The following is a 100,676-nucleotide window of genomic DNA, read 5'->3' as shown; positions in this document are numbered from 1 at the left end:
AATATATTCTTCGCAAACCTTACGTTTGAATTCCTCCGAATAATTAGAATAACGTTTTGTAGTGTTTGTTCCTGCACGATTGATCATAAATTTACATTTTTATGTAAACTTATTTCAGGACAAGACAGAACTTAAATGATTTACTACTTTGCGAACTTTGCGCTTCCTTTGTGACCTTTGCGTTTAATTTTTGGCCACGGATATGCGGATGAAACGGATTTTCAATAGAACTTAAATGATTTACTCCTTTGCGAGCTTTGCGCTTTCTTTGTGACCTTTGCGGTTAATTTTTGGCCACGGATGAAACGGATTAAACGGATTTTCAGCAGAACTTAAATGACCTTAAATGCCTTAGATGGTTTACTACTTTGCGAACCTTGCGCTTGTTTGTGACCTTTGCGGTTAAACTACACAACGTTTTTAATTACAAAACTTCAATGACTTATTTGTTTCAAAATTTAAAACAAATTAATACAACCCTCTCGCCACTCGATATGTATTAGCGTGCGCCTCGATTATGGTTTTAATCGCTGGGGAATAACCGCCACCCATACTCACTTGTACAGGAATTCCAAATGATTTACAAAGAGATAAAACATAGCTATCTCGAGCTTTGCAGCCTTCTAAAGTACACCCTAATTTTCCTAATTTGTCCGTACCCAAAATATCCACACCCGCTAAGTAAAACACAAAATCGGGACGATGGATGTTCAGTAATTCTGGAAGTGTTTCTTGCAGAATGGTCAAATAAGTTGAATCATCCGTTTTGTCTGGCAAAGGGATATCGTAATCTGAAGTTTCTTTTCGAAAAGGATAATTACTTTGACCGTGCATCGAAAAAGTAATGACCTCAGCATTATTTTGAAAGATTTCGGCTGTGCCATTTCCTTGATGTACATCGAGATCAACGATGAAGATTTTTTGGCACTTCTTCTGATCAATGAGGTACTGAGCTGCAATTGCTTGATCGTTGAGCAAACAAAAAGCTTCTCCTCTGTCCGAGAATGCATGATGGGTTCCACCAGCAATGTTAAAAGCGATGCCGTATTCCAACGCGTGATTACAACCAGCTACCGTGCCTTGTGCAATACGCAACTCTCGCTCGACTAACGCTGCAGAAAGAGGAAATCCGATACTACGAATGGCTTTAGCATCGAGGGTTAATTCGGTAAGAGCCTTAACATAACTTGTACTATGTACTGCGTGCACCAAAGATAAATCGATAATATCAGGAGAATAGAAATCTGTGAACTCAGCGGTTCCTTCATGAAGTAATTGCTTGGGAAGCAGTTCGTATTTGAGCATCGGAAAACGATGCCCTTCAGGTAAAGGGTGGTTGTAAATGGGATGATTGGCAATAAAAAACATAAAACACACAGTTGAGTGTGCAATGTAATAGCAATTTTAGAATTACGCTACTTTTTTAATCAAATCAAACATAGGACAACGACCACAACGTTTGTTTTCGCCTTTCTCGTATTTTCCGCAACATTTTGACTTGCAGTTTTCGGCAACTTTGATTTTCGCCAAAAGTGCTTTCTTCTTTTGGTCTTTCTTTTCTTTTTTGCCTTTCTTGTTGTCCTTTTCTTTGTCTTTCTTGCTCATAAGTTTGAGTCTTTTTATCGAAGACAAATATATGTTGTTTTTATCTATTCTAAATAAACTTTAACATAAAAAAGCATATGACTGTCCATAACTCATACCAAATAGTCAAAATACTTAATTCACTTCGCGTCTCTACGCCTTTTCTTGAAATTGAACTCGTAAAGACACAGAGTCGCAAAGAAAGGAATGAATCTAGCTTAAAATAGTTGAAAATTAATTTACGCTATGAAATAGTACTAAGCAAACAAAATAGTGTCATACTCTATATTGATTTCTCGCAAAGCCGCAAAGAAAGCTCTGTGAATACTGTTTTTTAGCGTCTTAGCGAGAATGTTGTTTGGTAAATTGCCAGCAACTTAATTGCGGATAGTCCTAAAAAAGCATAAAAAAACCCGAATAAAGTATTCGGGTTAAAAGTTGTAAAGAAGTATTACTTGGTTGCAGCAGCTGCGGCAGCACTTGCAACAGCAGCTTGCTGTATATCGCGATCAAATAAATACAGCCCTCCTTTATCATCACCAATCAAATTGATTTTATCCAAAATAGATTTAGCTGTAGCTTCTTCTTCAATTTGTTCAGCTACATACCATTGCAAGAAATTGTGCGTGGCATAATCTTTTTCTGCAAAAGTTATATGCACTAATTCGTTAATCGAATTAGAAACAAATATTTCATGATTGTACAATTCCTCAAACATACCTTTGAACGTGTCGTAACTCGTTTTCGGTGCTTTTAAATCGGTAATATGAGCGTGTCCGCCACGTTCATTTACATACTTAATCAGTTTCAACATATGAGCACGTTCTTCATCAGACTGAGCATACATAAATTGTGCAATTCCCTCTAGACCATTGACTTCGGCCCAACAAGCCATTGACAAATATATTTGAGAAGACTCTGCTTCAATGCGAATTTGATTATTTAGTGCGACTTCAATATTTTTAGACAACATAGTTTTCTTTTTTTAAGTTAGTGACAATTTTAAAAATCGGATTTAGGGAAATACTAAATTAACAATTAGTACAGAATTGCAAAGATAAAATATTAAAAACCATCATAAAATTTCTGCATCACAAATTCTTTCAACTTGGTATTATAATATCCATTAATGTAATAATTCTTATGTCTAAAAGTACTTTGCAAAACAGCTTGAGGATTTTCATAAGAAAACTGACCTATAAAATCGGTGGCCAAAGGTTCGGGTTTTGAGTTGATATGATTCCCTTTTTTATCCAAAACACTTTCAAAATAAACATTCAATGGAATTAAATAAGAATTGCTTAGGAAATCACCCCCATTAGGTGAAAAGCCCGAAGAAAACTGCTCTACTTCTTGATTACCTCCTATCGTTAGAAATAAGTTTTTTGGAGTTTTATACACCGTAACACCCAAATCTGTACCCGATAATTGCTTCAAAAACTTGGCCGTGGTTTTCATTGCTTTTGGTCGCTGATTCATAACTTGAGTATACAAAGGTGAGTTTTTAAAGGTGATCGTATCATTTTTTGTCACACTAAATTCTTTGATCACCACATCGGTTTCGAAATCTTTGTAGCCAAAGTGTAATTCATCATCATTCGCAGTTACTTGATATAATTTGTTTTCGTGATAATAAGAATTTGACAATCCATTTAAGCGTTTCAATGAGAATTGTGGAATGCAACGCTCAACGAGTTTTAAGGTCTTGAAATCTAATTGAAACAACTGTGTTTCATTTATATTATGGTCGAACGTGAAGAGAATATCGTTCTCTCGTACATAAAATTTAGACTTACTTGTAGCTTTAAACAAGGGATTATAAGCACGTGTTTCTATTTTTTCTAAAGGCAAAACAAACAAAATCATGGACAAATTGATGGCTTCTTTTTTACGATTTACAAACTCAAAACCACTAAAATCAAGGAGGTATTGTGTTTTATTCCCTTCTTTAAAAATATAAAGCACTAGAGCTTCGGTATCATTCTTTTTGGTAAGGATATAAAAACTATTGTTCTCATTAAAGGTGTGTAGCACCGTTTCTCGTTGTAAGGACAACTGAAGATAGTTAGCCCTCGTCCTCTTTGTAACCAAATCATAATGAACCGCAACTATGTTTTTGAAGTTGGAATCGGTCCAGTATACCGTAGGATTTTCGTCTGGTCCGAAGGAATAACCTGCCATCAATTTATATCCTAAATCAGGTCTTTTGGTCACCATACTGTCTTTGAAAAACAAGAAGGGACTGTACTTTAGAATCGTTGTTTTTTCTTTATCGGTAGCAAAAACAAAGACATTATCATTTTGCCTATCAGAGGTGTTGATAATTTGATGGTACTCTTTTGCTTTTTTTAATTCTAAAGGATGAGAAGCCAACCTAATTTGACCAAAAGTCAAAAAAGTAGTCCATAGAAATAAAAGAACCCATACTTTTTTCATAATGATTTATATTAAAAATAGTACAATTCTTCCCGCAAAGAGTATACCAGAAATTGAAGACTTACTCATTCATAATTTGCTGAAAATAATCAACAAATTGTCCCAAATGCAATCCATCCATCAAACCGTGATGCACGTGCACCGACATATTCATTCGTTTGCTTCCATCGTTTTGCACTACCATCTTTCCAAAAGAAATTTTAGGACAACTATCTGGAAAAGTAAAACTCCGAGCATGAGATAAAGACGTAAAATCCAACCAAGGCACAGCCGAAAAATGAATTAAATTATCCGAATCAAAAGAACGAGTAAACAAGCCTGTAGTATTTTGAATACGTTCAATTTCTTCTAAAGCATTTTTTTCAAAAACAGTAAAATCGGGATGAAATTCAATTAATGAAAAACCAAAAGTACCATCGGGACGACCAATAGTCGCAGAACCATCAATTCTATCGTAAACAACAATGGTATCGTTATCAATTCGGTATCTAAAATTTTCTATAGCATTGACCGCTTGTAAGGTTTTGTACAAATAATAAATAAAGAAAGAAGATGAAATGGATTGCGCTTTATCGTATGCCTTAGTGCAATCTATAGCCACTGTTGCACCAAAAAAAGGCTCACTCATTTGTCTAAAAAAATGAAAATGCTCTTTTCTGTTCCAATTTTCAAGGTCAAACGGCTGCTTCATTAGGTTAAAAGTGGAATTATATCGGTTAATTGTTGCAAGGTAGTAAAGTTAGGATGCTCTACTTTGTGGTCTATTTTCTCGTGTGCCCAAGTCGTGTGAAACGGAATATGTGCAGCAAAACCACCAATTGAAAGTACAGGCAAAACATCCGACTTCAGCGAATTACCAATCATATAAAACTCATCGGGTTGTATCTCCAAACGTTTAATCAAATCCAAATAATCAATTTCTTGTTTGTCAGACATCACTTCAATATGATGAAAATAAGGCCCTAAACCCGAATTGTGCAGCTTTCGTCTTTGGTCCAATAAATCACCTTTAGTTGCAACTACTAATTTGTATTTTCCGCTCAAAGCTTCTAAGGTCTCGGTTACGCCGTCAAGCAAATCAACAGGCTTTTCTAGCAAATCTTTTCCGTATTGTACAATTTTTTCAATCGCTTCAATGGAAATAGTATTATTTGAAATCTTCATAGCTGCCTCAATCATCGATAAAATATAGCCTTTGATGCCGTAGCCGTATAGTTTTAAATTGGCAATTTCTATTTGAAACAATTCAGAAGAAATCCCTTGATGCGAAAGGTAATCTTCCATCAAACCGCAGAATTTTTTTTCGGTTTCATCAAAATACATTTCGTTGCCCCAAAGCGTATCATCGGCATCGAAAGCAATTACTTTTAGCTTTTTCATTTTATTCAATTAAAATTTAAAGCTTAAAAGTACAACATTTCATTGGGGTTGCTCCGCTTTTGAAAGCAAAAAAAAGCATAAAAAAACCGCTCCAATTAGAAGCGGTTTCTGTTGTGTTGTGGGTTATAGTGTTTTAAACTAAATTGGCTGCGATTAAGTATTCTGCAATTTGAATCGTGTTCGTAGCGGCTCCTTTTCTCAAGTTATCAGCCACAATCCACATATTTAAAGTGTTGGGTTGGCTTTCGTCACGACGAATTCTACCTACAAAAACTTCATTTTTTCCTTCAGCATAACGAGGCATTGGATAGGTAAAAGTGTCTAAGTTATCTTGAACTACTACTCCATCTGTATGGTGTAAAATGTTACGCACCTCAGCCACATCAAAATCATTCGTGAACTCAACATTCACCGCCTCGCTATGTCCCCCAACTACAGGTACACGAACAGCAGTTGCCGTTACTTTGATGGAATCATCGCTTAAGATTTTTTTGGTTTCGTTTACCAATTTCATTTCTTCTTTGGTATACCCGTTGTCTTCGAAACTATCACATTGTGGAATACAATTGCGATTGATTTTATATTTATACACCATTTCGCCTTCAATTCCAGCTACTTCATTTTCAAATTGTTGTACTGCTTTTACACCAGTACCAGTTATAGACTGATAGGTAGAAACAATTACACGTTTGATGTTGTATTTTTGATGTAAAGGTGCCAAAGCCAATACCATTTGGATAGTTGAACAGTTTGGATTAGCAATGATTTTGTCTTCTTTAGTCAATTGGCTAGCATTAATTTCTGGAACCACTAATTTTTTGGTTGGGTCCATTCTCCAAGCTGAAGAATTATCAATTACAGTAGTACCTGCGGCTGCAAATTTTGGAGCCCATTCTAAAGAAGTTCCTCCTCCAGCAGAAAACAAAGCAATATCTGCTTTTAAATCTACTGCCGTTTGCAATCCTACCACTTTATATTTTTTTCCGTTGAATTCTATTTCTTTTCCTACTGATTTTTCTGAAGCAACAGGGATTAACTCTGTAACTGGAAAATTACGTTCTGCTAATACTTTCAACATTATTTCGCCTACCATTCCGGTAGCACCTACAACTGCTATTCTCATTGTATATAAATTTATAGTGTCTTATTATTGAGCCACAAAAGTACGTAATCTGATAAAGAAAACAACACGGTTCACAATTTTTAACAAATTGTTATATTTTAAACAATATGATTGTTTTTTACTTTTGAGTCACAAAAAAACCGCCTCTTTTTGGGAAAAGAGACGGTTAAGTTAGACACTAGTGTAGCGGTATTATTTCTTTAATAAATCTCTAATTTGAGTCAATAATTCTTCTTGAGTTGGGCCAGCTGGAGCTGCAGGGGCAGGCGCTTCTTCTTTTTTCTTCATACTGTTAATCGCTTTTACCATCAAAAAAATCACAAAAGCAATCACCAAGAAACTGATTACCGCAGCTAAAAATTTACCGTACAAAATACCTCCATCGGTTTTAAGACCAGCTAAATCTTCTACTTGAGCTGCTTTTAACGCAGGATTTAACAAAGCTGGCGTGATGACATCTGCCACCAAAGAATTAACAATAGCACCAAAAGCACCACCAATGATAACTCCTACTGCTAAATCCATCGCGTTGCCTTTAGCAATAAAATCTTTAAATTCTGAAATCATTCCCATAATAGTTCTAAGTTTAGTTTATACAAACAAATGTAAATAAAATTACTTTTACTTTATTCTCTGTAAAACACCCTTTTAACGCGTTGGGAAATACTAGTTAAGATTTCGTAAGGAATGGTATGTAGCTTTTCGGCCATTTCGATTACGGTTGGGCTTTCGCCAAAAATGATTACCGCATCGCCTTCTTGACAATCAATAGCCGTTACATCTACCATTAACATATCCATACAAACGCTTCCGATAATGGTTGCTTTTTGATGATGAATCGACACATAACCCACTCCATTTCCCCAAAGTCGTGCGATTCCATCGGCATAGCCAATAGGAATTGTAGCTACTTTGGTAGGCTTCTCAGCCATAAAACGACGACCATAGCCGACAGAATTTCCAGCTGGAATCGTTCGAATTTGTGAGATAACCGATTTAAGTGTACTCACATTTTCTAGTTCTTTTTGTTCTTCGGCATCATTAGAAACACCATACAAACCAATGCCTAAACGTACCATATCGTATTGCGCTTTTGGAAAATTACTAATCCCCGAAGTATTCAAAATATGACGAATGGGCTGAATATTCAACTCGGTCATCAATCGGCTCGATAAGTTTTCGAACAATTCAATTTGGGATGCAACAAAAGCTTGATGGTTTAGGTCATCACTGGTTGCCAAATGCGACAATATACTTTTTACTCGTACCAAAGTAGTGTCTTTGAGAATCGCGATTAATTCCTCGATGGTATCTTTTTCAAAACCCAATCGGTGCATACCCGTATCGAGTTTGATATGAATCGGAAAGTGCTTTAGTTTCTTTTGTTCGGCTATTTTCAAAAAGGAACGCAAGCCTTTCAAACTATAAATTTCGGGTTCTAATTGATGTTGAATTATCGCAGAAAAACTCGTCGACTCAGGATTCAATACCATAATGGGCAGATGAATTCCTGCTGTTTTCAAGGCAATTCCCTCATCGGCGAAAGCCACGCCTAAATAATCTACTTGGTGGTGTTCTAATAATTTGGCAATTTCAAGACCTCCATTTCCGTATCCAAAAGCTTTGACCATCACCATCATTTTGGTAGACGGTTGTAACTTAGAACGGAAGAAATTAAGATTGTGACTTATAGCATTGAGGTTGATTTCTAAAACCGTTTCGTGTTTTTTCTCCTCGAGTGCCAAAACAATATCTTCGAAATGAAAACTACGTGCGCCTTTGATTAAAATCGTTTCATTGCCAAAAGTAGCATTATCCAACTGCGCTAAAAAATCGGCTGTAGTAGGATACGTAACGCAATTGACAAACTTGTGTTTAAAAGCGGTTATGGTCGTACCGATGCCAATCACCCGATTGATTTTGTTCGAAATAACAAGCTGCGAAACTTTGGAATATAACTCTTCGTTCGATAATCCACTCTGAAAAATATCGGATAAGATTACTGTTTTTTTCTTGTATTGTTTTTGACTTTCTAAGAAATCCAATGCAATTTTTAAAGACTGAAAATCGGAACTGTAACTGTCGTCAATAATTGTGGTACTATTGATTCCGTCTTTGACCTTTAGACGCATTTCGACAGGATACAACAAATACATTCGGTGTTCGATAGTTACCCTATCATAGCCCAAATGCAAGAGTACCATCAAACAATGAATCGCATTTTCGATAGAAGCATCATCTTGAAAAGGAATGATGATATCAAAAGCATACGATTCTAATTGAATATGCAGTTTGGTTTTATCTAAAATGCTTGATTTTTGAATAAAAACATCGGCAGTGGCATCTTTAAAACTCCAAGAAAAAGTTTTTAATGTCGGTTTCAAAAATGCATCGATGGTTTTATTTTTATTATAAATCAACAAATCACAATGCTTAAAAAGCTGTAATTTTTCTTTAATTTTTTCACCAATAGAAGTAAACCCTTCGTCGTGAGCCGAACCAATATTTGTCAAAATCCCAAGCGTGGGCTGAATGATTTTTTCTAAATATACCATCTCATTTACCGTAGAAATTCCAGCTTCGAAAATTCCGAAATTGTGTTGCTTAGCAATCGCCAACACAGACAAAGGAACGCCTACTTGTGAATTGTAACTTTTGGGACTACGAATGATAGAATAATCAGGGCTTAGCAAGAAATTGAGCCATTCTTTTACAATGGTTTTCCCGTTACTACCCGTAACTCCTATTACTGGAAAATGAAACAAACTACGATGATAACTCGCCAATTCTTGCAAGGCTGTCAAGGTGTTTTGTACCACCAAAAATTGTGCTTTTCCTACACAATTCTCAGGAATGTACTGCACTACAAAATGAGTAACGCCTTGCTGGATTAAATCAACTATATACGAATGCGCATCGTTATTGGGACCAATTAAAGCAAAAAACAAAGTATGCGGTCCGTTTTGCAGGGAACGGCTATCAATAGAAATAGCATCAATAAGTAAGGAAGCATCACCTTCGAACGAGGCATTTATTTGTTTTGCAATCGTAGCAATTGTAAGATTCATCAGGCATTGGGTTTGAAAGTAAAATTAGTAAAACACAACTAATCCGAACCGTGGTTTTAATTTTATTTAACGAAGTTCTCTCATATTTCTTGCTACGTTAAAAAAAAGAAGTAAAAAGCTATTTTAGATATATTTGTAAATGAAAACCCAAATGCTTTGAAAAAAATACTTCCTTTCTTTTCGTATCTATTCCATCCGGTCTTTATTCCGCTGATGGCGACGTTGTTTTATTTCTATTATAACGAAACACTATTTCAACTAAAAGAAAAAGGATTTGTTTTGTTACAAATCACAATACTGACTGTTATTGTTCCAATCCTTATTTATTTTTTATTAAAAACACTAAATAAGATAGATTCGGTAATGGCTTATGACTTAGGTCAACGAAAAATTCCTTTGGTGCTTCAGAGTTTTTTATTCATTCTATTAGTGAAAAGAAGCATCACCATTGACCGCTATTTTGAATTGCATTTCTTCTTTTTAGCAGCTTTGATGAGCACTTTAATTGCGCTTTTATTACTTTTTGCAAAAATAAAAGCGAGTATTCATATGCTTGCTTTTAGTTCGCTGACGGTATTTGTAACGGGATTACATTTGCATCATCCTGAACATTTTCCGCTAATTGTTCCTTTTTTAATTTTTATGAATGGGGTTATCGCTTCCTCTCGATTGGTAATGCAAGCACACACCCCAAAGGAATTGATTATTGGCTTTTTGTCGGGAAGTATTCCGCAGTTGTTGCTCTTGGTAGTTTGGTTATAAAATATAAAAAATCAACCCGAGATTAAGACTTCGTAGTTGTACTTTTTCAGTAGCAACTTGCCCTGATTTAAATAATGAGTTTACGCCATAATGCACATAAACATTGAAGGTATTGTAACCTGATGCCAAGTACACCCCATAGCCCAATTTATTCAAATCGGGATTGTCTCGGATAACAATATTGGCTAGAGTGGCATCATAAACATTACGGTCATAGACCAAATAACTCAATTTAAAGCCCGCATAAATTCGCCAAAACTTGGTGCTTTCAAAGGTAGAAGCCCGCCATCTCAACTCAATAGGCAGATCGGCAGTAAGCGTTGTGAATCGGTTTGTGCTATAAGTTCCGTCGCCCAAAATAGCATAATTAGGTGATTGATTGGTGCCAGATACTCCAAAGTTGTGGTTGTAATTATTATATGTCAATCCAAGTCCTGCAGCAATAGCATAAGTCCTATTTTTGTTCACAGGCATATCGCGCAAAAATCCACCAGTAAAACCGGTAGAAATCTTATCTCTAGAATAATTTTCTGGACCATTAATCAAAGTATTGTACGTAATTCCAACGTAAAACTGATCCTCTCGATACAAAGAATCAATTTTCACCCTAGGTCTTTCTTCATTACTAGTAAAATCTTGAGCAAAAGCTACACTCCCAGAAAAAAAAATAATAAGAAAGATAAAAACGCGCATACTACCAGAAATTAAAATGAATGACCAAGACCTGTTCATTGGTTTTGCCAAAATACAAATATACTACTTTGAACTCAAAATGATTGCGATGTAGAGATATCAACTGCTATTGGTTTTGAAAATCATACCCAGCATCATGAATTATTTTTCGGCAACCCATCACTTTCTATAATTTTAAAAATTCTAAATTAGATGCAGTTAAGGTTTACTAAAAAAACTCCTCTTAAAAGGAACTAAATTAATCTTTATATAAATTAAAATGATTAAACCTAGATTAACTTCTAGACTTCAATGTGGATTCTAGGTTTAAGCCTTACATAGTTCGCGGCTCAACTTTGCAAGTATGTAAAACATTTCCGTTCAATCGCATTATGATGCTTTTTCATTAACTGAAGAAAATAATTGAACACTTTTCTTTACAACGAATAGGATTGCTGGTCGAATACCTAAATGTATTATTGCCCCAAGTGTCATAAATAGTAATCCTATTCCAGTTGGAAGAATAGCTCCAAAGGTATAAGTCATACCTATAACAAAACCCAGAAGGCATTCTGATCGGAATATTGGATAAAAAAGAGCGATTACAAGTAATCCAATTAACATGTAAAATGGAAGATCTCTAATTCCAAAAGTAAAAAAAACTGCTAACAACATTCCATAAATTAGAGCTGCTAAAAAAGCATACACAGTGTTTTTTGTGCCATTTGAAATTGAACCATCTTCATGAATAACAATCCTTTTCTGCATTCGTTTTAATAAAAACCAAGTTAACATTGGCAATAGAATAGCGCCCCACCCATTCGAAATCTCAGGCAAATCTTTACGTTGTAATATATGATGGCTAGGAACACCTCCATGAAAATAATTCCATAGCAATAATGAGAAAATTGCGATTGTTATTGTGGCTGTAAAATAGAGACGGATTTTTAAATTTTGTTTTGAATTCATACGAGATGGATTAAAGTTGTTCTTTGATTTGATTGTATGACCTCTTTTTTTATTTATTGTTACATAAAAATAAAAAAAACACCTTTAAATCAGTCATTTATAATCCGCTCCCGAAAGTCAGGAGACTTTACAAAGAATTCACGACATCTTATTCACTTTTTGAAGAACTAGGATTATCAAAATGATACGCAGCCCCTTGAATTATGTTACGGTTACTAATTTCTTTATCCATATAATTCTGAATCAATGTTTTCTTTAGTCCCCAATTCGGGGCAATTAGCAAATCCCAATCTGAAATACCAAACAAGCGCTGAATGATGATATCGGGTCTCAGCAATGGAATCAATTGACACAATAAATTAGTGTATGCTTCTAAAGTAAAGAGCGGAAAGGGATTTCGTTTGTAATGCACCCCAAGAATAGAGCCTTCTACAATATGCAAATGATGGAACTTGACAAATTTTATTTGAGGAAACCGATTAATTTCGTGAATGTATTGTAACATCATTTCGTTTGTTTCTCCCGGAAAACCAAACACTGTATGTATACACAAATCAATCGGGCTATGAGCAAAGAGCGCTACCGCATCAACAAATTCTTTATGGGAACATCCTCTGTTTATTTGCTGCAAAGTCGCATCGTATATGGACTCCATTCCCATTTCGACATCTACGTCCCATCGATCACAATACGATTCTAGCAAGATCACTTTTTCAGCATTGAGACAATCTGGGCGAGTTCCTACCGACAAACCAACTATCACATCAGGGGCAACAGCTAAGGCCTCGTCATAGCATTTTTTCAAATACTCCACCGTCCCATACGTATTGGTATTGGGCTGAAAATAAACAATAAATCGTTCGGCTTTATAGGCTCTTTGGGCTCTTTCTATGCCTTGTAGCACTTGCTCAGTAATGCTGGGTAATTTACGGGAAAGTTCAGGGGTAAATGAATCGGTGTTGCAATACGTACAACCTCCAAATCCTTTGCTTCCATCTCGATTTGGACAACTAAAACCGGCGTCTACAATTACTTTGTATACCTTTTGCACGTTGTATTTATCCCGTAGAAAAGTACCATAATTGTTATAGCCTTTTCTATCAACTGTTCCACTTGTTCCCATACTACAAAAATACTCATTTTAGGAAGTGGATAGTTTTAGCGATGGTGTTAAATAAAAAAAGCTCCTGTAAAAGGAGCTTCAATTTCATTTTGCAGAGAGGAAGGGATTCGAACCCTCGATACAGTTACCCATATACTAGCTTTCCAGGCTAGCTCCTTCAACCACTCGGACACCTCTCTAATTGGGATTGCAAATAACATAAAAAAAAATGAGTTAAAAAAGGAAAAAGTTATTATTATCCCATTTCTCCTCGTATTGCATTTTCGAAGGTATTTTTAAAATCAGAAGCTGGAATGTTCTGTCCCAAAAGATGCATTAACTTAGTAATCGCAGCCTCTGTCGTACAGTCTTTTCCAGAAATAACACCAATCTTTTTAAGTTCTGAACTTGTTTCGTATTTCCCCATATTGACACTTCCACCAGAACATTGAGTAACGTTGATAATATGTATCCCAGAAATAATAGCTTGTTGTAGTAACTCAATAAACCATTCCTCTGTGGGGGCATTTCCAGAACCATAAGTTTCCAAAACAATGCCTTTTAGAGCAGGAATATTTACAAGAGTTTCCAATACTTTTTGATTGATACCCGGAAACATTTTCACAATAACCACTTGATTATCAAATATCTTATGAACGCGCAAAGGTTCATTTTCATCAAAAGGCAACAATAAATCCTTGTTGACCTTTAAATGCACTCCTGATTCAATTAAGAAAGGATAATTAGGAGAAGTAAAAGCATTAAAATGTTCTGCACTTATCTTTGTTGTGCGATTACCACGGTATAATTTGTATTCAAAATACAAACCGACTTCTGTAATCACTGGTTTACCGTTTTCTTGCAAGGATGCAATTTGTATGGCAGTAATCAGGTTTTCTTTAGCATCGGTTCTCAAATCTCCAATGGGTAATTGAGAGCCTGTAAAAATCACTGGTTTCCCTAGATTCTCTAACATAAAACTCAATGCCGAGGCAGAATACGACATTGTATCTGAGCCGTGTAAAACAACAAAACCATCAAAAGCAGTATAATTTTGCTCTATGACTTCGGCTATTGCTACCCAGCTTTCTGGACTTATATTTGATGAGTCGATAGGATTTTCAAATGAAATCGTTTCAATAGCACAATCCAATAACTTCAATTCAGGAACGCGGTGCAATAGCTTACTAAAATTGAATGCCTTGAGCGCTCCCGTCTCAAAATCTTTTTGCATACCAATTGTTCCACCGGTATAAATAAGCAATATTTTGGTACTAGAGTGCATCCGTATACTTCAATTTGTTAACCACAGGATTCGCATACATGGCCAAAAACCCTTCTAAAAGTTGTGGATTGTCATGATCGATTCGCATTTCTAAACGGCGTTCAAATAATGATTTTTCATTTTCGGTATATCTGTGCTCATATTGATTGGTTTTGTTCAACAAATCATAAGCAATAAAATTAGTTGGCCATAATTTATAATTGGTCAAAATCGCATCATCTATGGTTTGTGCTAAGGCTAAAACTTGTTTATTCGCGTTTTCCTCATGAGCTACAATTACATCAATTTCAGTATCGATTACTTTTCCTAAATGAATATGAATACGTTTTTTTTGACCCAAAACGCCACTCAAAATATTCTGAAAATCTTCGTTTTTCTCTTTAACATAAATTTCATTATTCGCTTCTGCCATCAATTGAGGCATTTTAAGCACATCGGTTGGGTCATATTCATACGAAATAGAAACAGGAACAATTTTAATTTTTTTAAAATACTCCATCACATTCTTTTGATCGGATCCCATACCCAACATTTTCAACACACCTGGATTGGTGGCATCATTTCCGTCTTTGGTTCGTCCCTCTCGTTGTGCAATCCAAACCGAACGGTTTTCGTGCAACAACAACTGCTTAATATATTCAGAGAGTAATTTAGAACTTTGTAGCATTTCTCTTGGCGAAAGCCCACGAAGTACTAAGAAATTTCGATTGAGTTTCGCTAATATTTTCAGGAAAGATTTCTTAACAAGATTATCTCCAATGGCGGATGCTGTCATGACCAATCCGTGTTCGAATAAAGTAGCGTTGAGTAAAGTAGTGTCTAATAGAATATCTCGGTGATTGGAAACAAACAAATAAGACGTGTTTTTTTCTAAATGCTCAAAACCAGAAGTAGTTAAGCCCTCGGAGCTTTTCTCTAAAATTTTGCGTGCTGATTGGTAAATAAAATTGCACTGAAAATCACGAATAGAGTGGGTTTTTTTGAGTTGTTCCTTCCAAACTTCATCTTCAACCTCAGGGAAAGAAAAATTCATTAATGCTTTCATCATCGGATGCTGAATCACATCGGATAGCGCATCGTTTACTTCGGAATCATAGAATGGCCGAATGGAGTCAAATTTTTGCATTTTGATTTTCATTTTTAATGGGAACAAAAGAACAAAAAAAAACGGAAACTATCGGTACATTTCGGCTTAAATCCCAAATACCCGTTTTGAATTCTCGGTAGTAATTTGGGCTATTTCTACTACACTTATGTTGTAAATTGCAGCCAACTTTGCCGCAACATTCACCACATAACTGCTCTCGTTTCGCTTACCACGAAAAGGAATTGGAGCCAAATAAGGGGAGTCGGTTTCGAGTACTATGTATTGTAAATCAATGCGATCTAAAAACTGATCAATTTTTCCGTTCTTAAAGGTTACTACACCTCCTATTCCCAACAACATATTATAAGAAATAGCTTGAAGTGCTTGTTCATACGTTCCAGAAAAACAGTGAAAAATCCCAAATAATTCTGGGCTTTTCTCTTCTTCTAGAATTTCAAAAATTTCATCAAAAGCCTCTCTACAGTGAATCACGATGGGCAATTTGTATTGCTTTGCCCACTGAATTTGTTGTCTAAAAGCAATTTGTTGTTCCTTAAGATGCGTTTTGTCCCAATACAAATCGATGCCTATTTCGCCAATGGCGTAGAACTTACGCTTGGCTAATTCGGAGGCTACATGCGCTAACTCGGTTTCGTAATTATCTTTCACATAAGTAGGATGCAAGCCCATCATCAAAAAAACATGTTCCGGAAAATCCCGTTCCAAATCATACATGGCTTGTGTACAAGTCGAGTCGATTGCTGGAATAAAAAAACGAGAAACTCCAGCATTTATGGCGCGTTGTATCATCATGCCTCGATCTTGATCAAATTCTTCAGAATATAAATGGGTATGCGTATCGGTAAAAATAGTAGTAGGTTCCAATTGTGAAAATTTATAACGCCAAAATTACAACAATAATAAAAGAATAACAATTATAGGATTTAGCAAGCTATTTTATAGTAAACAAAAAGATTCGCAAAATACCTTAAAAACTTTGCAAATCTCTTTGTAACTTCTTTGCTAGTATTTGTGAGATATTATTCTAAAGCACGCAAAAGCTCCTGAACTTCATCATAGTATTCAAAATCCTGAGAAATAGTCTGTAGGATCTGCTTACATCCTTTATAATCTTTTTGTTTTAATTTTATTAAAGCCAGATTCCAAACAGATTTTTCTCTATAAAGAGAAGTTCCTGATTTCAATTCATTGAAAACCGTTTCTGCTTTTATATATTCATTGATTTGCAATAAAGAAACACCATAATAATATTGAATTTCAGCTGTTTTATTGTTTTTAAGAACTGCCTCAAAAAACGGAACTGCTTCTTTAAACTTGCTGTCATTAAAAGCTTTTTCAGCTTGTATCAAATTGACATTCGTATTACTCCTTTCTGTAAAATGGGCTTGTTCTGGATGATTATAATCGTTAAAAGACGGATTTTGGTTGTAACCAAAAAAGAACAATCCAAATAAAATTGCTACAGATGCCGCAGCAGCAAAATACCATGGACGCATCAACACCCTTTTAGGTCTTTCTTTATTAAAATACTTATCTGAGATATCCGATAGATTTTTGCTGAACGTTTTTCTTTCCTCATCATATCTGAACTTATTATCCAATTGTGCTAAAACTTCTTTGAAAGCACTGAATTCCGCCGCAATTTCCTCATCTTCTGAAACTTGCTTTTCAAAATTTTTTCTTTCTTCAACCGTCATTTCCTCCTGAAGATATTGTTCAAATTGTATATAGCGTTCTTCGTTCATGACTAATTATTTTTTAGAGATTTAAAATTCTTTGCTTCCTGAATCCACTGGGTTAGCTGACCCACGCATAATGATTTCTTTTTACGCACATAACCGTAAGTTACGTTAAGTTTCTCAGCAACTTCTTCCATCGATTTTACAGCAAAACTCAGTTTTAGCAGTTCCTGGCATTTATCCCCTAATTTTTGGAACATCGTGTCAAAAAGATGCTGTTTCTCATCAAAATTTTCGGTGCATTCAACCAAATCGAGAGCAGATTCATTGATAGATGCAGAATCTTCATTAATTGTTACCTCTTTATTCGAAGTTTTTTTCAACTCGTTAAGCCACTTTCTTTTACATAACAAAAAGAAATAAGCATCAAATGGACAAGTCAACTGTAATGTATTGGCTTTTGCTTGATTAAAAAGCAAAATCATAATTTCCTGAACTACATCCTGCGCCTGATCCTTGTCGCCAGAATTCTTCGTGATGTAAAAAACCACTTTTGGAACGTAATTTTTATAGATAGCATGAATTATAGCCGAGTCATTCGCTGCAATTCCGTCGATATATTTTTGGTCAGGATGTATTTTACTTTTTGTCATATCGAAAATTATTAGCTAATGTAAAAAAAAGAATCTGAAAAAAAATAACAGTAAATAGGGTAACAATTAGACAAACAAATTGATATACAACAACAAAATGGTTATCTAAAAATTAAAATCACACCTCATGAAAAGTTATCAATTAACAAACGAAAAGGATTTTGCTAAGTTTCAACAAATATTGTCGAATAAAATTCGAAACGGTTTTATCGTAATTGAAAAAAATGACAAACTTCCTTATGTAGTATTATCCAAAGAAAAGAAGCAGATTGATTCTTCTCTGCAACTTACTTTGGTTTTTGCTACACTTGGACTTTGGTCTATTGTATGGTTTTATTTAATCATTAGTCTTTCAAGAAAAAAACAAATTCTAGTTGCACTCGATGAAGACGGAAATGTTTTTGAAGAAAAATGCCTCTCCAATTAATTTTTTAAAAAATATAAATCAAAGGGTAACAATTTTCAAAGCCTGTTGATATAGTCATATAAAACTAAATAAATTTTAAACTAAGGGTAACAATATCAAACCTGAATTGATATAAGAATATAAAAATTGAATTAACAACCAAATCTGAAAACCAACTGACAACGATCAGCTCAGATTTATAAAAATTAGAAATCATGAACACAAATTTTAGAAAAATCGGATTATTGTTTTTAGCCTTAACCACATTTGTAAGCTGTGATGATAGCGAAGTGGATAATAAAGTAACGCCTCCATCACCTTCAGAATTTGCGGCGGTAAGAAACGAAGCCCTTATCGGAAAAACACAGCGTTTTACAGCCACAGCAGGAGCAGGCTCCATTACATTTACTTCAAAAAAAGGTGTTAAAATAACCATTAACGGAAACTGTCTAACCAAAGCAGGAAACACAGTAACTGGAACAATCGACATTGAATATGTGGAGCTATTTGACAAAGGAAGCATGCTGGTAACTAACAAACCAACTATGGGGTTGATGACTGACGGTAATAAAAATTTATTAATCTCAGGCGGTGAATTTTTCATCAAAGCTACACAAGGTGGTGTTGAACTACAAACTTCGTGTTCTATGAGTATGATTGTTCCTACTGCTTTAACAGATGGCTTAGACAATACTATGACTTTATGGACTGGTTTAATTAATGAAGTCGGAGAACTCGCCTGGAAAGAAGCCAGAGCAGGTGGTGACGGTGCTAACGGCAAAGGCGGCGTTCAGGGAGAAGGAAACAATTATTATGTAACTTTTGGGAACTTTGGGTGGACAAATGTTGACCGTTTCTACAGCGATCCAAGACCTAAAACTACTATTTTGGTTGATGCTCCAGAGGGTTACGACAATAACAACTGTGCCATTTACCTATCTTATGACGGTGAAGGAACAAATGCTCTTGCAAAATTAGACACCTACACAGCAGCAGGTTTGTTCAGCGAACATTACGGACAAATTCCGGTTGGTTTAGCCTGTCACATCATTTTTGCTACAGAAGAAAATGGCCAATGGCGTTATGCAATTAAAGGAGTAACAATTGCTGCCAATCAGACCTATACTTTCACTCTTGCCGAAACAACAGTCGGTTCAGAAGCCCAACTGGTAGCTGCAATCAATGCCATTCAGTAACTTCCAAATACTTTTTTTTAGAAAAAAGTGGTGATTTGCTCATCACTTTTTTTTACATTTAATGCTGTTTTAAACTTATTCTAATCATTTCAAGAAGCTAATTCTGCTATCCCTGTATTCTCGAAAAACAAAAACTACGGTTAAAAAGCCTTGTTTTTCTGATCGGGAGATGCTATTCCCATCAGGGCTAAAAAACCTCCTCGACCATGAAAAAACTTTTATCTTGTTTCATTTTTCTTTCAACAATAATGATGTTCGCGCAGACCAAAGTAAAAGATACCATCACCCGAAGAGCAAATATCACTTATAACCAAAAAGGCAATTCGGTTAGTTTTAAACCCGAAACACCACCATTAATTCCTATTGCAGGTGCACCAAAACCAAGTTATTCTTATTTATGGGAAATGGGAGACGGTCATTACAGCAAACAAGCAGAACCCAAACATGTTTATAAAAAAAAAGGCAATTATACCACCAGATTAGCTGTAACCAATAATTACGACAACGGAAAACCTCCAGCAACACGCCCCAGAAAAGTAGCTATTAACGACATAACCGACACAGATTATAAAGATATCGCTTCCATCGCCAATCAAAACGGGTTTGAGATCCTAAAAAACTGCGACCCCATTCCGGAACAGGAAATGGTAGTCGTAGTAAGTTATCAGAATCTGGAAAATTATGTTGCCAATGGCAAACTGTATCTTTTTTACAATGAGAAACAATTCAAAAACAACAATTTCGAACTAGTCGATTTCCGAACCTATGCAGGAGAACGCGAAGTAAAAGAAAACACAATTGCCTCAATTGATGATCTTGATGACACAAAAAACTATCTGACCTCTGCCGAAAACACTTTTAAATTCAAAAAATATAAAAACACTACGATAGAAGAAGATCTAGAGGCTAGTTTGAAAGACGCACATACTCTCTATCATAATGTTTCGATTCTGGAGTTTGACGACGCCAACCCAAGCGAAACCCGAAATGTTTTTTATACCTTTAAAACCACTCCTGAAATGATCAAAGATACCAGTGCAACTGTTACTATGCGCGGGATTTTTGTGCCGAACCGCAGTTTTAAAAACCATAAAGTCAAAAACCTCGAAATGGAAATTGTAACCTCCCACGATCCTAATAAAATGGGGTCTAACGGAAGTTTTATGAATTACAGGCTGGTTCGTTTTAAAAGAGTAAAATTTAAAACCCGTTTTCAAAATAATGGCGAAGGGCCTGCAAGAAAAATTCGCTTAGAAACCGATATTCCGGATATGTTCGACAAAAAAACATTTCAGATTGAAGGTATGTATCCTGAATGCCCTATTTGTCCAAAAGGAGAAGAACCAACGGTTAGTTGTTTGGACACCATCATTCAAAAAAAACAAATCATCTTTACATTTAAGAATATTTATCTACCTGGCACAGAGCAAAAAAATGTAAAAGAAAAAGACAGCACCAAAGGTTTTATCCGCTATTCAATGAAGTTTAATGAAGACTTTCACAAAACAAATACTCGAAGCAGGACTTCGATTATTTTTGATAAAAACGAACCTATCATAACCAATTACGCCGTTACACGATTCTTACCAGGAATCTCGATTGGTGCCAAAGCAGGGTATAACTTTTATCCAAATCTTGAAAAATCGACGAGCTATTTTGTGGGTGCTACTATTTCGCCTTTTAAATCGTATCGCTTTTACTGGCAGGCAGAATGGATAAATGCTTTAAACCAGCATAACAGCACAATTAGTATTGCGAATACATTTGACACCAATGCAAATGGCACTAGGAGATTGATACGTACAACTACAACAACCGAAAATAAAAATGTGAACTGGGAAGTCCCTGCTTTGATTCGGTACAATATTAATAATTATATAGGAGTCGGTGCCGGAATTCAGACGAATATCAATGTTTTATCCCAACACAATCAGGATAAAAAAATAGAAACTTTCGAAGGAGACAAAGAATTGATTTTAACAGCTACCAAAACTACAAACAACATTATAAAAAACTCCTTTGTCGATTTTAAAACAGGAATTTTATTTGACCTAACAGCAGGATTTTCCAGAATCGGACCAAGTTTAGGAGCTCGTTATGTGATCAACTTTGAACAGGATTTTAATTATTTTCAGATTTACGGAATTTGGAAGTTTTAAGAGTTATTGCACAAAGATCCAACAGAGATTCGCAAAGTTATTTTAAATCTTTGTGTGTCTTTGTGAAAAACCTTAGTGTATCTCTGTGAAACAACAAACAAGCAACACATTATATGAACTTATATCGCTTATATGGTTTAATTCTCTTCTTCCTGAATCTAAATGTTTTTGGACAAAACCCCGAAGACAAAATATACAATGCAGTTGATGTTTTTGTCGCTCATCCTTCCGCGAAAGCGCTGCAAAACTTAACCAATACCGAAACTGCTTTCTGGAGAAATCCAAAACCAAAAACAAAAGACGAGTTATTATCTATTGTAGTTTTAAACTGCAATAAAGCCTATTATGAAAATCAATTCGGGCAAACCCAAAATGCCTTGTTAACTTACGAAAAAGCCTGGCAAACCTATCAAAAATACCAACTTAAAGATTACGATATCATTGAATATTGTCTCAAGCCTTTAGGAAATCTATATACCGTTATAGGGGATTATGATAGCGCAGAAAATACGATCAAACAGTATTATTTTATTGCTGAAACAGAAAAAAACCAATCACAAAAAATAGCGGCCATCCTGAATTTATCGAATGTCTATCAGAGTTCAGGAAAGATTTCAATGGCAATTGAACTTTTGGAAAGCTCTCTAAAAACTGAAAAACTGTCAAATGTTCTAAAAGGAATTTTATGGAATAATCTCGGAAATAATTATTTACTGAGTTCAGCAGGGAATTTAATGAAACCAGAGGTCTATGATAAAGCACAAAATTGTTTTGAATTAGCAGTGAAATATTTAAAAAATGATACTGCTCAATCTGAAACCCTGTCGAATTCTTATCGAAATTTAGCCAATCTCAATCGCTTACGACAAAATTTTGAACTTGCAGACTCTTATTTAGAAAAAGCACAAAAGCTGATGCAGGATCAGCAGCCCAGAAAAATTGCAAAATTGTATTATGAAAAGGCTCTATTACTGTTTGCTGAACAAAAAAACAAAGAAAGTATCAATGAAATTAAACGTGTTTTTAAAATCTTAATCCCCAATTACAATTCGGAAAATTTATTGCCAAATAAAAATCAATTGTATGCAGAAACCGTTTTATTGGATGCACTCGATTTATATGCCGAAATTTTATCCGTCAAAGACCCCAAAAAAGCTTTAAAAACTTTTGACCTTTCTTTTTACATTGACGAGTTATTGATGAACTCTTTGGTTTATGAAAATTCTAAAATTATTAATCAGATCAAAACCCGTAACCGTACCGAAAAATGTCTCTTACTTTACGATCATTTGTATCAAGCAGAGCACAAAATTCAATATTTAGAACAAGCATTTCAATTATCAGAAAAAACAAAATCCGGGGTTTTAAAAAATTATCGTTCAAATATTAAAAACGCTTCTGCAAAAGAGAAACAGCTTGTGCAGCAACTTCAAAATTTAATTAATGCTATTTTAAAAGAACAGCAAAAAGGGGATTTGGCTGATATTTCAAAAATTAATCAATTCATAAAAAAACAAAATGAATCGATGCTTTCGCTAAAGAAACTCCAGGCTGAAGATACCGATTATTTCTCTGAAAACTGTGATTTAAAAGCACTGTTTTCAAAATTAGAAAGTGACAAAGCCGTTATGGTTTATTATTTTATGGGGTCTGAAAACTTATTTTACTTCACTTTACAAAACAACCTAATTAGTTTAAACCACATCTTTACAGCCCATAAAGCAATGCTTGAAATCGTGCATTTTGTAGATTATTTTAATGATGCTAATGCTATTATTAATGATATTTCGGGTTATAATAGTTTTGGAAACAAGGTTTATAACCTATTGCAATTGCCTGACAATTCGGTTTATCAAAACCTGATTGTTGTTCCGGATGGGATTTTGAATTTTCTTCCGTTTGAAGCATTAATTACACGTAAATCAAACACAACAAACTTTGCCAAAATGCATTATTTGCTGAACGATTTCAAAATTGCTTATAATACCTCGGCTAATATTTATTTGAATTCTAAACCAGTTTCTAAATCAGAAAAAAACGTTTTGGGTGTTTTTCCGGTTTTCAAAAAAACGGCTTTTGAATTAAATTATTCAAAAAAAGAATTAGCATCAATCCGAAGTAATTTTAAAGGAAAATATTTAGAAAACACAGAGGCCACTTTCGATAATTTTAAAAAAAATGCCATTGATTATTCGATTCTGCATTTGAGCACTCATGCTGCTGCAGGCGATATTGAAACTCCGGCAAGCATTAAATTTTATGATCAGGAAATTTTATATTCCGAATTATACAACCTGAATATCAACCCGGATTTAGTGGTTTTAAGTGCCTGCGAAACCGGAATCGGAAAACTCTACAAAGCCGAGGGAGCCATGAGTGTCGCAAGAGGTTTTCAGTTTGCGGGAGCACAGAATTTATTGTTTTCTTTATGGAAAGTAAATGATTATACAACTTCGGTTTTTATGTCTGACTTTTATAAAAACATCAAAAAAAATCCGTCTTATTTTGAAGCCAATACAAATGCAAAACTTGATTTCTTAAATGACAAATCGATTCCAAACGAGAAAAAATCACCTTATTATTGGAGCTCTTTTGTGTATTACGGTTCGATTTCTAAAGAAGTAAAATCAGTACATTATAATTATTACGTCATTAGTTTATTGACACTAATTGGTTTATTTTTGGTTTTCAATCACTATCAAAAATGAAAAATCTTCACGAGATTCTCAAAAAAGAGAAATACAAAAAAATAAAATTCAAAATCATCAAAACGCAGCATTTATTGGTCAAAGCCAAAATCAATGGTATTACGGGTAATTTCATTCTAGACACAGGAGCCTCAAGCAGTTGCGTGGGTTTTGAAGGCATCGATTTCTTTCAGTTAAAGGCCAAAAAATCCAAAACCAAAGCTGCAGGTGCAGGCGCCACTGGAATGCTAACCCAACTTTCTACCGACAACAAACTGCAACTAGGCCGCTGGAAAACAGCTGATGCTGCGCTAGTCATTTTCGACTTATCACACGTCAACGAAGCGCTTACCCAACACAAAGCCAAAGCCGTTCACGGCATTATTGGCGCCGATATCCTCCTAAAAGGCAAGGGAATTATTGATTACTACAATCATTATTTGTATTTGAAACAAGGTTTTTAGGGCAATTCCCAAGGCACCACGCTATCCGCTATAGTTTTGCAAAACCTTAAATGGAAGTTTTGCAAAAGCTGCCGCTCCTATCGTTATTGCGGAATTCTGCTTCACACAAAATTTATTGTATAAACAAAATCCCAAACTCATTTAGAATTTAGGATTTGTTTTATTGTAAGTATTTCTGTAAAATGGCTTCTTTTTGTTTAGGTATTTCAGCTATTTCTGTTTCTAACACTTTTATTTTTGCTTCAATTTTTTCAATTTCTGAAACTATTTTTTGTTGTTCAGCAATTGGTGGAACAGCAATTTTAATTCCTTGAATTCTGTCTATTGAAGCTCTTTTTGTTCTTGAAAACTCAAATGCTTTCCCTTCTTTTTCTAAAATGAAAGCTAAATATTTTTCGTTGATAGAATTATCTTTAACTCTCAAAACACCACAATGATCTGTTGGATAGAAAGGATAATCTTTTGGAAGATGATTGACCATCCAATCGCCATCAATTCCCCATAAAACAGATGGTTTGCTAAAATCTTCAATTAATAATTTATCAATATTCCCAAATGGTTCAATAACATTAGCACTGTAAACAGGAATTTTACCGTTTTCTACAAACTCATTTTTCAAGACACGTTTTCCAATATTTACTTGAAAGATGTTTTCATCGCTTAATCTAACTATTTTATCAGCTTTTGATTCTGCTTGATTGAATAGTTTTTCAATTGTTTCTTTACCTTTTTCAACTTCTTCTTTCGCTTTCTTTTCTTTTGCTTCTAAAACTTCAATTTCCGAAACTATCTTTTTTTGAATATCTAATGGTGGAAGTGGGATTTTTAGCGTAGAATAAAATTTTTCAGGTACTCTTTTGTGTCCACTCGAACCTGTCATTTGAGATTCTGCAACAACTCTTATATATTCTTTATTAATAATTTCAAATAAATATTTTGGATTCAATTTATTCCCACATCTGATAACGTGGAATTCTGAACTGCCTAAACCAATTCCATTTGTAAGGTTTTCTGCAATTCCACATTTTCCATTTTCCATACAAGGCGTAATCTTAGCAATGAGAATATCGTTATCCTTAAAATATGTATAACTACTATTTCGTAGTTTTCCAATTTCTTCATCAACCATTTTATCTATTGTCCCAGAATTACTGACAGAAGACATCTCTATAAAAGATACTTTCATATCATTAGGGAAACTTCGAATTTCAGTTTTTGAAGGATTTATTTCCGCTTCCTTCTCAAGTGAAACTAATTCCCATTTACTTTCAAACTTTACTTTTTTTTTAGCGGAAGTAGAAATAGTTTTTTCAAACTCTGCTCTATCAAAAGAAAGCATATCCAATAAGTCTATGTATGAAACATTATTTTTTATGTTTTCTGCTATTTCTAAGTTTTTGTTTTCAAGAAATGCATTATAAATATAACTACTCGCTTTTGTTAGGTCATTTATATCATTTACATTGTATAGCTGTGTACACTCATCAACTGTTTTTCCTTTTTGCATAGGATGCATCCCTTCATTTCCTCTTCTTCCAGAAAAATCATACCCTAAAAATCTTTTTTCAGCATCTTTTTCACCACTTTTTACTAAAACAATATTTTTTTGATTGTAAGCAATTATGAAATGTAATAATTTATCTTTTTCCGTTTCAATCAGTTTATCCCAAAACTCATTTTCCTTTTTAGCTTTTATCTTTTTGCGATATTCTCTATAAATTTCGTGTTCTGCTATAGTTTTTGTCGGTTCTTTTTTCAATAAAGAAACATAATCTTCAAACGAAACACTTTCCCAGACATAGTTTATATATTTGGAAATAGATTTTTCAATATTGTTATATGGCTCTGGAGGATTATTATCTATAAATTCTATGCAAAATTTATTTACATAATTTTTTAACTTAATGCAGTCTTGATTATTTCTTCTTTTTAAGAACAACGTAACTGTACTAGTATTCGTTGCCATAAAAGTGTTTCCGCCTAATTCGGCAATGGCAATTATATCAAAATATTGTAAAATGATTTCTCTTGTTTTGCTTTGTATTCCTGTGTTGTTTAAAATAGAACTCGGTAATACAACAGCAGCAATTCCATCATCTTTTAATAAATGTTTGGTTCGTTCTACAAAAAGACATTCAATATCTTTACTTTTTTCTGAGAGATATGGATATAAAGTAAAATCGTTTTGCGCACCAATATATTCTAAATCGTCTTTACAATCGTTTACAGAATAAGGTGGATTAGACAAAACCAATGAAAATTTAGCTTTTGTAGAATCTTCGAGATTGGTGTTGTCTTTCAATAAACCCTTATAGGTTTTAGAAGTTTCAAAACTATCTAAACCATCACCGTGAATAACTTGGGCCACACCATCACCATAAAAATAACAACCTACTTTCGCTACTTTAACTAAACGGTAATCTTTTTCAATTCCGTAAACATAATGTTTTGCCCATTCATAAGGATCAGCTTGCCAAGATTTTACTTGTTTTATTGCTTTTGGAAAGAAATTCTTCATTTCTTCATCTTTGAAAGCATTAATAATATCTTGATATTCTTCCATTGCTTCCGTAATGAAATGACCACTTCCTGCTGCATAATCAATTATTGCAGGTAATTCAGGAGCTTCTTTGTTTACTTCTTTTTCTATCATTTGTTTGATAGGAATTGAGCGAACAATGAATTTAGTAATTGGTGGCGGTGTAAAATATTGACCAACTTCTTGTTTTAATCCTGTAGTCAATAATTTTTCGAAGAAATCAGACAAATGTTGTTGCTTTCTTGGATAACGAATTTGATATTTTTCTAAAAGTTTTACAACATCTTTTAATACACGTTGATTTTCATCAAAACTAGCGTCATCTAAAACTTCTTTTATCGCAAGTATATTATTGAATTTTAAAACTTTTTTCTTTTTCTCCAAAAGTTCTTCAGGTGAATTTGCTTTAAAATCTTTTTCATCTATTCCTTCAATTTCTTTTTGAAGAAAAGCAAACAAACCATCTTTATGTAAATTAATTAAACGAACTTGAAAATCTACTGCATTATCATCTTGTCTCCAATGAAATTCTAATTCGTCATTTTCTCTTTTAGCTTCATCATACAATTTTGCAAGAAAAAGATTGAATATTTTATTGAAAGCATTTGGTTTATCAGAAACAGAATGCTTACGAAGTATTGATGCAAACTCGTGAAATATTTTTGTGCTTTCAGCTTCGTCTAATTCTTTTAAATCGGCTTTTGTGAATTTTTTGCTTTTAAAATCATAAGGTTCGTTTTCCCAAACACCTTGATGTTTCGTATTCTTGTTCCAAATGGTATAAAAATCTTTTACTGTTGGTGCAAGTCTGTGTTCATCTTCAATTTTTACAATTTCATTTTTGTAAATAATATTATCTTTGTCAAGTTTAGAAGCATAAAGCATTAATATTTCAGCACTTTTATCTTGCTGAAAATAAGAAAAAAGTTGACCTCCATCTTTTTTCATTTTCTTTAATTCATCATCAAACTCTTTTCCAAAAGTTTTACATTCAATCATTAAGTAAGCCTTGTCTTCATTCTTAACAAGAATATCAAGTCTTCCTTTTTCTTGACGACCAAGTTTCCATGTAGGTTCAAGAATTATATTTTCGGGTTTATAACCTTTTTCAAGAAGTCTATTTACACATTCAAGAACAACGAAATTTTCAGCTTGGGAATGGTTTTGAGTGGTTTTACTTTCGCAAATAATTTTATCTCCATAATTAATTATTTCTTTATGGAAATCAATTTCTATAATATAACCATCAGGATATTTTTTTATAAAAATATCTTTTGCATTTTCTTTTGGCTGAAAACCAATTACTTGCAATAAATCCTTCATGTTATATTAGTTAAAATTATTAAGGTCAAAAATATAACAAAAAAATCTATTCCGTATAGGAACGGATAAATATATCTTATCCAAAATCAATAAAAAATCCCAAAAACCAGTGTTGGAATTTGGGATTGAATTGTTTCTATAAGCCACACAATATATGATTAGCAGACCATTTTGAAACTATTTTTTAATGAAGGTTTTCACAATTTCTTGATTCCCATTAGATACTTTAAGAAGGTAAAGCCCCGGTGTAAGCGCACTTACGTCTATAGCTGAATCATTTAAAACATCGGTTTTTAAAAGGGATATACCACTCATGTTTAGTACTTGTACTCCTAAATTATTGGTGTTTTTCCCAAAATGAACATTCATTTTTTCATTTACTGGAATAGGAAAGATTGAAAAATCCTGAACTTCATCTGTTACTGAATCAGTCGTCTTTTTTTCATTCTCTACCCCTTGACGAAGCGTCTGTCCTCCAGATTTAATGACAAGATAGTTAATGTTCCAACCTCCCGTGGCAGCAAAAATTCCTAAATTATAAGTTCCCGCATTAACTTGTTTTGTAAAACTTACTGTTGTCCAATTTTGCCATCCTCCTGTAGCAGGTATTGTCACACTGCCAACAACAATACTTCCTGCATTCAAATCAACCGAAAGTTTTCCCCCACTATAACTAGCCACTCGAAACTCGAAGGTATATACTCCCGTTGTTGGAAAAGTTATGCTATTATAAGCCATCCAATCATTAGTATCTATATAGCCCACGTTTAACCCTCCCTCAGTACAAGTTTCGGTTTGAACTCCCGACATGGAACTATATGACTCGGCTTCAATTTTCTTATTGAACGCATCTAACGATGTGTAGATCTCTTTTAGATTAAAAAAAGAAGGCTTTTTTGAACGATCTCTACGTACTATTCCCCAATATTCTTCATCGGCACTTCCGTCGTATGGCACACCTGAACTATTTGGAGCAGATCCTCCCGGATTCTGTACATCTGGGCTACCGGCTTTCCACCATTCATCACAAAACTCAAAAACCGCAGCGCCTATACAATCATCGTAACGATTAAAAATCCCTGTTAGAATATTCTTATTGGCCTGCATTTGTAAATCTTCTCTAATAGTGTTGGTCGACTTATTGTATGAATCTGCCCCACATTCTGAAACATACATTGCTTTTTGAGAAAGCCTTCTAAAATCATCTATTGCTGGCACATCATTATCCCATCGATACAAATTTAAACCCCAAACATCCACTGCTGGACATGCGCTCAACACTGAGGCTGTAGGTACTTCCCCATGAGCGGTGGTTACTGGATGGTTTACATCGAGTTGATGTGCTCGTATTGCACAAGCTTGTAATTTTGAATACCAAACATTGATATTTCCTCCAAACCATTCTGGATGATAATTAAACTCATTCCCAAACTCCCACATCAAAATAGCTTGGTGATTTTTATAAGTGTTAATGTAATTTTCAAAATCGTTTTCATTCAAATGCATGATGATTCTAATTCCATTTGCAGCAAATGCATTCAGCTCAGCTACATTAGTAATCGGAGCGTAGGTTCTAATGGTATTTATACCTGCTTCTTTCATAAGAGCAATATCCTGAGTATAATTTCCTGTATCACCTGTCCCTCTGTTATAATCGACCGCTTTTATTCGATAACGTTGTTCGTTTACAAACAATTGCTTTCCTCTTACAGCCACAGTTTGGGCATTACTCTGCAAAAAAGGGAGAAAAAGAAATAGAAATAAAATGTAGTTTTTTGTTTTCATAAGTATAGTTTTTTAAATGGATAAATTTAATAGACTCTTCTTTATAAATGTCTCTTTAACATTTACATACAACGAAATAGTACAATCCCTTTTTCGCAAAAAAGAATATGATTTACTCAAATTTAAGCTTCCTTTTTCAAAAAATCAGTATTAAAAAACACTACAAAAACTATACTCTGGACAAAAAAAGCCTGTAGCTATGACTTGAGTATACATTTATTAACAGAAGGTCTTCTTCAATTTGAAGATCATTTGATTTAGCCACATTTATTAAACGGATGCCTAAAAAAATACCCCTTGTCCCTCACTAGCCCCGATCGTAGTGGAAATCCTTTTGAGGCTGGGGTTCAGCCTCAAAAGATTATAACGAAGAGCGGGACTTTGCTTCCTGAAAAAGCCCTATCTTTATGCTCCTAAGCCACCAAATACTATAACTTTTCTCCATAAAAAAAATCCCAAAAACCAATATTGGAATTTGGGATTTTGTGTATTTAAAATCGAATTGACTACAACTCAAATGCTTTTTTAGGATTGTTATCGCAAAGCAACTCCACTGGATTTTCTAGTGCTTCTTTCACTGCTACCAAGAAACCAACTGACTCACGTCCGTCGATGATTCGGTGGTCATAAGAAAGGGCTACGTACATCATTGGGTGAATTTCTACTTTTCCGTTTACAGCAATTGGACGCTCGATGATGTTGTGCATTCCCAAGATTCCAGACTGTGGAGGGTTGATAATTGGAGTAGACAACATAGAACCAAAAACACCACCATTAGTAATTGTAAAAGTTCCTCCTGTCATATCATCTACAGTGATTTGTCCGTCGCGTGCTCTCAAGGCCAAACGTTTGATTTCGGCTTCAACTCCACGGAACGTCAAGTTTTCAGCATTACGAACTACTGGTACCATTAACCCTTTTGGTCCAGAAACTGCGATTGAGATATCACAGAAATCGTAGGCTACTTTGTAATCGCCATCCATCATAGAGTTTACGTCTGGATACAATTGTAACGCTCTAGTTACCGCTTTGGTAAAGAAAGACATATAGCCTAAACTTACCCCACCGTGTTTTGCTTTGAAGGCATCTTTGTACTCGTTACGCAAATTGTTGATAGGTGTCATGTTTACTTCATTAAAAGTAGTCAACATTGCCGTATCGTTTTTGGCAGCCACTAATCGCTCAGATACTTTACGACGCAACATAGATAACTTGGTACGCTCTACACCACGTGAACCTCCTGTTGGAGTTCCCATAGATGGTACTGCATTTATGGCATCTTCTTTAGTGATTCTACCTGCTTTTCCAGTTCCAACAATGGTTTCTGGAGCTATATTTTTCTCGTCCAGTATTTTTCTAGCCGCTGGCGATGGAGTGCCTGCTGCATAACTTGGAGCGGCAGGAGCTGCTTTTGGAGCTTCAACTTTTACCTCTGCTTTTGGAGCTTCAGCTACTGGTGCTGGTGTTGCCACAGGTACAGCACCTGATGGTTTAGCTGCTCCAGTATCAATTAAACAAACAATAGCGCCTACTGCTACAGCATCGCCTTCTTCGGCTTTCAGGGTAATTACACCGCTTGCTTCTGCTGGCAACTCTAAGGTAGCTTTATCTGAATCTACTTCAGCAATCGCTTGATCTTTCTCTACATAATCACCATCTTTTACCAACCAAGTGGCTATTTCTACTTCTTTGATGGATTCCCCTGGTGATGGGACTTTCATTTCTAAAATCATCTTCTGTTAGTTTATTGTTTGTAGTTTAAGGCTTATGGTTTCTGGTTTGTTTTTATCAAAAACTAAAAACCACAAACGTTTTTATCTAAATAAATTTTTATCAAATACCATTCTAATTGCATCGGCATGACGACGCTTAGCTCTAGTGTAACTTCCTGCAGCTGGTGCGGCGTATGCTTTTAATGAGGCCAATCTCCATTTTACTAAATCAAAATTAGCCAACATGTAGGTGTAAGCTCCCATGTTCTTAGGCTCTTCTTGCGCCCAAACATAATCATCTGCATTTGGATATTGAGCAATAATCGCTTTTAACTGCTCAATTGGCAATGGAAACAATTGCTCAATACGAACTACAGCCACATCGTTTCTACCATTATTAGCTCTTTCTGCTGTAATATCATAGTAGAATTTACCTGTACAGAATACTAATGTTTTCACCTCAGCTTTATTTACTGTAGTATCATCAATAGTTTCTTGGAAACCACCATTAGTGAATTCTTCTACTGAAGACACACATCTTGGGTCACGTAGTAAACTTTTTGGAGAGAATACAATTAATGGTTTACGGAAATTCGTTTTCATTTGTCTTCTCAACAAGTGGAAGAAGTTGGCTGGAGTAGTACAATCGGCCACATACATATTATGACGCGCGCACAATTGCAAATAACGCTCCATTCTAGCAGAAGAATGCTCTGCTCCTTGCCCTTCGTAACCGTGAGGCAATAACATTACAATTCCGTTTTGATTGTTCCATTTATCTTCTCCACAAGAAATGTATTGGTCAATCATAATTTGTGCACCATTAGAGAAATCTCCAAATTGCGCTTCCCAAATTGTTAATGATTTAGGATTAGCCAAAGCGTATCCATAATCAAATCCTAGTACTCCGTATTCTGAAAGGAAAGAGTTGAACACATGGAAATTTCCTTTTTTGTTATCGATATGATTTAACAATACCACTTCTTCTTCAGAATCTTCGACTTTCACCACAGCGTGACGGTGTGAAAAAGTACCACGCTCTACGTCTTGACCTGAGATTCTCACATCAAAACCTTCTGTTAATAATGCACCATAAGCTAGAGTTTCAGCTGTACCCCAATCAATCGTATTGTTGTCATACCCTGTTTTTCTATCGGTAACAATTTTTGTGATTTTGTTGATGAATTTTTTATCCGACGGCAAACTAGACACCGTAGCAATGATAGAATCTAATGTTTCTTTTGCAACAGTTGTATCTACTTTTTTCAACATAACATCATCAGAAACCTGCTCAAAACCAGCCCATTCATTTTGCATAAATGGTGTAATGATTGTTAAATCTTTTTTACGAGATTCTTCTAAATTGGTTTCCAAAACGGCTTTGTATTCTTTTTCTAATTGATTTACATAGGTAGCATCAATCACGCCTTCTGACAATAATTTTAAGGCATAAATATCTCTTGGATTTTGATGCTTAGCAATGATTTTATATAAAACAGGCTGTGTAAATCTTGGTTCGTCACCTTCGTTATGACCATATTTTCTATATCCTAATAAGTCTATGAATACGTCGCGTCCAAATTCCATTCTAAAGTCTAACGCAAAAGACATGGCATGAACTACTGCCTCAGCATCATCAGCATTTACGTGTAAAACTGGCGAAAGGGTTACTTTGGCCACATCTGTACAATAAGTAGAAGAACGAGCATCTAAATAATTGGTTGTAAATCCTACTTGATTATTAATTACAATATGAATGGTTCCTCCTGTTTTATAGCCATCCAATTGAGCCATTTGAACAATCTCATACAAGATACCTTGTCCAGCGATAGCTGCATCACCATGCACAGCGATAGGTAAAACTTTCGAAAAATCATCAGCATAATACTTATCTTGTTTCGCTCTTGTGATACCTTCGATAACGGCTCCAACTGTTTCTAAGTGAGATGGATTGGGAGCTAAGTTAATATTGATTTTCTTTCCTGAACGAGTCACTTTGTCGGCTGTTAATCCTAAATGGTATTTCACATCACCATCAAAATACTCTTGATCGTAATCTTTACCGTCAAACTCGCTAAAAATATCTTGTGTAGATTTTCCAAAAATATTAGCTAGTACATTCAAACGTCCACGGTGCGCCATCCCCATTACGAACTGTTCTACACCTTTATCGGCTGCTTTTTCAATTAAAGCGTCTAACGCTGGTATCACTGATTCTCCTCCTTCTAATGAAAAACGTTTTTGACCTACATATTTAGTATGCAAAAAGTTTTCAAAAGAAACCGCTTGATTTAATTTCTCTAAAATCGATTTTTTTTCATCGGCAGAGAAGTTGGGTTGATTGTCATTAATTCTTAATTTTTGACGAATCCATTCTACAATTTCTGGCTTACGAATATACACATACTCGATACCGATATGTTGGCAATAGATTCTGTCTAAATGCCCGATGATTTCACGCAAAGTACACGGAGCAACTCCAATCACTTTGGCAGCATCAAAAACCAATTCTAAATCTGAAGTGACTAAACCAAAATTTTCGATAGCCAAAGAAGGGGTGTATACACGACGATCACGCACTGGATTTGTTTTAGTAAACAAATGGCCTCTAGTACGGTAACCTTCAATTAACTTGATAACTTTAAATTCTTTTTGCAATTTCTCAGAAACTTCAGCATTCGAAGCCGAACAAGAATCACCTGAAGCTTGAACAACAAGAGGAGTACCTTGAACTGAGGCTTGTTCTTCATTATAAGCAGTCATTCCAAAGTCGAAACCTTGAAAGAAACTTCTCCAACTTGGCTCTACGCTATCTGGATTTTCTAAATACTGATCGTATAATTGTGCAAAAAATTCGGTATGTGCTGCGTTTAAAAATGAAAACCTATCCATAATATTGTTTGAATGTATTTTTAAAATAGTCCGACAAAAGTACAATAAACAGTTATAACTAATTCATTTTTTTGCCTACTTTTACCTCTGTTTTTGTTAAATTAAACCTAATATCATGAAAAAATATGATTTTTTTACGGCTTTCAAAGCCATTTTGGTTTTTGTACTATTTAGTTTTACGAAATCGATGTATGCACAACAGTCCAATTCGAATACTTTTAGCAAAAACATTCAATTTGGAGGAGGAGTTGGATTGAATTTCGGGTCAGGATTTACAGATATTTCTATCTCACCAAGCGCCATTTATAATTTTAACCAATACGTGGCCTTAGGAGGAAGTTTGCAATTTGGATATATTAAAGCCAAAAACAGTTATGAAACGTATACGTATGGCGGAAGCTTGATTGGATTGGTAAATCCAATTCCGGAAATTCAATTATCCGCTGAACTAGAACAATTGCGATTCAACACTGATTACAGAACCATTACTGGCAACTTGGCTTCGAATAATTTTTGGAATACCGCCTTATATCTAGGTGCGGGTTACAGAACCAACAATGTTACTTTTGGGGTTCGCTACAATGTATTACACGACGACAACAAGAGTATTTACAGCGAAGCTTTTATGCCTTTTGTGAGGGTTTATTTCTAAGACTCGGAGAGACTTAGAAGCTAAGTTTCTGATTTAAAAAGAAATTGAGAAATGAAAAAAGGTAGTTTCTGATGAGAAATTTCACCTTTAAACTCAACGATAATAATTTCTAAACCAGACCTTTTGCCATTCTCTTTTCAGAATCAAAAACGAAACTTGACCTGATAATGTTATAATATCAGAACCATCGAGTTGTTTAATTTCGTTTTCTGGCACATCGATAATATAGAGTAGATTTAGATATTCGGCAAACTTATATTGAATGAGTCGGTATATCTTTTCTTGTAATTGAATTTTGAGTTCCTCAGGCAATATACTCATAGGAAAATCAATGCCTTCGTTGGCAAGATTAAAATCTTTATTGATTTGAGCTACCAATTTTACATACAGATTTTCCTTTTCTGCTTCAGAAAGTAAATGATCCGTATTTAAGGGTGCTACATACATAAATTAAAGGTAAAGATTACGTTTTTATTCTTGCCTCACATCCATTAGAATTAGGATTTAAAGCTTTTTATATTATACTTTTCTTCCCATCAGGTTTTCACCAAAAGCTCTCAATAATGCTTTTTTATCTGCATCAATATTCATTTTATCTAAAGTATCAAAGGCTTGATGTGTATACTCTTTTATAGCCTCTTGGGTAGCCAATGAAGCACCACTCTCATTAAAAATCTGTTTTACTTCCTCGATTTTGGCTTCCGAATTTTCAAGGTGTTCTGAAAACAAATGCAACAAACGAGATTTTTGAGTAGCCGTTGAGAATTCCATTGCTTTCAAAAACAAAAAGGTCTTTTTATTCTCAATAATATCGCCTCCAACTTGTTTGCCAAAAGTAGCAGGGTCGCCAAAAGCATCCAGAAAATCGTCTTGTAACTGAAAGGCAATACCTAAATTCAATCCAAAGTCATAAATCAACTTAGCATTCGATTTAGACGTCTTAGCAATAATCGCCCCCATCTTCATGGCAGCAGCTACTAAAACGGCTGTTTTGAATTCAATCATTTTCAAGTATTCAGGAATCGTAACATCTATTCTCGTTTCGAAATCAACGTCCCATTGCTGGCCTTCACAAACTTCAAGAGCTGTTTTACTGAACAATTTAGCTAGCTTACGAAACGTTTTCGGTTCGTATTTTTCAAAATATTGATAAGCCAAAATCAGCATTGCATCGCCAGACAAAATCCCAGTATTGGTATCCCATTTTTCATGTACCGTTTCGTGTCCTCTTCGCAAAGGAGCCGCATCCATAATGTCGTCATGCACCAAAGAAAAATTATGAAACACCTCTACCGCCATAGCTGCCGGCAAGGCTTTTTGATAATTGGTATCAAAAATTTCGGCACTCATCAGCGTGAGTACGGGACGCATTCGCTTCCCACCCAAAGACAAAATATATTGAATAGGTTCATAAAGATTTTGAGGTTCTTTTTGAATCACTTGATTTTTTAAATAAGTAACAAAAAAAGACTGATACGCTGAAACTGACTGCATGACTATATAAATTCGATTAGCAAAGGTTCAAAGATACAATTCACGAGCATAATATCACCAGAAAAAAGCTTCGGTTTCATTAAATTCATGTGTAACAACTGTTAAATTTTGATTACCGAAAACGTTTTAGACTGTTAAAAACGATGGAAACTAAAAATACAACGGAAACTTTTTTGGTATCTAAAGTTTCCTTCCTATATTTGCCTCGTCAAAATGTCAAATCATTTGTCTAAATACCAAAACAATAAAATTTCCAAAAACTAATTAAACCATACCCTCATGAATCCAAAATGGTCCATCAATTCTAATCAATCCGACGTTTTGATAGAAGCAAGACATTCAGTTATAGCCTATTTGGGTGGAAACACAAATTCCTTCAGTGGGTATGTAGTCATGGATCAAGATGTCATAGAAGATGCAGCAGTAGAATTTTCATTGGATGCAAATAACAACTACAACAAGATGGAGCAAATAGATTCTCATACCAAATTAAGCGACTTTTTTGATGTAGAAGCCCATCCTATCATTCGATTCAAATCGACTTCTTTTCAAAAAGTAAATAAAAACATCAATTTCATAAAAGGAGATTTGACTATAAAAGATGTAACCAAAACACTAGAATTAGACACCGAATTTATTGGAATCCATAATTATGACGGTCATCAAAAAGCTTCATTAGAGGTTACAGCTAAAATAAAACGAAGTGATTTTGATCTTTGGTACAATAGCAATTATCAACACGGCGGAATTTCTATTGGCCAAGACATCAAATTGGTTGCCAATTTAGAATTTGAAATATAAAAAATTGAAAATCAATATTTTAAATAAAATTTTAAACTTAATTTTGTCTTAATAGACACTAAAAAAATTAGAATAAAAAGTTATAGTACTTATGAAAGAAAAAATAATGGCTAAAGCAACTGAACTGTTTTTGAAACTTGGTTTCAAGAGCATCACCATGGATGATATAGCCGGAGAAATGTGTATTTCAAAAAAAACTATTTATAAATATTTCTGCAACAAAGAGGTACTAATCGAAGAAAGTACTGAAGTAATGCACAAAGAAGTACATCAAAGTATTGATGCCATTGTACAACAAGACTTCAACGCCATTCAGGAAAATTTTGAAATCCGAAAAATGTTTAAAGAGATGTTCAATGCTGGCGACACTTCACCGATGTATCAATTAAAGAAACATTACCCAGAAATCTATAATAAGCTCGTTGATAGAGAAGTTAATGAGTGCAATACCGTTTTTAAACAAAATATCGAAAAAGGAATCAGAGAAGGATTGTACCGATCCGATATACCCCAAGATACCTATGTAAAATTCTATTATACGCTAGTCTTTGAAATCAACGGAAATACAATTTCTGAAAAAGAAGCTCAACAGCTAGAATTAGAAGCACTTGAATATCACATTAGAGCTATGGCCACATTAGCAGGAATTATCGAACTAGAAAAACAACTGGAAAATCACTCCATCATATAATCATTCATCAAAACGTTTCAAACAAATTTTAACCTATGAAATACCCACTTTCAATACTCACAGTCTTTTTACTTGTGATAAATCTTCAAGCACAAGAAGTAAAGAAGCTTACTTTAAAAGATGCATTAGTTTATGCTTTAGAAAATAAAGCTGATGCAAAAAAAGCAAAATTAAAAGTCGAAAATAGTGAATACCAAATTCAAGAAGTTCGCTCAAGAGCATTACCTCAGATTACTGCCAACGGAAGTTTAACTTACAATCCGGTGTTACAAACAAGTGTAATTGATGGTAGTGCGTTTGGACAACCTGGCACCGCTATTCAAGTAGCTTTTGGACAAAAATGGAATTCTGTAGGTGGAGTTACTTTAACCCAAGCTCTTTTTGATCAATCCGTTTTTACAGGTTTACAAGCCGCTAAATCAACTAGAGAGTTTTATCAAATCAACGATAAATTAACCGAAGAACAAGTAATCGAAGGGGTAGCAAATAACTACTACCAAATCTATGTGTTACGCGAAAAACTAACGCTTTTAGAAAACACATTCAAGATCACTGAAAAAGTACGTGATATCGTAAAAGGACAGTTCGAAAATGGTTTGGCTAAAAAAATTGATTTAGACCGAATGAATGTGAGAGTGACTAACGTAACTACTCAAAAACAACAAATTGTAAACCTATTGCAATTACAAGAAAATGCATTAAAATTCTATATCGGAATGCCAATAGAGACCAAAATCGAATTCCCAAATACAGAATTTGAAATGACTCCATTGGCCCTTTCAGAAGCACCAAACGCAAATACAAGAACGGAGTTTTTGTTGTTAAAAAAACAAGAAGAGCTTTTAAACTATCAGAAAAAAGCAGCCATAGCGAACTACTATCCTACTTTATCATTGGCGGCTAATTATAGCTTCATCGGTCAAGGTCCAGAGATGCCTTGGTTCAAAAAACCTGCCGATGGTGTATATTGGTCTGATTTCTCTTCTGTGGCATTAAATTTAAGAGTACCCATCTTTACTGGATTCGGAACTCGCGCTAAAGTAAGACAAACAGATGTAGAATTGAGATCAGTTCAAGAAGATATCAAGGATACTCAATTGGCTTTGGATTTAGATTACAAAAATGCGAATACTCAAATTGAAAACAGCATAATCACAATCACAAACCAAAAGGAAAACATGCGTCTTGCTGAGGAAATCCTTAAAAACACGAACAACAATTATTTACAAGGATTGGCATCATTAACGGATTTATTAGATGCTGAAAATGCCGCAACCGAAGCACAAAACAACTATACCGCAGCAATTTTAGATTACAAATTAGCAGAAATAAAACTAGTAAAATCAAAAGGAGAACTAAAATCATTAATAAATAACTAAACTATGAAAAAAAATATAGTAACCATCATAATTATCTTGGGAGCATTAGGCTTAATTGGCTACATCTTAATGAAGAACAAAGAGTCCAATGCCGAAAAAATTGCCGTAGTCGCTGAGAAAAACGCAAGTATTTCTGTAAAAGTTGCCCAAGTAAAAACAGAAGAAGTTTCTTTGGATTTTGTAGCCAATGGAAATTTTGAACCCACTCAAGAATTAACCTTTTCAGCGGAACACTCAGGAAAAGTAATTAAAGTATTAGCCAAAGAAGGAGATCGAGTGAGTGTAGGACAAACTTTAGCAATAGTAAGAGGAGATGTAATTAATGTAAATGCACAAGCAGCCGAAGCAGCATACATGAACGCCAAATCTGATTACAACCGTTTTGACAATGCCTTCAAAACTGGCGGTGTTACTAAACAACAATTAGATCAAGCTAAATTAGCACTTACAAATGCTGAAGCTAATTATAAGCAAGCCAAAATCAATGTTGGCGATACCAGAATAAAAGCACCAATCAACGGAATCATCAATAAAAAATATATTGAACCAGGTTCTATGCTTTCGGCTATGCCAGCCACCGCTTTGTTTGACATTGTAAACGTTAGCAAACTAAAACTAAAAGTAACCGTTAGCGAAGGACAAGTGGCTAGCTTAAGAGTAGGCAATACCATTGCTGTAAAAACCAGCGTATTTCCAGACAAAGAATTTAGCGGAAGAATCACCTTTGTAGCAGCAAAAGCTGACAGCAATTTAAATTTTCCTATTGAAATCGAAATTGCAAACAATGCCAATAATGACATAAAAGCTGGAATGTATGGTACCGCTTTATTTAAATCCGCTCAACAAAAACAAACTATGACTATTGTTCCTAGAACTGCTTTTGTAGGAAGTGTAAGCAGTAATCAAATATTTACAGTAGAAAACGGATTTGCAAAACTAAAAACAGTAACTGCTGGAAGAATTTTAGGTGACAAAGTAGAAATCTTAAACGGTTTGACTAATGGTGAAACAGTTATTACTACAGGTCAAATTAATTTGCAAGACGGTAATTCAGTAGAAATTATTAAATAATTGATTGTAAAGATCAACAACCACTATATATGAAATTAGCAGAAATATCCATAAAACGTCCGTCGTTAGTGATTGTATTGTTTACAATCCTGATTCTTGGTGGACTATTCAGTTACAGCCAATTGGGCTACGAATTGATACCAAAATTTGAAACCAACGTAATCACGGTTTCTACAGTTTACCCTGGAGCTTCTCCAAGTGAGGTAGAAAACACCGTGACCAAAAAAGTCGAAGACGCTATTGCTTCACTTGAGAACATCAAGAAAATTGATTCTAAATCGTATGAAAGTCTTTCGATTGTATCCATTACATTAACATCTAATGCTGATGTTGACATTTCGATGAACGACGCGCAACGAAAAATCAATGCCGTGTTGAGCGACTTGCCAGACGATGCTGACCCACCATCCTTGACTAAATTCTCTTTGAGTGATTTGCCCATTATGACATTGGGGGCCAATGGGAAAATGGACGAAGCTGCATTTTATGATTTAATTGACAAAAAAATCGCACCTGTATTATCGCGTGTAGAAGGTGTAGCACAAGTAAACATCATTGGAGGTCAAGAACGTGAAATACAAGTTAACCTAGACGCAGTAAAAATGCAAGGCTACAATTTGTCCGTACCACAAGTACAACAAATGATTTTATCGTCTAATCTAGATTTTCCTACTGGAAACATTCAAACGCGTGAGCAAAAAATATTAATCCGTTTAGCGGGTAAATACAAAAATGTTGAGGAATTAAGAAATCTTGTTATCTCTTCTCAAAACGGCATTCAAATTCGTTTAAAAGATATTGCTGATGTGCAAGACACTCAAAAAATTGCCGAAAAAGTAGCTCGTGTAGATCAAAAGAGCGCTATCGTTCTTCAAATCGTAAAACAATCCGATGCGAATGCAGTAGCAGTTAGCGAATTACTGGTAAAAACAATTCAAAAATTAGAAAACGATTACAAAAGCAATGAACTAAAATTATCCATTGCAAAAGATAGTACTGTATTTACATTAGAAGCAGCAGATTCTGTGATTCACGATTTATTGATTGCAGTAATCTTGGTAGCCTTAGTAATGTTGTTCTTCTTACACAGTGTAAGAAACTCATTGATTGTAATGGTTTCTATCCCTGCATCCTTAATTGCAACGTTCATTGGTATCTATCTTTTAGGCTATACTTTAAACTTGATGAGTTTATTAGGTTTATCCCTTGTAGTAGGTATTCTGGTCGACGATGCCATTGTGGTGCTCGAGAATATTTATAGGCACATGGAAATGGGTAAAAACCGTGTTCGTGCTGCATTCGATGGAACTGCTGAAATTGGAGGAACCGTTACTTCAATTACCTTAGTTATTGTGGTTGTGTTTTTACCAATTGCCATGAGTACTGGTTTGGTATCAAACATTATTACGCAATTCTGTATGACGGTAGTTATTTCTACTTTATTATCCCTTTTGGCTTCGTTCACCATTATTCCATGGTTGTCTTCAAGATTCGGAAAATTAGAGCATATCGAAGGGAATAATCTATTCGGAAAAATGATTTTAGCTTTCGAAAGCATGCTTTCACGATTCACCCATTGGGTAACTGGAATTTTAGAGTGGTGTTTGGATCATTATTTCAAAACCATTGGGGTAGTTTTAATTTTATTCTTTGCTTCTACTATTGGATTATTAGGTGGTGGTTTTATTGGTGGGGAGTTTTTTGCTTCATCAGATAGTGGGGAGTTTTTGGTACAAATAGAAATGCCAAAAGATGCTTCGCTAGAACAAACGAACTTTATGACTCAAAAAGCCGAAGCGTATTTGAAAAAACAAGAATATGTAAAATCTCAAATTACAACCGTTGGGCAAACGTCTGAAGGGATGGGAGCTTCTCAAGCTACAGCTTACAAAGCAGAAATTGACGTAAAAATGATTGATCAAAAAGATCGTAAAGATGATGCCTCAGTTTATGCTGCAAAAATCAAACGCCAATTAGAAAAAGTCTTAGTAGGTTCAAAAGTTAAAACAGTACCTGTGGGTATTTTAGGAACTGCTGAAGATGCAAAACTTGGACTTATCGTTACAGGATCGAATGTAGAAAGTGCCATGAAATTTGCTAAACTAGCAGAAGCCGAATTAAGAAAAATTCCTGGAACCACAGAAATAAAATTAACAGTTGAAGATGGAAATCCTGAAATCAACGTTAAAGTAGACCGTGATAAAATGGCTGCTTTGGGATTGACATTACAAACTGTTGGTTTAACCATGCAAACAGCTTACAGCGGAAATACTGATGGTAAATTCAGAGCAGGAGAATATGAATATGACATCAACATCAAATACAATGCTTTCGACAGAAAAGACATTACTGATGTAAGTAATCTAATCTTTGTAAACAGTGCTGGTCAACAAATCAAATTATCACAATTTGCTACCATTACAGAAGGTTCGGGACCAAGTCAATTAGAACGTAGAGATAAAACTGCATCTGTGACTGTTCAAGGGCAAAACGTAGGAGTTCCTGCAGGAACCATCGTAACACAATGGCAAGAAAAATTAGATAAATTAGAAAAACCAGTTGGAGTAAATTACATTTGGGGTGGAGATCAAGAAAACCAAAGTGAAGGTTTTGGAACCTTAGGAATTGCTTTACTAGCTGCTATTATTTTGGTTTATTTAGTAATGGTAGGTTTGTATGATAGTTTTGTCCATCCATTTGTAGTACTATTTGCAATCCCACTATCGTTTATCGGAGCTATGCTAGCTTTAGCCTTGACCAATAACTCCTTGAATATTTTCACCATTTTGGGTATCATCATGTTGATTGGTTTGGTTTGTAAAAATGCGATTATGCTTGTCGATTACACCAACCAAAGAAGAGCCGCTGGCGAAACCATTCGTACAGCATTGATACAAGCAAATCATGCACGTTTACGTCCTATCTTGATGACTACTATTGCGATGGTTTTTGGTATGTTCCCAATTGCATTAGCATCAGGAGCAGGTGCCGAATGGAAAAATGGTTTAGCTTGGGTTATTATTGGTGGATTGATCAGTTCGTTGTTCTTAACTTTGATTATTGTACCAGTGATTTATGAAATCATGGAAAAAATCATCCATAAGTTTAGTAAAGAAGAGAAAACGGATTATGAAGCTTTAATAACAGAAGATTATGTGCATACGGAATTGAGCGAAGATGGTTTCAATCCAAAGCATACCCTTTAATTTTTGAATATTTGTTTTGTTTAACAAAAAGGCCGTCTAATTTGATTAGACGGCCTTTTTAATTAACTAAAAAAAGAAATTAATTTTTTACTGCAACAGCTTCTTGTTTCCAAGTTTTAACCATTGCGATAGCATTATTAGAATAATCTACTTCGCTTAAGTTTACTTCTTTCCAAAAAAACCATTTGCCTACTTTTGCTCCGTCTTTATAAAATCCAGATGCTTTTTTGGTTCCATCTTCATTGTAAGCTACCCAGTATCCTTCTAGTTTACCGTTTTCAAAATAACCTTCTTGTTGTACTTGTCCGTTATCATAGAAATAAGTAGCTTTTACTTTTTTTCCAAAAGGCTCTAAAACTGGTTTAGAATCTTGTGCATATATCATTCCTGAGAACACCAATGCTACTGCTATTAAATATCTTTTCATATCGTTAGTTTTTAATGATTTATATCTTTCTTTTACCAAAATTATGAAATACTTTACATTTAAAAAACTTTTTGATAACAATTTCGTAACATTGAGTAAAAACTTAACATTGGAAAAACTTGAAAACAAAAAAATCAGCCGTAAACAGCTGATTTATATAAGATTGTTATAAAAAATGATTAATTAAGCAAAGAATCTAATAATGTAGGTAATTCTGCAGAAGAAGGTCTTGGAGCATCAGCTTTTACAATATTTCCTTTTGGATCTACCAATATAAATCTTGGAATTCCAGTAATTTTATAATCCTGTACAAACTTAGAATTCCAATCATTATCAGCAAAAACCTGAACACCACCCAATTCTTTTTCTTTCACCATAGTTCTCCATTTTTCAACATCTTTTACTTTATCAATAGACATACTCAAGAATACGATATTTTTATCATGATATTTCTCTTCAGTCTTTTTGAGAAATGGAATCTCCTGACGACAAGGTCCGCACCAAGTAGCCCAAACATCAATGTACACGTACTTTCCTCTAAAATCCTCTAATTTCGTTTTTCCACCTTTATAATTATCATATTCAAAAGTTGGTGATACGCCGCCATTCATTTTATTACTGTCCATCATTTGCTGATGGTATTCTTTTAATGAAGCTAAATTCATTTCGATACTTTGTTTTTGAAGAGCAACAAATTCAGGATCTAATTTTTTACCTTCCAAACTAGCAATATCAGCTGCTTTTTTTTCTTCAATGCGTTTTGCAAAATTAGCTTCGTCTGCCGCCAATAATGAAGTGTAATCAAATTTAGATTCTGAAACAGTATTTTGGGCCAAGAAATTATTCTCAACTGCTCCTACTCCGCTATAAACTATAGACTCATCAAATTGTTTAGCATCCATTTTTAATTTCAAGTTGAAATTATTCTTCAAATACAATTGTGTGTACTCTTTGCCATCATACAACATATAGAAACCTTTTTCAACAGGAGCACTTCCTTTAAAAAGGCCTTTCTTATCAACTCCAATTTTTAAAAGTTCTTTCCCATTAGTTCTATTCAAAATTCGAATGGTATCACTATTACGATTCGCAATTTCAGCTTGAAGGGTAAAAGCTTCTTTTTTTTGTGCCTGACTTCCGTGTATTCCCAAAGCCAAAAGAGCCACAATACATAGTTTTTTCATAAAGTTGTTTTTTGTGTTAATGCACATCAAACATAGGAGTAAAAATCATTTAAAGTGAAAAATTAACATATTTTTAAAAATGAAAAGGATGTTGCAAACTTTTGGCGTTAATTTAATTTTTGTGTTTACTTTTGCAGTCTAAAATTTGGAACATGTATAGAAGTCATAATTGTGGCGAATTGAACGCCTCACATATTAATCAAGAAGTAACTTTAGCGGGATGGGTACAAAAATCTCGAGATAAAGGATTCATGAATTGGGTCGACCTAAGAGACCGTTACGGAATTACACAATTGATTTTTGACGAAAGCCGTACCGACAAAGCGGTATTTGAATTAGCCAAAACCTTAGGAAGAGAATTTGTAATTCAGGTTAAAGGAACCGTGATTGAACGCGAGGCCAAAAACAACAATATTCCAACTGGAGCCATTGAAATTTTAGTAACAGAACTAAGCATTTTAAATGCTGCACTAACTCCTCCGTTTACTATCGAAGACGAAACCGATGGTGGCGAAGATATCCGAATGAAATATCGTTACTTGGACATTCGAAGAAATCCAGTAAAAAACAGCTTGTTATTCCGTCACAAAGTGGCAATGGAAGTACGCAAATACCTTTCTGATTTAGATTTTTGTGAAGTAGAAACCCCTTACTTGATCAAATCTACTCCAGAAGGCGCCAGAGATTTCGTAGTTCCTTCAAGAATGAATGAAGGACAGTTTTATGCTTTACCACAATCACCACAGACCTTCAAACAATTATTGATGGTGGGTGGAATGGATAAATATTTTCAGATTGTAAAATGTTTCCGTGACGAAGATTTACGTGCTGACAGACAACCTGAGTTTACACAAATAGATTGTGAAATGGCATTTGTAGAACAAGAAGACATTTTAAATGTTTTTGAAGGACTTACACGTCATTTACTAAAAGAATTAAAAGGCATAGAAGTTGACAAATTCCCAAGAATGACGTACGAACATGCTATGAAAACCTACGGAAACGACAAACCAGACATTCGTTTTGGAATGGAGTTTGGAGAATTGAATGCTTTTGCACAACACAAAGAATTCTCCGTTTTCAATTTGGCAGAATTAGTTGTAGGTATTGCTGTTCCAGGTGCAGGCAATTATACTCGTAAAGAAATTGACGCATTAATTGATTGGGTAAAACGTCCACAAGTGGGTGCAAGCGGAATGGTTTATGTAAAATGTAACGAGGACGGTACTTACAAATCATCTGTAGATAAATTTTACGATCAAGACGATTTAACAAATTGGTCAAAAACAACGGGTGCCAAACCAGGAGATATGATTTTTGTATTGTCTGGTCCTGCTAACAAAACAAGAGCGCAACTTTCAGCATTGCGAATGGAATTGGCTACACGTTTAGGATTAAGAAATCCTGCAGAATTTGCACCACTATGGGTAGTTGATTTTCCATTATTAGAATTTGATGAAGAAAGCGGACGCTATCACGCAATGCACCACCCATTTACTTCACCAAAACCAGAAGACTTGCACTTACTAGAAACCAACCCTGGAAAAGTAAGAGCCAATGCTTATGATATGGTTTTGAATGGAAATGAAATTGGAGGAGGTTCTATTCGTATTCACGATAAAGCTACTCAACAATTAATGTTTAAATACTTAGGTTTCACAGAAGAAGAAGCCAAAGCACAATTCGGATTCTTAATGGATGCTTTTCAATTTGGCGCACCTCCTCACGGTGGTTTAGCTTTTGGATTGGATCGATTGGTAGCTATTTTGGGTGGTCAAGAAACCATTCGTGATTTTATTGCCTTCCCAAAAAACAATTCTGGAAGAGACGTAATGATCGACGCTCCATCAACAATTGATGATTCTCAATTAAACGAATTACACATTCAATTAAATTCAAAATAAGACCTGAATAGTCTGTATATCAATATTTTTGAAAAAAAAGTATGACACGAATCATTTTTGTATTATATTAAAGATTACATTTGTCACATTATAAATTATTATTATTATTACAATGCGTACAGGTACAGTTAAATTTTTCAATGAGTCTAAAGGTTACGGATTCATTACAGACGAAGAAACAGGAAAAGACATTTTTGTTCATGCATCAGGAATCAAAGCGGAAGAATTACGCGAAGGTGACCGTGTGAGCTATGAAGAAGAAGAAGGAAGAAAAGGTAAAGTTGCTGCCATGGTAACAGTAATTTAAGCTTAAAAATATCACAGTATTTTTTTGCAAAAAAGTAAAGCGCTTCGAAATTATTCGAAGCGCTTTTTTTTATTTTTAACTCAAAAAAGTACAGCATAATAATTCTTATTTATAATCATTAAAAATTAGATTAGATTAACAAACGTTTAGAAGTGAAATCAGGTATTTAACTTGTGTTTTAAATCCTTGCAACCTATCTTTGTGGCTCGTTTAAGCAAGAAAAAAAACTACTATGCAAACCGAACAAATCAACTTCATTCCAATCTTAATGCAATTGCTTCTCGCAGTAGGATTTGTAGCTGGAATTATTTTTATTTCAGGAAAATTAGGTCCAAAAAGAAATTCTGCCAACAAAGACAAAAACTTCGAGTGCGGGATTGAATCTGTGGGTAACGCTCGAATTCCTTTTTCCGTAAAATACTTTTTGGTTGCCATCCTTTTCGTTTTATTTGATGTTGAAGTTATCTTTTTATACCCTTGGGCCATCAATTTCAAGGAGTTAGGTATCGAAGGTATGATAAAAATGATTATTTTTATGCTTTTGTTACTCGTTGGTTTTTTCTATATAATCAAGAAAAAAGCCCTTGAGTGGGAATAAATACAAGACAATAGAAATTGAATACTATATCAATTATGACAGACTCTAACACAAAAATGGTTGCTCCTCCAGAAGGAGTTGTTGGCGAAGGTTTTTTCGCTACCAAATTGAACGATGTTGTAGGACTAGCTAGAGCCAATTCATTGTGGCCACTACCTTTTGCGACTTCATGTTGCGGTATCGAATTCATGGCAACTATGGCTTCCCACTATGACTTAGCGCGTTTTGGATCAGAAAGGGTAAGTTTTTCTCCAAGACAAGCAGATATGTTGATGGTTATGGGAACTATTTCAAAAAAAATGGGCCCAATTCTACGTCAAGTATACGAACAAATGTCAGAACCAAGGTGGGTAATTGCCGTTGGAGCTTGTGCTTCATCTGGCGGAATATTCGACACCTACTCTGTGCTTCAAGGAATTGACAAAATAATCCCTGTTGATGTTTATGTTCCAGGATGTCCTCCAAGACCAGAACAAATTGTTGAAGGAGTGATGAAATTACAAGAAATTGTAAAAAACGAATCGGTTAGAAGACGAAGCTCTCCAGAATATCAAGAATTATTAGCTTCTTATAATATCAAATAAAAGATGGCATTAGAAACAACCGAAATACAAGAAAAATTAGTAGCTACTTTTGGAACTGCTGTTTTTCAATTCAATCAAGACAGAGACATTTTTTCATTTGAAGTTTCAGCTGATGTAATCACCGCTGTCATTCTTTTCCTAAAAAATGATCCACAATTACGTTTTCACTTCTTAACCGATCTATGCGGTGTTCATTATCCCGACAATGAAGAAGAAAGACAATTTGCTGTAGTGTATCATATGCACAATTGGTACGAAAACAAGCGCATCCGAATCAAAACCTTTTTGAACGGTTCACAACCAGAAGTAAAATCAATAGCTAATATATTTCTTTGTGCCAATTGGATGGAACGTGAGACCTATGATTTCTTCGGAATCAACTTTATTGGTCATCCGCAATTGAAAAGAATTTTGAATATGGACGAGATGGTTTCTTTCCCAATGCGTAAAGAATTCCCAATGGAAGACAGCGGAAGAACAGACAAAGATGACCGATTCTTCGGAAGAACACCTTCGAATTGCTAAAAAAAGAACCTATAATTTTTCACATTAGATAAATGTCAGAACTATTATTACCACCAGAGCATCGCTATGCTAAAATAATCAAAGAGCGTCATAATGAAGACGGAAGTGAACTTTCGATTCTGAATTTAGGACCAACTCACCCAGCTACTCACGGTATTTTTCAAAACATCTTATTGATGGATGGAGAAAAAATATTAGAAGCTGAACCAACCATTGGATACATCCATAGAGCATTCGAAAAAATAGCCGAAAATCGTCCGTTTTATCAAATCACTCCGCTGACAGACCGTATGAACTATTGCTCGTCTCCTATCAACAATTTAGGATGGTGGATGACATTAGAAAAATTATTAGGTGTTGAAGTACCAAAAAGAGCGCAATATCTGAGAGTTATTGTAATGGAATTGGCACGTATTGCCGATCACTTAATTTGTAACTCTATTCTAGGAGTAGATACAGGAGCCTATACAGGTTTCTTGTATGTATTTCAATTCCGTGAAAAAATATATGAAATCTACGAAGAAATTTGTGGAGCTCGTTTAACTACCAATATGGGAAGAATTGGCGGTTTCGAAAGAGACTGGTCGCCAGAGGCTTTCCGTAAACTAGATATCTTCTTAGAAGAATTTCCAGTAGCTTGGAAAGAATTTGAAAACTTATTCGAAAGAAATAGAATCTTTATTGACAGAACTGTAAATGTAGGTGCCATAACTGCTGAAAAAGCTTTAGCTTATGGATTTACTGGTCCAAATTTACGTGCTGCAGGTGTAGATTATGATGTTCGTGTGGCGCAACCTTATTCATCTTACGAAGACTTTGATTTTATTGTACCAGTAGGAAAATCAGGTGATACTTATGACCGTTTTTGTGTACGTAATGCAGAAGTTTGGGAAAGTTTAAGCATTATCAAACAAGCTTTAGCTAAAATGCCAGCTGGAAATGAATACCACGCTGACGTTCCTGAGTATTATTTGCCTCCAAAAGAAGATGTGTACACTACTATGGAATCTTTGATTTATCATTTCAAGATTGTTATGGGTGAAGTTCCAGTTCCTGTTGGAGAAGTATACCATCCGGTTGAAGGAGCTAATGGTGAAATTGGGTTTTATTTAGTATCCGACGGAAGTAGAACCCCATATCGTTTGCATTTCCGTAGGCCTTGTTTTATTTATTATCAAGCCTATCCTGAAATGATTCAAGGCGCTATGCTTTCAGATGCGATAGTAATATTATCAAGTTTAAATGTTATCGCAGGAGAATTAGATGCTTAACGATTTTAAAGCAGTGCTTTTTTAGATTTAAGATTTAAAAAAACTTTGTGACTTTGAGCCTTTGCGGCAAACAATATAAAAATGGAAAGAAAACATTACAATCAAGAAATAAATATGACTGATGCATTGATGGAACGCATCAATGAACTAATCAGTCATTATCCTGAAGACAAAAGAAAATCAGCACTATTGCCTGTTTTGCATGAAGTTCAAGATGCTCATGACAACTGGTTAAGCATTGAACTACAGAATAAAGTAGCTGAAATTCTTCACATCAAACCCATCGAAGTCTATGAAGTGGTTACTTTTTACACCATGTTCAATCAAAGACCAATTGGAAAATATATGTTCGAATTTTGCCAAACTTCGCCTTGTTGTTTAAATGGTGTAGAAAATTTAATGGACTATACTTGTGAGAAACTAGGAGTTAAAGTGGGAGAACCCACAGCAGATGGCTTGTTCGAAGTAAGAGGAGTGGAATGCTTAGGAGCTTGTGGCTATGCACCAATGATGCAATTGGGTGATTTCTACAAAGAACATTTGACTGAAGAGAAAATCGATCAAATCATTACTGATTGCCGAGATAATAAAATAATATTACACGATAAATAAGATGTCACAAAAAATATTATTAGACAAAATCAATATTCCAGAAATAAAAACCTACGAAGTCTATCGTGCGAATGGTGGCTATGCTTCTGTTGAAAAAGCCTTAAAAACCTTGACTCCTGATGAAGTTGTAGAGGAAGTAAAAACGTCTGGTTTAAGAGGTCGTGGTGGAGCAGGATTCCCAGCGGGTATGAAATGGAGTTTTATTGATAAAAAATCAGGAAAACCACGCCATTTAGTTTGTAATGCTGACGAATCTGAACCAGGAACCTTCAAGGATCGTTTCTTGATGGAATATATTCCGCATTTATTGATTGAAGGTATGATTACTTCTAGTTATGCACTAGGCGCTAATCGTTCTTACATCTATATTCGTGGAGAATACATGTGGGTTTACAAGATTTTAGAAAGAGCCATTGCTGAAGCAAAAGCTGCAGGATGGTTAGGAAAAAATATATTAGGAACAGGTTACGATTTAGAGCTACATGTTCACTGTGGTGGTGGAGCTTATATTTGTGGAGAAGAAACTGCTCTTATTGAATCTTTAGAAGGAAAACGTGGTAATCCACGTATCAAACCACCTTTCCCTGCGGTTTCTGGTCTTTGGGCTAATCCAACCGTAGTTAACAATGTGGAAACTATTGCTGCAGTGCCTTGGATTGTCAACAATTCTGGAGCTGATTATGCTAAAATAGGTGTAGGAAGATCTACAGGAACCAAATTAATCTCCGCTTCTGGACACATCAAAAATCCTGGGGTTTACGAAATAGAACTAGGGTTAAGCGTATACGAATTCATGAATTCTGATGAATATTTAGGAGGAATGAGTTCTGACCGTCCTTTGAAAGCATTTGTACCAGGAGGAAGTTCGGTGCCAATTTTACCAGCTAACTTAATCTACAAAACTGCTGCAGGTGAAGACCGATTGATGACTTATGAGTCATTGAGCGATGGTGGTTTTGCTACGGGGTCTATGTTAGGTTCTGGTGGATTCATTGTGTATAATGACACTAGCTGTATTGTTAGAAACACTTGGAATTTCTCTCGTTTCTATCACCATGAAAGTTGTGGACAATGTACACCTTGTCGTGAAGGTACTGGTTGGTTAGAAAAAGTATTGCACCGTATCGAAAACGGACACGGACGCGAAGAAGATATTGATTTGTTGTTGAGTATTCAGAGTAAAATCGAAGGAAACACTATTTGTCCATTAGGTGATGCGGCTTCATGGCCAGTAGCTGCTGCTATTCGCCATTTTAGAGACGAATTTGAATACCATATTCGTTTCCCAGAAAAAATAAAAAACAGAGATCATTTTGTTGCAGAACCTTTTGAACAGGTTAAGCACTTAGTTGGTAAAGTAACCTTATAGTTAAAAGTTAAAAAATCAAAAAAGTATTTTTTTGACATTAAGACCAAAAAAAATGAAAGTAACAATAGACGGTCAGTCCATAGAAGTAGAACCAGGAACAACCATCCTACAAGCCGCTCGTATGATTGGTGGAGATGTAGTTCCGCCAGCGATGTGTTATTATTCTAAATTAAAAGGGAGCGGTGGTAAATGCCGTTGTTGTTTAGTTGAAGTATCCAAAGGAAGTGAAGCTGACCCAAGACCAATGCCAAAATTAATGGCCTCTTGTGTAACAGGCTGTATGGACGGAATGGAAGTAAACAGTAAATCTTCTGAAAGAGTTACAGAAGCTAGAAAAGCAGTAACGGAGTTTTTACTCATCAACCATCCATTAGATTGCCCAATATGTGACCAAGCAGGAGAATGTGATTTACAGAACTTAAGCTTTGAACACGGGAAATCTCAAACTCGTTATATTGAAGAAAAAAGAACATTTGAACCTGAAAATATTGGTCCAAATATTCAACTACATATGAATCGTTGCATATTGTGCCAAAGATGTGTACAAGTTGCCGACCAACTAACAGACAATCGCGTACACGGTGTATTAGACAGAGGAGATCATGCTAATATCTCAACTTGTATTTCTAAAGCGATTGACAATGAATTCTCAGGAAATATGATTGATGTATGTCCTGTTGGAGCATTGACTGACAAAACCTTCCGTTTCAAATCGAGAGTTTGGTTTAACAAACCTTATAATGCACATAGAGAATGTACTACTCCAGGATGTTGTGGTAAAACTACCGTTTGGATGTTTGGTGGCGAAATTCAACGTGTAACTGGAAGAAAAGACGAGTACCACGAAGTAGAAGAGTTCATTTGTAACACTTGTCGTTTTGATAAGAAAGATGTAAATGATTGGGTAATTGAAGGACCAAGAGTTTTTGAAAAAGATTCTGTTATCAACCAAAACAATTACACCAAAACAGAAAAAGTAATCATCGATACAGAAGAAAATATCTTATTAGGTAGAGCTCAAGACCGTAAAAAAATCAGTATGGCTGAGATTGATTACAATGAAAAAATTGATGGCAACTTAATAGATTCGAACAAAAATGGATAGTACTTTTATAATAGAAAAAAGTGTTGTAATCGTAGTTGTATTTGCAATTACTATGCTTGTGGCTATGTATTCTACATGGGCAGAACGTAAAGTTGCAGCATTTTTACAAGACCGCGTAGGACCAAACAGAGCTGGATGGGGTGGTTTATTTCAACCTTTGGCAGATGGTTTGAAACTTTTTGCTAAAGAAGAATTTGAGCCTAATACGCCAAACCGCTTTTTGTTTTTTGTAGGTCCTGGTATTGCTATGGGAACTGCTTTAATGACAAGTGCTGTTATTCCTTGGGGCGACCGTTTGCATCTTTTTGGAAAAGACATTTTACTACAAGCTACTGATATTAATATTGGCCTTTTATACTTTTTTGGAGTAGTTTCAATTGGGGTATACGGAATCATGATTGGTGGATGGGCTTCTAATAATAAATTCTCATTGATGGGAGCTGTTCGTGCGGCTTCTCAAATGGTATCATACGAGGTGGCTATGGGATTATCAATGATTGCTTTATTGATGATGACAGGAACTTTGAGCCTTAGAGAAATCTCTGAGCAACAAGCAGAAATGAACTGGAATGTGTTTTATCAACCCTTATCGTTCTTAATCTTTTTGATTTGTGCTTTTGCAGAAAGTAATCGTACGCCATTTGACTTACCAGAATGTGAAAGTGAATTGATCGGTGGTTACCATACGGAATATTCTTCTATGAAAATGGGATTCTACTTATTTGCTGAATATGCTAATATGTTTATCTCATCGACTATATTATCTATTTTATTCTTTGGTGGGTATAATTATCCAGGAATGGCGTATGCTGTTGAAAACTGGGGAGTGAATATTGGTAATATTATCGGAATAGTTATTTTATTTGCAAAAATATTCGGATTCATCTTTTTCTATATGTGGGTAAGATGGACGATACCAAGATTTAGATACGACCAATTGATGCACTTAGGTTGGAGAATTTTGATTCCACTTTCGATTATCAATATTATCATTACTGGAATTGTTATTTTGAGAGCAGATATTGCTGCTTATTTAGGATTCTAATTTAATTACGAAGAGCCCTAGCCCTGATAGTAGCGGTATCCTTTTATTTTTTTCTTTAAAAAATAAAAGATATAGCGGATAGCAGGATTAGCTTTAAATAAAAAGAAAAAATGTCAATAGAAACTATATCATTATCGGGTAGAAAAAAGATGGTTTCCAATAAGGAGATGACCTTTTTGGAGCGTATGTATCTTGTGGCGATTGTAAAAGGTTTATTCATTACAATCCAACACTTCTTTAAAAAGAAAGCCACAATTCATTACCCAGAACAAGTGCGTACTATGAGTCCAGTTTACAGAGGACAGCACATGTTGAAAAGAGATGAACAAGGTAGAGAAAACTGTACTGCGTGTGGGTTATGTGCGTTATCATGTCCTGCTGAAGCCATTACGATGAAAGCAGCAGAGCGTAAGGCAGATGAAAAACACTTGTATCGCGAAGAAAAATATGCCGAAATCTACGAAATCAATATGTTGCGTTGTATTTTCTGTGGTTTGTGCGAAGAGGCTTGTCCTAAAGATGCTATTTATTTAACTATTTCAAAAGAGTTAGTTCCTGCTAATTACGATAGAGAAGACTTTATTTTTGGAAAAGATAAATTGGTAATGCCTTTAGAAATGGCGATAAAAAATACTCAACTTCAAAACGCTAACTAATGTCTACAGTACTCATCGTTTTTTGCCTGTTAGGCTTTATTACATTGGCCAGTGCCTTTCTAACAGTTTTTACCCGAAATCCAATACATAGTGCTATTTACTTAGTGATTTGTTTCTTCTCGATTGCAGGTCATTATTTATTATTGAATGCTCAATTTTTGGCTATAGTTCATATCATTGTTTACTCTGGTGCGATTATGATTTTGTTCTTATTTACAATCATGTTAATGAATTTGAATAAGGAAGATGAAGTACATAAACCAAGAATTACGCGCTTAGGTGCAATTGTTTCGTTTTGTTTAGTATGCTTGGTATTGATTGCCATTTTTACCAATTCAAAACCAATTGTTGGAGAATATGTAGCTACTGGTGAAGATTACCAATCCATCAATGTTTTGGGTAAAATTCTATTAAACGAATATATGGTTCCGTTTGAATTCGCCTCTATTTTGTTATTGACAGCAATGATAGGAACGGTTCTATTGTCTAAAAAAGAAAAATTAGAAAAGTAAGATGAATAATATTTTAAACCAGATTGGTATCGAAAACTACATCTTTTTGAGTGTCATACTTTTTTGTATCGGCATCTTTGGAGTTTTATACAGACGAAATGCCATCATTGTTTTCATGTCGATTGAGATTATGTTGAATGCCGTGAATTTACTTTTTGTAGCTTTCTCCACGTATCACCAAGATGCGCAAGGACAAGTTTTTGTGTTTTTCTCAATGGCGGTAGCGGCAGCAGAAGTAGCTGTTGGACTTGCGATTTTAGTTTCTATTTTTAGAAATCTAGGGTCGATTAGTATCGATAATTTAAAAAACTTAAAAGGATAAATGGAAATGAATACCAACATAGCATTAGTCTTAGTTCTAGCTCCTTTAGTAGGCTTTTTAATCAATGTGTTTTTTGGAAAAAATTTAGGAAAAACAGTTTCGGGAGCTCTTGGAACTTTGACCGTTTTAGTATCGTTTATCGCTACTTGCTTTTTCTTCAGTACAGTTTCTTCGTCAAAAGAAGCGATACAAATTTCATTATTTGATTGGATTCAGATAGGAACATTTAAAATTGATTTAGGTTTTTTAATTGACCAACTTTCAGTATTGTGGTTGCTTTTTGTAACGGGTATTGGTTCGTTGATACATTTATATTCTATTAGTTATATGCACGATGATGAAAATATGCACAAGTTTTTTGCTTATTTGAATCTGTTTGTGTTTTTCATGATTACCCTAGTAATTGGAAGTAATTTATTGGTTTTATTCATCGGATGGGAAGGCGTTGGACTTTGCTCCTACTTACTTATTGGTTTTTGGTATAAAAATCAAGACTACAATGATGCTGCCAAAAAAGCTTTCATCATGAACAGAATTGGTGACTTAGGGTTATTGATTGGTATTTTCATTTTAGGAAGACAATTCAATACTTTAGATTACACATCTTTAAAAACTATCATTTCTGGTGCTTCAGAGCTTAATTTATACGCTGTTGCAGTAGCTGCTTTTGCTCTATTTATTGGAGCTTGTGGTAAATCGGCACAGATTCCATTGTACACTTGGTTACCAGACGCGATGGCTGGACCAACACCAGTTTCGGCTCTAATTCACGCGGCAACGATGGTTACTGCGGGTATCTTTATGATTACTCGTTTGAATTTTATCTTTGATTTAGCTCCAGACGTTCAAAACATCATTGCAATTGTGGGTGCTATAACTTCTCTTGTAGCTGCAACTATTGGATTAGCACAAAATGATATCAAAAAAGTATTGGCATATTCTACCGTTTCTCAACTGGGATTAATGTTCTTGGCTTTAGGATTAGGTGCTTATGAAGTAGCCGTTTTCCACGTTATCACTCATGCTTTTTTCAAAGCTTGTTTGTTCTTAGGTTCTGGTTCAGTAATTCATGCTTTGCATGGCGAACAAGACATGCGCAATATGGGTGGTCTACGTAAAGTTATGCCAGTAACTTTCATCACTATGTTGGTATCTTCACTAGCAATTTCAGGTGTTCCTTTGTTTTCAGGATTTTTCTCTAAAGATGAGATTTTGTTAACTGCTTTCCACCACAACATACCTTTATGGGTAATTGGTTCTATTGCGTCTATTATGACTGCTTTTTATATGTTCCGTTTGCTTTTCTTAACTTTCTTCAAGGAGTTTAGAGGAACCGAAGAACAAAAACATCACTTACACGAAAGTCCAGCCTTGATTACTGTGCCTTTGATTATTTTAGCCATTTTGGCCACTTTTGGTGGATTGATAAGCTTACCTGGCAATAGCTGGTTGAACCATTATTTAATTCCGATACTACCTAAATTAGCAACTGCTGAACATCATTTAGGAACCACAGAATATACTTTAATGGCTATTGCTGTAATTGGAGGAATTGTAGGTATTGCAATTGCTTACTTCAAATACATCAAAAATGATACAGTTCCGCCAGCTGATGCTGAAATCACTGGGTTTACAAAAGTCGTATACAACAAATATTATGTAGATGAGTTGTATGATACGCTTTTTGTAAAAACAACCAACGCTTTGTCTCGCTTCTTTAGAGATTATGTTGAAACAGGTATCTCTAGCTTTGTTTTTGGTCTTGGAAAAGTAACTAACGAATTAGGATTTTATGGAAGAAAAGTACAAAACGGAAGTGTAGGTTTATACCTTTTCGCTTTTGTTTTGGGGCTTTGCGCGATTATTTCCTTTTTATTTTTAGCACAATAATACACACATACTATGAACGTATCTCTTATATTACTATTACTTTTAATTGGCGCTTTAGTCACTTATTTGGCTGGTGACAAACTCGCTTCAAAGGTAGCCTTGTTGTTTGGACTAGGTACATTTGGAGCCTCTATTGTGCTTTTGAATCAGTATAATGCAGATGAAAACATTAGTTTAATAGCAAATTGGATTAATCAACCTAAAGTGGTTTTTGCTCTAAAAGCAGATGGATTATCATTAGCCATGCTATTATTAACTACAGCATTAACTCCTATAATTATTTATTCTTCTTTTGGGAATGACCTAAAAAATGCCAAATCATTTTATGCCTTAGTTTTATTTATGGCTTTTGCGATGGTGGGTACGTTTTTAGCTTCAGATGGACTTTTATACTACATTTTCTGGGAATTAGCTTTATTACCTATTTACTTTATTGCTTTAGTTTGGGGTAATGGTGATGCTGAGGAACGCAAAAAAGCAGTAGTTAAATTCTTTATATACACACTTGCAGGTTCATTGTTTATGTTGGTTGCCTTTGTTTATATGTACCAACAAGCGGGAAGCTTTTTACTAGAAGATTTATATAAATTAAACTTAACTGCTTCTGAACAAAAATGGATTTTCCTAGCTTTCTTCGGAGCTTATGCTATCAAAATACCATTAATTCCTTTTCATACTTGGCAAGCTAATGTGTACCAAAAAGCACCAACTGTTGGTACAATGTTACTTTCAGGTATTATGTTAAAAATGGGATTGTACAGCGTACTTCGTTGGCAATTGCCTTTATCTAGAATTGCAGCTAAAGAATATATGCCAATTTTTATCGCTATAGGTATTGCTGGTGTTGTTTATGGCTCAATTGTAGCGCTAAGACAAAAGGATTTAAAAAAGTTATTAGCTTATTCTTCTTTAGCTCACGTTGGTTTAATCGCTGCTGGAGCTTACACTTTAACCATCGATGGATTTAGAGGTGCTGTTTTGCAAATGATTGCTCACGGTTTTGTAGTGGTAGGTCTTTTCTTTGCTGCTGAAATCATTTACAGAAGATATGAAACAAGAGCCATTTCAGAAATGGGAGGCATTCGTGCATTAGCACCAAAATTTACCTCTTTGTTTTTAATTTTAGTTTTGGCCTCTGTTGCTTTACCAACTACTTTCAACTTTGTTGGGGAATTTACCGTTTTGTATAGCTTATCTCAAATCAACATTTGGTTTGCCATCTTGGGTGGTACAACCATAATTTTTGGGGCTTATTATATGCTTAAGATGTTTCAATATGTTATGCTTGGTGAAACAAATACCAAAACGTTTTATCCTCTTTCATTAAGCGAAACCATAACGTTACTAAGTATAGTTGCAGTGCTGTTCTTTTTTGGATTGTACCCAAAACCAATTACAGACTTAATCACACCAAGTCTAGAAGAAATTTTAACACAAATCAATAAGATTTAGGAATTTAATAATTAGGAATTAGGATTTTTTAAAAATGACAAAAGAGGAACTTAAAAATAGAACCAAACAATTTGCTTTGGATGTTTTTAAATTTTTAATGAGTCTTGAGAAAACAAAAGCAAATGATGTAGTCTCTTTTCAACTTTTTAAATCATCATCATCAGTTGCAGCAAATTATAGAGCTGTTTGTAGAGGAAAATCAGATGCTGATTTTTTAAACAAACTAAAAATTGTAGATGAAGAAGCAGATGAAAGTTTGTTTTGGTTAGAATTTATAAAGGGTTTAGAAGTACCTTGTGATAAAACAGTATTAGATTCACTAATAAAAGAAGCAAATGAATTAGTATCAATTTTTTCAGCTGCCATAAAAACAATAAAAGAAAAAAATAACAGTAAAAAATAGGGCTTTTGAGATGGTGAATTAAGTGTTACTTTTAAATCCTAAATCAAAAATCCTGAATCAAAAAATCAAAAATGAATACATTAATAGCTATAATAGGATTAGGTGTTTTATGCCTTTTATTTGAAATTCTTGATTTCAGAAAAGCAATTATTCCTTTAACCATCATTGGATTATTAGGTGTACTTGGCTTAACCGTTGCCGATTACAATGCACCTGCTTCTTATTACAACAATATGATTTCGGTCAATAATTTCTCTGTTACTTTTTCGAGTTTATTTATTGTACTTACCATATTTCTAGTGGCATTAAGCCATAATTTTTACGAAAATCATCAGTCAAAATTATCTGATTTTATTGCCATAAAAATATTCTTATTATCAGGGGCTGTTGCGATGGTTTCTTTTGGAAACTTGGCTATGTTCTTCTTAGGCATTGAAGTTTTATCTATTTCATTATACATTCTTGCGGCAAGTAACCGTATGAACTTGAAAAGCAATGAAGCTGGTATGAAATACTTTTTGATGGGTTCATTTGCTTCTGGAATCATTCTTTTTGGCATCTGCCTTGTTTACGGCGCTATGGGTAGCTTTGATGTTTCAGAAATAAGTCAAATGTCTCAATCAGCTGAATTACCAATATGGTTCCCAATTGGTATTATTTTATTGAGCATTGGTATGTTGTTTAAAATTGCTGCTGTACCTTTCCATTTTTGGGCACCAGATGTTTATGAAGGTTCTCCATCAATGACTACAGCGACGATGAGTACGTTGGCAAAAGTTGTGGCAATGGCTACATTTTTCAAATTACTATCGGCTTTGAATGCCGATTTAAATTATAACTTCCAATTGGTGATTGTTATTATTTCTATTGCTTCAATGACAGTAGGTAACATAATGGCTTTAAAACAAAGCAATGTAAAACGTATGTTGGCCTTTTCAGGTATATCTCACGCTGGTTTTATGATTATGACTTTGTTAAGCATCGGAACTTCAGCTGGAAGTTTATTGTACTATGCTACTGCTTATTCTTTGGCAGGTATTGGTGCTTTTAGCGTGCTACTTTACGTATGCAAAAACCAAAACAACGAAGACATCACCAATTTCCAAGGTTTAGGTAAAACAAATCCGCTATTGGCAGCTGTTTTAACAGGTTCATTATTGTCAATGGCAGGTATTCCTATCTTTTCAGGTTTCTTCGCTAAATTGGCTTTATTCAACCAAACTATTGATGCTGGTTACTTAGTTGTCGTAATTGTTGCCGTAATCAACTCTATCATAAGTGTGGGTTATTACTTCAAATTAATTTTAGCGATGTACAGTAAAGAGCCAAACGAAACAAGAACTGGAAAACCATTCTTGATTTATGCAGTGGCCATTCTTTCATTGTTATTAAACATAGCGTTAGGGCTTTTCCCCTCCTTAGTAATGGATTTAATTTAAAACCGAATTCAATATAAATTGCAACCGTCTCCAATGTACTTTTGAGACGGTTTTTTTATAATAAATAGTTTAACCTAGATTCCGCATTAGAAATCTACTACAACTAAATTCTTCTTCAAAACCAAGAACTTACTCCCATTTTTAAATTCAAAATACAAAAGTATTACATCTTCAAAAATAGTCCGTGAGCTCTTGCTTTTATTGAATAATTCAGTTTCGCTACGAAATCTAATGCAGATTCTAGATTTAAAAACGAAGCTTTGCTTTGAAATCAGTTATTTTTGTATCACTAAATAAAATAAGATGTCATCACCCATAACCATACAAATTTGGTCCGATATTATGTGTCCGTTTTGCTACATCGGAAAACGAAGACTAGAATCAGCCATTGCACAATTCGAATTTAAAAACGTCGTAGCTATAGAGTGGAAAAGTTTTCAATTAGACGCTAACTTCGTTGCTTCAAAAGAAGATAGTTTGGTTGAACATTTAGCAGAAAAATATAGAAAAGATAATGATTGGGCACAACAGATGCTCGATGATATGACACAGAATGCTAAAAACGTTGGTCTGGATTTTCACTTTGAAAAAGCTAAAATGGCAAATTCCTATAATGCGCATCGTTTGTTGCATTTGGCCAAAGAAAAAGAAGTCGCGGATTCGTTAAAAGAGTTGTTATTCAAAGCCTATCTTATCGACGGATTGGATATCAACAGCATTCCTGTGCTAACTGCTTTAGGGAAAGAAGTTGGATTAGAAGAGGAAAGTATCAACTCAGTCCTCTCCTCAGATAAGTTTGGTGACGCCGTTAGAAAAGACCAACAAGAAGCACAAGCTATAGGCGTACAAGGAGTTCCCTTTTTTGTTTTGAATAATAAATATGCCATTTCTGGAGCGCAATATCCAGAAACTTTTCTGAATGCCTTGAAACAAATTTGGGAAGAAGTAGAAAACACTAGCATCAACACAGAAGCAGATAACTCTTGTTGCGGCATAGACGGATGTAATTAAAAGATAATGGATATAAAAGATAAAACAATCCGCTGGGGAATTATTGGTTGCGGTAATGTAACCGAAATCAAAAGTGGCCCCGCCTATCAAAAAACAGAAGGATTTACCATCGGAGCTGTGATGCGTCGTGATGAAGAAAAAGCAGCGGATTATGCCAAAAGACACAGCATAGCCAAATACTACACCGATGCGGATGCCCTAATCAATGACCCTGAAATAGATGCGGTTTATATTGCAACGCCTCCAGATGTTCACAAATATTATGGATTAAAAGTAGCCGAAGCAGGAAAACCCTGTTGTATAGAAAAACCATTAGCGCCCAACTATAAAGATTGTGTTGCCATCACTGAAGCATTTGCCTCTAAAACCATTCCATTATTTGTTGCCTATTACAGACGTACCTTGCCAAGATTTGAGCAAATAAAAGAATGGATTAACAGTCATAAAATTGGCACAATTAGACATCTTCATTGGCATTTGAGTAAACCCACCTCAGCACAAGACCTTTCAGGAGATTACAATTGGAGAACCGATAGTAAAATTGCTACTGGAGGCTATTTTGATGATTTAGCCAGTCACGGATTGGATTTGTTTGTGCATTATTTTGGAACCATAACGAATGTTTCCGGAATTAGTCTCAACCAACAGGGACTATACACTGCAAAAGATGCCGCAACCGCTTGTTGGCTGCACGAATCAGGAATCACTGGAAGTGGTTGTTGGAATTTTGGCACCTTAGAACGGGAAGACAAAGTAGAAATTTTTGGAAGCGAGGGCAAAATTGTTTTTTCGGTTTTTGAAAACGAACCTATGCTACTCACAACTTCAGAAGGCACAACAGCACACGAAATAGCACACCCAGAAAACATTCAATTGTATCACGTGCAACAAATGAGAGATCACTTGTTAGGTCGCTCACAACATCCATCAACCGGAGCAACAGCCACCCACACCAACTGGGTTATGGATCGAATTATTGGAAATGAAATATAAAAAAAGCGACACTTGTCGCTTTTTTTTACCATAAAATTTCTTGAGTTTCACCCTTCTTTATAAGTATAGATTTCGTTTGATTCCCATAAATAAGGGTAGTCTTTCCGCCCAATTTACTTGAAATAATTAGTTTACTAAGTCTTTTTTTATCCCAATGCATTTCGAGTTCGAAACCTCCTCTGGCAGAGATTCCTTTGATAGTTCCTGTTTCCCAAGCATCGGGTAAGGCGGGCAATAGTCTTATCTCGTTTTCATTAGATTGCACCAACATTTCTACGACAGCAGCAGTACCACCAAAATTACCATCAATTTGGAATGGTGGATGGGCATCAAACAAATTTGGATAGGTTCCCCCTCCTCTTCTTGGTTTTTCAGTTTTCTTTCCATCTGGATCTACATATCGCAACAGTTCTCTAAACATCTTGTAAGCCCGATTGCCATCCCAAAGTCGAGCCCAAAGATTAATCCTCCAGCCTTTGGACCAACCAGTAGTTTCATCCCCTTTGATTTCTAATGCTTTTTTACAGGCCAAAGCCAATTCAGGAGTTTTGGAAGGTGTAATATGATCGCCAGGGAATAATCCGAATAAATGTGACTGATGTCGGTGTCTAGGATCTTTATCTTCCCAATCAAAATACCATTCTTGTAAATTTCCCTTTTGCCCAATTTGATAGGGATGCAATCTCGATAAATCTCTTTCGAGCTGAGCTCTAAAATCAGCATCAATATTTAGAACTTTAGAAGCTTTTATTGTTTTATCAAAACATTCTCGAATCATCGCCAAATCGGCAGTTCCTCCATAAAGAGTTGCTCCGACAAAACCATCAGGCGTTATGTATTGATTTTCGGGTGAAGTCGAAGGTGCGGTAATTAAATTACCTTTTTTGTCAGTAACAAGCCAATTCATGCAAAATTCAGCTGCTCCTTTCATCAATGGATAACCTTCCTTTTCTAGGTATTTTTTGTCTTGAGTAAAAACATAGTGCTCCCAAATATGAGTACTTAACCAAGCACCCGCCAAAGGCCAACAAGCCCACATTGGGTCTTCTTTTCCAAATTGACCAACTGGATTTGACATCGCCCAAATATCAGAATTATGAGCTGCAGCCCAACCTTTATCAACTCCATAAAAAGTCTTCGCAGTAACTTTACCCGTTACCGAAAGATTTTTAATAAAACTCAAAAGAGGCAAATGCAATTCGGAAAGATTAGTGTTTTCGGCTAACCAATAATTCTCTTCAAGATTGATGTTCATCGTATAATTACTGTTCCAAGGTGGATTTAAGTAAGGATTCCATAAGCCTTGTAAATTAGCGGGAACACCTAAAGTTCTCGAACTACTAATAAGTAAATAACGGCCATAATTAAAGTAGAGGATTTCAAGACTTTTATCTTCTGCACCATCAGCATAGCGTAATAAACGTTCGTCTGTTGGTAAATCGGGAGCTTTTGTATTACCTAAATCTAGAGAAACTCGATTGTAGAATTTTTGGTAATCGGCGATGTGAGATTTTTTTAATTTATCGAATGATATTGAGAAAGCTTTGCTTAAGTTTTTCTTTGCAATAGAATTTGCGATTCCATCGATAGAAGGATCTTTGTCAAAACCCTTAAAACTAGTTGCAACAGAAACATAAATCACAACATCCGTGGCATTTTTCAATTCCAAAGTATTATTGCTGAATGAAACAGTTCCATCAATATTTTTTACTTTTAGCAAAGAAATAAAGCGAGTTCCTTTAACAATGACTTCTTTTTTTTCTGGCACTATTTCCGGATGATACCCAGCCGGCAGATAAGTTTCTGAATTTTTAACATACCCTGGATTTTCATGCATTGGCGCAATACCATTCATTTCTAATACATTATTTTTTACAACTGTATTTGACTCTAATAAACTACTGAAATTAACATCAAAATTTAAAGCTCCCTTTTGGCTACTTGTCAATTTGACAATCATAATTTGATCGGGTGCTGAAACAAAGTATTCTCTGGTGAATTTTACACCTTCAACTTCATAACTTACTTTAGAAATTGCTTTAGAAATATCCAACTCTCTGTAATAATTAGTCGCTTTTCCTTTGTTATAATGAGTAATTAGTAATGTTCCTAAAGGAGCATAAGATTCCGAGTTTTTACCTTGTATTTTTTTATTTAACTCCTCAGCTAACTTATAATCTTCTTTATTAAATGCATCACGAATAGCTGGTAAGTTTTTGTAAGCATATTTATTCATATATGGATCTACAGGTTCTCCTGACCATAATGTGATATCATTTAAATAAATTTTATCCGAATTGATACCTCCAAAAACAGTTGCCCCCATTTTTCCGTTGCCTAAAACCAAACTTTCTTCAAAAAATTCGGCGGGTTGGTTGTACCACAAAATGTGATTGGACTGGGCTTGGCCTTTATCAAAAAAAGAAAAAATAATAAAAATGATGTAGGTGTATTTCATAAAAAAATATTTTTATCTGAATTTATGCTGATGCGGGTCGTCCAAATGCAACGTTGAGACGGGTTGAAACCCGTCTGTTGCGTTATGGATTTATTTTATATTTTTCATTGGCAGTAATCAATTCCCAATTATCGGTTCGGAATGGGGAGGCTGGAAATTTTTCTTTATTGAAAAGATTGATTTCGGTGTCATCGTCTGCCCAACCGTAACGCACCGCCAAAGGATTCAATACCTCATCACTAGAAACAATAATTTTATTGTCTTTAATAAAAGCTTTAGCTGAATAAAAAACTTTGTCATTACCCGCAATTTCAAATCCTTTAAGCTCAGCGTTATTGGGCGTTGAAAGTCCGCCACCGATAACATCGAAAGTTAAAACAATTTGTTTCCCTTTTATTTGGTGTGCTTTATAAATTGGCCCTCCAAAAACTCCTTTTTGACCATACAAATTATTCAAAGCAATAGCAGCCAGACGCAAACCAACGTCTTTTTTATTGGTTGGATGAATATCTTTGGCATTTCCAATGTCAGTGGTAACCGCCATTCCTGTATTTTTAACGTGTAAAGTTTCGGATTGTGCTTCGCGCAATTCTGCCCAGCGACTTCCTTTGTTACTGTTGCCACCAAACTCATCAAAAGTGGACAGTTGTACATAATAAAACGGAAAATCACCTTGTCCCCATTGGGTTCGCCAATCCTGAATCAGTAGAGGGAACGCTTTTTTATATTGATGAGCTCTCCAAACATTGGCTTCGCCCTGATACCAAAGTACCCCTTGAAAAGCATACGGAATTAATGGATTGACCATCGCATTGTATAATAACGAAGGGAAAGAATTGGGTGAAATAGCAATTTTTACTTGAACGACATTAAACTTCCAAGCACCGTCAATTTTAATTTCAGAATCATTGAAAGTTAACTTTAAATCAGAGGGATCACCGTAAATTCCACCACCACCTGTATAGTCCGTAATTCGCACTGCAATAACATTTATGCCTTCTTTTAAAATTCCTGAAGGAATCGTATACTTTCTTGGAGCATCCCAAAGTTTATTGGTTCCAACCTGAACCCCATTGACATAGGTTACATCTTCGTCATCTATTTTGGATAAGTGCAAAACGGCTCCTTGTTGAGCTTGCTGTGCTGTTAGAACAATGGATTTTCGCATCCAAACTACACCATCGATATTGCCAATTTGTTGATTTTCCCATAATGAAGGAATCTTAATTTCTGGCCATTTGGAATCATTAAAATCTGGTGTCTTAAATTGATTTTCATTATTCAAAGACACCTCAAAACCCTGAACTTTTTGAATATTGTCTAGAAGAGATTTCTTGTAGGTTTCAAAAACAGCGTCCATATTAACTTGGGGTATGTGGGCAACACTATTTTTAAAGTCGTTGTTGTTGGCCAACGCTTCACGACTGGTCCAAGTTTCAACACAGGTTCCACCCCAAGACGTATTGATAATTCCGATGGGAACTTTCAAATCAGCATATATTTTTTGGGCAAAAAAGTAACCAACAGCAGTAAAATCTTTTAAGCTTTCAGCATTAGCATTTGTCCATTTTCCCTCTTTAAGCTCTTCTTTGGGAGTTCCACTCAAGTCTTGAGCCACTAAAAACTGACGAATCATCACGTTATTAGCTTGGGCTTTTTGAGTTTCAAAATCAGGTAATTTGTACATTTGAAATTCCATATTGGATTGTCCGCTACAAATCCACACTTCTCCGACCAGAACATCCTTGAGAACTATTTGGTTTTTACCCTTTATAGAAAGTACAAAAGGGCCTCCTGCTTTTTCAGCGTCAAATTTTACCATCCATTTACCCGTTGCATCAGCAGTGATGGTTTTGGTTTGTTGCTTAAAATGAACCTCTATCTTTTCATTGGCATCTGCCCACCCCCAAACGGGTATCGGTTTGTTGCGTTGCAAAACCATTCCGTCAGCAAAAATTAGCGGCATACGGACATTGGCATTTGCCATTATGCAAAAAAATAGAAAGAGAAATGTAATCGATTTTTTCATTTTTTAAATTTATATTAATGTATTCTAAAAACAACAATCACTTTGTTAACTTATAGTTAGTCTTTGGCAATGATTATTTTTTTTCCTGAATAAGAAACAACTTTATCATACTTACTGATCAATTCGGCACCGACTCCTTTGTTTTTTGAAACAAAAACTATATTAAATTTTCTATCGTTTAACATTCCTGAAAATGCCCCTTTACGATCATTAATGGTCAATGTTCTGCTTTTATTATTCCATGAAAATTTGATATTTGTATACATACCTTTTTGGTAGTTGTAATTGTCATTTTCATCTTCATATAAAGTAAACTCGCCATCAGCCCCTTCATAAACACGAACTTCAAGATCATCCCATTTTTTTTCTGTGGCAAATTGAACTTTGGGTCCAAAAGGCAATATTGTGCCTGCTTTTATATACAAAGGGATAATATCTAATGGCGCTTCTTTTTTTATTCTTTGACCCCCTTGAATTGACTCACCTGTCCAGAAATCAAACCAGTTAGTGCCATTAGGCAAATAAACCTCTTTTGTTTTAACAACACTATAATCTTCAATTGGAGTTACTGTATCATCTTTAGTTAGATTTTTCCAATACATGGCTTCCGTAACTGGTGCAACAAGTATTGATTTACCAAACATGAATTCATCATTTATATTTAGTGCATTTTTATCATTGTCAAAATCCATAACCAAAGCACGCATCATACTAGAGTTTTTTGAGGTTACATCCCAAGAAGTGGCATAGATGTATGGCAGTAGGCTGTACCGAAGATGGATGTATTTTTCTATAGCATCATATGTTGGATTCCCTTTTTTACCAAAGTGATAAAGTTCGCGCGGAACTCCCTCGCCATGAGAACGCATCATTGGACAAAATGTACCAAACTCCATCCAACGTACATGAAGTTCACGATAATCAAGATTGGTAAGCGGTTTTTTAAAATCCCACAAAAAGAATCCACCAATATCACTATTCCAATAAGGAATCCCTGAAAGTGAAAAATTTAATCCAGCAGAAATTTGATTGCGTAAAGCCTTCCAAGAAGCATTAACATCACCAGACCAAGTATTGGCACCATATCGTTGTTGACCTGCAAAAGCAGAGCGTGTAAGAATAAATATTCTTTTATCATTAGACTCTTTAAGTTGATGCTCAGCGACACCCCCTACAGTCATTAATGGAAATGCGTTGCGTACTTTTCTAAAAGAACCTAAGTAAGTTTTAGTATCAAAATCGGTAGTTTTTGCATCCAGATGATCTGGCTCTGATGAATCCATCCACCAACCATCCATACCTAGAGAAAAAATACCTTTATTTAGATCATCCCAATAAATATCTCTTGCAAAAGGATTAAATGCGTCATAAACCCTAACACCCGAAGGATACTCTTTGTTTACTGGAAACTTTTCAACACCAGATTCAGGCCAAGTTATGAAATTAAATAAAGCATCAATTTTATCTAAAGATTTGTAGGTTTTTGTGTTGGGGCCAAATGAATTCCAAATAGAAATAATCATGTGTGCGTTTAAACCATGAACCTCATCCACCATTTTTTTAGGATCATAAAAAGCTGGATTTAAAAACTCCATAGCGTTCCAAAGATAATTATTGCCCCAATATTGCCAATCTTGAATAATGCCATCTAAAGGCACTTGTAATTCACGAAATTTTTTAACAACATCAACTAATTCATCTTGGCTTTTATATCGTTCTCTACTTTGCCAAAAACCAAAAGTCCATAGAGGAAACATTGGTGCTTTACCCGTGAGCATTCGCATGGACGAAACAACAGTATCAGCGTTACCACCATACATAAAATAATAATCAACACCATCACCAACTTCTGACTTGAAGTATGTGTTAGTTGCATTGTCTTCGAAAACAGTAGGCGAATAATTGTCCCAAAACACCCCATACCCCTTAGACGACAACATAAACGGAATATAGTCATCTGTGTTTCCTTGAATCATATTCAGTTTTGTGTTTCGCTTAGACATCTTACCCTCTTGTTGTTGCCCTAGACCATAAATCTCTTCTTCTTTTTCTAATAAAAAACACTGCGAAACGGTATAGGTTTTAGAGCCTGCATCATCAAAATCTGTAAAATCTGTTCCAGCATGCTTTTCAGTCAAAAGGAGATGTTTGTCAAGATCAAAAAAGGATATTTTACCGTCTTTTAAGTCAAGAAAAACTTGCAGTTTACTGCTTCTTACAGAAAGTATATTACCTTCTTCTTTAATAACAAGTTTTGTAGGCAATGGCTTTAGAATAACTGAAAGGCTTTGTTTTATAAAATCTTTGCCTTTGGGGTGCTTTATTACTCTTAAAGTTGCCTCATTAAAAAACTGGAGTTCAATTTCGACACCACTAATAGATGTTTGCATGCCAAACTCTGTTTTTTTATAGTTTTGAGCATAAGAACCTTGGCAGAATAATAAAAAAAGAATTATAGAAATTTTAAAAGACAATAGCTTCATTTTATAAAATAATTTAATAACTGGAGTATGAATATGTAACTTAACATTTATCGTTAGGATTTATGATAATAAATATACCCTATTTTAGGAGCCCAAAATATTACAAATCATAAAGAGAAAGCAAAGTCCTAAACAAAGTAAGTTGCTGGCAATATAAATTGTCATATTTAATTCCGATATTTACTTACAATATTCCGATGGCAATTTACCAAACAATATTCTCGCTAAGATGCTAAGACGCAGTATTCACAGAGCTTTCTTTGCGACTTTGCGAGAAATAAAATATAAAGTATGACACTATTTTGTTTTGATTGCTTATATGTAAATCAATAAAAATTTTAATGTATCAACTGTAAATAAAATAAGATTCAAATCTAAAAAATTATAAACTTGAATCTTATAAAAATTACTTCAAACCATCCATCAAAGCGGTTAAAGCTTGTTGATCAAAAACAGTGTTATTACTTCTATTAAAAATTCCAAAACCATTATTAGTTATACTACCTTCATCCCAATAAAAAGGGATTATACCATTTAGTTTTGCTTGTTTGACTACATATTTTAAATAATAAGCCCTAGCCGCCAAATGTTGAGTTAAATTAGTTCCAGACAATGAAGATCTTCGGATAGCCCCAAATTCCCCCATAATAACAGGGATACCTTTATCTACAAACTGAGTTTTCATTAATTTAAAATCAGCCGATACAGCAGTTTCTTCACCCCAAGTAGCATTTCTACTCGTATCTGTAGTAGATTTAAAGCCATTCCCCCAGTAATAAAACATTTTCCCCCATGATTCATCAGCAGTCATACCACAAAATTGCCAAGGAGCATAATAATGTATTTCCACCATCATACGGCCAGGCGTACTATCTGTAGGCAAAGATGTCATTAATTGATTTGTTTTAGGAATATCAGTTCTCGGTCCTTGTATAATCAATGTTCTATAGGTATTTTTTCCACCAGTAGATCGAACCGCATTAATAAACGTTTGGTGGTAGGATTTCAAAACTGCCATTTGAGTGGCATCATCCACATTAGGTTCATTGGTACTAGCAAAAAGCAACAAACCATTAAAATCACGTAAATGCGTAGCTATTTGCTCCCAAAACGCTTTTTGTTTTTCATTGTTTTCAACTTGTTTGGCAGTAGTTACGTTGTTTTCAAGCCAACCACCGTCCCAATGCACATTTACGATAGCATACATACCATTGTCATTGCAATACTTAACAACTTCTTTTACTCTATTGAGCCATTCTAACTTAATTTGAGCAGTAGTAGTACTGGCTAAATATTGGTTCCAAGAGCATGGTATTCTAACGGCGTTAAACCCTTTACTTTTTACTAAATCAATTAATGCTTTGGTAACTTTTGGATTACCCCAAGCCGTTTCACCACCTGTAGCCTCTAAAGTATTACCTATATTCCAACCAATTTTGATTTTGGATGCAATGTTTACCGCATTACTACCCATACCATTTGCGTCTGGAGGCAACGGATTAGTATTGAAACTTGCAAATTTTGCAGTCAAATTATTATTTACAGCAACCGATTGGTTAGCTACTACAGCCTCTTCTTCGCCAATATTCTCTTTGGTACAAGCATAAGAGAAAACAATTACAAGACAGAGAAAAGCGGCTCCGAAATAAAAGTCTATTTTTTTCATAAATACAATATTTTGGGTTTCAAAAAATTTGAAATCAATTCTTCAAAACCAGTTAGTCATTTACTAATTATTTAAACAAAAGCACTTAAAACAAAGAATTTTAAGTGCTTTTGAAAAGGATTATTTTAATCCGTCTTGCAAAGCTGTTAAGGCCTGCGCATCGTATACTGTATTGTTAGTACGATTGAATATCGTCATGGTGTTAACCCCCATAAAACCAGCATCCCAGTAGAAAGGAATCATACCATTAGCTTTGGATTGTTTCACCACATATTTTAGGAAATCAGCTCTAGATTTAAGATGTAAAGTCAATGCATCACCTGTTAAATCACGTTTGATGGCTCCAAACTCACCAAGAATGACTGGAATTCCTTTGTCTACAAACTGTGTTTTCATAGATTTGAAAAATTTATCAACATCTGCTTCTTCTCCCCAAGTTGGATTACGCTCTGTATCGGTAGTAGAATGATTTCCAGCTCCCCAATAGTAAAACATTTTACCCCAAGATTCGTCTTTAGTCATCAATGTAAATTGGTAAGGATAAAAATGAACTTCAGCCATCATACGATTCGCCACCTTATCTGTAGGCAAAGTCGTCATCAACTTATTGGTTTTTTCGATATCAGTATCAGGACCTTGAATGATTAAATTACGATAAGCATTTTTACCACCTGTAGAACGTACAGCATCAATAAATGTTTGGTGATAAGAATTTAGAACCGCCATTTGGGTAGCATCTGCAACTTTAGGTTCATTGGCACTAGCAAAAAGTAAATGTTCATCAAAACCTCTCAATTGTGTAGCAATTTGTTCCCAAAATGCTTTTTGCTTGGCGTTATTTTCGACTTTTTTAGCCTCGGTACAGTTGTTTTCTAACCAACCACCATCCCAATGGATATTAACGATTACATACATATCATTGTCTACACAATACTGCACCACTTCTTTTACTCTCGCCAACCAATCAGCTTTTATCTGTGCCGTCGTGCTATTTGCTAAATACTGATTCCAAGAACAAGGGATTCTAATTGCATTAAAACCATTGGCTTTTACAAAATCAATCAAAGCTTTGGTCACTTTAGGATTACCCCATGCTGTTTCGCCACCGGTCGCTTCCAAAGTGTTTCCGATGTTCCAGCCTAGCTTCATTTTACTAGCTAATTCTGTTGCATTACTACTCATTCCCGTTGCATCTGCCGCAATTGGATTCGTATTATAACTAGGGTATAAACTCGCACTTGCCGCTTGGGTTACGGTAACCTTAACATTTTTTTGCGCATTACCATCCATCACAAAAGTAAGAATGGCTTGGCGTGCTGAAGTTGTTGTATTGGCGGTAACATTGATCGTAACTTCTTGACTTTGCAAAGAAGAGCTTGTAACCGATAGCGTACACCAAGCTTGGTCAGAAACAGCAGCCCAATCTTTACCAGTCATAGTAATGGTAATGGCTGCACTTCTACTAGATTCCGCAATTGAAACACTAGTTGCACTAGAAGTGATTGTTGTCTCAGTAGGAGTTGGATTGGTAGGAGTAGTATCTCCCTCATCTTTACTACATGAAATTCCAATGAAAACTAATAAAGTGAGTAGGGTTTTAATAAAATTATTTTTCATATGTTTTAAGAGTTATTGGTTAGCGTTTATATATAATATGTCTTTTATATATTTAATGTTTTTGGCAATTTTATAAATGCTTTTAGTTAATAGTAATTATTGCTTGGTTTGAATTATTTCTAGAAGAATTCCCTACATGCAACGTATATTTTCCAGGTTCAACAGTCCATTTTTTGTTAGTCACATTGTAGTATGCCAATTCTTTTACAGGAATTTTTACTGTAACCAGTTGCTCTCCTCCAGCTTTAACCCCTACTTTTTGGAATCCTTTTAGCTCTTGAGCAGCTCGACTGATTTTAGAATCAGATTTAGTTGCGTAAATTTGTACGACTTCTTTTCCGTCAACTTTTCCAGTGTTTTTTACCGTTACTGAAACTGTAATTGTTTCGGTTGGTTTGTATTCTTTTTTGTCGGTTTTAGCCGTATCAAAAGCAAATGTGGTGTATGATAATCCGTAACCAAATGGATAAAGTGGTGCAATTTTTTTGGCATCAAACCAACGGTATCCTACCAAGATTCCTTCCGCATATTGCACCGTTTTGTTTCCAGGGAAACTATTCGTAGCATGTGCAGGAGAATCCATAATGTTTTTTGGCATGGTCCAAGGTAATTTCCCAGAAGGGTTAATTTTTCCTAACAATACATCAGCTAAAGCATTACCACCTTCAGAACCATTGAACCAACTCCATACTAATGCTTTGGTATTTTTGGCTACCTCCTGAATATCAAACGGTGCCCCAGCTACCATAACTACAATTGTTCTTGGGTTCACTGCTAAAACTTTTTTAATCAATTCTTCTTGACCAAAAGGCAGTTTCAAACTTCTTCTATCCGAAGCTTCGGTTTCGTAATCGCGATTAGAACCTGCAAAAATGATGGCTATATCAGATTTTTTGGCTGCATCGATGGCTTCTTGTAATTTGGCAGGGTCTAATTGGTCAATAGTCACAGGACCATTCAGGGTGATGTCTCCTAATTTTCCTTTATTTTTTTCGTCATAACGTTCCAAATATCCTTCGGCATAATTGATTTGGATAGCAGACGGCAATCGGTTTTTCAAACCTTCTAGAGGTGTAATTTCTCTTTTAGTTTTTACCCCAGCACCAAAACCTCCTAAAGCATTTTTCTTGGTGGCATTGTTTCCGATTACAGCAATCGATTTAACGCCATCTAATTGTAAAGGCAAAGCGTTATTTTCGTTCTTTAATAACACTATATTCTCAGAAGCGATTTTATAAGCGTCTTGATAATGCGCTTCGGTTGCAATACTTCCTTTTACACGGTCTTTACCACCCATTGCTTTGACTTGGAATAAAGTGCGTAAAATTCTCTTTACATGGATATCGATTTCTGCTTCTGAAATTTCGCCTGCTTTTACAGCTGCTATTAATTTATCGGCTAAGAAAAATTCATTGAACGGTTTTGGTGTTCCCATCTCAATATCTAAACCGCTTTTTAAAGATTTTACTGTAGTGTGAACTGCCGCCCAATCTGAAACTACAATCCCTTTGAAACCCCATTCGTCACGCAAAATTTTATTGAGCATATAGTCATTTTCACATAGGTATTCGCCTCTAAACTTGTTGTAGGCACCCATAATGCTGTATGCTTTTCCTTCTTTGACAGCCGCTTCGAAAGCGGGTAAATAAATTTCACGAAGTGTACGTTCATCAATCTGCACATCTACAAAATCACGATTGGTTTCTTGATTGTTGGCAGCAAAATGTTTAACACAAGCCATCACATCATTATCTTGCAATCCTACCACCATAGGAACCGTCATTTTTTTATTCAAAAAAGGGTCTTCGGTCATGTACTCATACGTTCTTCCCCCCAAGGGTGTCCTAACAATGTTTATGGCTGGCGAAAGCAGCATGTCTTTGCCTCTAGCTCTCAATTCTTGCCCTACACTATTCCCGAAAGTATAGGCCATTTCTTGATTCCAAGTAGCAGCCAATCCACCTGCGGCAGGATAGTACGTTGCAAAATCATTCGTTAAACCAGCGGGAGCCCAACTATCTCGTGAAATTTCTTCGCGCACACCCAATGGACCATCGGCCATTTTTAGTTCTGGAATACCCAAACGAGGTACGGCTCCTGTTGAAAACATACTATTACCGTGAAGCATGCCAATTTTTTCTTCTAATGTCAATTGCGACAGTAATGCATTGATTTCTGCATCATATTCAGTACCGATTTCCTTTCCTTCATAGATTTTAGTATCGGCTGTAGCAACATTTCCTTCATTTTTACATGAAGTAAAGGCGATAAATGCAATCGCTGCTAATAAGTGAATTAATTTCTTTTTCATAGGTCTATTTTTTTGTTTTTGGATGGTTAAAAATTAGTTTCTAAGCCTAATTAATGATTAGCGTTTCACCAATTTTAGCAAGAAGACATCATTTTCATGAAGATCAAAATCTCTCGTTAAAATCCCTTTGGCATCAACAGAAACTGTTGCCGTTGCTATGGGTGCTCCATTGTTGTTTTTCTTTAATACATCGACTTGTTGTGTAGTCAATTGTTTGGGTTGGTTCATGGCCAAATAATCGGTAAAGACATCATTTTGCTTGTAACCCACTTTATAGACTTTTAAATCGTATTTACCTTCTTTCAATCCAGTCAATTCCACCTTTACTTTACCTTTCAATTTTGCAGGCAAATCTTTGATGTAATATTGTTGGTTGTTGATGCTATTTTCTGGAAGTGTATATGTGTAATCCCAAAATAAAACTTGAACATCTCCCGCTTCATTTTTGGTAGTCCATGAAGAAGTATCAGTATTTTGGAGTGTAGTTGTTCCTAATTGGTTCAAAAAAGCATACGAAAAGTAGGCAGGTTTTTTTATACCTTGTGTGTTCAACAATCCAAAACCTCCGTGAAAAGGGGTAAATCGAGGGCCAGCTTCTTCAAAAATATCGGTAAAAACCCAATACGACATGGAGTTTGCAGCATTCCTCACTTGTTTTAATTTTTGAAGAATATAGGCCGCCGAGTGATAACTATCGTGAATAGGATCGGCGGGTGTGTACGAAGAGCTCCATTCTGTGTAATGCAGTTCTAATTTTGGCATAGCCGAACTAGCAATCTGCTGACGAGAGGTGATTACTTCACCACTTATGCTCGATTCCTCTTTATTCAACACTGTTCCCGAGGTACCAAATTCATCCAAAAAACCTTGCTTTACCCCATAAGTATGGGTCGAAATAAAATCTAATGGCACTTTATTTTTGGCACAAAACTCTATCGTTTCTGGAACCCAAGCTGCACCTGCTGTAGCAGGTCCACCTACTTTGTAAGCGGAATTTACACTTTTTATGGCGCGTGCCGTGTATTCATATAATTTGAAATATTCCTCTTGGGTGCCTGACCAAAAACCAGGAGATAAATTTGGCTCGTTCCAAACTTCAAAATACCAAGTTTTTACTTCCTCAACACCGTAACGATCTGTAAAATGTTGGGTTAAGTTACGGATGAGCTCTTCCCATTTTTTATAATCTTTTGGAGGCGTTACATTGCCTTTCCACCAAAAAATGGTTTGACTTCCACTGGCCAAAGCCGATGGCATAAAACCTAATTCGACAAAAGGTTTTATTTTGATACTCAAAAGAAAATCATATAAAGCATCGATATATTGATAATTGTATTCTGGATTTCCTTTCGAATCTTCCCGATACACTCCCATATCATCGGTTAACAAACCATGCATTCGAATGTACTTGAAATCGCACTCTTTTTTTACCATTGCCAATTGCTGTTGCCAATCGGCACGCAAACCCTCATTGGCTCGACCCGCTCCAATACATTCTTTGAACATAGTATTCAATACTCCTTCTGTTTTATTATAATCGACTTTTATGGTTCGAATCACAGCAGGATTTTGACCAAACAAACTAGAATTGTTTAGAAATAATAGAATAAATGCTATTGCTGAAAAATGCTTCATATGAAATTATTTTTTCAATAGTTGTATCAATAAACTCAACCGTTTTTAAAAACCTAACGGGTTGAATTTTCAGTTATATTTTTTTAAAACGCACGGCACCACCACCTGCACCACCTAAATTCAAAGTAAGTACATCCGAAGCTTTTACGGTTTTCTTTGAAATCGCTACTCCTTCAGGATTGTTTTTTTGATGGGTTCCTTCAGCATCTACATAAATCTGCGCTTCATAAGTTGCCTTTGGGTCTAAGAATGACAATGAAACTTCTACTTTTCTTGGATTTTCATTGGTTAAAGTTCCCAAATACCAATCGGCACTGTTTCTATCTTTTCTTACAGTTGTGATGTATTCTCCAATTTTTCCCTCTAGCACCTTCGTATCCTCCCAATCGGTTGGAACGTCTTTTAAGAATTGTAAAGCTGGTTTTCCTTCGTAGTTTTCGGGAAGATCGGCCAGCATCTGAATTGGAGAATAAATAGTAACATACAAAGCCAATTGCTGCCCCACCGTTCCTTGAATTCTTTTGCCTGGATAGCCTTGTTTTACTTCTACATCAAAAATTCCGGGAGTGAAATCCATTGGTCCAGAAAGCAATCTCGTAAACGGAATAATACTTAAATGATTAGGCGGATTCCCTTCGCTCCACGCATTGTATTCCTGTCCTCTTGCAGCTTCTCTAGAAACCATATTCGGATACGTGCGACGCTCTCCAGTATCTTTAATGGATTCATGATACAAAACAGCCAAATCATACTTGGCCGCTTTTTCTAAAATGTATCTGAAATAGTTTACTCCAAATTGGCCAAAGTGCATTTGTTTCATATTCAATTTAGAACCTACGTGACCAATTTTAACCGTGTGAATGCCCAACTTTTTATACAAAGCAAAACCTTCATCAACTTCTTTTAAGTAGTTTATTAAGTTAGAACCTGTTTCGTGATAGCCTATTAACTCAATATTCTTTTGTTTTCCGTAAGCCACTACTTTCTCTAAATCGAAATTGTCTGCATTTTTTGTAAAACTGAACATGTGCATGCGGTTTTCATACCAACCGGGCGTCCAGCCTTTGTTCCAACCCTCAATCAATAAATGATGAAAGCCTTCTTTGGCGGTAAAGTCAATATATTCTTCGGCGTGTTTTGTGGTTGCTCCTTGTTTCTCACTTTCCCAAAAAGTGTATTTCCCAATGTGCATTCCCCACCATATTCCTAAATATTTATAGGGTTTAAAATAGGTATTGGTGTTTTTTAATTTGTTGGGTTCATTCAAATTCAAAACCAAGTAAGACGTAATCAAATCTCCAGGTTGTTCTCCAATTTGAATCGTTCTCCATGAAGAAGTAAAGCTGTCTTTTACGCGCACTTTTACCCCATCTGCCCAAGGCACCAAATCCGATTTTAGTTCGGTTCCTTTGGTATTGACCAAAGTCATGCTCGCAAAATCTATCAGGTTGGCTTCGTGAAAACTCAATGCCAACCCACTTTTACTTTCGATAGTTAAAGGCGTTAACACCGTGTCTAACGTACTTACCGGTGCATCTTTGAACAAATATTCGTCACGGTTTTCTCTGTTGGCAGGAATCCACCAAGCTTTTCCATCTTCTTTTAGATTGAAAGTTGTTTTTTCATCCATAATGAAAATACTGTCTTTCACTTTTTGTTTGGGATATACGTATCTGAAAGCGATACCGTCATCAAAAGCACGAAACTGAATTTGTAATTTACGTTTGTTCCCTGTTTTTTGTTGTAAATCGACTACTAACTGATTGTAGTGGTTTCGGATATTTTTCTTTTCTCCCCAAACTTGCTCCCATGTTTCATCAAAAGAGGATGTTTTTACATTTTTAACTTCAAAATTAGAGCTGAAATCTTCATTCCCTTTCAATAAAAACCCCATCGTTGAAGGTGAAATCACTTCGGTTTTTCCGTGAGAAACAGTATATTTTGGAGCATTATTTACTAACTCAAATTTTATTTTGTTTTGACCTCCAGGCGAAGCCAATTCATAGGATGTTGTCTTTTTGCCTTGTGCATAACCCATACTAAGGGATAGAAGTACGGTAGATAGGAGCAATTTATTTTTCATTGTTCATTATTTTAAGCAGTTAAATTATCGAGAGTGGTAGCAACCAAGAACCACCCTCGATCTAAAAACCAATCCAACTTATTTATTTTATCCACTCGGTTTTGAAAGTGGTTTTTCCGTTTAGTGCATTTGAGTTGACTTCTCCCTCGTTTCCTTTTTTCACAACTGTTATCGTTTCTACGGCATCGGTTCCTGGTAAGAAAACTTTGGCTGTAGCCGATGTAGTTGCATCAGAAGCATATACTTTTAAGGTCAATTTGCTCCAATCCATATCTTTGGTAGATTGTGCCAAAGCAATATGAGGAATCGCGGCTCCGTCTCTTACCAAAACTACGATAGGTACTTCGCCCGCTTTAATCTTATGCCATCCGCCTTGGTATACTTTTTTGGTTTGATAATCAATCCAAGTTCCTGCAGGTAAGTATACGTCTCTTTCGGTCACTTCTTCAAACAATGGAGCGACCAACATACTTGACCCAAATAAGTACTCATTATCGACCAACCAAGCTCCAGGATCATTTGGATATTCTACAAATAAAGCGCGCATCATAGGTAATCCTTTTTGTGAACTTTCTTTGGCTTGAGCATAAATGTATGGCATCAATTCGTAACGCATGTTGTCTGCTTTTCTAAATCCTTCTAAGAATTCTTTACTGTACAACCACGGCTCTCTTGGAGGCTCGCCGTGACTTCTAACATGTGAGGTAAACATTCCGAATGGCGCCCAACGGCGGTATAAATTTTCTGGTGATTTGGTCGCAAATCCTCCCACGTCGTGACTCCAAAAACTGAATCCGCTTAATCCTAATGACAATCCACCTCTTAATTCAGCCGACATCGCTCCATTTGTAGTTTCGGCATCGCCTCCCCAATGCAATGGATAGCGCTGGCTTCCAGCCCAAGTACTTCTGGCCCAGATTAAGGTATATCCTTTTTCTTTTTGAGTAACCTCGGCAACCGCTTTGTTGTAGCGCAAAGGATACAAGTTGTGTTCATAAAAACCAGTACGTCCTGAATGATAAATTCCGTCTGGTGGTGCTGCTTCTCCAAAATCTACTTTTATCACTCCCACACCTTGATCAAATAAATGTTTCAATTTGGCTTGATACCAAGTTACCGTAGCTGGATTAGAAAAATCTAAAACCGCATCTTCATACGGAAGATTGCCTTTACGGTCTCTAACGGCAAGATTTTTATCCATGATTTCGTTGAACAAAGTATTCTTTGGTGTAAAATAAGGCAATTGCCACAAGCATACCTGAAAACCATCTTTTTTCAAATCGCTCATCATTTTTACAGGATCTTGAAAACGCGCTTTGGCAAACTCATAATTGTTTCTCCAATCAACATCGAACCAGCCCGTATCAAAATGAATTACATCGGTAGGTATTTTGTAAGCGCGTAAATCCTTGGCTACTTGTCGGCCTTCTTTTTCTGAGAAATACGTAATACGACTCATCCAAAACCCAAAAGACCATAATGGAGGCATAGCCGCTTTTCCAGTCAGGTTGGTGTATTCGTCTAAGATTTCCTTAGGCTCACCAATGAAGAAAAACAAATCCGCTTCGTCATCACCAATGTACATTTCGTTGGCACTAGCATAATATTTTCCAAAATCAACAGTAATGGGAGTAGAATGATGCATAAAAACTCCATACCCACGGCTGCTCATATAAAACGGAACGGGTTTGTACATGGTTTCGTTTTGAATTCCATTGGCATCATCAGTCCATAAAACAACTTTTTGTCCGCGTTTATTGAATTGGGTAAACGATTCTCCACAACCAAATATTTTTTCATCAGGCTCTAAGCTAAAAGCAGCGCCCATACTTCTAGAATAATCGCTGTTTCTGCGTACATACGAAAAAGGTAGTGTTGGCGTGTAGGTGTTTTTAAAATCAGTATCATGTAGTGTACTGGTGAGTAGTTTCCCTTTTTGGTCATAAATTTTCACATGCCAAGGCTTAGACAAAATTTCTACAGCACCATAAGGACTGGTGTATTTGAAACCGCCTTCAATTTTTGAAAACTTCCATGACTCTGGATGATTTGGAGCCACGCCATTAATTAACATCAAAGACTCTTTTTCTGGATGAAATTGTGGTCCAGAAGTCATTTTGATTCGCAAGGTTCTGTCTGAAACAAACTGAATTTGAAACGGTAATTCTGGTGCCACCTCATATTCTGTTGTAGGAAACTCATTAGCAGGAACTACTCCTGGTTTCATCATCATGTTATTAAACGCCTGACGCGTTTGATACGTATTTCGGATGTATTTAATGGTTCCTTTTCCTGTGGCTGGATCAAAATTGGTCAGCTCATCAGCAAAATAAAAAGTATTGAGATAATTCTGAAAATCTTTGCTGATGTCTATCGGTGCATTCAGTACGTCCGCATTTTGAATTTGAGCTGAGGCTTTTGGCATCAAAACAAATCCAAGCACGGCCATCGAAAACAATGCTTTTAGTGATGTGTTCTTCATTGGTTAATAATTCTTAATGTTAGTTTTCCTGCGAGGTTTTCAAAACTTCGCAGGTTTGCATTTTTATTATCTTTTGCTAATTAATAAATACCTACAAGGTTTTGAAAACCTTGCAAGAACTGTGCTTATTCAGTTGATATTACTATTGTCGCTTGTTTAAGTCCATTCGCTTTGGCAGTCAATTCTAGTTTATCGGATGTAGTACCTGATTGAATAATCACTAAGCATTTTCCAGCCAAAGCCGTATGTTTTGTTCCTTTATAAGATTCATGACTTACGGGATCACCACTACAAACGCTAACAATCTTTCCGTTTCCTTTTAATGAAAAATGGATTTCATTTTTGGCATTTGGAGCCAAAGTTCCTTTTGTGTCCAAAATCGAAACAGTTACAAATGACAAATCGTTTTTATCAGCTTTGATGGTGCTTCGGTCAGCTTCAAGTTGTAGTTGATAGGGATTTCCTGCTGTTTTGATTTCTTTTTCTAAGACTACTTTTCCGTTTTTACGCGAAACAGCTTTTAAAGTTCCTGGCTGAAAAGGAATCCTCCACATAACACGCAAATCGTCTCCTTTTTTACTTCTAGTCCCTACTGATTTTCCATTTAAAAATAATTCAACCTCATCGGCTTTGTTATAGTACGCCCAAACATCAACATTTTGTCCTACTTTCCAGTTCCAATGCGGAAAAAGATGCAAAACGGTTTGGTCTGTCCATTCGCTTTGGTACATATAATACACGTCTTTTGGGAAACCCGCCAAATCTACAATTCCGAAATAAGAACTGATCGATGGCCACTCATAAGGGGTTGGTTCACCGATATAATCAAAACCGGTCCAAATGTACATCCCAGATAGGAAGTCGTATTTTTTGATAATTTTCCAAGTCGCTTCATGTGTAGAACCCCAAGGAGCTTGAACTTGGTCATACGAGGAAACGGTATTTCCAGGATTTCCTTCCGTAAATTTAAGATCCCATCGTACAGGCCATTTTTTTAGACTATCCGAAACGGCATCATAATATCCTCTAGTGGCTAAAGCCGAAGTTGTTTCGGTAGCAATAAAAGGAATTCCTGGGAAATTCTTCTGATGAAATGCATAGGTTTGATGCGCATAATTGTATCCAATAATGTCTAATGCTCCCGAAGCAGCAATCGTATTGTATTGCACCTTTGCTTTATCAAACTGTAATGTCACCTCATCAATATTCATATTTACGGGTGGATTCATGGCCGCTGTAATAGGGCGAGTCTTGTCGTACTGACGGGTAATGGCTGCAAGTTCTTTAGCTATTTTAGCGCCACTTTCGTCCCATTGTTGTGGAATTTCATTTCCGATACTCCACATAAAAATACTGGCGTGATTACGATCGCGCAACAATTGATCAATTAAGTCTTGCTTGTGCCATTGGTCCCAATCATTGCCGTAATCGAATGGGGTTTTGGTTTTCTTCCACATGTCAAAAGCCTCGTCCATGACAATAAATCCCATTTTGTCACAAAGATCTAAAAGCTCAGGAGCTGGAGGGTTATGCGATGTTCTGATACCGTTGACTCCCATATTTTTTAAGATTTCTAACTGGCGTTCAATAGCGCGTGTGTTGATAGCAGCACCCAAAGGACCTAAGTCATGATGCATGCAAACACCTTTTATTTTTACTTGTTTGCCATTCAAAATAAAGCCTTTATTAGCATCAAACTTAAAACTCCTAACCCCAAATTGGGTGGTATATTGATCTACAATTTTATCGGCTACAACTACTTCTGTGATTGCGGTGTACAATTCTGGAGTGGCAACAGACCATAAAATTGGGGTATCTATAACTGTTTTTTGTTGAATGGTTTGACGTGTATTTGCTACAATGGTGATATCTTGGGTAACCGAAGTTACTTTGGTGTCTTCCTTATAAATAGTAGTAGTGAGTGTTGCTTTTTGAGCGGTTCCATTTTGATTTTGCACGGTAGTTTCAAGCTGTACCGTAGCTTGTTCATTGGTTACTTTTGGAGTGGTAATATACGTTCCCCATTGAGCAACGTGTAATTTATCGGTCGTTTCTAACCAAACGTTTCTGAATATTCCTGATCCAGAATACCATCTGGAGTTGGGTTGTTTTGAATTGTCAACCTTAACAATAATTTCGTTGTTTTGATCTCCGTAGTTCAAATAAGGAGTAAGTTCATATTGAAAACCAATGTATCCGTTGGGACGTTTTCCTAGATAATGTCCGTTGATCCAGACTTGGCTGTTTCGGTACACACCATCAAAAGTAATTGTGGTTATTTTGGTACTATCTTGAGCAGCGACTTTAAAGGTTTTTTTATACCAGCCTAAACCTCCGGTAAGCGCTCCACCACCATATCCTGCTGGGCTTTTTTCGTCAAACTTTCCTTCGATGCTCCAATCGTGAGGCAAATCTAAACTACGCCAAGCAGTGGTAGTACTGATGGTATCGTTGTCTTTGAGACTATCGTTTAAATGAAAACTCCAATCCGAATTAAAAGAAACCTTTCGATCGCTAAAAGCTTCGTTTTTTTTACCGCAAGCTCCTACCAGAAACATGCCTATAAGTAGGACAAGTAATGGACTGCTTTTATATTTTCTTTTATTCATGATCTGAATGTATAATGGTATTTTTTATTTTATCGCTGATATAAACATACCGATAAGTGGTTTCATTCACTTATCGGCTGTTCATTCAAATAAAAACGTAACTAACTCAAATAATTATTTATTTAGCAATCAAATGATAAATCAAGACTTGACCATCGGCTCTGATGGCGGCATAACTCAACGTTGTAGCCGTAAGCTCTACCAATCGAACATTTGAGAAACTAAAACCAGAGCTCCAGCTGTTTGCTGGGCCAGGATGCAACATTTCTAAACCTCCATTAAGAATGATTCTATCATTGGTAAAATCAGCGGTTCTGTTATAGCTAAAAGTTCCTTTTTTAGTAGTTTTGACCGAAGAATTAACCTCTGTTGATGTTTGCACTACGGTTACATTATAGCCACCATTTAAGTTAAAGGTAATTTCACCCCAATCTTTGTCTTCGATTCCAGCCCAAGAAATATCAGAGAAATTAGGATACCAATTCCAATCTCCTCCAACAGTACTGTTGATGTACCCAGGACCTACAAATTCCATAGGCGCCGACATTTTTAGTATCCAAGTTTTACCATTTACACCATTGGTTAGTAAATCCCATTTTGGATCACTAAATAAGGTTAAATCATTTTGGCTAATCACTACTTTTTTAGGTTCAGCCACTACAATTCCACCGCGAGTATAAGCAGTGAAGTTTACATAATAAGTTCCTGCAAATGGTAAAGCAATGTCTTGTATTTTGTTCGTATTAAAATGCCCCAATTCATTACCTAAAGCATCGGTATAACTCCAATATGGAATAACATCCATATCCAAATTCTCTAAGGTCATGGAGTTACTTTTGGCAGTTACCGTAAATTTTAAGTCTGCCGCAGTTTTGGTTATGGCAGGCAAGCTATTTCTATCCTCTACTGGCTCGCAAGAAAACACGGATCCTAAAGTTATTATAGCTACTAATATGTGAAGTATACGTTTCATAATCGTTTGTTTTTTGAGTTAATTACCAACCTGGATTTTGTGTCATCGCACCGTTTGAAAGTAGGATTTGAGATTGAGGCAACGGAAACCAACCCAATGTTTCTGTTCTGTACGTCACATTAAATGTTGTTCCTGTTCCTGTATTATCGATAGCAGCTTTTGCTACATCTACACCTTGTCTAAGCAAGTCGAAATAACGAAGACCCTCAAGAGCTAATTCTAAACGACGCTCTTCCATAATATTGGTTTTTGTAGCCGTAACGCGATGTGTATTATCTTTGTAAGCACGGTCGCGTACTCTGTCTAAACAAGTTTGGGCAAAAGCAAGATTGGTATCCAAGTTTAACTCAGCAGCCATCAATAGCGCATCGGCAAAACGAATTACCGCATAATCCTGCACGTTATCAATTTGGAAGTTTCCTGTTCCGTGTTCATTGGTTACAGGACAATATTTTTTCCAAGCATAACCTGTGTATTGACGTTGTTCTCTAGCCACAGGATCAAAACTTAATCCTTCGCCAGCAAAATCAATAAACGAAGCGGCTTTTCTGGTATCTCCAGTGCCATACGCATCAACTAATTTTTTATTTACTGTTGCGCCTCCCCAACCTGTTCCGTAAGGTCCAATGTTTCCACCACGAGGAGCAATAAGTACTTGGAAGCGGTTGCCTTCGTGAAGATTCCAATCTCCTTTTCCTGAACCGTTGAATCGTACAGCAAAAACCATCTCCGTATTGTCTTCTCCAGCAAATTGACCGAAAGAAGCTGCTAACCATAGTCTAGCATAATCTGCTACTAAACCATGTCCGCTATTGTTTACTGCATCATTGATGTAAGTTACCGCTTGTGCTTTAGAAACGACACCCGCTAAATCTGCTTTTTTGTAATATCCTGTGTAGAATAAAAACGTTCTAGCAATATAAGCCTCAGCCGCCCATTTGGTGATACGACCATAATTGGCATTTCCAGCTTGAGAGTAATTTTCGGTCCCTAAATTATCGGCAGCAAATTTCAAATCACTAGCGATTAATTTATAGGTTTCCTCGGCAGAACTTCTTGGAGAATAATACTCTGCTGTTTTTAAAGTATGATCTAAAGCTACAATGTCTCCAAACATTCTGGCCAACTGAAAATGGAAATGTGCTCTAAGAAATCTAGCTTCGGCTTCGTATTTGGTTTTTAGTGCGGTATCGGTTCCCCAATTTACTTTATCCAAATTTTCTAATAAAATATTGGCTCTATAAATTCCTTGGTAACCCGTTTTCCAAGCTGTAGCATTCATGTCTTTATCTGTAACAAACAAGAAACGATCCCATTCTAGATCTCCTTGTCCATCGGCAATTCCGTATCCTCCAAAACAATTATCCGAAGCAATTTCGCTAGTAAGTAAGGTATTGCCATAGCCTTCTCTTTGTAGAATATCATAAACCGCTACTAATCCTTGAAAAGCATCTTTGGGTGTGGAATAAAAATTCTCCGTAACTAATTCAGTATATGGTTCATTCTCTAAGAAATCGTCAGAACAAGATCCTAGTGCAAACAAACCTGATACTGCGAAAAGATATATATATTTTTTCATGACTTTTAAAAATTAAAAATTAACATTAAGACCTAACATGTATACTCTAGGTTGAGGATAAAATCCAACATCGATTCCTTTGGCCCATGATTGGTTAGAGTTTCCAAATCCAATCTCCGGATCCATTCCTTGATATTTGGTAAAGGTGAAAAGGTTATTGGCCGAACCATAAATTCTGAATTTGCTGAAGAAGCCTAAGTCTTTGGTCAATTTTGTCAAATCACAACCAATGGTTATACTTTTGATTCTAAAGAAATCCGAATCCTGAATATACAAATCAGAGAATTTAGTGTAATTCCCGTTAGCATCTGTTCCGTAAGTCATTCTTGGAATTTTGTTTGAAGTTCCTTCAGTAGTCCAACGGTCTAAGATAGTAGTAGTAAAATTGTTGTAAGCACGAGTATAATCGTGAACTCCAAAAGCATTTTGGCCACCCGCTACTCCATAAGTATAGATTGAAAAATCAAACGCTTTGTAAGACAAGTCCATACTCAAACCATAAGTAAAGTCTGGGTTAGGATCTCCAAGTTTAGTTTTATCATTAGCATCTATTTTTCCGTCACCGTTCAAGTCCACAAAACGAACATCTCCAGGTACCGCATTGGGCTGAACAGAAGTCAGCTCTGAGGTATTCTGAAAAATTCCGTCGGTTTTTAATCCATAAAAATAACCGATAGGTTGCCCTACTTCTACACGATTCATTTCGTCTAATCCTTGGAATAATAAATTAGATTCTCCATGAATAATGCCTTCGGTATTGGCAATTCGCAACACTTCATTTTTATTGAATGAACCATTGGCGTTTACTGAAAAATTCCAGCCATCACCAAAAGAAGTTCTGTATCCTAATGCCAATTCAAAACCTTTATTACTCACATCACCACCATTAATAAATGGCGCTGCTGCTCCTGCAATATCTGGCACCGATGCTTGTACTAACCAGTCTTTTGTAGTTTTATCATAGTAATCAAACGATATCGTAAGCGAAGAAAACAAAGTCGCGTCGAATCCTAAATCTAACTGCTCAGAAGTTTCCCATTTGATGTCTGGATTTTCTAAAGCATCTGGACTCGCTCCAACTTCTAAGGCAGTTCCTCCCGTTCCAAAATGGTAGTTTTTATCATAAGTACTAATCGTTGACATATAAGCAAATCGTTTAGCAAATTGATCGTTACCGTTTTGTCCCCAGCTCGCTCTAACTTTTAAGTTTTTCAACACTTTGTTTTCTGGAAAAAAGCCCTCTTTATCTACATTCCAACCTGCTGAAAAAGCGGGAAAGATTGCATATTTATTATTAGGTCCAAATTCTGAAGATCCGTCTCTACGAATGGTCGCTGACAATAAGTATTTGTTTTGATAATCATACAAGAAACGACCAAAGTAAGATTGAATAGAATAATCTGTTCTATTACCCGCCACTGTATTAGACGTTTGATCCGTTGCATTACTCAAATAAGCATATTTAAATCCTTCGCGAGTTAAATTTCTTCCCGTTGCACTTACATAATCCGAAGTGTTGTCTTTGGCTGAAGTACCAATCAAAAGGTCAAAATGATGTGCATCATTTATAGAAGCTTTGTATTGTAGCGTATTTTCGAAAATCCAACCCAATCCTTTGTTCGCGCTTTGATTTACACTAGAAACATCGTTGTTATTGTTGGATGACAAACGGTAGATTGGAGTATAAGAACGGTAGGTACTATTAGTGATATCTACCCCAAAGCTAGTTCTGAAAGTGAAGTTTTTCAAAAATTTAGCTTCTGCAAAAATATTCCCTACGTAACGGTCAATTTTATTTTCGTTGAAGTTGTTGTAGTACAAAGCACCAAGCGGGTTACTGATATCTGCTGAAACTATAGAATTAGCAAACCCCCCATTTGCATCATAAGCAGCATCAATAGGTGCAGCATTCAAGAACGCTCTAATACTGTTATTGTAAATTCCGTCGTCTGAAATTCCGCTTCCTTTGATATTGGCAAAAGAGAAATTCTCACCAATTTTCAAATGGTCTTCGATGATTTCTGAAGTTGAGTTTACATTAAAAGTAATACGATCGTACTTGGACTGATTGGTTTGACTACCAATTATACCGTCTTGACCATAATAAGAAAGACCTGTAGCAATGGTTGACTTTTTGTCTCCACCAGTTATCATCAAAGAGTGATTTTGTTTAATAGCTCCCTCATTGAACAAATAGTCTTGCCAATCTGTATTTGGAAAAGCAGCAATTTGTGATTGAGAATACAACGGTGCCATACCTGAGTTTACTCTTCCTTCATTGATAATGGTAGTGTACTCTTTAGTATTCAATAAATCAAGACGTTTGGCAATTTGTTGGAAACCTGTGTAACTGTTAAATGACACATTCATTTTTCCATCTTTTCCTTTTTTGGTGGTTACCAAAACTACTCCGTTTGCTGCTCTTGCTCCATAGATAGAAGCCGCTGCTGCATCTTTAAGAATATCTACCCTTTCTATTGAAGAAGGATCCAAATACCCAATTCCATTATCGATTACCACTCCATCTACCACATAAAGCGGAGAATTATTTCCTGCGGTACCTACCCCACGAATGTTCACTACCATTCCTGCTCCCGGCTGACCAGAAGTAGAAGTAATCGATACCCCAGTACTTTGCCCTTGCAAAGCATTAACAACATCTAAGCTGTTTACATTTTGAATATCTTTTGCGCCAACTACCGATGTGGAAGCAGTAGATACTTTTTTCTTTTGAGTACCGTACCCAATAACAACAATTTCCTTTAACTCGGCAGTTTCTTCCTGAAGATAGATATTGATGTTGGTTTGATTATTTATGTTTACACGTTGGGTTCTATACCCTACGAAACTTACTAATAAGACATCATTTGGTTTGGCTTTAATTTTAAAGGTTCCATCAAAACCAGTACTAGTACTAGTATTTGAACCTTGTATTGTAATACCTGCACCAGAGACTTCTAAATTATCATTTGAAGTAAACACTTTTCCTGTAACAGTAACAGTAGGGTCTTGTGCATAACCAGATTGTAGCATAAAAATGCTCAATAATAGCGTCATACAAAAGGAAAGCATTGTCGCTATACCATAATTTCTTTTCATGATTTTTGAGTGATTGGTTAATTTTTTAATTTTCAAAGGTGTTTAGCTAATAAGCATTCGATACGATTTGCTCGAATAATTCTTGTTTACCACTAATGGGTTGAGGTTCTCCGTTTGCACGAGCGATTTGGCTTAATTCCTCAAGAGACAATTCTCCTTTTTCGAATTTGGCACCATTTCCGCTGTCAAATGATCCGTAACGCTGAGCGCGTAGTTTTTTATAATTGGTGTTTTGTAGTATATGATCGGCACAAATAAGTCCGCGAGCAAAAATGTCCATACCCGCTATATGTGCAATAAACTTGTCTTCTAAATCGATTGAATTTCTTCGCACTTTAGCATCAAAATTGATTCCGCCACCACGAATTCCGCCACCTTCTAAGATGACCAACATGGCTTGTGTAATCTCATAAATATCAACTGGAAATTGATCAGTATCCCAACCATTTTGATAATCCCCACGATTAGCATCGATACTTCCTAACATTCCAGCGTCTACCGCAACTTGTAATTCGTGTTCAAAAGAGTGTCCCGCAAGCGTAGCGTGATTAACTTCAAGATTTAGTTTAAAATCATCTTGCAAACCGTATTTGTTTAAGAAACCTAAAGAAGTAGCCGCATCAAAATCGTATTGATGTTTCATTGGCTCCATTGGTTTTGGTTCAATTAAGAAAGTACCTTTGAAACCTTGTTGACGCGCATAGTCTTTACAAAGATTCAAAAACTGCCCCATGTGGTCTAGTTCGCGCTTCATATTGGTATTCAAAAGACTCATGTATCCCTCGCGTCCTCCCCAAAAAACATAATTCTCACCTCCTAAAGCTATAGTAGCATCGATGGCTATTTTGGCTTGACCCGCAGCATAAGCCACCACATCAAAATTTGGATTCGTAGAAGCACCGTTCATATAACGAGGATTGCTAAACAAGTTTGAAGTTCCCCACAACAATTTGATTCCAGATTCTTGTTGTTTTTGTTTAGCATAGTCCACCATAGTATGAATGCGCTTTTCAAATGCAGCCAATGTAGGTGCTTCATCTACCACATCTACATCATGAAAACAGTAAAAAGGCATGCCTAATTTGCTCATGAATTCAAAAGCAGCATCCATTTTATCTTGGGCTTTCAAAATCGCATCTTCATTTTTATTCCAAGAAAATTTCTCTGTCGAACTACCAAAAGGATCTCCTCCAGTGTTGCATAGTGTGTGCCAATATGCCATAGAAAAACGCAAATGTTCTTTTAAGGTTTTTCCTGCCACTACTCTATTTTCATCATACCATTTAAAAGCAAGAGGATTATCACTTTCTCTGCCCTCAAAGCGGATGGTGTCGATATTTTTAAAATAAGCTTGTTGTGTTGTATTCATTATATTTCGGTATTAATATTATTTTTCCATTCTTGATAAATCTCTTGGTATTGGTCGGATACGCTTTTGGTTGGTTCTGTTCGTTCCAAACATTGCAATCCTTCAAAGGCTTGTTCCAGAGAGTCATAAAAGCCAAAGCCATAAGCGGCGCCACGAGCAGCACCCTCTGCCCCCGAAGTATTGTATAATTCTAAAGTAGTTTGTGTGGTATTGACAAAAATTTCTCTAAACACCGGACTCAAAAACAAGTTGGCTTTTCCAGCACGAACCACATCTCCTGAAGCACCTACAGCCTTCATTACATCAAAACCATAGTTCATCGCAAAGACAATTCCTTCACAAGCTGAACGAACAAGATGGCTGGGTTGATGGATGTTGAAATTGAGATTTTGAATACCCGAAGTCGCCTTTTTATTATTAAAAATGCGCTCCACACCGTTACCAAAAGGATAAAAACGTAAGCCTTCGCTACCTGCTTTTACTTTGGCCGCCTCGGCATTTAATTGTTCATAGGCAATAAGTGTGTCACGATCTACCGACATTACTTTGCGCAACCATTGGTACAAAATTCCTGATCCATTGATACAAAGCAATACCCCATTATTTTTTTGCGCTTCGGTATTATTTACATGCAAGAAAGTATTGATGCGGTTTTCTTTGTCATAAATATCTTGATTGCTTACTGCATAAACTACCGCCGATGTTCCCGCTGTGGTAGCAATTTCACCTGGTCGAAGTACATTCAACGACAAAGCATTGTTAGGTTGATCTCCAGCTCGATACGTAATTTTTGCTGATGGATTCAATCCTAATTCTGAGGCAACACTTGGATGTATTGTAGCTTGATGGCCAAAGTTAGGAACAATTTCGGGGATGAGTGCATCAGGAAGTCCCATGGCTTGAAGTACTTCTGTAGCCAATCTCCCTTTAGAAAAATTCCACAAAGCCGCTTCAGATAAACCCGAAGTACTTATTTGTGCTTTCCCTGATAATTTTGCAGCTATAAAATCGCCAGGTAGCATCATATAGACTGCTTTTTCAAAAACTTCTGGTTGATGCGTTTGTACCCATTTCAACTTTGAAGCCGTAAAATTGCCTGGACTTCCTAAAATTTGTTGCTGGCAAAAGTCGTGTCCCATTTCATCATAAATGGAATTTCCAATAACTGCCGCGCGACTATCACACCAAATAATAGAAGAACGAACTGGATTCAACGCTGCATCCGTCAGTACCAATCCATGCATTTGGTACGCGATACCAATTCCTTCTATTTTTTTTAAATCAATGCCTTGTTGACTCGACAATAACTGAATTCCATTTTTTACATACTGCCACCACAAATTAGGATCTTGCTCTGCCCAACCAAATTGCGGTGCGTGAATATCCATTTCAAATTTTGGGACACTTACTGCCGCAATGGCTTTTCCTTTTTCGGCATCCACTACCGAAAGTTTTATCGAAGAGCTTCCCAAATCTATTCCTAAAAAGTACATATGCTTCTTTTTTTTTCGATGATAAATCATCCTTTTTTAATCTTTTGGTCAAATCAACCTTAAGCTTATGGTTAATTTGACTACAAGTATAATTCAAATTTTGATATTAACAAAATTTTACAAGTTGTTTTTTTTGAATTAGATAATTTAAAGCATTAAAAAATAAACATATAACAAAACAAGAATTGAAACCCCTTGAAAAACCTGAAAAAAAACCACTACATATTTAATTCAGAAATCGTTTTCTTGATTGGACCCAAAGCAGTATAAATCATCTATTACTTACATTTTAAAGAGAAAACCGCACATTCCATTTTGTATTCATTACTAAATAATTACGCGTTCCCATCAGATTACATTTTTATTTATTTATTTTGTAAAAAAATCTACAAGAAATGGTAAGAGAAGAAGCATTAGCCAAAACAGAACACGCCGCTATGAATGCCATTACCATTGACTGTGTTATCTTTGGTTTTGACAATGGCATACTCGAAGTACTTTTAGTAGAACACGCCGAAGGGATTAGTAAAGGAAAATGGGCGTTGCCTGGAGGGTGGATAAAAAAGAAAGAGAGCATTGATGACGCGGCTCACCGTTTGCTAGCCGATCTCACAGGACTGGATAATATTTACCTAGAACAGCTAAAAGCGTTTGGAGAACCCAATCGTTTTCCATTAAGAAGGGTTATTACTATTGGCTATTATGCCTTAATCAAAAAAGAAGATTACAACATTAAAGCCGGTTTTACGGCATCGGACGCCAAATGGTACCGAATTAACGAAATCCCAAATTTAATTTACGACCACAACGAGATTCTAAACTATAGCTTAACTCATTTGCGTAACCGAGTACGACAAGCTCCAATAGGTTTCAACCTCCTACCCGAAAAATTTACCTTGCTACAACTCATGCATCTTTACGAAGAAATTCTTGGGGTAGAAATGGATAAATCCAACTTTAGACGCAAAATATTGCACATGAAATTGCTCGTGGCACTAGACGAAAAGCAACAAGATGTATCGCATAGGGCTGCAAAATTGTACAAATTTGACCCAGCTATTTATGACAAATTAACTAAAAAAGGATTCAATTTTGAGTTCTAAATCATAATTCAAATACATACATTTATACTCAATACCGTTGTCTTTTGATAAAACATTGGTATTGAGTATTTTTATATCACTCTAATCCTATCTATTAACCAAACCAACCACAATGGCAAAAGTAAACGGATCAAAAATGCCAGCCTCAAGAAAAAAGGCTTTTGAAAAACTCAACATCAATCACAACAAAAGAGTCATTTTATGCTTAGATGGTGGCGGGATGAGAGGAATTTTAACCCTTCAACTGCTCAAAAAATTAGAAGAAACCGCTGGGATTCCTTGTTTTGAATTATTTGATATGGTTTCAGGAACTTCTACTGGAGGCATCATCGCGGGACTCATAGCTTCTGGCTATACCGCAGCAGCGATAGAAGAGAAATACAGTACACTAATCGAAGAAGTATTTGACAAAAAACCTTTGGGAGACCGTTTTGTAAATCCGCCAAAATACCTAAAAGGCAATTACCGAAAGTTACTTTTCGAAGAAATTCAAAACACTACCCTAGTCGAAAGTTGTGCCAAAACCGATATTGATTTGATGATTACGGCGCACGATATGACTGCTTCTGAAGAGACTTTTTTTAGTTGTTTCAAACAAAAAGACGGTAGTTTTTATGGAACCTACAAAGACGTATTACTCCGTGCCGTACTCGAAGCCACGATGAGTGCTCCTACTTATTTCAATCCACTTGAACGTTTTGTAGATGGTGGAACGACTACCTACAACAATCCTGTTCTTGCTGGATTTATGGAAGCCATTTCCTATAGCTTTCCCAAAGGCAAGGAAGAAGATTCTGCTTATGATATCACCAAATTATGCATTTTCAGTTTTGGTACCGGAATCTCCAGACAATTTGTACAACCCGACGCTACTCTCAAAATCAAAGGACTGGATATTAAGTTTTGGTTGGAGTGGCTGATGACACAAATGGGACAAGATTCTAGCGCTATGCAAGTAAACACCTTGCGCTCTCCAATAATTAATAAAATCATCGATTTTCGACGATTCCAAATTTCATTAGACCCTCTCTCTATCAAAAAAATACCGAATACCGACGGATTAGACCCCAAAAAATATCCTTCAAAATGGTTGCACGATGTAGATTATTCCATCTTGAACTCAATTGATATGGCCGATATTAATCGTTTTGATTTGATGCAAGTCATTGGTCAACAAATGGCCGAATACATCATTCAAAAAGGCAGCGCTTTTCAGAAAGATTTGGTCGACAGCAACAACAACGACGCTTTGGTGACTACGTTTGGCGACATCGAAAGGATTCAAAAACAAATGAGCGACCCCAATTGGTTGGATAATTTTCACGCCTAAAAGGAGTGGTTGTAACTTATTAACAGCTACAAAAAATTAACTATCGTTAGCTACTTACAGCAGTTCGAATGCTGTAAATTTGTGCTATGTATGCTTTAGTCGATTGTAATAATTTCTATGCTTCTTGTGAACGTGTTTTTCAGCCGAAATTCAACGGAAAACCGGTTGCGATATTATCCAATAACGATGGTTGTGTGATTTCTAGAAGTAATGAAGCCAAAGCGGTTGGCATTCCGATGGGTGCACCTGCCTTTCAAATCAAAGACCTCATTAAAGAAAAAGAAGTCGCTGTCTTTTCCTCCAATTATCCTTTGTACGGCGATTTGAGTAATCGAGTGATGAACATATTGAATCAGTTCACACCGAATATAGAAATTTACAGTATAGACGAAGCCTTCCTGAATTTTGATGGCCTTTCGATTGAGGACTACCACAGCTACGGACTTCAGATGAAAACCCGAGTGCAAAAATGGGTGGGAATTCCGGTTAGCATTGGCTTTGCCGAAACCAAAGCGCTCTCTAAAGTTGCCAATAAAATTGCTAAAAAATTTCAAGATCGCACCCAAGGCGTCTATGTTATTGACTCCGAAGAAAAACGCATCAAAGCCCTAAAATGGACCAAGATTGAAGACGTTTGGGGCATAGGCTATCGCACGACCAAAAAAGCCAAACTGCGTAACATACAAACCGCACTGGATTTTATACAACCCCAACACGAAGCTTGGATTAAGAAAGAAATGGGCGTTATTGGCCTTAGATTAAAACAGGAATTAGAAGGCAAATCAGTACTAGATTTAGAACCTGTTGTGCTTCAAAAAAAGAGTATTGCCACTACAAGAAGCTTTCCAAAACAAATCGCAGAATTTGATTTACTTAGAGAACGCATCGCAACTTTTGCTGCAGTTTGTGCCGAAAAATTACGCAAACAACATTCCTGTTGCCATACCATTATCGTGATGTTGGTCATTGACAAACATTCGGTTACTAGCTCAAAATACTATTTCAATAAAGCCATAACATTACCTTATGCAAGCAATTCGACCTTAACAATTTCCAATGCTGCCATCGCTTTGCTGAAAGAATTACATCGAGGCAACGAAGGCATTAAATTCAAAAAAGCGGGAGTAATTGTGACCGAACTGATTGACGAGAACAAAAAACAACTGCATTTGTTCGAAGAAGAAAACCCAAAACATTTGGCTTTGATGAAAACCATCGATCAACTGAATAGCAAAATTGGAATGACCAAAGTCAAATTGGCTACCCAAAATTTGAATCTAACTTGGAATATGAATCAAAATCATTTGTCGCCAAAATACACCACAAAGTTTAAAGAAATACTCGAAATACAATGTCTGTAAACCCAAAACAAAAGCTCACTTTCTTCCGTCCAGACTCCGAAAGTGAACTTCGAATACCCTATATCAATGAGGGCGTTTCGGCAGGATTTCCTTCGCCGGCAACTGATTTTATGGAAACCAACATTGATTTGAATAAAGAATTGAGCGAAAATCCATTGGCTACTTTTTACATCAAAGTCAAAGGCAATTCCATGATTGATGCGGGTATCAATGACAAAGATGTATTGGTCGTTGACCGAAGTTTAGAACCCAAAAACAATAAAATTGCGATTTGCTGCATTGATGGTGAATTTACCGTAAAACGCATTCAAGTCGAGAAGGATTGTATGTATTTGCTGCCCGAAAACCCAAGTTACAAACCCATTCTAGTTACCGAAGAAAACCAATTGATCATTTGGGGGATGGTAACTTATGTGATTAAAAAAGTATAGGCTACCTTCACAAAACCTTTTTCTTAAACTCCTATTTGAATCTGTTACCAAATAAAAAAGGTGAAACCGTACATATTGGTTTCACCTTTTTAAAACTAACTAATCTTTATTTTTACCAGAACTTCACGTACAAAGCAACAATAACTAACAAAGTAATCACTACCAAAACAGTGGTTTGTGGTTTTAATTTAAACATTTCAGTATCTAGCTCAAATGCTTTTGGATTTACTTTTGGTCCAGCAAAACTTATTAAAATCATGGCCAAAGTAGTAAAGAAGAAAGATAAGCCCATACATACGTGGAAAGGAATTTCGAATGCTCCTTTTCCGTTAGCATAAGCTGTATACAACAACGTATCGTTACCAAATAGCATTGGTGCATATTCATTGAATAAAACCGATAATAAGAATCCTAAAATCACCCCAACAATAGCTGCGGTTCCTGTAGTACGTTTCCAGAACATCCCTAAGATAAACATAGCAAATACCCCTGGACTAATAAACCCTGTATACTTTTGAATGTAGGTAAATCCACCTACACCACCAATTCCTAATATATCATTCCATGTAAATAAAACAGCCAACAACATTGCAGCAAAAACAGCCATACGACCAATGTTTACCTGTTGTTTTTCGCCAGCTTCTTTTTGGATGTATTTTTTGTGTACATCCAAAGTATAAATGGTGGAGATACTATTTACTTTACTTGCCAATGAAGCCACAATAGCTGCTGTTAAGGCCGCAACCGAAAGACCTTTCAGTCCTGTTGGTAAAAAGGTAAGTATGGCAGAATAAGCACCGTCTTTACCTCCAACTAATTGAGGTAAATGACCATTTTGATACAACACATAAGCTGCAATACCTGGCAACATTACGATGATAGGCATTAATAATTTTAACAAACCTGCAAATAAAATACCAGTACGAGCCGTTTGTAAATCAGCACCCAAAGCTCTTTGTGTAATGTATTGATTGCATCCCCAATAATTCAAATTGATTATCCAGATACCCGCTGCATAAGACAACAAACCTGGGAAAGTCAAATACTTGTCAATCTCTAATTGAGAAGAGGTAGCTGTTGGTTTAGGGATAATCATTTTGAAATGTTCAGGTGCTTCGCGCATCAATACTTTGAAACCTGCAATGGCATTTTCACCCACTCCAAAGTACTGACCAACAGTAGTCAATGCAATATAAGACGTCACCAAACCACCAATGATCAATACAGCAACTTGAACCACATCGGTATACGCCACAACTTTCATTCCTCCCAAAGAGATGAACAAAGCAAAAACAGCCAAACCTACCATAATAACGTGTAGGTATTCTCCGCCAGCAAGCCCATTAATTGCTACGGCTCCTAAGTAAAGAATCGAAGTTAAGTTTACAAATACGTACAAAAACAACCAAAACACCGCCATAATCAAAGCTGTAGATTCGTTGTAACGCATTTTTAAAAATTGAGGCATTGTGTAAATCTTATTCTTAAGATATACTGGAATAAACCATACGGCAACAATAATCAAGGCTACTGCTGCAAGCCACTCATAAGCAGCTACTGCGATTCCTAAAAAGAATCCTTCACCACTCATCCCAATAAATTGTTCTGCCGAGATATTAGAAGCAATAAGTGAGGCTCCAATTGCCCACCAAGTTAAATTCCCTTCGGCCAAAAAATATCCTTTGGCATCTTGTTCTTCTTTTTTTCGTTTGCGATAAACGGTGTAGCCGTAAGAAGAAACGGCAATAAAGTAAATAATGAATATCGCATAATCTGCGAAAGCTAGGTTTTGATTCATGGATAATACTTTTTGAAAATTAATAGTTCTATTGTAATCCGAATGTAATTATACTATTTTAATCATAACTAAAAAAGTCAAATCATTCGTTTTGTTATTAAAATCACATTTTTAATACGACATGTGTTTTATTTTTTCTGTTTTTTTATCAAATCCAAAAATAAAATAAAAATAGTTATTTCAATTGATTATAAATGTATTTTATACATTTATTTTTATTTTTTTATGTTAAATTTTTCATCGTAAAAAAAATAGCGTATTAAATACATAGTAAACAACTACTTACCGCCTCTAACCTTTTGTTCCCATTTCCAAGCACTATCAATGGCTTCTTCAAGGGTTGCTGCTGTTTTCCAGCCTAGTACAGTATTGGCTTTTTCGGTATTGGCATAGGCTTCGGTTACATCGCCTTCTCGTCTTGGTACAATGGTATACGGTAGCTTTTGCCCACTCACTTTTTCAAAAGCCGTAATCACTTCGAGTACAGAACTTCCTTTGCCTGTTCCTAAATTGAAGACCTCTAATGCCGTTTCATTTTTCTTATCCAACAAGCGTTGCAAAGCCACTACATGTGCCTTGGCCAAATCTACTACGTGGATGTAATCTCGCACACAAGTCCCATCAACCGTAGGATAATCATTGCCATAAACGGACAACTCTTTGCGCAAGCCCATTCCGGTTTGTGTAATAAAAGGGACTAAATTTTGAGGAACCCCAATAGGCAATTCTCCAATTTCGGTAGAAGGATGCGCTCCAATTGGGTTAAAATAACGCAGCAAAATAGCATTGAGTCCACTTACTTTAGTGACATCGGCAATGATTTCTTCCCCAATTTGTTTGGTATTCCCATAAGGAGACATCGCGGCTTGTATCGGTGTAG

At 35.7% G+C, this 100,676-nt stretch carries 77 protein-coding genes and 1 tRNA gene (1 of these 78 only partly in view); 35 read left to right on the top strand and 43 right to left on the bottom strand.

Going from position 1 to position 100,676, the window contains the following annotated elements; genetic code table 11:
* Window positions 1-468: 468 nt before the first annotated feature.
* From WFZ86_RS09315 to WFZ86_RS09275, 9 genes are all read right to left on the bottom strand, one after another.
* Window positions 469-1,368 (bottom strand): histone deacetylase family protein, encoded by a 900-nt coding sequence (locus tag WFZ86_RS09315; RefSeq protein WP_342691684.1) that lies wholly within the window; start codon window positions 1,366-1,368, stop codon window positions 469-471.
* A gap of 42 nt (window positions 1,369-1,410) precedes the next feature.
* On the bottom strand, window positions 1,411-1,605 hold the full coding sequence (locus WFZ86_RS09310; RefSeq protein WP_342691683.1) for a hypothetical protein: 195 nt from the start codon (window positions 1,603-1,605) through the stop codon (window positions 1,411-1,413).
* Window positions 1,606-2,035: 430 nt separating this feature from the next.
* Window positions 2,036-2,557, bottom strand: a complete 522-nt coding sequence (locus WFZ86_RS09305; protein WP_342691682.1) for a ferritin — start codon at window positions 2,555-2,557, stop codon at window positions 2,036-2,038.
* A gap of 92 nt (window positions 2,558-2,649) precedes the next feature.
* Entirely contained in the window at window positions 2,650-4,020 is a 1,371-nt protein-coding gene (locus WFZ86_RS09300) for a hypothetical protein (protein WP_342691681.1), read from the bottom strand.
* A gap of 61 nt (window positions 4,021-4,081) precedes the next feature.
* Complete coding sequence (locus tag WFZ86_RS09295) at window positions 4,082-4,711, bottom strand: CatA-like O-acetyltransferase (protein ID WP_342691680.1); 630 nt, start codon at window positions 4,709-4,711, stop codon at window positions 4,082-4,084.
* Entirely contained in the window at window positions 4,711-5,400 is a 690-nt protein-coding gene (locus WFZ86_RS09290; RefSeq protein ID WP_342691679.1) for an HAD family hydrolase, read from the bottom strand. The genes WFZ86_RS09295 and WFZ86_RS09290 overlap by 1 nt, the downstream gene beginning before the upstream one ends.
* Before the next feature lie 133 nt (window positions 5,401-5,533).
* Window positions 5,534-6,523, bottom strand: coding sequence for an aspartate-semialdehyde dehydrogenase (locus WFZ86_RS09285; protein WP_342691678.1), 990 nt, complete (start codon window positions 6,521-6,523; stop codon window positions 5,534-5,536).
* Between the two features lie 192 nt (window positions 6,524-6,715).
* Complete coding sequence (gene mscL / locus WFZ86_RS09280) at window positions 6,716-7,096, bottom strand: large conductance mechanosensitive channel protein MscL (protein WP_315172423.1); 381 nt, start codon at window positions 7,094-7,096, stop codon at window positions 6,716-6,718.
* A gap of 53 nt (window positions 7,097-7,149) precedes the next feature.
* Window positions 7,150-9,591, bottom strand: a complete 2,442-nt coding sequence (locus WFZ86_RS09275; protein WP_342691677.1) for a bifunctional UDP-N-acetylmuramoyl-tripeptide:D-alanyl-D-alanine ligase/alanine racemase — start codon at window positions 9,589-9,591, stop codon at window positions 7,150-7,152.
* A gap of 156 nt (window positions 9,592-9,747) precedes the next feature.
* Between WFZ86_RS09275 and WFZ86_RS09270 the strand changes: the two genes are divergently transcribed.
* Window positions 9,748-10,353, top strand: coding sequence for a hypothetical protein (locus WFZ86_RS09270; protein WP_159688327.1), 606 nt, complete (start codon window positions 9,748-9,750; stop codon window positions 10,351-10,353).
* On the opposite strand, the gene WFZ86_RS09265 is transcribed toward WFZ86_RS09270, so the two are convergent.
* The 9 genes from WFZ86_RS09265 to WFZ86_RS09225 all read right to left on the bottom strand — a co-directional run bounded on the left by WFZ86_RS09265 (window position 10,348) and on the right by WFZ86_RS09225 (window position 17,821).
* Window positions 10,348-11,046 carry a porin family protein gene (locus WFZ86_RS09265; RefSeq protein WP_342691676.1) on the bottom strand — a complete coding sequence of 233 codons (699 nt, stop codon included), beginning with the start codon at window positions 11,044-11,046 and terminating at the stop codon, window positions 10,348-10,350. The two genes, WFZ86_RS09270 and WFZ86_RS09265, sit on opposite strands and share 6 nt — an antisense overlap.
* A gap of 369 nt (window positions 11,047-11,415) precedes the next feature.
* Window positions 11,416-11,994, bottom strand: coding sequence for a hypothetical protein (locus WFZ86_RS09260; RefSeq protein ID WP_342691675.1), 579 nt, complete (start codon window positions 11,992-11,994; stop codon window positions 11,416-11,418).
* Window positions 11,995-12,142: 148 nt separating this feature from the next.
* A complete protein-coding gene (gene mnmL, locus WFZ86_RS09255) occupies window positions 12,143-13,117 on the bottom strand; it encodes a tRNA modification radical SAM protein MnmL/YtqA (protein ID WP_342691674.1) in 975 nt (324 codons plus the stop codon).
* Between the two features lie 92 nt (window positions 13,118-13,209).
* Window positions 13,210-13,296, bottom strand: a tRNA-Ser gene (locus tag WFZ86_RS09250).
* Between the two features lie 56 nt (window positions 13,297-13,352).
* Complete coding sequence (locus WFZ86_RS09245) at window positions 13,353-14,381, bottom strand: asparaginase (protein WP_342691673.1); 1,029 nt, start codon at window positions 14,379-14,381, stop codon at window positions 13,353-13,355.
* Window positions 14,371-15,507: a 1-acyl-sn-glycerol-3-phosphate acyltransferase gene (locus WFZ86_RS09240; RefSeq protein WP_342691685.1), complete on the bottom strand. Its 1,137-nt coding sequence runs from the start codon at window positions 15,505-15,507 to the stop codon at window positions 14,371-14,373. The genes WFZ86_RS09245 and WFZ86_RS09240 overlap by 11 nt, the downstream gene beginning before the upstream one ends.
* 66 nt (window positions 15,508-15,573) lie before the next feature.
* On the bottom strand, window positions 15,574-16,353 hold the full coding sequence (locus tag WFZ86_RS09235) for a TatD family hydrolase (RefSeq protein ID WP_342691672.1): 780 nt from the start codon (window positions 16,351-16,353) through the stop codon (window positions 15,574-15,576).
* Window positions 16,354-16,508: 155 nt separating this feature from the next.
* The gene (locus WFZ86_RS09230) at window positions 16,509-17,234 is read right to left on the bottom strand and encodes a tetratricopeptide repeat protein (protein ID WP_342691671.1); all 726 of its coding nucleotides are present in this window, start codon (window positions 17,232-17,234) and stop codon (window positions 16,509-16,511) included.
* A 2-nt stretch (window positions 17,235-17,236) separates the two neighbouring features.
* Window positions 17,237-17,821 (bottom strand): RNA polymerase sigma factor, encoded by a 585-nt coding sequence (locus WFZ86_RS09225; RefSeq protein WP_342691670.1) that lies wholly within the window; start codon window positions 17,819-17,821, stop codon window positions 17,237-17,239.
* A 127-nt stretch (window positions 17,822-17,948) separates the two neighbouring features.
* Between WFZ86_RS09225 and WFZ86_RS09220 the strand changes: the two genes are divergently transcribed.
* From WFZ86_RS09220 to WFZ86_RS09200, 5 genes are all read left to right on the top strand, one after another.
* Entirely contained in the window at window positions 17,949-18,248 is a 300-nt protein-coding gene (locus tag WFZ86_RS09220) for a hypothetical protein (protein WP_342691669.1), read from the top strand.
* Window positions 18,249-18,442: 194 nt separating this feature from the next.
* The gene (locus tag WFZ86_RS09215) at window positions 18,443-19,423 is read left to right on the top strand and encodes a hypothetical protein (RefSeq protein WP_342691668.1); all 981 of its coding nucleotides are present in this window, start codon (window positions 18,443-18,445) and stop codon (window positions 19,421-19,423) included.
* Window positions 19,424-19,629: 206 nt separating this feature from the next.
* Window positions 19,630-21,582 carry a PKD domain-containing protein gene (locus WFZ86_RS09210; protein ID WP_342691667.1) on the top strand — a complete coding sequence of 651 codons (1,953 nt, stop codon included), beginning with the start codon at window positions 19,630-19,632 and terminating at the stop codon, window positions 21,580-21,582.
* A gap of 113 nt (window positions 21,583-21,695) precedes the next feature.
* Window positions 21,696-24,290, top strand: a complete 2,595-nt coding sequence (locus WFZ86_RS09205) for a CHAT domain-containing protein (RefSeq protein ID WP_342691666.1) — start codon at window positions 21,696-21,698, stop codon at window positions 24,288-24,290.
* A complete protein-coding gene (locus WFZ86_RS09200; protein WP_342691665.1) occupies window positions 24,287-24,733 on the top strand; it encodes a retropepsin-like aspartic protease in 447 nt (148 codons plus the stop codon). Before WFZ86_RS09205 ends, WFZ86_RS09200 begins: the two co-directional genes overlap by 4 nt.
* Before the next feature lie 160 nt (window positions 24,734-24,893).
* Here WFZ86_RS09200 and WFZ86_RS09195 read toward each other — a convergent pair whose 3' ends face one another.
* The 4 genes from WFZ86_RS09195 to WFZ86_RS09180 all read right to left on the bottom strand — a co-directional run bounded on the left by WFZ86_RS09195 (window position 24,894) and on the right by WFZ86_RS09180 (window position 34,984).
* Window positions 24,894-28,595 carry a restriction endonuclease subunit S gene (locus WFZ86_RS09195; protein ID WP_342691664.1) on the bottom strand — a complete coding sequence of 1,234 codons (3,702 nt, stop codon included), beginning with the start codon at window positions 28,593-28,595 and terminating at the stop codon, window positions 24,894-24,896.
* A gap of 177 nt (window positions 28,596-28,772) precedes the next feature.
* Window positions 28,773-30,380 (bottom strand): carbohydrate-binding protein, encoded by a 1,608-nt coding sequence (locus WFZ86_RS09190; protein WP_342691663.1) that lies wholly within the window; start codon window positions 30,378-30,380, stop codon window positions 28,773-28,775.
* 506 nt (window positions 30,381-30,886) lie between these two features.
* Entirely contained in the window at window positions 30,887-32,113 is a 1,227-nt protein-coding gene (gene odhB, locus WFZ86_RS09185) for a 2-oxoglutarate dehydrogenase complex dihydrolipoyllysine-residue succinyltransferase (protein ID WP_342691662.1), read from the bottom strand.
* 81 nt (window positions 32,114-32,194) lie between these two features.
* Window positions 32,195-34,984 (bottom strand): 2-oxoglutarate dehydrogenase E1 component, encoded by a 2,790-nt coding sequence (locus WFZ86_RS09180; RefSeq protein ID WP_342691661.1) that lies wholly within the window; start codon window positions 34,982-34,984, stop codon window positions 32,195-32,197.
* 115 nt (window positions 34,985-35,099) lie between these two features.
* On the opposite strand from WFZ86_RS09180, the gene WFZ86_RS09175 reads away from it, so the two are divergent.
* Window positions 35,100-35,636 (top strand): hypothetical protein, encoded by a 537-nt coding sequence (locus tag WFZ86_RS09175; RefSeq protein ID WP_342691660.1) that lies wholly within the window; start codon window positions 35,100-35,102, stop codon window positions 35,634-35,636.
* A 93-nt stretch (window positions 35,637-35,729) separates the two neighbouring features.
* Here WFZ86_RS09175 and WFZ86_RS09170 read toward each other — a convergent pair whose 3' ends face one another.
* Window positions 35,730-36,083, bottom strand: a complete 354-nt coding sequence (locus WFZ86_RS09170) for a hypothetical protein (protein WP_342691659.1) — start codon at window positions 36,081-36,083, stop codon at window positions 35,730-35,732.
* 72 nt (window positions 36,084-36,155) lie between these two features.
* Window positions 36,156-37,130 (bottom strand): polyprenyl synthetase family protein, encoded by a 975-nt coding sequence (locus WFZ86_RS09165; RefSeq protein ID WP_342691658.1) that lies wholly within the window; start codon window positions 37,128-37,130, stop codon window positions 36,156-36,158.
* A gap of 279 nt (window positions 37,131-37,409) precedes the next feature.
* Here WFZ86_RS09165 and WFZ86_RS09160 point away from each other — a divergent pair, with 279 nt between their 5' ends.
* From WFZ86_RS09160 to WFZ86_RS09140, 5 genes are all read left to right on the top strand, one after another.
* Entirely contained in the window at window positions 37,410-37,931 is a 522-nt protein-coding gene (locus WFZ86_RS09160; RefSeq protein WP_342691657.1) for a YceI family protein, read from the top strand.
* Window positions 37,932-38,022: 91 nt separating this feature from the next.
* Window positions 38,023-38,622, top strand: coding sequence for a TetR/AcrR family transcriptional regulator (locus WFZ86_RS09155; RefSeq protein ID WP_342691656.1), 600 nt, complete (start codon window positions 38,023-38,025; stop codon window positions 38,620-38,622).
* Between the two features lie 35 nt (window positions 38,623-38,657).
* Window positions 38,658-40,001, top strand: coding sequence for a TolC family protein (locus WFZ86_RS09150; RefSeq protein ID WP_342691655.1), 1,344 nt, complete (start codon window positions 38,658-38,660; stop codon window positions 39,999-40,001).
* A 3-nt stretch (window positions 40,002-40,004) separates the two neighbouring features.
* Entirely contained in the window at window positions 40,005-41,072 is a 1,068-nt protein-coding gene (locus WFZ86_RS09145) for an efflux RND transporter periplasmic adaptor subunit (protein WP_342691654.1), read from the top strand.
* A 29-nt stretch (window positions 41,073-41,101) separates the two neighbouring features.
* The gene (locus WFZ86_RS09140; protein WP_342691653.1) at window positions 41,102-44,278 is read left to right on the top strand and encodes an efflux RND transporter permease subunit; all 3,177 of its coding nucleotides are present in this window, start codon (window positions 41,102-41,104) and stop codon (window positions 44,276-44,278) included.
* A gap of 79 nt (window positions 44,279-44,357) precedes the next feature.
* Here WFZ86_RS09140 and WFZ86_RS09135 read toward each other — a convergent pair whose 3' ends face one another.
* Both WFZ86_RS09135 and WFZ86_RS09130 read right to left on the bottom strand, forming a co-directional pair.
* A complete protein-coding gene (locus tag WFZ86_RS09135; RefSeq protein ID WP_342691652.1) occupies window positions 44,358-44,705 on the bottom strand; it encodes a toxin-antitoxin system YwqK family antitoxin in 348 nt (115 codons plus the stop codon).
* Window positions 44,706-44,884: 179 nt separating this feature from the next.
* Window positions 44,885-45,889: a TlpA family protein disulfide reductase gene (locus WFZ86_RS09130; protein ID WP_342691651.1), complete on the bottom strand. Its 1,005-nt coding sequence runs from the start codon at window positions 45,887-45,889 to the stop codon at window positions 44,885-44,887.
* 152 nt (window positions 45,890-46,041) lie between these two features.
* On the opposite strand from WFZ86_RS09130, the gene aspS reads away from it, so the two are divergent.
* The 19 genes from aspS (at window position 46,042) to WFZ86_RS09035 (ending at window position 63,887) form a co-directional block, all read left to right on the top strand.
* Entirely contained in the window at window positions 46,042-47,793 is a 1,752-nt protein-coding gene (gene aspS, locus WFZ86_RS09125; protein WP_342691650.1) for an aspartate--tRNA ligase, read from the top strand.
* Between the two features lie 112 nt (window positions 47,794-47,905).
* A complete protein-coding gene (locus WFZ86_RS09120; protein ID WP_064715353.1) occupies window positions 47,906-48,100 on the top strand; it encodes a cold-shock protein in 195 nt (64 codons plus the stop codon).
* Between the two features lie 232 nt (window positions 48,101-48,332).
* Complete coding sequence (locus tag WFZ86_RS09115) at window positions 48,333-48,698, top strand: NADH-quinone oxidoreductase subunit A (RefSeq protein WP_342691649.1); 366 nt, start codon at window positions 48,333-48,335, stop codon at window positions 48,696-48,698.
* A gap of 35 nt (window positions 48,699-48,733) precedes the next feature.
* Complete coding sequence (locus WFZ86_RS09110; RefSeq protein WP_298298660.1) at window positions 48,734-49,282, top strand: NADH-quinone oxidoreductase subunit B; 549 nt, start codon at window positions 48,734-48,736, stop codon at window positions 49,280-49,282.
* A 3-nt stretch (window positions 49,283-49,285) separates the two neighbouring features.
* The gene (locus WFZ86_RS09105) at window positions 49,286-49,807 is read left to right on the top strand and encodes an NADH-quinone oxidoreductase subunit C (protein ID WP_298298591.1); all 522 of its coding nucleotides are present in this window, start codon (window positions 49,286-49,288) and stop codon (window positions 49,805-49,807) included.
* Window positions 49,808-49,839: 32 nt separating this feature from the next.
* Window positions 49,840-51,078, top strand: coding sequence for an NADH-quinone oxidoreductase subunit D (locus tag WFZ86_RS09100; RefSeq protein ID WP_342691648.1), 1,239 nt, complete (start codon window positions 49,840-49,842; stop codon window positions 51,076-51,078).
* Window positions 51,079-51,159: 81 nt separating this feature from the next.
* Window positions 51,160-51,690, top strand: a complete 531-nt coding sequence (locus WFZ86_RS09095) for a complex I 24 kDa subunit family protein (protein WP_342691647.1) — start codon at window positions 51,160-51,162, stop codon at window positions 51,688-51,690.
* A 1-nt stretch (window position 51,691) separates the two neighbouring features.
* Window positions 51,692-53,059 carry an NADH-quinone oxidoreductase subunit NuoF gene (gene nuoF, locus WFZ86_RS09090; RefSeq protein ID WP_342691646.1) on the top strand — a complete coding sequence of 456 codons (1,368 nt, stop codon included), beginning with the start codon at window positions 51,692-51,694 and terminating at the stop codon, window positions 53,057-53,059.
* A 52-nt stretch (window positions 53,060-53,111) separates the two neighbouring features.
* On the top strand, window positions 53,112-54,164 hold the full coding sequence (locus WFZ86_RS09085) for an NADH-quinone oxidoreductase subunit G (RefSeq protein ID WP_159688405.1): 1,053 nt from the start codon (window positions 53,112-53,114) through the stop codon (window positions 54,162-54,164).
* A complete protein-coding gene (gene nuoH, locus WFZ86_RS09080) occupies window positions 54,157-55,209 on the top strand; it encodes an NADH-quinone oxidoreductase subunit NuoH (protein WP_342691645.1) in 1,053 nt (350 codons plus the stop codon). The genes WFZ86_RS09085 and nuoH overlap by 8 nt, the downstream gene beginning before the upstream one ends.
* Window positions 55,210-55,319: 110 nt before the next feature.
* Complete coding sequence (locus tag WFZ86_RS09075) at window positions 55,320-55,865, top strand: NuoI/complex I 23 kDa subunit family protein (protein ID WP_342691644.1); 546 nt, start codon at window positions 55,320-55,322, stop codon at window positions 55,863-55,865.
* Window positions 55,865-56,377: an NADH-quinone oxidoreductase subunit J family protein gene (locus WFZ86_RS09070; RefSeq protein ID WP_342691643.1), complete on the top strand. Its 513-nt coding sequence runs from the start codon at window positions 55,865-55,867 to the stop codon at window positions 56,375-56,377. The genes WFZ86_RS09075 and WFZ86_RS09070 overlap by 1 nt, the downstream gene beginning before the upstream one ends.
* Before the next feature lies 1 nt (window position 56,378).
* Window positions 56,379-56,699, top strand: coding sequence for an NADH-quinone oxidoreductase subunit NuoK (gene nuoK, locus WFZ86_RS09065; protein ID WP_064715342.1), 321 nt, complete (start codon window positions 56,379-56,381; stop codon window positions 56,697-56,699).
* Window positions 56,700-56,705: 6 nt separating this feature from the next.
* Window positions 56,706-58,589: an NADH-quinone oxidoreductase subunit L gene (nuoL, locus tag WFZ86_RS09060; protein ID WP_342691642.1), complete on the top strand. Its 1,884-nt coding sequence runs from the start codon at window positions 56,706-56,708 to the stop codon at window positions 58,587-58,589.
* A 12-nt stretch (window positions 58,590-58,601) separates the two neighbouring features.
* The gene (locus WFZ86_RS09055; RefSeq protein WP_342691641.1) at window positions 58,602-60,041 is read left to right on the top strand and encodes a complex I subunit 4 family protein; all 1,440 of its coding nucleotides are present in this window, start codon (window positions 58,602-58,604) and stop codon (window positions 60,039-60,041) included.
* 34 nt (window positions 60,042-60,075) lie between these two features.
* Window positions 60,076-60,444 (top strand): four helix bundle protein, encoded by a 369-nt coding sequence (locus WFZ86_RS09050; RefSeq protein ID WP_159688417.1) that lies wholly within the window; start codon window positions 60,076-60,078, stop codon window positions 60,442-60,444.
* 71 nt (window positions 60,445-60,515) lie between these two features.
* Entirely contained in the window at window positions 60,516-61,883 is a 1,368-nt protein-coding gene (locus WFZ86_RS09045) for an NADH-quinone oxidoreductase subunit N (RefSeq protein WP_342691640.1), read from the top strand.
* 303 nt (window positions 61,884-62,186) lie between these two features.
* On the top strand, window positions 62,187-62,894 hold the full coding sequence (locus tag WFZ86_RS09040) for a DsbA family oxidoreductase (RefSeq protein WP_342691639.1): 708 nt from the start codon (window positions 62,187-62,189) through the stop codon (window positions 62,892-62,894).
* Window positions 62,895-62,900: 6 nt separating this feature from the next.
* On the top strand, window positions 62,901-63,887 hold the full coding sequence (locus tag WFZ86_RS09035; RefSeq protein WP_342691638.1) for a Gfo/Idh/MocA family protein: 987 nt from the start codon (window positions 62,901-62,903) through the stop codon (window positions 63,885-63,887).
* A gap of 25 nt (window positions 63,888-63,912) precedes the next feature.
* Here WFZ86_RS09035 and WFZ86_RS09030 read toward each other — a convergent pair whose 3' ends face one another.
* The 15 genes from WFZ86_RS09030 to WFZ86_RS08960 form a co-directional block, all read right to left on the bottom strand.
* Window positions 63,913-66,345 carry a glycoside hydrolase family 95 protein gene (locus WFZ86_RS09030; protein WP_342691637.1) on the bottom strand — a complete coding sequence of 811 codons (2,433 nt, stop codon included), beginning with the start codon at window positions 66,343-66,345 and terminating at the stop codon, window positions 63,913-63,915.
* A gap of 82 nt (window positions 66,346-66,427) precedes the next feature.
* A complete protein-coding gene (locus tag WFZ86_RS09025) occupies window positions 66,428-68,332 on the bottom strand; it encodes a sialate O-acetylesterase (RefSeq protein ID WP_342691636.1) in 1,905 nt (634 codons plus the stop codon).
* 98 nt (window positions 68,333-68,430) lie between these two features.
* Complete coding sequence (locus tag WFZ86_RS09020; RefSeq protein WP_342691635.1) at window positions 68,431-70,764, bottom strand: glycoside hydrolase family 31 protein; 2,334 nt, start codon at window positions 70,762-70,764, stop codon at window positions 68,431-68,433.
* Window positions 70,765-71,263: 499 nt separating this feature from the next.
* On the bottom strand, window positions 71,264-72,523 hold the full coding sequence (locus WFZ86_RS09015) for a glycoside hydrolase family 5 protein (protein WP_342691634.1): 1,260 nt from the start codon (window positions 72,521-72,523) through the stop codon (window positions 71,264-71,266).
* A gap of 120 nt (window positions 72,524-72,643) precedes the next feature.
* Entirely contained in the window at window positions 72,644-74,140 is a 1,497-nt protein-coding gene (locus WFZ86_RS09010) for a cellulase family glycosylhydrolase (RefSeq protein ID WP_342691633.1), read from the bottom strand.
* Between the two features lie 82 nt (window positions 74,141-74,222).
* Complete coding sequence (locus WFZ86_RS09005; RefSeq protein WP_342691632.1) at window positions 74,223-76,451, bottom strand: glycoside hydrolase family 3 C-terminal domain-containing protein; 2,229 nt, start codon at window positions 76,449-76,451, stop codon at window positions 74,223-74,225.
* Between the two features lie 57 nt (window positions 76,452-76,508).
* Window positions 76,509-78,086, bottom strand: coding sequence for a GH39 family glycosyl hydrolase (locus tag WFZ86_RS09000; RefSeq protein WP_342691631.1), 1,578 nt, complete (start codon window positions 78,084-78,086; stop codon window positions 76,509-76,511).
* Window positions 78,087-78,159: 73 nt separating this feature from the next.
* Entirely contained in the window at window positions 78,160-80,169 is a 2,010-nt protein-coding gene (locus WFZ86_RS08995) for a glycoside hydrolase family 97 protein (protein WP_342691630.1), read from the bottom strand.
* Window positions 80,170-80,251: 82 nt separating this feature from the next.
* Window positions 80,252-82,651 (bottom strand): glycoside hydrolase family 31 protein, encoded by a 2,400-nt coding sequence (locus WFZ86_RS08990; protein WP_342691629.1) that lies wholly within the window; start codon window positions 82,649-82,651, stop codon window positions 80,252-80,254.
* A 125-nt stretch (window positions 82,652-82,776) separates the two neighbouring features.
* Window positions 82,777-85,260, bottom strand: coding sequence for a glycoside hydrolase family 2 TIM barrel-domain containing protein (locus WFZ86_RS08985; RefSeq protein ID WP_342691628.1), 2,484 nt, complete (start codon window positions 85,258-85,260; stop codon window positions 82,777-82,779).
* Between the two features lie 118 nt (window positions 85,261-85,378).
* Entirely contained in the window at window positions 85,379-86,233 is an 855-nt protein-coding gene (locus WFZ86_RS08980) for a hypothetical protein (protein WP_342691627.1), read from the bottom strand.
* 22 nt (window positions 86,234-86,255) lie between these two features.
* Window positions 86,256-87,812: a RagB/SusD family nutrient uptake outer membrane protein gene (locus WFZ86_RS08975; protein WP_342691626.1), complete on the bottom strand. Its 1,557-nt coding sequence runs from the start codon at window positions 87,810-87,812 to the stop codon at window positions 86,256-86,258.
* A 12-nt stretch (window positions 87,813-87,824) separates the two neighbouring features.
* On the bottom strand, window positions 87,825-90,911 hold the full coding sequence (locus WFZ86_RS08970) for a SusC/RagA family TonB-linked outer membrane protein (RefSeq protein WP_342691625.1): 3,087 nt from the start codon (window positions 90,909-90,911) through the stop codon (window positions 87,825-87,827).
* Between the two features lie 46 nt (window positions 90,912-90,957).
* Window positions 90,958-92,280, bottom strand: a complete 1,323-nt coding sequence (gene xylA, locus WFZ86_RS08965) for a xylose isomerase (protein ID WP_342691624.1) — start codon at window positions 92,278-92,280, stop codon at window positions 90,958-90,960.
* Entirely contained in the window at window positions 92,280-93,773 is a 1,494-nt protein-coding gene (locus tag WFZ86_RS08960; protein ID WP_342691623.1) for a xylulokinase, read from the bottom strand. Before WFZ86_RS08960 ends, xylA begins: the two co-directional genes overlap by 1 nt.
* A gap of 395 nt (window positions 93,774-94,168) precedes the next feature.
* On the opposite strand from WFZ86_RS08960, the gene WFZ86_RS08955 reads away from it, so the two are divergent.
* The 4 genes from WFZ86_RS08955 to WFZ86_RS08940 all read left to right on the top strand — a co-directional run bounded on the left by WFZ86_RS08955 (window position 94,169) and on the right by WFZ86_RS08940 (window position 97,998).
* The gene (locus WFZ86_RS08955; RefSeq protein ID WP_342691622.1) at window positions 94,169-94,876 is read left to right on the top strand and encodes an NUDIX hydrolase; all 708 of its coding nucleotides are present in this window, start codon (window positions 94,169-94,171) and stop codon (window positions 94,874-94,876) included.
* Between the two features lie 112 nt (window positions 94,877-94,988).
* The gene (locus tag WFZ86_RS08950; RefSeq protein ID WP_342691621.1) at window positions 94,989-96,206 is read left to right on the top strand and encodes a patatin-like phospholipase family protein; all 1,218 of its coding nucleotides are present in this window, start codon (window positions 94,989-94,991) and stop codon (window positions 96,204-96,206) included.
* 86 nt (window positions 96,207-96,292) lie between these two features.
* The gene (locus WFZ86_RS08945; protein ID WP_342691620.1) at window positions 96,293-97,567 is read left to right on the top strand and encodes a Y-family DNA polymerase; all 1,275 of its coding nucleotides are present in this window, start codon (window positions 96,293-96,295) and stop codon (window positions 97,565-97,567) included.
* Complete coding sequence (locus WFZ86_RS08940; protein ID WP_342691619.1) at window positions 97,558-97,998, top strand: LexA family protein; 441 nt, start codon at window positions 97,558-97,560, stop codon at window positions 97,996-97,998. The genes WFZ86_RS08945 and WFZ86_RS08940 overlap by 10 nt, the downstream gene beginning before the upstream one ends.
* A gap of 112 nt (window positions 97,999-98,110) precedes the next feature.
* On the opposite strand, the gene WFZ86_RS08935 is transcribed toward WFZ86_RS08940, so the two are convergent.
* The gene (locus WFZ86_RS08935; protein ID WP_342691618.1) at window positions 98,111-99,796 is read right to left on the bottom strand and encodes a sodium/sugar symporter; all 1,686 of its coding nucleotides are present in this window, start codon (window positions 99,794-99,796) and stop codon (window positions 98,111-98,113) included.
* A 278-nt stretch (window positions 99,797-100,074) separates the two neighbouring features.
* Window positions 100,075-100,676, bottom strand: the 3' portion of a protein-coding gene (gene galE, locus WFZ86_RS08930; protein WP_342691617.1) for a UDP-glucose 4-epimerase GalE. It continues 418 nt past the right edge of the window; the window shows 602 of its 1,020 coding nt (coding positions 419-1,020); its start codon lies beyond the right edge, outside the window — the gene reads right to left on this strand; the stop codon is at window positions 100,075-100,077.

The sequence above is a fragment of the Flavobacterium polysaccharolyticum genome (genome assembly GCF_038739875.1).
Taxonomy (GTDB): domain Bacteria; phylum Bacteroidota; class Bacteroidia; order Flavobacteriales; family Flavobacteriaceae; genus Flavobacterium; species Flavobacterium polysaccharolyticum.
Note: the sequence above shows the minus strand (reverse complement) of the source record. Positions and strands in the feature narration are given on the sequence as shown.

Excerpts from the sequence above, each read along its gene's own strand:
- WFZ86_RS09315 (WP_342691684.1), bottom strand. The coding sequence starts at position 1,368 with ATGTTTTTTATTGCCAATCATCCCATTTACAACCACCCTTTACCTGAA.
- WFZ86_RS09310 (WP_342691683.1), bottom strand. The coding sequence starts at position 1,605 with ATGAGCAAGAAAGACAAAGAAAAGGACAACAAGAAAGGCAAAAAAGAA.
- WFZ86_RS09305 (WP_342691682.1), bottom strand. The coding sequence starts at position 2,557 with ATGTTGTCTAAAAATATTGAAGTCGCACTAAATAATCAAATTCGCATT.
- WFZ86_RS09300 (WP_342691681.1), bottom strand. The coding sequence starts at position 4,020 with ATGAAAAAAGTATGGGTTCTTTTATTTCTATGGACTACTTTTTTGACT.
- WFZ86_RS09295 (WP_342691680.1), bottom strand. The coding sequence starts at position 4,711 with ATGAAGCAGCCGTTTGACCTTGAAAATTGGAACAGAAAAGAGCATTTT.
- WFZ86_RS09290 (WP_342691679.1), bottom strand. The coding sequence starts at position 5,400 with ATGAAAAAGCTAAAAGTAATTGCTTTCGATGCCGATGATACGCTTTGG.
- WFZ86_RS09285 (WP_342691678.1), bottom strand. The coding sequence starts at position 6,523 with ATGAGAATAGCAGTTGTAGGTGCTACCGGAATGGTAGGCGAAATAATG.
- mscL (WP_315172423.1), bottom strand. The coding sequence starts at position 7,096 with ATGGGAATGATTTCAGAATTTAAAGATTTTATTGCTAAAGGCAACGCG.
- WFZ86_RS09275 (WP_342691677.1), bottom strand. The coding sequence starts at position 9,591 with ATGAATCTTACAATTGCTACGATTGCAAAACAAATAAATGCCTCGTTC.
- WFZ86_RS09265 (WP_342691676.1), bottom strand. The coding sequence starts at position 11,046 with ATGCGCGTTTTTATCTTTCTTATTATTTTTTTTTCTGGGAGTGTAGCT.
- WFZ86_RS09260 (WP_342691675.1), bottom strand. The coding sequence starts at position 11,994 with ATGAATTCAAAACAAAATTTAAAAATCCGTCTCTATTTTACAGCCACA.
- mnmL (WP_342691674.1), bottom strand. The coding sequence starts at position 13,117 with ATGGGAACAAGTGGAACAGTTGATAGAAAAGGCTATAACAATTATGGT.
- WFZ86_RS09245 (WP_342691673.1), bottom strand. The coding sequence starts at position 14,381 with ATGCACTCTAGTACCAAAATATTGCTTATTTATACCGGTGGAACAATT.
- WFZ86_RS09240 (WP_342691685.1), bottom strand. The coding sequence starts at position 15,507 with ATGCAAAAATTTGACTCCATTCGGCCATTCTATGATTCCGAAGTAAAC.
- WFZ86_RS09230 (WP_342691671.1), bottom strand. The coding sequence starts at position 17,234 with ATGAACGAAGAACGCTATATACAATTTGAACAATATCTTCAGGAGGAA.
- WFZ86_RS09225 (WP_342691670.1), bottom strand. The coding sequence starts at position 17,821 with ATGACAAAAAGTAAAATACATCCTGACCAAAAATATATCGACGGAATT.
- WFZ86_RS09220 (WP_342691669.1), top strand. The coding sequence starts at position 17,949 with ATGAAAAGTTATCAATTAACAAACGAAAAGGATTTTGCTAAGTTTCAA.
- WFZ86_RS09215 (WP_342691668.1), top strand. The coding sequence starts at position 18,443 with ATGAACACAAATTTTAGAAAAATCGGATTATTGTTTTTAGCCTTAACC.
- WFZ86_RS09210 (WP_342691667.1), top strand. The coding sequence starts at position 19,630 with ATGAAAAAACTTTTATCTTGTTTCATTTTTCTTTCAACAATAATGATG.
- WFZ86_RS09205 (WP_342691666.1), top strand. The coding sequence starts at position 21,696 with ATGAACTTATATCGCTTATATGGTTTAATTCTCTTCTTCCTGAATCTA.
- WFZ86_RS09200 (WP_342691665.1), top strand. The coding sequence starts at position 24,287 with ATGAAAAATCTTCACGAGATTCTCAAAAAAGAGAAATACAAAAAAATA.
- WFZ86_RS09195 (WP_342691664.1), bottom strand. The coding sequence starts at position 28,595 with ATGAAGGATTTATTGCAAGTAATTGGTTTTCAGCCAAAAGAAAATGCA.
- WFZ86_RS09190 (WP_342691663.1), bottom strand. The coding sequence starts at position 30,380 with ATGAAAACAAAAAACTACATTTTATTTCTATTTCTTTTTCTCCCTTTT.
- odhB (WP_342691662.1), bottom strand. The coding sequence starts at position 32,113 with ATGATTTTAGAAATGAAAGTCCCATCACCAGGGGAATCCATCAAAGAA.
- WFZ86_RS09180 (WP_342691661.1), bottom strand. The coding sequence starts at position 34,984 with ATGGATAGGTTTTCATTTTTAAACGCAGCACATACCGAATTTTTTGCA.
- WFZ86_RS09175 (WP_342691660.1), top strand. The coding sequence starts at position 35,100 with ATGAAAAAATATGATTTTTTTACGGCTTTCAAAGCCATTTTGGTTTTT.
- WFZ86_RS09170 (WP_342691659.1), bottom strand. The coding sequence starts at position 36,083 with ATGTATGTAGCACCCTTAAATACGGATCATTTACTTTCTGAAGCAGAA.
- WFZ86_RS09165 (WP_342691658.1), bottom strand. The coding sequence starts at position 37,130 with ATGCAGTCAGTTTCAGCGTATCAGTCTTTTTTTGTTACTTATTTAAAA.
- WFZ86_RS09160 (WP_342691657.1), top strand. The coding sequence starts at position 37,410 with ATGAATCCAAAATGGTCCATCAATTCTAATCAATCCGACGTTTTGATA.
- WFZ86_RS09155 (WP_342691656.1), top strand. The coding sequence starts at position 38,023 with ATGAAAGAAAAAATAATGGCTAAAGCAACTGAACTGTTTTTGAAACTT.
- WFZ86_RS09150 (WP_342691655.1), top strand. The coding sequence starts at position 38,658 with ATGAAATACCCACTTTCAATACTCACAGTCTTTTTACTTGTGATAAAT.
- WFZ86_RS09145 (WP_342691654.1), top strand. The coding sequence starts at position 40,005 with ATGAAAAAAAATATAGTAACCATCATAATTATCTTGGGAGCATTAGGC.
- WFZ86_RS09140 (WP_342691653.1), top strand. The coding sequence starts at position 41,102 with ATGAAATTAGCAGAAATATCCATAAAACGTCCGTCGTTAGTGATTGTA.
- WFZ86_RS09135 (WP_342691652.1), bottom strand. The coding sequence starts at position 44,705 with ATGAAAAGATATTTAATAGCAGTAGCATTGGTGTTCTCAGGAATGATA.
- WFZ86_RS09130 (WP_342691651.1), bottom strand. The coding sequence starts at position 45,889 with ATGAAAAAACTATGTATTGTGGCTCTTTTGGCTTTGGGAATACACGGA.
- aspS (WP_342691650.1), top strand. The coding sequence starts at position 46,042 with ATGTATAGAAGTCATAATTGTGGCGAATTGAACGCCTCACATATTAAT.
- WFZ86_RS09120 (WP_064715353.1), top strand. The coding sequence starts at position 47,906 with ATGCGTACAGGTACAGTTAAATTTTTCAATGAGTCTAAAGGTTACGGA.
- WFZ86_RS09115 (WP_342691649.1), top strand. The coding sequence starts at position 48,333 with ATGCAAACCGAACAAATCAACTTCATTCCAATCTTAATGCAATTGCTT.
- WFZ86_RS09110 (WP_298298660.1), top strand. The coding sequence starts at position 48,734 with ATGACAGACTCTAACACAAAAATGGTTGCTCCTCCAGAAGGAGTTGTT.
- WFZ86_RS09105 (WP_298298591.1), top strand. The coding sequence starts at position 49,286 with ATGGCATTAGAAACAACCGAAATACAAGAAAAATTAGTAGCTACTTTT.
- WFZ86_RS09100 (WP_342691648.1), top strand. The coding sequence starts at position 49,840 with ATGTCAGAACTATTATTACCACCAGAGCATCGCTATGCTAAAATAATC.
- WFZ86_RS09095 (WP_342691647.1), top strand. The coding sequence starts at position 51,160 with ATGGAAAGAAAACATTACAATCAAGAAATAAATATGACTGATGCATTG.
- nuoF (WP_342691646.1), top strand. The coding sequence starts at position 51,692 with ATGTCACAAAAAATATTATTAGACAAAATCAATATTCCAGAAATAAAA.
- WFZ86_RS09085 (WP_159688405.1), top strand. The coding sequence starts at position 53,112 with ATGAAAGTAACAATAGACGGTCAGTCCATAGAAGTAGAACCAGGAACA.
- nuoH (WP_342691645.1), top strand. The coding sequence starts at position 54,157 with ATGGATAGTACTTTTATAATAGAAAAAAGTGTTGTAATCGTAGTTGTA.
- WFZ86_RS09075 (WP_342691644.1), top strand. The coding sequence starts at position 55,320 with ATGTCAATAGAAACTATATCATTATCGGGTAGAAAAAAGATGGTTTCC.
- WFZ86_RS09070 (WP_342691643.1), top strand. The coding sequence starts at position 55,865 with ATGTCTACAGTACTCATCGTTTTTTGCCTGTTAGGCTTTATTACATTG.
- nuoK (WP_064715342.1), top strand. The coding sequence starts at position 56,379 with ATGAATAATATTTTAAACCAGATTGGTATCGAAAACTACATCTTTTTG.
- nuoL (WP_342691642.1), top strand. The coding sequence starts at position 56,706 with ATGAATACCAACATAGCATTAGTCTTAGTTCTAGCTCCTTTAGTAGGC.
- WFZ86_RS09055 (WP_342691641.1), top strand. The coding sequence starts at position 58,602 with ATGAACGTATCTCTTATATTACTATTACTTTTAATTGGCGCTTTAGTC.
- WFZ86_RS09050 (WP_159688417.1), top strand. The coding sequence starts at position 60,076 with ATGACAAAAGAGGAACTTAAAAATAGAACCAAACAATTTGCTTTGGAT.
- WFZ86_RS09045 (WP_342691640.1), top strand. The coding sequence starts at position 60,516 with ATGAATACATTAATAGCTATAATAGGATTAGGTGTTTTATGCCTTTTA.
- WFZ86_RS09040 (WP_342691639.1), top strand. The coding sequence starts at position 62,187 with ATGTCATCACCCATAACCATACAAATTTGGTCCGATATTATGTGTCCG.
- WFZ86_RS09035 (WP_342691638.1), top strand. The coding sequence starts at position 62,901 with ATGGATATAAAAGATAAAACAATCCGCTGGGGAATTATTGGTTGCGGT.
- WFZ86_RS09030 (WP_342691637.1), bottom strand. The coding sequence starts at position 66,345 with ATGAAATACACCTACATCATTTTTATTATTTTTTCTTTTTTTGATAAA.
- WFZ86_RS09025 (WP_342691636.1), bottom strand. The coding sequence starts at position 68,332 with ATGGCAAATGCCAATGTCCGTATGCCGCTAATTTTTGCTGACGGAATG.
- WFZ86_RS09020 (WP_342691635.1), bottom strand. The coding sequence starts at position 70,764 with ATGCAAACATCTATTAGTGGTGTCGAAATTGAACTCCAGTTTTTTAAT.
- WFZ86_RS09015 (WP_342691634.1), bottom strand. The coding sequence starts at position 72,523 with ATGAAAAAAATAGACTTTTATTTCGGAGCCGCTTTTCTCTGTCTTGTA.
- WFZ86_RS09010 (WP_342691633.1), bottom strand. The coding sequence starts at position 74,140 with ATGAAAAATAATTTTATTAAAACCCTACTCACTTTATTAGTTTTCATT.
- WFZ86_RS09005 (WP_342691632.1), bottom strand. The coding sequence starts at position 76,451 with ATGAAAAAGAAATTAATTCACTTATTAGCAGCGATTGCATTTATCGCC.
- WFZ86_RS09000 (WP_342691631.1), bottom strand. The coding sequence starts at position 78,086 with ATGAAGCATTTTTCAGCAATAGCATTTATTCTATTATTTCTAAACAAT.
- WFZ86_RS08995 (WP_342691630.1), bottom strand. The coding sequence starts at position 80,169 with ATGAAAAATAAATTGCTCCTATCTACCGTACTTCTATCCCTTAGTATG.
- WFZ86_RS08990 (WP_342691629.1), bottom strand. The coding sequence starts at position 82,651 with ATGAAGAACACATCACTAAAAGCATTGTTTTCGATGGCCGTGCTTGGA.
- WFZ86_RS08985 (WP_342691628.1), bottom strand. The coding sequence starts at position 85,260 with ATGAATAAAAGAAAATATAAAAGCAGTCCATTACTTGTCCTACTTATA.
- WFZ86_RS08980 (WP_342691627.1), bottom strand. The coding sequence starts at position 86,233 with ATGAAACGTATACTTCACATATTAGTAGCTATAATAACTTTAGGATCC.
- WFZ86_RS08975 (WP_342691626.1), bottom strand. The coding sequence starts at position 87,812 with ATGAAAAAATATATATATCTTTTCGCAGTATCAGGTTTGTTTGCACTA.
- WFZ86_RS08970 (WP_342691625.1), bottom strand. The coding sequence starts at position 90,911 with ATGAAAAGAAATTATGGTATAGCGACAATGCTTTCCTTTTGTATGACG.
- xylA (WP_342691624.1), bottom strand. The coding sequence starts at position 92,280 with ATGAATACAACACAACAAGCTTATTTTAAAAATATCGACACCATCCGC.
- WFZ86_RS08960 (WP_342691623.1), bottom strand. The coding sequence starts at position 93,773 with ATGTACTTTTTAGGAATAGATTTGGGAAGCTCTTCGATAAAACTTTCG.
- WFZ86_RS08955 (WP_342691622.1), top strand. The coding sequence starts at position 94,169 with ATGGTAAGAGAAGAAGCATTAGCCAAAACAGAACACGCCGCTATGAAT.
- WFZ86_RS08950 (WP_342691621.1), top strand. The coding sequence starts at position 94,989 with ATGGCAAAAGTAAACGGATCAAAAATGCCAGCCTCAAGAAAAAAGGCT.
- WFZ86_RS08945 (WP_342691620.1), top strand. The coding sequence starts at position 96,293 with ATGTATGCTTTAGTCGATTGTAATAATTTCTATGCTTCTTGTGAACGT.
- WFZ86_RS08940 (WP_342691619.1), top strand. The coding sequence starts at position 97,558 with ATGTCTGTAAACCCAAAACAAAAGCTCACTTTCTTCCGTCCAGACTCC.
- WFZ86_RS08935 (WP_342691618.1), bottom strand. The coding sequence starts at position 99,796 with ATGAATCAAAACCTAGCTTTCGCAGATTATGCGATATTCATTATTTAC.